The 113811-nt window shown below is 65.9% G+C and carries 111 protein-coding genes, 1 tRNA gene and 1 pseudogene (2 of these 113 cut by a window edge); 50 read left to right on the top strand and 63 right to left on the bottom strand.

What is annotated here, in order from left to right; genetic code table 11:
* Together AU188_RS04115 and AU188_RS04110 are read right to left on the bottom strand one after the other, a co-directional pair.
* On the bottom strand, window positions 1-64 hold the 5' portion of the coding sequence (locus AU188_RS04115) for a TetR/AcrR family transcriptional regulator (protein WP_059162447.1). 572 nt of this gene lie to the left of the window's left edge; the window shows 64 of its 636 coding nt (coding positions 1-64); its start codon is at window positions 62-64; the stop codon falls past the left edge of the window.
* Entirely contained in the window at window positions 36-1370 is a 1335-nt protein-coding gene (locus AU188_RS04110) for an aromatic ring-hydroxylating oxygenase subunit alpha (protein ID WP_059162446.1), read from the bottom strand. The genes AU188_RS04115 and AU188_RS04110 overlap by 29 nt, the downstream gene beginning before the upstream one ends.
* Before the next feature lie 90 nt (window positions 1371-1460).
* On the opposite strand from AU188_RS04110, the gene AU188_RS04105 reads away from it, so the two are divergent.
* On the top strand, window positions 1461-3221 hold the full coding sequence (locus AU188_RS04105) for an N-acyl-D-amino-acid deacylase family protein (protein WP_059162445.1): 1761 nt from the start codon (window positions 1461-1463) through the stop codon (window positions 3219-3221).
* 125 nt (window positions 3222-3346) lie between these two features.
* Here AU188_RS04105 and AU188_RS25210 read toward each other — a convergent pair whose 3' ends face one another.
* A complete protein-coding gene (locus AU188_RS25210) occupies window positions 3347-4945 on the bottom strand; it encodes a hypothetical protein (protein WP_156426571.1) in 1599 nt (532 codons plus the stop codon).
* 626 nt (window positions 4946-5571) lie between these two features.
* On the bottom strand, window positions 5572-6981 hold the full coding sequence (locus AU188_RS04095; protein WP_502687585.1) for a glycoside hydrolase family 183 protein: 1410 nt from the start codon (window positions 6979-6981) through the stop codon (window positions 5572-5574).
* Between the two features lie 214 nt (window positions 6982-7195).
* On the opposite strand from AU188_RS04095, the gene AU188_RS04090 reads away from it, so the two are divergent.
* Both AU188_RS04090 and AU188_RS04085 read left to right on the top strand, forming a co-directional pair.
* The gene (locus AU188_RS04090) at window positions 7196-8527 is read left to right on the top strand and encodes an APC family permease (RefSeq protein WP_059162443.1); all 1332 of its coding nucleotides are present in this window, start codon (window positions 7196-7198) and stop codon (window positions 8525-8527) included.
* 68 nt (window positions 8528-8595) lie between these two features.
* A complete protein-coding gene (locus AU188_RS04085; RefSeq protein ID WP_059162442.1) occupies window positions 8596-9477 on the top strand; it encodes an extracellular catalytic domain type 1 short-chain-length polyhydroxyalkanoate depolymerase in 882 nt (293 codons plus the stop codon).
* Window positions 9478-9501: 24 nt separating this feature from the next.
* Here the strand turns inward: AU188_RS04085 and AU188_RS04080 are convergent, their stop codons facing one another.
* On the bottom strand, window positions 9502-10695 hold the full coding sequence (locus AU188_RS04080; protein ID WP_059162479.1) for a thiolase family protein: 1194 nt from the start codon (window positions 10693-10695) through the stop codon (window positions 9502-9504).
* 88 nt (window positions 10696-10783) lie between these two features.
* Here AU188_RS04080 and AU188_RS04075 point away from each other — a divergent pair, with 88 nt between their 5' ends.
* On the top strand, window positions 10784-11146 hold the full coding sequence (locus tag AU188_RS04075) for a Zn-ribbon domain-containing OB-fold protein (protein ID WP_059162441.1): 363 nt from the start codon (window positions 10784-10786) through the stop codon (window positions 11144-11146).
* An 18-nt stretch (window positions 11147-11164) separates the two neighbouring features.
* Here AU188_RS04075 and AU188_RS04070 read toward each other — a convergent pair whose 3' ends face one another.
* The 4 genes from AU188_RS04070 to AU188_RS04060 form a co-directional block, all read right to left on the bottom strand.
* Window positions 11165-11962: a SigB/SigF/SigG family RNA polymerase sigma factor gene (locus AU188_RS04070; RefSeq protein ID WP_082686476.1), complete on the bottom strand. Its 798-nt coding sequence runs from the start codon at window positions 11960-11962 to the stop codon at window positions 11165-11167.
* A gap of 148 nt (window positions 11963-12110) precedes the next feature.
* On the bottom strand, window positions 12111-12281 hold the full coding sequence (locus AU188_RS25205; protein WP_156426570.1) for a hypothetical protein: 171 nt from the start codon (window positions 12279-12281) through the stop codon (window positions 12111-12113).
* An 85-nt stretch (window positions 12282-12366) separates the two neighbouring features.
* Window positions 12367-14574, bottom strand: coding sequence for an MMPL family transporter (locus AU188_RS04065; RefSeq protein WP_059162439.1), 2208 nt, complete (start codon window positions 14572-14574; stop codon window positions 12367-12369).
* A gap of 136 nt (window positions 14575-14710) precedes the next feature.
* Window positions 14711-15628: a LysR family transcriptional regulator gene (locus AU188_RS04060; protein ID WP_059162438.1), complete on the bottom strand. Its 918-nt coding sequence runs from the start codon at window positions 15626-15628 to the stop codon at window positions 14711-14713.
* Between the two features lie 130 nt (window positions 15629-15758).
* Here AU188_RS04060 and AU188_RS04055 point away from each other — a divergent pair, with 130 nt between their 5' ends.
* The 5 genes from AU188_RS04055 to AU188_RS04035 are packed head-to-tail and all read left to right on the top strand — an operon-like array spanning window position 15759 to window position 19664.
* On the top strand, window positions 15759-17048 hold the full coding sequence (locus AU188_RS04055) for an aromatic ring-hydroxylating oxygenase subunit alpha (RefSeq protein ID WP_059162437.1): 1290 nt from the start codon (window positions 15759-15761) through the stop codon (window positions 17046-17048).
* Complete coding sequence (locus AU188_RS04050) at window positions 17045-17368, top strand: hypothetical protein (protein ID WP_059162436.1); 324 nt, start codon at window positions 17045-17047, stop codon at window positions 17366-17368. The genes AU188_RS04055 and AU188_RS04050 overlap by 4 nt, the downstream gene beginning before the upstream one ends.
* 6 nt (window positions 17369-17374) lie before the next feature.
* Entirely contained in the window at window positions 17375-18205 is an 831-nt protein-coding gene (locus tag AU188_RS04045; RefSeq protein WP_059162435.1) for a TauD/TfdA dioxygenase family protein, read from the top strand.
* Window positions 18202-19062, top strand: coding sequence for an LLM class F420-dependent oxidoreductase (locus AU188_RS04040; protein ID WP_059162434.1), 861 nt, complete (start codon window positions 18202-18204; stop codon window positions 19060-19062). Before AU188_RS04045 ends, AU188_RS04040 begins: the two co-directional genes overlap by 4 nt.
* 2 nt (window positions 19063-19064) lie before the next feature.
* Window positions 19065-19664: a carboxymuconolactone decarboxylase family protein gene (locus AU188_RS04035; protein WP_059162433.1), complete on the top strand. Its 600-nt coding sequence runs from the start codon at window positions 19065-19067 to the stop codon at window positions 19662-19664.
* Here the strand turns inward: AU188_RS04035 and AU188_RS04030 are convergent.
* Together AU188_RS04030 and AU188_RS04025 are read right to left on the bottom strand one after the other, a co-directional pair.
* Window positions 19661-20380 carry a TVP38/TMEM64 family protein gene (locus AU188_RS04030; protein ID WP_059162432.1) on the bottom strand — a complete coding sequence of 240 codons (720 nt, stop codon included), beginning with the start codon at window positions 20378-20380 and terminating at the stop codon, window positions 19661-19663. The two genes, AU188_RS04035 and AU188_RS04030, sit on opposite strands and share 4 nt — an antisense overlap.
* A 109-nt stretch (window positions 20381-20489) precedes the next feature.
* Window positions 20490-22265, bottom strand: coding sequence for a DUF1214 domain-containing protein (locus AU188_RS04025; RefSeq protein WP_353612107.1), 1776 nt, complete (start codon window positions 22263-22265; stop codon window positions 20490-20492).
* Between the two features lie 779 nt (window positions 22266-23044).
* Here AU188_RS04025 and AU188_RS04020 point away from each other — a divergent pair.
* Together AU188_RS04020 and AU188_RS04015 are read left to right on the top strand one after the other, a co-directional pair.
* Window positions 23045-23491, top strand: coding sequence for an SRPBCC family protein (locus AU188_RS04020; protein ID WP_059162430.1), 447 nt, complete (start codon window positions 23045-23047; stop codon window positions 23489-23491).
* Window positions 23475-24014: a TetR/AcrR family transcriptional regulator gene (locus AU188_RS04015; RefSeq protein ID WP_059162429.1), complete on the top strand. Its 540-nt coding sequence runs from the start codon at window positions 23475-23477 to the stop codon at window positions 24012-24014. The genes AU188_RS04020 and AU188_RS04015 overlap by 17 nt, the downstream gene beginning before the upstream one ends.
* A gap of 2 nt (window positions 24015-24016) precedes the next feature.
* Here AU188_RS04015 and AU188_RS04010 read toward each other — a convergent pair whose 3' ends face one another.
* Window positions 24017-24211 carry a hypothetical protein gene (locus AU188_RS04010; RefSeq protein WP_059162428.1) on the bottom strand — a complete coding sequence of 65 codons (195 nt, stop codon included), beginning with the start codon at window positions 24209-24211 and terminating at the stop codon, window positions 24017-24019.
* A gap of 19 nt (window positions 24212-24230) precedes the next feature.
* Here AU188_RS04010 and AU188_RS04005 point away from each other — a divergent pair, with 19 nt between their 5' ends.
* The 3 genes from AU188_RS04005 (at window position 24231) to AU188_RS03995 (ending at window position 26011) form a co-directional block, all read left to right on the top strand.
* Window positions 24231-24596 (top strand): DUF488 domain-containing protein, encoded by a 366-nt coding sequence (locus AU188_RS04005; RefSeq protein ID WP_059162427.1) that lies wholly within the window; start codon window positions 24231-24233, stop codon window positions 24594-24596.
* 32 nt (window positions 24597-24628) lie between these two features.
* On the top strand, window positions 24629-25324 hold the full coding sequence (locus AU188_RS04000) for an Ntn hydrolase family protein (RefSeq protein ID WP_059162426.1): 696 nt from the start codon (window positions 24629-24631) through the stop codon (window positions 25322-25324).
* Window positions 25325-25399: 75 nt separating this feature from the next.
* On the top strand, window positions 25400-26011 hold the full coding sequence (locus AU188_RS03995) for a GNAT family N-acetyltransferase (protein ID WP_059162425.1): 612 nt from the start codon (window positions 25400-25402) through the stop codon (window positions 26009-26011).
* A gap of 100 nt (window positions 26012-26111) precedes the next feature.
* Here the strand turns inward: AU188_RS03995 and mbtN are convergent, their stop codons facing one another.
* From mbtN to crcB (AU188_RS03970), 5 genes are all read right to left on the bottom strand, one after another.
* The gene (gene mbtN / locus AU188_RS03990; protein WP_059162424.1) at window positions 26112-27287 is read right to left on the bottom strand and encodes a mycobactin biosynthesis acyl-ACP dehydrogenase MbtN; all 1176 of its coding nucleotides are present in this window, start codon (window positions 27285-27287) and stop codon (window positions 26112-26114) included.
* Window positions 27284-28855, bottom strand: a complete 1572-nt coding sequence (mbtM, locus tag AU188_RS03985; RefSeq protein WP_082686475.1) for a long-chain-fatty acid--ACP ligase MbtM — start codon at window positions 28853-28855, stop codon at window positions 27284-27286. Before mbtM ends, mbtN begins: the two co-directional genes overlap by 4 nt.
* Before the next feature lie 5 nt (window positions 28856-28860).
* Entirely contained in the window at window positions 28861-29130 is a 270-nt protein-coding gene (mbtL, locus tag AU188_RS03980; protein WP_082683936.1) for a mycobactin biosynthesis acyl carrier protein MbtL, read from the bottom strand.
* A gap of 65 nt (window positions 29131-29195) precedes the next feature.
* On the bottom strand, window positions 29196-29561 hold the full coding sequence (gene crcB, locus AU188_RS03975) for a fluoride efflux transporter CrcB (RefSeq protein WP_059162477.1): 366 nt from the start codon (window positions 29559-29561) through the stop codon (window positions 29196-29198).
* Window positions 29558-29929 (bottom strand): fluoride efflux transporter CrcB, encoded by a 372-nt coding sequence (crcB, locus tag AU188_RS03970; protein ID WP_156426568.1) that lies wholly within the window; start codon window positions 29927-29929, stop codon window positions 29558-29560. Before crcB (AU188_RS03970) ends, crcB (AU188_RS03975) begins: the two co-directional genes overlap by 4 nt.
* 64 nt (window positions 29930-29993) lie before the next feature.
* Between crcB (AU188_RS03970) and pgm the strand changes: the two genes are divergently transcribed.
* The 3 genes from pgm to AU188_RS03955 all read left to right on the top strand — a co-directional run bounded on the left by pgm (window position 29994) and on the right by AU188_RS03955 (window position 33021).
* Window positions 29994-31640 carry a phosphoglucomutase (alpha-D-glucose-1,6-bisphosphate-dependent) gene (gene pgm, locus AU188_RS03965; protein ID WP_059162422.1) on the top strand — a complete coding sequence of 549 codons (1647 nt, stop codon included), beginning with the start codon at window positions 29994-29996 and terminating at the stop codon, window positions 31638-31640.
* A complete protein-coding gene (locus AU188_RS03960; RefSeq protein WP_059162421.1) occupies window positions 31637-32893 on the top strand; it encodes an MFS transporter in 1257 nt (418 codons plus the stop codon). The genes pgm and AU188_RS03960 overlap by 4 nt, the downstream gene beginning before the upstream one ends.
* A gap of 55 nt (window positions 32894-32948) precedes the next feature.
* Window positions 32949-33021, top strand: a tRNA-Ala gene (locus AU188_RS03955).
* Between the two features lie 70 nt (window positions 33022-33091).
* Here AU188_RS03955 and AU188_RS03950 read toward each other — a convergent pair.
* The 4 genes from AU188_RS03950 to AU188_RS03935 all read right to left on the bottom strand — a co-directional run bounded on the left by AU188_RS03950 (window position 33092) and on the right by AU188_RS03935 (window position 37279).
* Entirely contained in the window at window positions 33092-34255 is a 1164-nt protein-coding gene (locus AU188_RS03950) for an NDMA-dependent alcohol dehydrogenase (RefSeq protein WP_059162420.1), read from the bottom strand.
* Window positions 34256-35710 (bottom strand): aldehyde dehydrogenase family protein, encoded by a 1455-nt coding sequence (locus tag AU188_RS03945; RefSeq protein ID WP_059162476.1) that lies wholly within the window; start codon window positions 35708-35710, stop codon window positions 34256-34258.
* Between the two features lie 28 nt (window positions 35711-35738).
* On the bottom strand, window positions 35739-36527 hold the full coding sequence (locus AU188_RS03940; RefSeq protein WP_059162419.1) for an SDR family oxidoreductase: 789 nt from the start codon (window positions 36525-36527) through the stop codon (window positions 35739-35741).
* A gap of 119 nt (window positions 36528-36646) precedes the next feature.
* A complete protein-coding gene (locus tag AU188_RS03935; RefSeq protein ID WP_059162418.1) occupies window positions 36647-37279 on the bottom strand; it encodes a TetR/AcrR family transcriptional regulator in 633 nt (210 codons plus the stop codon).
* 40 nt (window positions 37280-37319) lie between these two features.
* On the opposite strand from AU188_RS03935, the gene AU188_RS03930 reads away from it, so the two are divergent.
* Window positions 37320-38459 carry an ABC transporter substrate-binding protein gene (locus AU188_RS03930; RefSeq protein WP_059162417.1) on the top strand — a complete coding sequence of 380 codons (1140 nt, stop codon included), beginning with the start codon at window positions 37320-37322 and terminating at the stop codon, window positions 38457-38459.
* Here the strand turns inward: AU188_RS03930 and AU188_RS03925 are convergent.
* A complete protein-coding gene (locus AU188_RS03925) occupies window positions 38456-39514 on the bottom strand; it encodes an NAD(P)H-dependent amine dehydrogenase family protein (RefSeq protein ID WP_059162416.1) in 1059 nt (352 codons plus the stop codon). The two genes, AU188_RS03930 and AU188_RS03925, sit on opposite strands and share 4 nt — an antisense overlap.
* Before the next feature lie 140 nt (window positions 39515-39654).
* Here AU188_RS03925 and AU188_RS03920 point away from each other — a divergent pair, with 140 nt between their 5' ends.
* Both AU188_RS03920 and AU188_RS03915 read left to right on the top strand, forming a co-directional pair.
* Window positions 39655-40893: a cytochrome P450 gene (locus AU188_RS03920; RefSeq protein WP_059162415.1), complete on the top strand. Its 1239-nt coding sequence runs from the start codon at window positions 39655-39657 to the stop codon at window positions 40891-40893.
* A 12-nt stretch (window positions 40894-40905) separates the two neighbouring features.
* Window positions 40906-41961, top strand: coding sequence for an NAD(P)H-dependent amine dehydrogenase family protein (locus AU188_RS03915; RefSeq protein WP_059162414.1), 1056 nt, complete (start codon window positions 40906-40908; stop codon window positions 41959-41961).
* On the opposite strand, the gene AU188_RS03910 is transcribed toward AU188_RS03915, so the two are convergent.
* Window positions 41954-42976 carry a hypothetical protein gene (locus AU188_RS03910; RefSeq protein ID WP_059162475.1) on the bottom strand — a complete coding sequence of 341 codons (1023 nt, stop codon included), beginning with the start codon at window positions 42974-42976 and terminating at the stop codon, window positions 41954-41956. The genes AU188_RS03915 and AU188_RS03910 overlap by 8 nt on opposite strands.
* Before the next feature lie 159 nt (window positions 42977-43135).
* Between AU188_RS03910 and AU188_RS03905 the strand changes: the two genes are divergently transcribed.
* The gene (locus AU188_RS03905) at window positions 43136-43978 is read left to right on the top strand and encodes an SDR family oxidoreductase (protein ID WP_059162413.1); all 843 of its coding nucleotides are present in this window, start codon (window positions 43136-43138) and stop codon (window positions 43976-43978) included.
* Window positions 43979-43980: 2 nt separating this feature from the next.
* On the opposite strand, the pseudogene AU188_RS03900 reads toward AU188_RS03905, so the two are convergent.
* Together AU188_RS03900 and AU188_RS03895 are read right to left on the bottom strand one after the other, a co-directional pair.
* Window positions 43981-44783: pseudogene (locus AU188_RS03900) on the bottom strand (SDR family NAD(P)-dependent oxidoreductase).
* Window positions 44784-44796: 13 nt separating this feature from the next.
* On the bottom strand, window positions 44797-45555 hold the full coding sequence (locus AU188_RS03895) for an SDR family oxidoreductase (protein WP_059162412.1): 759 nt from the start codon (window positions 45553-45555) through the stop codon (window positions 44797-44799).
* A gap of 173 nt (window positions 45556-45728) precedes the next feature.
* Between AU188_RS03895 and AU188_RS03890 the strand changes: the two genes are divergently transcribed.
* Genes AU188_RS03890 through AU188_RS03880 form a run of 3 tightly spaced genes read left to right on the top strand, consistent with a single transcriptional unit; the run spans window position 45729 to window position 49106 of the window.
* Window positions 45729-46955: a cytochrome P450 gene (locus tag AU188_RS03890; RefSeq protein WP_059162411.1), complete on the top strand. Its 1227-nt coding sequence runs from the start codon at window positions 45729-45731 to the stop codon at window positions 46953-46955.
* A 1-nt stretch (window position 46956) separates the two neighbouring features.
* Window positions 46957-48012 (top strand): spirocyclase AveC family protein, encoded by a 1056-nt coding sequence (locus tag AU188_RS03885; protein WP_059162410.1) that lies wholly within the window; start codon window positions 46957-46959, stop codon window positions 48010-48012.
* Complete coding sequence (locus tag AU188_RS03880; RefSeq protein ID WP_172799388.1) at window positions 48009-49106, top strand: dihydrodipicolinate reductase; 1098 nt, start codon at window positions 48009-48011, stop codon at window positions 49104-49106. The genes AU188_RS03885 and AU188_RS03880 overlap by 4 nt, the downstream gene beginning before the upstream one ends.
* On the opposite strand, the gene AU188_RS03875 is transcribed toward AU188_RS03880, so the two are convergent.
* Window positions 49103-50716 carry a class I adenylate-forming enzyme family protein gene (locus AU188_RS03875; RefSeq protein WP_059162409.1) on the bottom strand — a complete coding sequence of 538 codons (1614 nt, stop codon included), beginning with the start codon at window positions 50714-50716 and terminating at the stop codon, window positions 49103-49105. The two genes, AU188_RS03880 and AU188_RS03875, sit on opposite strands and share 4 nt — an antisense overlap.
* A 108-nt stretch (window positions 50717-50824) precedes the next feature.
* Between AU188_RS03875 and AU188_RS03870 the strand changes: the two genes are divergently transcribed.
* The 3 genes from AU188_RS03870 to AU188_RS03860 all read left to right on the top strand — a co-directional run bounded on the left by AU188_RS03870 (window position 50825) and on the right by AU188_RS03860 (window position 53894).
* Window positions 50825-51373: a nuclear transport factor 2 family protein gene (locus AU188_RS03870; protein ID WP_059162408.1), complete on the top strand. Its 549-nt coding sequence runs from the start codon at window positions 50825-50827 to the stop codon at window positions 51371-51373.
* Between the two features lie 89 nt (window positions 51374-51462).
* Window positions 51463-52668 (top strand): CaiB/BaiF CoA transferase family protein, encoded by a 1206-nt coding sequence (locus AU188_RS03865; RefSeq protein WP_286137284.1) that lies wholly within the window; start codon window positions 51463-51465, stop codon window positions 52666-52668.
* Window positions 52665-53894 carry a cytochrome P450 gene (locus tag AU188_RS03860; RefSeq protein WP_059162406.1) on the top strand — a complete coding sequence of 410 codons (1230 nt, stop codon included), beginning with the start codon at window positions 52665-52667 and terminating at the stop codon, window positions 53892-53894. The genes AU188_RS03865 and AU188_RS03860 overlap by 4 nt, the downstream gene beginning before the upstream one ends.
* A gap of 9 nt (window positions 53895-53903) precedes the next feature.
* Here AU188_RS03860 and AU188_RS03855 read toward each other — a convergent pair whose 3' ends face one another.
* The 9 genes from AU188_RS03855 to AU188_RS03815 all read right to left on the bottom strand — a co-directional run bounded on the left by AU188_RS03855 (window position 53904) and on the right by AU188_RS03815 (window position 61240).
* Entirely contained in the window at window positions 53904-54440 is a 537-nt protein-coding gene (locus tag AU188_RS03855; RefSeq protein WP_059162405.1) for a hypothetical protein, read from the bottom strand.
* An 86-nt stretch (window positions 54441-54526) separates the two neighbouring features.
* On the bottom strand, window positions 54527-55129 hold the full coding sequence (locus tag AU188_RS03850) for a TetR/AcrR family transcriptional regulator (RefSeq protein ID WP_082686469.1): 603 nt from the start codon (window positions 55127-55129) through the stop codon (window positions 54527-54529).
* Between the two features lie 29 nt (window positions 55130-55158).
* The gene (locus tag AU188_RS03845) at window positions 55159-56331 is read right to left on the bottom strand and encodes a lipid-transfer protein (RefSeq protein WP_059162403.1); all 1173 of its coding nucleotides are present in this window, start codon (window positions 56329-56331) and stop codon (window positions 55159-55161) included.
* Window positions 56328-56780, bottom strand: a complete 453-nt coding sequence (locus tag AU188_RS03840; RefSeq protein ID WP_059162402.1) for a MaoC family dehydratase — start codon at window positions 56778-56780, stop codon at window positions 56328-56330. Before AU188_RS03840 ends, AU188_RS03845 begins: the two co-directional genes overlap by 4 nt.
* Complete coding sequence (locus AU188_RS03835) at window positions 56777-57889, bottom strand: acyl-CoA dehydrogenase family protein (RefSeq protein WP_059162401.1); 1113 nt, start codon at window positions 57887-57889, stop codon at window positions 56777-56779. The genes AU188_RS03840 and AU188_RS03835 overlap by 4 nt, the downstream gene beginning before the upstream one ends.
* A 16-nt stretch (window positions 57890-57905) precedes the next feature.
* The gene (locus AU188_RS03830) at window positions 57906-58319 is read right to left on the bottom strand and encodes a Zn-ribbon domain-containing OB-fold protein (protein ID WP_059162400.1); all 414 of its coding nucleotides are present in this window, start codon (window positions 58317-58319) and stop codon (window positions 57906-57908) included.
* On the bottom strand, window positions 58320-58871 hold the full coding sequence (locus tag AU188_RS03825) for an FAS1-like dehydratase domain-containing protein (protein ID WP_059162399.1): 552 nt from the start codon (window positions 58869-58871) through the stop codon (window positions 58320-58322).
* A gap of 15 nt (window positions 58872-58886) precedes the next feature.
* The gene (locus AU188_RS03820) at window positions 58887-60068 is read right to left on the bottom strand and encodes an acyl-CoA dehydrogenase family protein (protein WP_059162398.1); all 1182 of its coding nucleotides are present in this window, start codon (window positions 60066-60068) and stop codon (window positions 58887-58889) included.
* Window positions 60068-61240: a cytochrome P450 gene (locus tag AU188_RS03815; protein WP_059162473.1), complete on the bottom strand. Its 1173-nt coding sequence runs from the start codon at window positions 61238-61240 to the stop codon at window positions 60068-60070. The genes AU188_RS03820 and AU188_RS03815 overlap by 1 nt, the downstream gene beginning before the upstream one ends.
* Before the next feature lie 280 nt (window positions 61241-61520).
* Between AU188_RS03815 and AU188_RS03810 the strand changes: the two genes are divergently transcribed.
* The 9 genes from AU188_RS03810 to AU188_RS03770 all read left to right on the top strand — a co-directional run bounded on the left by AU188_RS03810 (window position 61521) and on the right by AU188_RS03770 (window position 73646).
* Window positions 61521-62978, top strand: a complete 1458-nt coding sequence (locus AU188_RS03810) for an aldehyde dehydrogenase family protein (RefSeq protein ID WP_059162397.1) — start codon at window positions 61521-61523, stop codon at window positions 62976-62978.
* Window positions 62979-63090: 112 nt separating this feature from the next.
* Window positions 63091-65454 (top strand): CaiB/BaiF CoA transferase family protein, encoded by a 2364-nt coding sequence (locus AU188_RS03805; RefSeq protein ID WP_059162396.1) that lies wholly within the window; start codon window positions 63091-63093, stop codon window positions 65452-65454.
* Window positions 65455-65581: 127 nt separating this feature from the next.
* Complete coding sequence (locus AU188_RS03800; protein WP_059162395.1) at window positions 65582-66859, top strand: MCE family protein; 1278 nt, start codon at window positions 65582-65584, stop codon at window positions 66857-66859.
* Window positions 66856-67884: an MCE family protein gene (locus tag AU188_RS03795; RefSeq protein WP_059162394.1), complete on the top strand. Its 1029-nt coding sequence runs from the start codon at window positions 66856-66858 to the stop codon at window positions 67882-67884. The genes AU188_RS03800 and AU188_RS03795 overlap by 4 nt, the downstream gene beginning before the upstream one ends.
* The gene (locus AU188_RS03790) at window positions 67881-68963 is read left to right on the top strand and encodes an MCE family protein (RefSeq protein ID WP_059162393.1); all 1083 of its coding nucleotides are present in this window, start codon (window positions 67881-67883) and stop codon (window positions 68961-68963) included. The genes AU188_RS03795 and AU188_RS03790 overlap by 4 nt, the downstream gene beginning before the upstream one ends.
* Window positions 68960-70345: an MCE family protein gene (locus tag AU188_RS03785; protein ID WP_059162392.1), complete on the top strand. Its 1386-nt coding sequence runs from the start codon at window positions 68960-68962 to the stop codon at window positions 70343-70345. Before AU188_RS03790 ends, AU188_RS03785 begins: the two co-directional genes overlap by 4 nt.
* 32 nt (window positions 70346-70377) lie before the next feature.
* Window positions 70378-71520 carry an MCE family protein gene (locus AU188_RS03780; protein ID WP_156426567.1) on the top strand — a complete coding sequence of 381 codons (1143 nt, stop codon included), beginning with the start codon at window positions 70378-70380 and terminating at the stop codon, window positions 71518-71520.
* Window positions 71520-73133 (top strand): MCE family protein, encoded by a 1614-nt coding sequence (locus AU188_RS03775; RefSeq protein WP_059162390.1) that lies wholly within the window; start codon window positions 71520-71522, stop codon window positions 73131-73133. The genes AU188_RS03780 and AU188_RS03775 overlap by 1 nt, the downstream gene beginning before the upstream one ends.
* A gap of 15 nt (window positions 73134-73148) precedes the next feature.
* Complete coding sequence (locus AU188_RS03770) at window positions 73149-73646, top strand: Rv2253/PknI dimerization domain-containing protein (RefSeq protein WP_059162389.1); 498 nt, start codon at window positions 73149-73151, stop codon at window positions 73644-73646.
* A 22-nt stretch (window positions 73647-73668) separates the two neighbouring features.
* Here AU188_RS03770 and AU188_RS03765 read toward each other — a convergent pair whose 3' ends face one another.
* The 3 genes from AU188_RS03765 to AU188_RS03755 all read right to left on the bottom strand — a co-directional run bounded on the left by AU188_RS03765 (window position 73669) and on the right by AU188_RS03755 (window position 76055).
* Entirely contained in the window at window positions 73669-74136 is a 468-nt protein-coding gene (locus tag AU188_RS03765) for a MaoC family dehydratase (RefSeq protein WP_059162388.1), read from the bottom strand.
* Window positions 74133-75329, bottom strand: coding sequence for an amidohydrolase family protein (locus AU188_RS03760; RefSeq protein WP_059162387.1), 1197 nt, complete (start codon window positions 75327-75329; stop codon window positions 74133-74135). Before AU188_RS03760 ends, AU188_RS03765 begins: the two co-directional genes overlap by 4 nt.
* A 90-nt stretch (window positions 75330-75419) precedes the next feature.
* Window positions 75420-76055, bottom strand: coding sequence for a cysteine hydrolase family protein (locus tag AU188_RS03755; RefSeq protein ID WP_059162386.1), 636 nt, complete (start codon window positions 76053-76055; stop codon window positions 75420-75422).
* A 50-nt stretch (window positions 76056-76105) separates the two neighbouring features.
* On the opposite strand from AU188_RS03755, the gene AU188_RS03750 reads away from it, so the two are divergent.
* A complete protein-coding gene (locus AU188_RS03750; RefSeq protein ID WP_059162385.1) occupies window positions 76106-76543 on the top strand; it encodes a nuclear transport factor 2 family protein in 438 nt (145 codons plus the stop codon).
* Here AU188_RS03750 and AU188_RS03745 read toward each other — a convergent pair.
* The gene (locus AU188_RS03745) at window positions 76533-77432 is read right to left on the bottom strand and encodes a TIGR03619 family F420-dependent LLM class oxidoreductase (protein ID WP_059162384.1); all 900 of its coding nucleotides are present in this window, start codon (window positions 77430-77432) and stop codon (window positions 76533-76535) included. The genes AU188_RS03750 and AU188_RS03745 overlap by 11 nt on opposite strands.
* 10 nt (window positions 77433-77442) lie before the next feature.
* Complete coding sequence (locus AU188_RS03740; protein ID WP_059162383.1) at window positions 77443-78540, bottom strand: acyl-CoA dehydrogenase family protein; 1098 nt, start codon at window positions 78538-78540, stop codon at window positions 77443-77445.
* Between the two features lie 106 nt (window positions 78541-78646).
* Between AU188_RS03740 and AU188_RS03735 the strand changes: the two genes are divergently transcribed.
* From AU188_RS03735 to AU188_RS03720, 4 genes are read left to right on the top strand one after another with little or no spacing between them, the layout of a single operon-like run.
* Window positions 78647-79843: an amidohydrolase family protein gene (locus AU188_RS03735; protein WP_059162472.1), complete on the top strand. Its 1197-nt coding sequence runs from the start codon at window positions 78647-78649 to the stop codon at window positions 79841-79843.
* A 7-nt stretch (window positions 79844-79850) separates the two neighbouring features.
* Window positions 79851-80810, top strand: coding sequence for an acyl-CoA dehydrogenase family protein (locus AU188_RS03730; protein ID WP_059162382.1), 960 nt, complete (start codon window positions 79851-79853; stop codon window positions 80808-80810).
* Complete coding sequence (locus AU188_RS03725; protein WP_059162381.1) at window positions 80807-82009, top strand: acyl-CoA dehydrogenase family protein; 1203 nt, start codon at window positions 80807-80809, stop codon at window positions 82007-82009. The genes AU188_RS03730 and AU188_RS03725 overlap by 4 nt, the downstream gene beginning before the upstream one ends.
* Window positions 82006-83550: a class I adenylate-forming enzyme family protein gene (locus AU188_RS03720; protein ID WP_059162380.1), complete on the top strand. Its 1545-nt coding sequence runs from the start codon at window positions 82006-82008 to the stop codon at window positions 83548-83550. Before AU188_RS03725 ends, AU188_RS03720 begins: the two co-directional genes overlap by 4 nt.
* A gap of 115 nt (window positions 83551-83665) precedes the next feature.
* On the opposite strand, the gene AU188_RS03715 is transcribed toward AU188_RS03720, so the two are convergent.
* From AU188_RS03715 to AU188_RS03680, 8 genes are all read right to left on the bottom strand, one after another.
* Window positions 83666-84844 (bottom strand): amidohydrolase family protein, encoded by a 1179-nt coding sequence (locus AU188_RS03715; protein WP_059162379.1) that lies wholly within the window; start codon window positions 84842-84844, stop codon window positions 83666-83668.
* Window positions 84845-85010: 166 nt separating this feature from the next.
* Window positions 85011-86195, bottom strand: coding sequence for a sulfotransferase family protein (locus AU188_RS03710; RefSeq protein ID WP_059162378.1), 1185 nt, complete (start codon window positions 86193-86195; stop codon window positions 85011-85013).
* A 12-nt stretch (window positions 86196-86207) separates the two neighbouring features.
* Entirely contained in the window at window positions 86208-86957 is a 750-nt protein-coding gene (locus AU188_RS03705; protein ID WP_059162377.1) for an SDR family NAD(P)-dependent oxidoreductase, read from the bottom strand.
* Complete coding sequence (locus AU188_RS03700; RefSeq protein ID WP_059162376.1) at window positions 86954-88198, bottom strand: alkyl sulfatase dimerization domain-containing protein; 1245 nt, start codon at window positions 88196-88198, stop codon at window positions 86954-86956. The genes AU188_RS03705 and AU188_RS03700 overlap by 4 nt, the downstream gene beginning before the upstream one ends.
* Before the next feature lie 91 nt (window positions 88199-88289).
* Window positions 88290-89300 (bottom strand): zinc-dependent alcohol dehydrogenase, encoded by a 1011-nt coding sequence (locus AU188_RS03695; RefSeq protein WP_059162375.1) that lies wholly within the window; start codon window positions 89298-89300, stop codon window positions 88290-88292.
* Complete coding sequence (locus tag AU188_RS03690; RefSeq protein WP_059162374.1) at window positions 89297-89782, bottom strand: VOC family protein; 486 nt, start codon at window positions 89780-89782, stop codon at window positions 89297-89299. The genes AU188_RS03695 and AU188_RS03690 overlap by 4 nt, the downstream gene beginning before the upstream one ends.
* A gap of 58 nt (window positions 89783-89840) precedes the next feature.
* The gene (locus AU188_RS03685) at window positions 89841-90653 is read right to left on the bottom strand and encodes a sugar phosphate isomerase/epimerase family protein (RefSeq protein ID WP_059162373.1); all 813 of its coding nucleotides are present in this window, start codon (window positions 90651-90653) and stop codon (window positions 89841-89843) included.
* 25 nt (window positions 90654-90678) lie between these two features.
* Entirely contained in the window at window positions 90679-91443 is a 765-nt protein-coding gene (locus AU188_RS03680; protein WP_059162372.1) for an SDR family NAD(P)-dependent oxidoreductase, read from the bottom strand.
* A 141-nt stretch (window positions 91444-91584) separates the two neighbouring features.
* Here AU188_RS03680 and AU188_RS03675 point away from each other — a divergent pair, with 141 nt between their 5' ends.
* A complete protein-coding gene (locus AU188_RS03675; protein WP_059162371.1) occupies window positions 91585-92355 on the top strand; it encodes an SDR family NAD(P)-dependent oxidoreductase in 771 nt (256 codons plus the stop codon).
* A gap of 11 nt (window positions 92356-92366) precedes the next feature.
* A complete protein-coding gene (locus AU188_RS03670; RefSeq protein WP_059162370.1) occupies window positions 92367-92996 on the top strand; it encodes a TetR/AcrR family transcriptional regulator in 630 nt (209 codons plus the stop codon).
* A gap of 38 nt (window positions 92997-93034) precedes the next feature.
* Here AU188_RS03670 and AU188_RS03665 read toward each other — a convergent pair whose 3' ends face one another.
* The 10 genes from AU188_RS03665 to AU188_RS03620 form a co-directional block, all read right to left on the bottom strand.
* The gene (locus tag AU188_RS03665; RefSeq protein ID WP_059162369.1) at window positions 93035-93793 is read right to left on the bottom strand and encodes an SDR family NAD(P)-dependent oxidoreductase; all 759 of its coding nucleotides are present in this window, start codon (window positions 93791-93793) and stop codon (window positions 93035-93037) included.
* Window positions 93790-94383, bottom strand: a complete 594-nt coding sequence (locus AU188_RS03660; protein WP_059162368.1) for an SDR family oxidoreductase — start codon at window positions 94381-94383, stop codon at window positions 93790-93792. Before AU188_RS03660 ends, AU188_RS03665 begins: the two co-directional genes overlap by 4 nt.
* A 1-nt stretch (window position 94384) precedes the next feature.
* Window positions 94385-94729: a hypothetical protein gene (locus tag AU188_RS03655; protein WP_172799387.1), complete on the bottom strand. Its 345-nt coding sequence runs from the start codon at window positions 94727-94729 to the stop codon at window positions 94385-94387.
* Between the two features lie 90 nt (window positions 94730-94819).
* Entirely contained in the window at window positions 94820-95479 is a 660-nt protein-coding gene (locus AU188_RS03650) for a hypothetical protein (RefSeq protein ID WP_059162367.1), read from the bottom strand.
* A 487-nt stretch (window positions 95480-95966) separates the two neighbouring features.
* Window positions 95967-97418 carry a class I adenylate-forming enzyme family protein gene (locus AU188_RS03645; RefSeq protein ID WP_059162366.1) on the bottom strand — a complete coding sequence of 484 codons (1452 nt, stop codon included), beginning with the start codon at window positions 97416-97418 and terminating at the stop codon, window positions 95967-95969.
* The gene (locus tag AU188_RS03640; RefSeq protein ID WP_059162365.1) at window positions 97415-98215 is read right to left on the bottom strand and encodes an enoyl-CoA hydratase/isomerase family protein; all 801 of its coding nucleotides are present in this window, start codon (window positions 98213-98215) and stop codon (window positions 97415-97417) included. Before AU188_RS03640 ends, AU188_RS03645 begins: the two co-directional genes overlap by 4 nt.
* Window positions 98212-99024 carry an enoyl-CoA hydratase/isomerase family protein gene (locus AU188_RS03635; protein WP_059162364.1) on the bottom strand — a complete coding sequence of 271 codons (813 nt, stop codon included), beginning with the start codon at window positions 99022-99024 and terminating at the stop codon, window positions 98212-98214. Before AU188_RS03635 ends, AU188_RS03640 begins: the two co-directional genes overlap by 4 nt.
* Window positions 99021-100268: an acyl-CoA dehydrogenase family protein gene (locus AU188_RS03630; protein ID WP_059162363.1), complete on the bottom strand. Its 1248-nt coding sequence runs from the start codon at window positions 100266-100268 to the stop codon at window positions 99021-99023. Before AU188_RS03630 ends, AU188_RS03635 begins: the two co-directional genes overlap by 4 nt.
* Window positions 100265-101071 (bottom strand): enoyl-CoA hydratase/isomerase family protein, encoded by an 807-nt coding sequence (locus AU188_RS03625; RefSeq protein ID WP_059162362.1) that lies wholly within the window; start codon window positions 101069-101071, stop codon window positions 100265-100267. The genes AU188_RS03630 and AU188_RS03625 overlap by 4 nt, the downstream gene beginning before the upstream one ends.
* Entirely contained in the window at window positions 101068-102327 is a 1260-nt protein-coding gene (locus AU188_RS03620) for a hotdog family protein (protein WP_059162361.1), read from the bottom strand. Before AU188_RS03620 ends, AU188_RS03625 begins: the two co-directional genes overlap by 4 nt.
* Before the next feature lie 99 nt (window positions 102328-102426).
* Here AU188_RS03620 and AU188_RS03615 point away from each other — a divergent pair, with 99 nt between their 5' ends.
* Window positions 102427-103236, top strand: a complete 810-nt coding sequence (locus AU188_RS03615; protein ID WP_502687584.1) for an enoyl-CoA hydratase/isomerase family protein — start codon at window positions 102427-102429, stop codon at window positions 103234-103236.
* A 2-nt stretch (window positions 103237-103238) separates the two neighbouring features.
* On the opposite strand, the gene AU188_RS03610 is transcribed toward AU188_RS03615, so the two are convergent.
* The gene (locus AU188_RS03610) at window positions 103239-104105 is read right to left on the bottom strand and encodes an SDR family NAD(P)-dependent oxidoreductase (protein WP_059162359.1); all 867 of its coding nucleotides are present in this window, start codon (window positions 104103-104105) and stop codon (window positions 103239-103241) included.
* Window positions 104106-104160: 55 nt separating this feature from the next.
* Between AU188_RS03610 and AU188_RS03605 the strand changes: the two genes are divergently transcribed.
* Window positions 104161-105735, top strand: a complete 1575-nt coding sequence (locus tag AU188_RS03605; RefSeq protein WP_059162358.1) for a class I adenylate-forming enzyme family protein — start codon at window positions 104161-104163, stop codon at window positions 105733-105735.
* Here the strand turns inward: AU188_RS03605 and AU188_RS03600 are convergent.
* Window positions 105728-106138 carry a Zn-ribbon domain-containing OB-fold protein gene (locus AU188_RS03600; protein WP_059162357.1) on the bottom strand — a complete coding sequence of 137 codons (411 nt, stop codon included), beginning with the start codon at window positions 106136-106138 and terminating at the stop codon, window positions 105728-105730. The two genes, AU188_RS03605 and AU188_RS03600, sit on opposite strands and share 8 nt — an antisense overlap.
* A complete protein-coding gene (locus AU188_RS03595; RefSeq protein WP_059162356.1) occupies window positions 106138-107283 on the bottom strand; it encodes an acetyl-CoA acetyltransferase in 1146 nt (381 codons plus the stop codon). Before AU188_RS03595 ends, AU188_RS03600 begins: the two co-directional genes overlap by 1 nt.
* A gap of 40 nt (window positions 107284-107323) precedes the next feature.
* Between AU188_RS03595 and AU188_RS03590 the strand changes: the two genes are divergently transcribed.
* The 4 genes from AU188_RS03590 to AU188_RS03575 are packed head-to-tail and all read left to right on the top strand — an operon-like array spanning window position 107324 to window position 111195.
* A complete protein-coding gene (locus tag AU188_RS03590) occupies window positions 107324-108151 on the top strand; it encodes an HpcH/HpaI aldolase family protein (RefSeq protein ID WP_059162355.1) in 828 nt (275 codons plus the stop codon).
* A gap of 32 nt (window positions 108152-108183) precedes the next feature.
* The gene (locus tag AU188_RS03585; protein WP_059162354.1) at window positions 108184-109299 is read left to right on the top strand and encodes a TauD/TfdA family dioxygenase; all 1116 of its coding nucleotides are present in this window, start codon (window positions 108184-108186) and stop codon (window positions 109297-109299) included.
* Window positions 109296-110369 (top strand): hydroxyacid dehydrogenase, encoded by a 1074-nt coding sequence (locus AU188_RS03580; protein WP_059162353.1) that lies wholly within the window; start codon window positions 109296-109298, stop codon window positions 110367-110369. The genes AU188_RS03585 and AU188_RS03580 overlap by 4 nt, the downstream gene beginning before the upstream one ends.
* Before the next feature lies 1 nt (window position 110370).
* Window positions 110371-111195, top strand: coding sequence for an enoyl-CoA hydratase/isomerase family protein (locus tag AU188_RS03575; protein ID WP_059162352.1), 825 nt, complete (start codon window positions 110371-110373; stop codon window positions 111193-111195).
* 15 nt (window positions 111196-111210) lie between these two features.
* Here AU188_RS03575 and AU188_RS03570 read toward each other — a convergent pair whose 3' ends face one another.
* Window positions 111211-112398 carry an amidohydrolase family protein gene (locus AU188_RS03570; RefSeq protein WP_059162351.1) on the bottom strand — a complete coding sequence of 396 codons (1188 nt, stop codon included), beginning with the start codon at window positions 112396-112398 and terminating at the stop codon, window positions 111211-111213.
* Between the two features lie 226 nt (window positions 112399-112624).
* Between AU188_RS03570 and AU188_RS03565 the strand changes: the two genes are divergently transcribed.
* Window positions 112625-113425 (top strand): TetR/AcrR family transcriptional regulator, encoded by an 801-nt coding sequence (locus tag AU188_RS03565; protein ID WP_059162470.1) that lies wholly within the window; start codon window positions 112625-112627, stop codon window positions 113423-113425.
* On the opposite strand, the gene AU188_RS03560 is transcribed toward AU188_RS03565, so the two are convergent.
* Window positions 113414-113811 carry the end of an acyl-CoA dehydrogenase family protein gene (locus AU188_RS03560; protein WP_059162350.1) on the bottom strand. Its footprint extends 763 nt past the window's final position, so only the last 398 of its 1161 coding nucleotides appear in the window; its start codon lies beyond the right edge, outside the window; the stop codon is at window positions 113414-113416. The genes AU188_RS03565 and AU188_RS03560 overlap by 12 nt on opposite strands.

The raw sequence follows: 113811 nt of genomic DNA, 5'->3' as shown, positions 1-113811 counted from the left end.
CCGTGTCGAGGACCACCGCCGCGCTGATCGCTTCCTTACCGGTCGGGCGGGTCAACGGGTTCACCCCCGCTCATCCGGTCGGACTGCGGCAGGTCGAGGTAGCGCTCCAGGTTGCGGTGCATGTTGATCAAACGACGCTCCTCGCTGGACAGTGTCAGGTGGGTGAAGCCGGGCTGATGCAGACCCCGCTGGAGTCCGGCCAGCACCGAGATGTCCTGAGTGAGAACTAGTCCCGGGTGCGCCTCGGCCGCGGTCATGCGCACATCGACGGGCTTGGCGCGCGGGGCGCCCGGCGGCATCCGCGTCCACAACAGCATCACCAGCTCGCCGCGGTCGGGGTCGGGGCCCGGATGCGACGTCATCACCGTCAGATGGTCGGCGTTCATCAGCAGCGTCATGTTCGGGAACACGTTGTACTGGTGCAGACGCATCAACTGGTCGGTTGTGGCCCAGCTGAGATCGACGCCGCGTGAGGCGGCGAACGCGCGGGTTCGCGCGGCGATGACATCGGCCACCGACGCGCCGGGTTCGCGCTCATCGGGCAGCGGGGTGCCCTCTTCGACGCCCATCAGCGCTCCCTGGGTACTGACATAGGCGTCCCACACGTCCCTGTCGGTCAGCCGCTCGGTGAGATGTGGGCTCGGGACGCCGTAGAGCTGTTCCGATTTACCGGTGTGCCCCCAAATCGTCTGCGGCGCAAACACATCGTCCATGCACCGGTGCAGTTCCGGATGCAGGGTCTGGATGTGGTAGGTCTCGCTGTATCCGTCGGCGATCGTCTTCCAGTTCGCGTCGACCTCGATCGTCATGGTGGCGTAGCAACGAAAGTCGCCGAGCCCGCACCACTCGACGTCACCAGGTATCGCTTCCAGATAGTCGAGCAGTGGCATCGCATCGATATCGAGGTTGATGAAGACCAGCCGTTCCCACGTGTCGACGGCGGCGGGCACCAGCGGGAAGTCAGCCATGCGCAGCGCGCCGAAGCCTTTGCGGTTCGGCACCCGCCGCAGGGCACCGGCGAGATCCCAAGTCCACCCGTGGTATCCGCACCGCAGTTCGCGCAAGCCCGCACCGGAGCCCGAGCACACTGAGTTGCCGCGGTGGCGACACACGTTCTGGAAGGCGCGCAACGTTCCGTCGTCGCCGCGCACGACGAGCACCGAGTAGCGCCCGCACCGGTATTCGAAGTAGTCGCCGGGCTCGGCGACATGGTCGATGGTGCAGGCCAGCTGCCAGACCCGCGGCCACATCCGCTCGGCCTCGAGTTGCGCGAACGCCGGCGAGTAGTACCGCTCGGCGGGCACCAGGGTCGGCCGCGCCGGCGGCGTGCCGATCGCATCCTCGCGCCGAACGCTCTGCGTGTGCGTCACGAAATGTTCCCTCCAAGTCGGCGCTACTACTCTGTAACGGTGTTACAGTGCGAATCCTAACGGCCCGCACCCGCATTCGGAGGAGCAATCGTGTACGACCTCAAGATCACCGGAGGAACCGTCGTCGACGGTACGGGCGCGCCGCGGTTCGACGCCGACGTCGCCGTCAAGGACGGCAAGATCGTCGAGCTCCGTCGCCGCGGCCCGGGCGATCCGCCGCTGGACGGCCCGGCCGCCGAGACCATCGACGCGACCGGGAAGATCGTCGCTCCCGGCTTCGTCGACATCCACACGCACTACGACGGTCAGGTCAGTTGGGATAGCACGCTCGAGCCCTCCAGCGGCCACGGAGTGACCACCGTCGTCACCGGTAACTGCGGTGTCGGGTTCGCGCCGGTGCGGCCGGGCAAGGAAGATTGGCTGATCGGCTTGATGGAAGGCGTCGAGGACATTCCCGGCACCGCCCTCACCGAGGGCATCTCGTGGGGGTGGGAGAGCTATCCCGAATATCTCGACGTCGTCGGAAAGCAGGAATTCGCGATCGACGTCGGCAGTCAGATCGCGCACGGCGCGGTTCGGGCGTATGCAATGGGCGAGCGCGGCGCCCGAAACGAGCCCGCCACGCCCGACGACATCGCCGCCATGGCCCGTCTGGTGCAGGAAGGCATCGAGGCGGGCGCGCTGGGGTTCTCGACGTCGCGGACCCTGGGCCACCGCGCCATCGACGGCGAGCCGGTGCCGGGAACTTTCGCCGCCGAGGACGAACTGTTCGGACTCGGTCGCGCCATGGCCGCAGGCGGGCGGGCGGTCTTCGAGTTGGCGCCCCAAGGCGTCGCGGGTGAGGACATCATCGCGCCGAAGAAGGAATTGGAGTGGATGAAGCGCCTCGCCGCGGAGATCGACCGGCCGATCTCGTTCGGGATGATCCAGGTCGACGCGGCGCCCGATCTGTGGCGCGAACAATTGGACATCTCGGCCGAAGCGCATGCGGCGGGCAGCCAGCTGTACCCGCAGATCGCGGCGCGCCCATTCGGGATGCTGTTCGGATTCCCGGGCCATCACGCGTTCACCCACCGGCCGACCTTCCGCCGGCTGAAGGCCGAATGCAGTCGGGAAGAGTTGGCGCAGCGCCTGGCCGATCCGGCGGTCAAGTCCGCGATTCTGGCCGAAGAGGACTTGCCGCCCGACCCGAATGTGTTGTTCGACAACATGTTCGCGCTCGTGCAGTACTCACTCGGGCGCATCTATGCGTTGGGCGATCCACCGGACTACGAGCCGACAGTCGAACGCACCGTCGAGAACATCGCCAGTGACCGTGGCGAAGACCCGTTGTCGACGCTCTATGACCTGATGCTCGAGGACAACGCGACGGCCATGCTGATGCTGCCGTTCTACAACTACTTCTACGGTAACCACGACGCCATCCGGGAGATGTTGCTGCATCCGGCCGGCGTGGTCGGGTTGTCTGACGGCGGCGCGCACTGCGGCATGATCTGCGACGCGTCGTATCCGACGTTCTTGCTTACGCACTGGGCGCGTGATCGCCACCGCGGAGAGAAGCTGCCGCTGGAATACTTGGTGCGCAAGCAATCCCACGACACGGCTCAACTGTTCGGGCTCACCGATCGGGGCGTCATTCAAACCGGCAAGAAGGCCGACATCAACGTCATCGATATGGCGTCGCTGACCTTGCACCCGGCGAAAATGGCGTACGACCTGCCAGCCGGCGGCCAGCGCCTCGTTCAGGGCGCCAGCGGCTACAGCGCGACGATCGTCAGTGGCGTCGTGACCCGTCGTGACAGCGTGGACACGGGCGCGCGTCCCGGTCGGTTGGTGCGCGGCGCCCGCTGAGCAGGTCCCTGTGGCGCCTCTGCCGCGCGAGCAGCGAAAAGCGATGCAGCTGTACTGATCCCGGATTCGCCCATGTACGAGAGACGGCCCCCTCGTTGCCGAGGGGGCCGCCACTTTGAATGTACTCAGCTGCCGGAGCCGCCGCCCGAGCCGGAGCCCGAGCCCGAGCCGGAGCCGCTACCCGAGCCGCCGCCGGAGCCGGAGCTCGAGCCGCTACCCGTGCCCGGTCCGGTGCCTGAGCCGGCGCCGGAACCGTTGCCCGAGCCGCTGCCGGAGCCGCTGCCCGAGCCGCTGCCCGAGCCGGTGCTGGAGCCGTTGCCGGTGCTGGAGCCGTTGTCGGTGCCGGACCCGTTGCCCGAGCCAGTGCCGTTGCCCGAGCCGGTGCCGTTGCCCGAGCCGGTGCCGCTGCCCGAGTTGGAGGTGCTGTTCGAGCCCGTTCCGGTGCTGTTGTTCGAGCCCGTCCCGTTGCCCTCGCCCCTGCTCGTGCTGATGCCCGACGTGTTGCTGCCGGTTCCGGTGCTGGTATTGCTGCCCGTGCCCGTGCCCGTGCCCGTGCCCGTGCCCTCGCCTTCGCCGGCGTCCTCACCTTCGCCCGTGCCGGTGCTTTCGCTTTCGCCAGTGCCCTCGCCTTCGCCGGTGCTTTCGCTTTCGCCAGTGCCCTCGCCTTCGCCGGTGCTTTCGCTTTCGCCTTCGCCGGTGCCGGTTCCTTCACCGGAACCTTCGCCGGTGCCGGTTCCTTCACCGGAACCTTCGCCGGTGCCTTCATTGGAACCTTCGCCGGTGGCTTCGTTGCCGACGTTGATCGCAAAGGCGTCACCACCGCCGAAGCTGAACTCGGACGGGCCCCCTTGTACGCCGAAGGTCGACTCAGTCGGAGCAGGGGGCTTGATTGCCTCGGCAATCTGGTTGGGCAGCGTGACCGCAAGGTAGGAGATGAGACCACGGTCGAGCAGACCCTGCCACTCTGAGGGAGAGGTGGCCGGCGTGAATCCATTGACAAGCGCGTTGATCGCCAGCACCGGCAGGTTCACCAGGTTGGCGGCAGCGTCCTCAAAATTCCCCGCCTCCAACGCGGCCCGCGTTGCGTCAAGCAGCTCGGCTGACTGAAGGATCCCGCCGAGCACTGGTTCGAAAATGGCCTTGGTGAGCCCGAACTCGGACACGACGTTGAGCAGATCGTCCAGTTTCTCCGTGCCCGGGAGGGCATCCACGAACTGCCCGGGGATGGAAAAGATCGGAATCAGCGGTCGTATCCCGCCCAATACCCTGAGCACGAACCAGCCGTTGATCTCGGAGAACGCTTCAACGAACTGTCCCTGCGACAGGTACGTGAGTGACTCGGTCACCACGCCCGGGAACTGCTCAGCCGCCGTCGCCAGTCCGTTGACGGTGTCCGACAGGGCCTTACTGATCACCGGCCCGAAGTTCGAGTTGAAATTGACGAACTGTTCCAGCAGAGGACCCGGGTTGAGAGTGTTCTGAATCAGGACGTTCGCGACTTCGTGGAAGATATAGCCGGTGCTCAGCGCCTCCGCAAGGTTGCCGGCCGCGTCCGTGGAGCCTTCGGTCAGGGCCCCCAAGCTTGCGAACGTGTTGGCGATGGTCTGCTGCCACACGACGAGCGGATTGGTGGCCGCCGTGAGCTGGACCGCCGCCTGTGCCACGCGCTCCTGGATGTCCTGAATATTGGGCGTCGGTGGTGCTACGGGGCTGACCGCGATCACGCCGGCACTTGCCATCGCGACGCCAGCAACCAACAACTTGGAGCTGCGGCGAGTCGACGGTGAGTAACTAGGCGAGAGATCGTAAACCGGCGAGTCGGCATGAACTGCGAGTTGCACGTTGTCTCCTGTTGTGCCTGTGAATTTGCCAGATGGCTGCTGAAGATTAGCTGAGGCTAACCTTAGGCGCAAGTGGTTCGCTGAACTAATCAGGACGTAGCTTGGGGGTCGACCCGACGACCGCGCGGGGGGCTAGAGGCATTGATGTCGCTGCTGAACCACGGTAATTGCCAAATCACGAAGCGACCGAGCGGAAATTTACACCAGAGTCACTCGTCGTAGGTAGCTACGTTCTCCCGCGGGGGCGTGACCTTCGCCACGTCAAGGCTCACGCTCTGCTGCCAGTGAGTAATCAAGTTGCTGCGGTGCTGTTCGACATCTCGGTGCGGGGTTACCAACCCAGGGGAAGGACTTAGCCTTACGCCCAACCGCCCCACTCAGGCACCCGAGGTAAGCAAAGTGATCGGTGACGCTCTATGATCTTCCGCCCCGTCCGGCTGCACGCTGTAGCCGACCGACGACAGGTGCCGAGACGTGGCGCCGTCAGAGGTGAGCCGCAATGGTCAGGGTCACGGCAGTACGGTGCGCATCAACATCACGTTGTAAGCCGACCACAACGACAGGTTGTAATACAGTTCCTTGCCGGTCGACCACGGATGCAGGAACGGCGCGTAGATGCCGCCGGGGATCTCCGCGGAGCGCACCAGCAACTGCTCGGGCCCCCACGGTCCCTGCGGGGCGGGCGCCGTCCGCGCGACGACATCGTTGGCGCCGTTGCAGTACACCACCAGGTACTGCTTGAGATAGTTGTTGAATTGGACGGACATTTCTCCAACCGGACCGGGGATCACCGAGGTGGCCGCTCCGGGATCCCTTGGCACCCAAGCGTTCTGCTCGGCGTTCCAGTACTCGTATCGATTGGGGTCGGGTACCGCCCCCTGCGGAACACGCGACACGTACGCGGCACCGCCGCGACCCGCTGGTGTCCCGAACATGTAGAGGTAGGGGTCGTTCGGACCGGGCCGAAGAAACGCGGCCTGTTGGAAGTTCTCGTTGCCGCGGACATAGGCCGCCCCTTCGACGCCGCCCTCGCGAGGTGTGCGCACGCTGCCGGGGTAGACACCCCAACGCTCGCCGTTGTCTGGAGAGACTGCGATCGCCGAGAAGTTCGTTGTCCACCGCCCGTCGCTGTCCCAGCTCTTGATGGACATGAAATTCACGTACTGCTTGCCGCCGACGGCGATGCCCGCGGTCGGGATGATGCCCTTCTCGCTGTCCGCCCACTTGGTGCTGTTGATGATCTGCTTGGAGAGACCCGGCGCCCACAGCGGGGAACCGGAGTATCGGTTGGCGAGCACGCCGTCGGGTATTGCGATCGTCTTGGCGAGTGCGCCGTCCTGGGTACGGAACAGTGTGTTGTACCGCCACTGCTGACCGCGCACGCTGCAGTAGCCGTAGGTGTCGCCGAAGGCCATCAGCACCTGGCGATTGCCGGGATCGCCGTTGTCCCACATGATCCCGAGGTCGGTGCCGGTGATCGCGAACCGCCCGACGGTGTTGTTCGGGCTCTCCGGCCCGGTCACCCAGCCGACGAGCGTCGTGCCCGGCGGAGCAGGTGGTGGGGGCGGCGTCGGGGCTGCGGCGGCCGGAACCTGTTGAGCCGCAGGTTGGTCGGCGGTCGGCGGGGGCGGGCTCGGCCGCACGTCTGCCTGCTGCTGCACGGTCGCGGAACGGGGCGACAGCGAGTTGAGGATCTCTGCGGGCAGCCGCCCGAGGCGAGGCGAGGGCGCCTCCTCGTTGGTGCCGCGCGGCCGGTGGCCGACCGGTGGCCCGCCCGGCAGCGCTGGCGTTGCCTCGGCGTTCGGTGCGGCGGGTGGTTGGGCGGCCGCCGCGGCACCGGTGCAGGGTTCGGCCGTCGCCGGCGCGGCCACGCCCACCACGAAGCTCAACCCGATCACGGCTGCCGATGCCACCGACATGGAAGTGATTCGCGGACGCGGCGACATGTCACACCTTTCTGAAGGCGGACGTCAGGCAGACGTCTGCGATGGGCGGATGTGACGTTAGTGAACAAAGTGACTCTTGTGATCTTCGTGCACGGATGGGTATCCATCCGTGACCGTGTCGCAACCAAGGGCTTCGGCACAGCTGCGCGCGGTGTGCTTACCGGTCTCGCCGGGTACCAACAGCGGCATGACCACCGCGGCGAAGGCGCACACCAGCGATTCCGACGAGTCGACCGGAGGCAGGCTCAAACGGCGCATCACCGGCCCGCTGCTGTTTCTGTTCATCCTCGGCGACGTGCTCGGTGCCGGCATCTACGCGCTGATGGGGGTGTTGGCCGGGGACGTCGGAGGGGTGTTGTGGGCGCCGCTGCTCGTGGCACTGTTGCTCGCGCTGCTCACGGCCGGCTCCTACGCCGAACTCGTGACCAAGTATCCGAAGGCTGGTGGCGCAGCGGTGTTCGCAGAGCGCGCGTTCGGCCGACCCGCGCTGTCGTTCCTGGTGGGGTTCTGCATGCTCGCCGCCGGTGTGACCAGCGCGGCCGGCTTGGCGCTGGCCTTCGCCGGTGACTACCTCGCGACGTTCGTCGACATCCCGGCCGTGCCTGCCGTGATCGCGTTTCTTGCGCTGATCGCCTGCCTCAACGCCCGGGGCATCAGCGAGTCGGTCAAGAGCAACGTGGTCATGACGGTTATCGAATTGACCGGTCTGCTGATCGTCATCATCGCGGTCTCGGTCATGGTCGGCGCCGGCCGCGGTGACGTCGGCAGGGTCAGCCAGTTCCCCGACGGCGCGACGCCGGCGCTGGCGATCCTCGGCGCGGCGATCGTCGCGTACTACTCGTTCGTCGGCTTCGAGACCTCGGCCAACGTCGCCGAGGAGATCCGCAACCCGAGCAAGGTGTACCCCGCCGCCCTGTTCAGCGCGCTCGTCACCGCCGGTGTCCTCTACGCACTGGTCGGGCTGGCGAGCGCGACGGCGTTGCCCGCCAATGAGCTGTCGAAGTCCTCGGGACCGTTGCTCGAAGTGGTGCAGGCGGCAGGTGTGGGCGTGCCCGACTGGTTCTTCAGCGCGGTCGCGCTGGTCGCGGTGGCCAACGGCGCGCTGCTCACGATGATCATGGCCAGCAGGCTCACCTACGGCATGGCAGAGCACGGCCTGCTGCCCAGCGTTCTCGCCCGCGTGCTGCCGCGCCGGCGCACCCCGTGGACGGCGATCGTGGCGACGACCGCGGTCGCCATGTTGCTCAGCCTGATCGGCGATCTGTCCACGCTCGCCGAGACAGTGGTTCTGCTGTTGTTGGTCGTGTTCATCTCGACGAACGTGGCGGTGCTGGTGCTGCGCCGAGACCGCATCGAACATCCGCACTTCCAGGTGTGGACGGCGGTGCCGGTGCTCGGCGTGGCGTCGTGCGTGCTGCTGCTGACCCAACAGACCGCGAAGGTGTGGCTCTACGGCGCGATCCTGGTGGCGGTGGGCGCGGTTCTTCATCTGGCGGCCCGCGGGGCGATGCGACGCTGACGACAAGGAAGAACTGCGTTCGCGCGCATTGGGTTACACCGGTGCATTACGTTCGCGGTCAACAGCTGATGCAGGGGGTGGACAAGGTGGTCATCCGGACGACGGCCGTCCTGACAGTTCTGGTCTGTCTTTTGGGCTACGGCGGTGGACGGGCGTCAGCGTTCCCCGGGGGCGACGCCGCTGGCGCGCTGATGATCGGCGGAGTGAACCGCACGTATCAGGTGCACGCCCCGCCCGGCCTCGATCGTCCGGCCGGGCTCGTGCTCAACTTGCACGGCGCCGGGATGACCGGACCCGCGCAGGCCGCGGCGACCAACTACAACGCGATCGCCGATCAGTACGGCTTCGTCGTGGCCTATCCCGACGGCGTCGATCTCAGCTGGGCCGATGGGCGCGGCGCCTCCATTCCCGACCGACAAGGCGTCGACGACGTGGGTTTCCTTGTCGCACTTGTAGATCGACTCCGTCAGGAGTATGGCGTCGCCCCCGGCCGCGTGTTCGCCACCGGGACGTCGGCGGGCGCCTTCATGGCGTCGCGGCTGGCGTGCGAACGCGCCGACGTCTTCGCCGCCGTGGCACCCGTCGCGGGCACGTTGGCGGCGGGACTCCCGTGTGCGCCGTCGCAACCGGTTTCAGTGCTGGCGGTGCACGGAACGGCGGACCCGGTCGTACCGTTCGGCGGTGGACCGATGGTCGGCCGCGGGGGACCCAGCGAGATCGTGGCGGCGCCGGCGATGGCGCAGCGGTGGCGCGAGGTGAACGGTTGCCCACCGCCGGTCGACGAAGTACAGGGAAGCGTGCACCGGTTCACGGCCGCCGGCTGCGCGGGTGGAACCGAGGTGGTGTTCGTGCAGATCGACGGAGGTGCTCACGTCTGGCCGGGCGGTCCATTCGCCCCGTTCGACGCGTCGCAGTCCACCGGCCAGTTCTTCGCAAGTCACGGCCGGTGATTCTCGGCCGCCCCGGGCCCAGCCTCAGCAGGTCAACAGCAGACACCCGGCGATCGGTCCGCCGCCGGCCGCGGCGACGGCCACCTCTGGGCGACGCGCGAGTTGCCGGTCACCGGCCTGCCCGCGAAGCTGCAGACACGCCTCGTGCAGCAGCCAGTAACCGTGCATGCGGCCTGCTGACAGTTGACCTCCGTAGGTGTTGAGGGGCAGTGCCCCGTCGAGCGCGATCCGGGACGCCCCTTCGACGAACGGGCCCGCCTCGCCCTCCCCGCACAGCCGCAGCGCCTCCAGCCAGGCGAATGTGAGAAAAGTGAATCCGTCGTAGAGTTCGGCCACGTCGACGTCGGATGGAGCCAAGTCGGTGCGCGACCACATGTCGTCCGCGGCTTCGGTGGACGCCATCTTCGGAAAGTCGTCGCGGTGAAACCATCCACCTGAACCATAGGCTCCGCCAACGGCTTGCACGCCCACTGCAGGGTTTGGGCAGTCCGGCGCGAAGTCGGCATGGGAGATCACGAACGCGATCGATCCGTCGACCGGCACGTCGCAGTCGAACAACCCGAACGGTGTGGACACCGACCGCGACGCCAGATACTCGTCCATCGTCATCGGATCTCGGTAAACGGCAAGCGGATTGAGCCCGGCATTGCGCCTGCTGTTGATCGCCAACCAACCCAGCTGTTCCTTCGTCGTCCCGTACAGCTCCATGTGCCGCCTGCAGTGCAGTGCCAGCCAGTTCGCCGCCGAGTAGGCGTGCGCGGCGAGCAGCTCATCGATGTCGTCGAACGGTCCGAGCCTTCGCCGTGCTCCGGCCTTGCGTGGCTCGATGGGCGGGTTGGCCAGCGGGTTGGGCTCGGAAGTTGGCGAGGGTTGTGTCATCGTCCCGCCGAGCATCTGCACGGTCCGGTAGACCAGAACATGCCGGGCGCGCCGTTCGGATACTGCCAACATCGCCGACATCACCGGCGTGAGCACACCACCGGTGGGAAACCCATATCCTTGATCGGTGGCCCGATTGCCAAGCGCCGCAACGACGTCGGCCACCGGTGTGTCGCCGAATGTGACGACTCCGTCGATATCGTCGGCGGTCAGGCCGGCATCGGTGATCGCGGCCCGAACCGCCTCCATCGTAAGATCCAGTCCGGGGATTCCGGTGCGCCTTCCGATGCGGGAGATACCGAGGCCGCTGAAGATCGCGTCTTTCTCGAAGGTGCTCAACCCGCCACCGTCCCGTCGTCGCGCTTCGACTTCCGCGACGCGGAAATCTGTCTGTGACATCAATCAGTGCAGACTGTACTTTTCAACCATGCCTGATGAGGCGCGTCCCGGCGGGCAACTGCTGATCACTCGATGCGAGACCTGCGAGCGATGGGTGTCGCCGCCGGCCTCGGACTGCCCCGACTGCGGGGCAGAGGTCGTCGCGCGTCCGGTGTCGGGCTGCGGCACGGTGTTCACCTATACCGTCAACCACCAGCCATTCAATCCCGCCATCCCCGTGCCCTATGTCATCGCGATCGTGGAACTCGACGAGCAGCCTGATCTGCGCATCGCGACGAACATCGTGGACTGCCAACCGGATTCGATCCGCGTCGGCCTTCCGGTCGAGGTGCGGTTCGAAAACCGCCTTGATGGCGAAGGTTTCGCTCCCGTGTTCGCTCCGCGGGAGTGAGTTGGCTGTGCCGGCGGCTTACGCGCCCCGCTTGAGGTGAGGCACCGCCGCGGTCTCACCAACCTGCTCGCGAAGTCGGCGAAGCGCCTGCGCGAGCAGTCGCGAGACGTGCATTTGTGAGTAACCCATTCGTTCGGCGATCTGGGTCTGCGTCATGCTCTCGAAGAACCGCAGGACCAACACCTGCTTCTCGCGCTCGGGTAACGCGGCGATCAGCGGCCGTACGGTCTCGAGGTCGACCACCTTGTCGATGTTGGGATCGATGTCGCCCAGGGTGTCACCGACCGAGCGGTACTCATCGTCGGCCGAGGTCTGAATGTCGGTCGACAAGGTCGAGTAGTTGCTGCTGGCGATCGTCGCTTCCATCACCGCTTCGCGTTCGATACCGAGATGCCCGGCGACTTCCGACGGGGTCGGCGCGCGCCCGATCTGCTGTGACAGCTCGGCTCGCACCTTGACCAGTTGCCCCTGCAGATCCTTGAGCCGCCGCGGCACCTTCACCGCCCAGCCGTAGTCACGGAAGTGGCGACGCACCTCGCCCATGATGGTCGGGATCGCGAATGACAGGAAATCGGCGCCGTTCTCGGGATCGAAACGGTTGACTGCATTCACCAACCCGACGCGCGCCGCCTGCACCAAGTCGTCGATCGGCTCGCCGCGGTTGCGGTATCGGCGTGCGACGTGGTCGGCAAGGGGCAGAGTCCGTTCGACAATCGCCTCTCGTTGACGCCGGTAGGCGACGGATTCCTGGTCGAGCGCCTTGAGGCGGCGAAACATGCCCGTCACGTCCGCGTATTCGGATCTCGGCTCTGACACCACACAGGCTCCTTACTTGCGGCCCTGCCTTACCGGTCACTGGGCTCGGATCTGAACCTGCGGTTGAAGCGGTTTACCCGTTCGGGCGGCGTGCCGAAACATCGCCGACGGGCCCTCGGCGGGTCCGCGCGCCGTCAAGCTGCGGGTCTCACCGCTTGCTCGGCGCCGTGACAGGCATCGCGTGCCGGCCGTACGGACGCTGTTGACGTCCCAGCCGAACGGGCGCGCTGACCAGCGGGCTGTCCCAGATCGCACCCGTAAACACCGCGGCACCCAGGGCCGTCAGCCCAGCCATCGCGATCAACGTGTCGGCATCCATGGCCTCAGGCATACCCACCGGCAGCCGATTAGCAACGCCGATCGCCGAATCGTGCTCCCGGCCATCACCGGCACCGGTACGGAAGCTACGCGCCGCGCCTCGCACCGCCGGCGGCCGTAGCCTGCTGCTTTTCGCTCTCCAGCGCGGTGCCCTCGATGTCCACGTCCGGCACGTACTTCTCGAACCACCGGGAGTGGGACCACATCCTGCGGCCCACGATGCTCATGATCGCCGGGATCAGGGTGAGCCGGACGACGAAGGCATCGAGAAATACGCCGACGGCCAAGGTCAGCCCTACGGACTTGATGATCGGATCGCCGCCGGCAAGGAACGCGATGAACACGCCGAACATGATCAAGGCGGCCGCGGTGACCACCCGCGCCGAAAGGCCGACTCCGTTGCGCACCGCATCGAGCGCGTCGTCGGTTCGGCTGAGCTCCTCTTTCATTCGGGAAACCACGAACACCTGATAGTCGCTGGACAGTCCAAAGATGATCGCCAACACGATGATCGGAAGGAAGCTGATCGTTTCGCCGGGCGTGATGCCCAAAAGGTCTGCACCCCAACCCCATTGAAACACCGCGACCTGAACGCCCAAAGCGGCGAACACCGAGAGCAGGAATCCCACAATCGATGTGATCGGCACTAGGGCGGCCCGGAAGGCGACCGTCAGCAACACGAACGCCAATCCGACGACAACCAGGAGGAACATCGGCAGAGCGGCGGCCAACTTGTCGGAGGTGTCGATGTTTGACGCCGTCGTGCCACCGACGAGAATCGTTGCGCCGGTTTCGCCTTCGATCGCCGATCGGTCAGCCCGGATGCGCTTGACCAAGTCGGCGGTGGCGGGGTGGTTGGGGCCCGTCGTCGGGATGACCTGGATGATGGCGGTGCCATTCTGGCTCACTCCCGGGGCCGCTTGGACCACGCCTTCTTCGCGGCGCAGATTAGCGGCGATGGTGTCGACCGCGCGGGGATCACGCGCCGAAGAAAGGTCGGCGACGACCAAGAGCGGGCCGTTGAATCCGGGTCCCAGGTGCTGCGCGGTCAGGTCGTAGGCCCTGCGCGAGGTGTTCGACTCGGGTTGCGCGGACCCGCTGGGCAGACCGAGGTGCATACCGAGGGTGGGCAGGCCGATGAGGATCAGCGCCGCAGTGCCGACCACCAGCAGCGGCTTGCGGAACGCGACGACGAACCGGCCCCAGCGGGCGCCCATGGTGCGGTGCGGGGTGAAGGCCGCGACCTGTGCGACCTCCTTGGCACGGCCGGGTTGTAGCGGCGTCTTGATGAAGCTGGCGATCCGCCTGCCCGCGAAGCCCAGCAGCGCCGGCAGCAGCGTGATCGCGATCAGCAGGGCGATCAGTACCGAGGCGGCGGCAGCTAGGCCCATGTAGGTGAGGAACGGGATGCCGACGATCGACAGCCCGCACAGCGCGATGATCACCGTGAGCGCTGCGAACACCACGGCACCGCCTGCCGTGCCGACCGCCAGCGCAACCGATTCCTCCATCGGCTTGAGCAGCAGCAGGTTGTTGCGATAGCGGTTCAAGATGAACAGCGCATAGTCGATACCGCAGGACAAGCCCAGCATCAATGCGAGTGAGAAAGCGGCGGTTGGCATTTCGACCAGTGCCGCGGCAGCGAATATGCCGACCGCTCCGATCCCCACTCCGACGCACGCGGTGATGATCGGAAGTCCGGCGGTGACGACTGCACCGAAGGTGACCAGAAGGATGAAGAAGGCGACGACGATTCCGATGATCTCCGGTAGCTCGGAGATCTCGACCTTGTAGCCCGGGTACACGCTGCCCGAGTACTCGACCTGCACGCCCGCGGATTGCGCGGGCTCCATGGCCGCTTGCACGGCGCTGAGCGCGGCGTCGTCGACCTCTCCCGGCGGCGCCTTCCACTGCAGCGTGCCCAACCCGACGTTCGCGTCGGGAGACATCAGGTGCGTCTGGGCGGGGCCCGCCGCGACCGCGACGTCGGGGATCGCCTGCAAGTTCTGCAGGGAGCGATCGATGGCGCCGGCGATCGCCGGGTCGGTCAGCCTGCCGTCGCCCGGTGTCGCGAACGTGATCTGGGTCTGGGCTCCGCTGAACGCGGGCAGCTTCTGCTGAAGTTGTTCCACTGCCCGCTGAGACTCGGTGCCCGGAATGCTGAAGTCGTCACTGGGCTCGCCGCGCAGGCCGAGCCCCGCCGCGACACCGACGAGTACCGCGAGCCACACGCCCAGCACCAGCCACCGCCGACGGAAACTGAAGGCGCCAATCGCATACAAGTACTTCGACATCCAGTCTCCATTGCTGGTCGGTGCAAAAATCGGAGGACGTATTCCCCCTCCGGTCCCGGTTATGCACACGACCGGCGAACTATGACGTGCAGCCCTCATCGTCTCGTCAGCGGAGATGCTTGCGGGGGCGGTGACGTCACGTTCGCGCGATGTTCTCGACGATGATTTCGCAGGCGGTCTCGTAGAACGCGCTGATGAGCGTCGAAAAAGACAACTCGAAGGGGTAGATCATGTGCACGTCGAGCGGATCGAGGTGCCAGTCGGGAAGCACCGGCACGATGCTGCCGTCGCGCAACTCGTTGGTGCAGATGATCTGGGTGGGCATCGCACCGACGCCGAGCCCCTGCAAGATGTACTGCTTGCACACTTGAAAGTTGTTTGCACGCGCGCGGACTGGTGGTGTCAGTTCGCATCGACCACGGTGTCCGGTGACCGCAAGTCGGCGGGGTCCGCCGAATCCGAAGTCGATGAACGGAAGAGTGTTCAACTGCGCCGGATCGGTGACAGGTGCGGACAGTGCCGCGACGAATTGCGGTGACGCGCAGAGGAACAGCTCGAGGCTGAACACCTTGCGGGCGATCAGCGTGGAGTCCTGCAGCGGGCCGGTGCCGAACACCACGTCGAACCCGTCCCGGATCGGGTCGACCATGCTGTCGACCAACCGGATATCCAACCGCGAGTTCGGATAGTGCTGCAGAAACGCCGCACCGACCCGCGACGCGTAATCGATGCCGACGAAGATCGGGATCGCCACCCGCAGCTCCCCGCGGGGTTCCTGTCGGCTGCCCTCCACAAGCGCGCGGACACCGTTGGCTTCGGCCAGGATGTTGACCGCGTGGCCGTACACCTTCTCGCCGAGATCGGTGACGGTGAGCTGATGGGTGTTCTTGCGCAGCAGCTTGATGCCGAGGTCGGACTCCAACTTGGCCAGCTTGCGGCTCACCGTCGACTTCGGCATGCCGAGCAGTGCCGCGGCCTTCGACAGGCTTCGGTTCTCCACGACCTTGCCGAAGATCAGCAGGGCATCCACGTCGAACGGCAGGTTCTGCTCCACTGCGTTCACGCATCCTCTCGATCGCCCGTGTTCCAAATATGCAACAGGGTGTTGCGTGAACGGGTCTGTTTTGGCCATTCCGGCGGCGGTACCTTCGGCCTACCGTCCACAGCCCGACGGAGGAGAGCCGGTGAGCCACGACAGCCTGGTGACGAAGCCCGCGAGCGGACACTGGACCGACGCCTACCCCGAACTCGGTCGCGGCCCGGTGTCGCTCGAGGACTGCGTTTCGGCGGACTTCTACGAAAAGGAACGTGAACACGTCTTTCGCAAGACGTGGCTCTACGTCGGGCGGGTGGAGCGGGTGCCCAAGTCCGGCAGCTACTTCACCCGCGAGCTGATGTTCCTGAACACTTCGGTGATCGTCGTGCGCGGCAAGGATGACGTGATCAGGGCGTTCCACAACATCTGTCCGCACCGGGGAAATAAGATGTTGTGGGAGGACGACCCCTTCGAGGAGGTCGAGGGCCGCGCGCCGCTGCTGTACTGCCGCTTCCACGGCTGGCGCTACAAGTTGGACGGCTCGCTACACTCGGCGACCCGCAAGGACCTGCTGCTCGACTTCGACGCCGACAGTTGCCGTGTGCCCGCCATCCAGTGCGAGGTTTGGGAGGGCTTCATCTTCATCAACCTCAACCCAGACAACACCGAACCGCTTCGCTCGTTCCTCGGTGAGTTGGCGCACGGAATCGAGGGGTATCCGTTCGCCGGACCTCACCAGGTCTACAAATTCAAGGTCGAATTGCAGTGCAACTGGAAGATTTTCGTCGACGGCTTCGCTGAGAGCTACCACGGCCCGTATCTGCACGCGTCTTCGTTCGGTGCGCTCACCGCGGAGGCCAGAGAGGCGTTCGACCAACCCAATCCGTTCACCGACGCCTTGGCGTACCGGCTCAAGGGTCCGCATCGGATGTTCTCGTTCTCCGGTGAGCCGTCGCGAAAGACGCCGTACTCCAAGCCGATCGAATGTCTGATGGAAGCCAGCGCGGCCGGCCCGTGGAACAAGCGCGCCGACCGCGGACCGCTTCCGGCCGGGCTGAACCCGACACGATCGGAGAAGTACGGATTCGATTCGTTCCAGTTCTTTCCGAACTTCGTGCTGATCTTCGGGGCGTCCGGCTTTACCGTCCACACGCACTGGCCGACTGGGCCGCACTCGCACATCTTCGAGACCGAGATGTACTACCAACCGCCGAAGACGCATAAGGAGCGGCTCGGCCAGGAGCTGACGGTCACGTTCCTCAACGACATCATCCTCGAAGACGCCAGCCCGTCCGAAGGCCTGCAGGCCATGTTGAACAGCGGCGTGCTCACCCACTTCACGATGAACGACGAGGAGATCCTGTTGCGCCATCTGCACAAGGTGGTCGCCGACTACGTGCAAACCGGCGTGGCCGAGGACATGGCGGCGAAGCGATGAATGCAGTTCTCCCACCGGAGTTCTCGCACCTCGAACACCTGGTGCCCGAGTGGGCAATCGAGGACGGCCACGAGCGCTATGTGAAGCGTGTCAACAGTTCCATGGAACAGATCCGCGCCTTCTATGACGAGATCTTTCCGTACGGCGAGGAAGCACTGGCCTACATCGACAAGTTCGACTACTCCGAGCCGCTGCCCGAGGACGTCGCGAACCTTCGCAACCTGCTTTATTCGCTGATCACCGTCTCGCTCGCGGTCGAGTTGTGGAACCAACCGCGAGTCAAGCATTCGGCCAACACCATCCTGACCAGAGTAAGCTGAGCCGCCGTGAGCCTGACCTCCGCACGACTGGACATCGTCGACGTGACGCCGAGGATCGGCAGCGAGATCAGAACCGACCTCGACACACTACTGAGCGGCCGCGAGGCCGAAAACATCCGCGCCACATTGGAACAACGCGGTGTGGTGTTCTTCCGGGGTCTACACATCGGCGACGTACAGCAGGTCGCGATCGCCAGAACGCTGGGCACCGTCGTCGGCAACGAGGGCGAGGACGGGATCTACAAGATCTCGCTCGACGAGAACGTCAATCAGCGCGCGAAATACCTCAAGGGCTCGTTGTTCTGGCACTTCGACGGATCACTGCAGCCCTATCCGAACCTGGCGACGCTGCTGCGGGCGGTGCAACTCTCGGACACCGGCGGCGAAACGGAGTTCTGCAACACCTACGCCGCCTACGACGATCTGCCGCAGTCCGACAAGGATCTCATCGCCGGCCTTCGCGTGGTCCACAGCGCCGAGCGGTCGCAGTACTACGTGACGCCCGAGATGAGCTACGAAGAGATCGCCTTCTGGCAGAAGTCTCCGACCAAGGCGTGTCCGATCGTGTGGACACATCAGTCCGGACGCAAGTCCCTTCTGCTCGGGGCGACCGCCGACTACGTGGTCGGGATGTCGGCCGAAGAGAGCCGGGCACTCCTTGCGCGGCTGCGTGATTGGGCGACACAACCACAGTATGTGTACCGGCACGAGTGGCAGGTCGGCGATCTGCTCATCTGGGACAACACCGGGACCATGCATCGTGCGCTGCCTTATGCCGTCGACAGCGGCCGCCTCATGCACCGGACGATCCTGGCGGGCGAAGAGCCGCTGGATTGAAACTCGGCATCGCGACACCCGTCGTCACCAATGTCGCCGGTGCGGCACTCACGTGGGAGAAGGACGCCACGGTCGCCGACATCGGCCGGGTGGCCGAAGCGGCGGACAGGCTCGGCTACCACCACCTGACCTGCAGCGAGCACATCGGCATTCCGGCGTCCGAGGCCGGGCGACGCGGCGCGCGGTACTGGGACCCGCTGGCCACGCTCGGCTACGTGGCGGCCCGAACCGAACGCATCCGGCTGGTCACCATGACGCTCGTGTTGGGGTACCACCATCCGCTGGCGATCGTAAAGCGTTACGGCACACTCGATCACGTCAGCGGCGGCCGCGTCACTCTCGGCGTGGGGGTCGGCTCGCTCAAGGAGGAGTTCGACCTTCTCGGTGCTGCGTTCGACGACCGCGGCCCGCGGGCCGACGATGCGCTCAAAGCGTTGCGGGCGGCTTTGTCGAGCAACGAGCCGTCCTACGAAGGTGAGTATTACTCGTTCGGCGGCCTCATCGTCGACCCGTGCGCGCTGCAGCCGCACATGCCGATCTGGGTCGGTGGCCGGACCAGACGCTCGCTGCGACGCGCACTCACGCTCGCCGACGGGTGGTGTCCATTCGGCATCCCGGTCGCCACCGCGGGTGAATGGCTGCGTGCGCGCGAGGTGCCGTCCGGATTCGAGGTCGTGCTGCCCGCCGACCACCCGCTCGACCCGGTCGGCGAACCCGACTCGACCAGGGACACGTTGCGTGCGATGGCGGCCGCCGGCACGACTGTGGTGTCCGCGCGGTTCGTCCATCGCTCGGTCGAGCACTACCTCGAGCAGATCCACGCGCTCGCTGAACTACACCATGAAGACGAAGGGTGACCATGGCCGAAGATTCCGACTATCCGCTCCTGACGCCGCTGACGGCCAAGGAGTGGGGTGACGACGAGTACGCCGCCGTCGGCGCGCTGATGGGGATACCGGGCGAGGACGTACCGCGGGCCGGCTCGGGAGATGCCAGGGACCCGCTGAACTTCGACATCATCGGAGTCCTGGCGCGCCACCCGAAGATGGCGCGGAAGTTCCTCGGCTACAACGCGTTCCTGCTACAGCAGGGTGAACTACCGCTGCGCCTGCGGGAACTCGCAGTGCTGCGCCTGGCCTACGTCCGGCGCTCGTCGTTCTTCTGGGGCGAGCACGTGAAGATCGCCAAAGCCGGCGGCCTGTCGGACACCGACATCTCCCGGCTCACTCGGGGCAACACCGAGTTCGACAGTGCCGACCGGCTGGTCCTCGAGGTGACCGACGAACTGCTCGCCCGAGGCCGAGCGACGCCCACGACGTGGCGGCGCATGGTCGACGAACTCGGCACCCACCAGGCGATGGAGCTGATCTTCGTCGTCGGCACCTACGCGATGCTGGCGATGGCGTGCGATACCTGGCAGCTCACCGCACCGCCCGGCAGCGCGGCACTACCCGACTAGGCACCGTCCGCTTCCGGCGCCGGTTCGCTGTCGTCGGGCTGTGCCCGCCGCCGCCAGCTCCGCACGCCCCGGTGGGCGGCGAACGCACCGACGACGGCGGTCACACACCAGACGGCGATCGCCACGTATGCCAGCGGTGAGGACAGGTCCGAGATCGACGCGCCCAGCGCGGTGTACACGAACGCCCGCGGCACAGAACCGATGAATGCCCCGACGGCCATCTGCCACAAGGGAACTCCGAATGCGCCGAATGCGTAAGAGGCGAGCGCATCGGAGATGCCCGGCACGAAGCGCTGCCCGACGACGGCCCACAGTCCCCGCCGTGCGATGAGATCGTCGAGCCGGGTGGCCCGGTCGTCGCCGAGAAGCGCACGTGCGCTGTCGCGTCCGGCGCGCCTGCCGAGGAGGCTGGTGACGACCGCGGTGCCGACCGTGGCGCCCAGTGTGACGAAGGTGCCCAGCACCGGACCGAACAGCACTCCGCTGGCGGCGGCCAGTATCGGGCCCGGCACGAACACCGCACCCAGCAGTGCCGAGATCACGACGTACGCGAGCGGTGCCACCGGGCCGGTGGCCGCGACCGTGCGGCGGACGTGGTCGACGTCGACGACACCGGTGACGGCAACCAAATAGAACAACCCCAGCAGGAAGGCTGCGAACAGCGCCAGTCGGAGGATGTGCCGCCAACGCGTGGCGGGCCCGTCGCTGATCGTCATGTCGAGGCAATCTTGCCGTATCGGATCAAGGGCACGCGTCCGCGAGTGAGAAGCCACGGCCGTGCTGACGGTGAATCAGGAGCCGTGGCTGCTATTTCAGCGGTCGGGGTTACGGCTGTGGGTAGGGGGCCCAGCGCTTGTTGAAACCGGCCTTACGCAGGGCAAGCTGATCTCTGCGCTGCGTCTCGGTGACGAATGCGTCGGCCGGGAGAAAGCCGGGCAGAGCATCGTGCGACATCACCCCATGGTTGACGATGGAAGGCGCGTCGTCGCCCAAGTCTTGGAAGCGGATCGCAAGTGTGCCCTGATTCAGCCCCGACGTGGACACCCAATTGGCCGCTCCCGGATCGGTCGGCGAGATCACGATTGTGTAGGTGCCGTTTGCGTTGCGCACGGCCTGCTCGTTGTTCAAGCTCGCGGGCTCGTTCCAGTAGTCATCCGTGATCGTCCAGACGTTGTACGTGGGGACGATGAAGTAACCGGCGTCGCCGGGGTCGATGGTCAGCACCAACGCTTCGTCGTCGGCGAGTTGGAAGTGGCCGTTGCTCTGCAGCTGGTTGGCCAGGAACTCCGCGTTGCTGGCGGGCTGACTGACCTCGTTGACCGGCCGTGGTTCGCCGGTGGCGGGATCGTTGGTTGCCAGCGCCATGTACTTGGCTTGCTCGGATGCGCCGCGTACCGCGAGGATCACCGCGGCGAACACGCCGCGCAGCTGCGGCGGCATATAGGGCAGTGGAGGCACGATCGAGACCAGCGCCGTGAGCAGCGGGTTGCCGCTGACGAACTGGCCGAGAAACGCGAACCCGCCGATTTGAGCGAACAAGCTGTCGGGCGGCCCGGCCACCCGTTCGATCGACAGGCTCGGCGGCTCTTCGGAGTTCCAGTTGCCCAACGTATCTCGCGCCGCGATGATCGTCGACGACGAAGTGAGTTGCAGGTGGTTCTTTCGCCCGTTCGCCGGTTGGGTGCTCACGGTGATCGTGAACGTGCCGTCCGGGTTGATCTCCATGTCGTCGGCGGTCAGGATCGACGACGTGGTCCCGGCGAGGCCTTCCAGGACGCTGAACGTGGTGTCGGCGGGCCTGCCCGCTGCGGTCATGTTGTTGAAGCGGCCGGTGATCACGTATTCCGACGCACCGTTGACGCCCATGAAGCGGTAGACGGTGTCGGGGTTGTCGTAGAGGATGCGCGATCCCCCGACGGCCTGTCCGAACCACATGTGCGGTGGGGCGACCTGCGTGACGACCTTCGGGTTCATCGAGTCGAGCAACTGCTGCTGGAACGCCGCGGCCATCGCGTACTCGTCGACGGCACCGTCCAGCGCTGCCATGTTCTCCGCGTCGATGCCGTTGGGGTAGAGCTGCTGTGCTGCCGACAGAAACTGTTGGCGCAGAACGAGCTTCATGATTGCGACCGGCAGGGTGTTGACGGTCTGCGCAGCGATGCGCTCTGCCTCCAGCTGCTCTGGCGTGGCCAGCGGGCTGACCGCTTCGGTGTCGACATCCTCGGCCACCAGAGCGGCCACTGGGGCGCCCGCCACGGAGGTGAACGGAGCCACCAGGCGGCCGATCTCGCGGCGCGCAAAGCCCAGCATCGCCCACAGCATGGGCGGCTGCGCCGGTGTCGTCGGGCCGTTGGCGGCCTGGGGACCGAAGCCGAGCGCGGAGAGCAGGGTGCCGGCCAGGGTTTGCACACCCGTGGTGACCGTTGCGGTGGTGGGCGTCGGCGGCGGACTGGCCAGCGGCAGGGTGGAGGTCTTGGCCAGAGCCGCAGTGCCGGTGGGTTCGTCCGGTGGCGTTTCGGATTCGGCGGTGACTGTGGTGCGGTTCTCTTCGGTGACGGTGTCGTGGGCCGTCGCGTCGATCACCCGCAGGGTGCGCTGCACCGGACGTGGTTGAGTGTCGCCCTCGAATTCTGTGTCCTGCTTGCTATCGCGCCTTTGGTCGTCGCGTAGGCCCGATGTCTGCGGCGTGGATTTCCGTGGCGTGTCGTCGCTGTGGGGCTCCTCCGCGACTGCGTCTGCGTCTGCATCTTCGTCGGTGTCGCCGGTGTCGCCGGTGTCGCCAGTGGCGTCTGTGTTCTCCGTGCCGGTCCGGTCTTGCTCCGATTCGTCCGCGTCGTCTGCACCAACGCCGTCCGACTTCTCGACAGGACCTTTGTCGTCTGCCGAGTCATCATCGTCTGGGTCGGCGTCGGCGGCAGTATCCCTCGATGCGGTCGTTGTCCCCTTGGTTGTCGTCGAGCGCTTGTCATCGTGATCAGTCGCGTCCGTTGCACCTGCAGAACCCGACGCACCCGTCGCGCCCGTCGCTCCTGGCGAGCCCGACGCACCTGACGACCCCGACGCCCCTGACGAGCCCGACGCACCTGACGAGGTGTCCGACGAACTGGAGGCGCCGTCATCCGCGGCGGCGAGGCCGGGGCTGTTCGCGATGGCGGCGCCGATACCCAGCGCGACTGCCAGCGCGCCAATCCTCCCGATGTACCGGCCGTATGTGTTCGGCGTCGTTGCCACGGCGGGTGTCCTTCCGCGAATACCGCTCCGGAGTGCGGATCGACTGACCGGAAACTCCTTTGCGGGCACCGTAGCCAGAGGACCGCGGCTCGGGGTAAGGATCACGCAAAACCACGGAATCCGCGGCCACCGCATGTACCATTTGGTACATGGTTACGAATGCCGCGATCGAGATCGACGCGCCGGCCGATGCCGTCTGGAAGGTGTTCAGTGACGTCGAGCGCTGGCCGGAGTGGACCGCCTCGGTGACCCGCCTGATGGCGCTTGACAGTCCAGAGTTGCTTGTGGGCAACCGGTTCGAGATCAAACAACCACGCATGCCGAAGCTTGTCTGGGCGGTCACCGAGGTCTCGCCCGGCGAGGCGTGGACGTGGGTGCAACGCTCACCCGGCGGGCTGACCGTGGCACACCACGAGGTCATCGCCCACTCGGGCACACGCACGCGCGTCCAGCAACGGCTCGAACAGCGCGGTCCGGTCGGAGCGATGGTCGGGCGACTGATGCGCTCGATGACCAGGCGCTACCTCGACCTCGAGGGCGCCGGCCTGAAAGCGCGCTGCGAGCATCTGCATCGGCTCGATGGCCCGTCCTGCTGACCTCGAGCGTCGCCGGGAACTCCTCGACGCGTTGGTGACCGAGGTCGCGGTCCGCGGAATCGGCGCTCGGTCGCTACGCGATCTCGCTCGGGCGGTCGGCACCAGCCACCGCATGCTGCTGCACCATTTCGGCTCGCGTGACGAACTGCTTGTGGCGATCGTCGGTGAGGTCGAGCGACGCCAGAGGGCGCTGACGCGGCAACTGCCGGCGGCACCCGCCGATGCGATCGAGGCGATGTGGGGCAATCTGCGCCGGGCCGACCTGCGCTCGCTCGAGAGGCTCTTCTTCGAGTGCTATGCCCGCGGTGTGCAGGGCGAGCAACCGTTCGCCCGGATGCTGCCGGGTGCGGTCGACGACTGGCTCTCAGAGCAGCCGAACAGCGCGCCCGCAATGAAGCGCCTCGGCCTGGCCGTCGTGCGCGGCCTGCTGCTGGACCTGGTCGCGACCGAGGATCTCGACGGCGTCGACGCCGCGGTCACCGCCTTCGCCGATCTCGTCCGCGCCTCCGATCGCGCCCGATGAGATCACTCCTCGCTGCTGCGGCGCTGGCCGATGAACTCGAGCAGGCGGGGGTCATCGGAGGTGAACACGTCGACCTCTTCGCCGCCGTCGCAGCGCAACAGTGCGACCGTCACGCTCTTCTCTCGCCGGGCGCGCACCTCCCAGATGGCCCCAGAGTCCTGCCACCGCTGCAAATCCGCGATTCGGTCCACCGGCATGCACCTACCATTCCACCGTATGGGTGAGCGCCCAAACATCGAGATCGCACGCGTCTACGACCAGCCCAGCGGCGACGGCACCCGGGTGCTCGTGGACCGGTTGTGGCCGCGGGGATTTCGCAAAGACGATGCCCGAATCGGCCGATGGCTGCCGGCGGTCGCCCCGTCGACCGAACTGCGGCGCTGGTATTCGCATCAGCCGGAACGGTTCGACGAGTTCGCCGTCCGCTACGCCGCCGAACTGGACACCGAGGAGGGCGCTGCGGCACTCGCTGAGTTGCGCGCGCTGCTCCGCGAAGGACCGGTGGTGCTGGTGACCGCCACCCGCAACGTCGAGCAAAGCCAAGCTGCCGTCTTGCGCACGCTGCTCTCTCGGGCGGCGTGAGACGATCGGTCAATGCCTCCGGAAATCTCGCGATGACCGTCGTTCTGGCCCTGCGCTGCGCGGACGGGTTGGTGATGGCCTCCGACTCGCAGATCACCGACCCCGTGCGGGGGCTGAGCTATCCGGCCCAGAAGCTGCATCCGCTCGGCGGACGCGCCGCGTGGGGCGGCAGCGGATCGCGCGCCGTGCTCTACGACCTCGAGCAGATCTTCGACAATGAACCGGACGCGATCATGGAGGCGCCCGACGTCGGCCATGCCCTCCAACAGCGGGTCCTGCCCGTGCTCGAGCACCACTACCGGAACTTCATCGCCGACGTGCCGGCGGGCAAACCCGGCGCCACTCCGGCGACCTACGTCCTCGCGGCGGGCTACGCAGGCGGCGAGCCGTTCATCATCGACATCGATCCACACGGTCTGATCGGGCACTACGAAGAGATCGGGTTCCACGCTGTGGGTAGCGGCTCTCCGATGGCCCAGCAGGCCCACGCGCTGCTGGCGCACTTCGGCATGGCCGAACGCGATGTCAACTACGGCGTGGTCGCCGCGTTACGCGTACTCGACGCCCTCGACGCGTCCTCGCCCAGTGTCGGCGGGCCCATGGACATCTGCCGCATCACGCCGGAGGCAGCCGAGCACCTCGACGAGGACGCCGTCTCCGAAGTCCGCCGACGGGTGCACCGGTGGACCGAACTCGAACAGCGGGCCCTCGACGACTTGTTCGGCTGACGGCCGCCCGCCGATGGCCGCGGATGACGAGGAAGGTAAGTCTTGCCTTACTCGGTCCGGTAGGCTCGACGAGCGATGACCGAGATTGACGACGCACCCGCGCCCGTTCTTCCGCGGGAACTGACGGACATTTCCGATGCGGTGCGGGAGGTCGCGGCGCCGCCGACACCGGTCCTCGCCGATCCCTACTTCATCAGGCTCGCCGATGCGGACGCGGACGCGGAGATGGTCTCGGAGTGGATGAACCGCCCGCATCTGGTGGAGGCCTGGGAGTACGACTGGTCGCCCGAGCGCTGGCACCGGTACTTGAGCGCGCAGCTGGCCGGCGAGTACTCCAGGCCACTGATCGGCAGTTTCCGTGGCCAGCCGTTCGCCTACATCGAGCTGTACCGCGCCGCCAAGGATTCGATCGCGCCGCGCTATGACGCCGACCCGCACGACATCGGACTGCACGCGGCGATCGCCGAGATGCGGTTCGTCAACCGCGGTATCGCGCCGATCCTGTTGCCGCGGTTGACCGCCAACATCTTCGAGCTCGATCCGCAGTGCCGGCGAATCATGTTCGATCCCGACCACCGGAACAAGGGCGCCCGCGATGTGTGCGAGTACGCCGGCTGCGAATTTCTCGGCGAGCATGACATGTCGAACCGGCGCATGGCGCTCTACGCACTGCCGCGCAGTTCTTAGCGCGAGCCTTCTTCGCGCGAGCAGTCGCAAAGAACCCTTGAAACCGCCCATGAAAATGGGGCAATTTGCGTCTGCTCGGCAGGCTTGCGCTCGGCCGAGATCAGGGCAGCTGGTTGAACTCGGCGTAGCCTTCGTGATCGGGCTTCATACCGGCGGCGACCAACTCCCACAGCACCTCGTCAGTGCCACCGCCGACGCGGGCCAGCTTCATGTCGCGCCACCATCTGCCCAGCGGGGTTTCGTCGACGAGATAGCCGGACCCGCCGAAGATGTGCATGCACTCGTTCATCACCTCTTCACCGAGGCGGGCGGCGTTGACCTTCATGGCCGCGGCGGTGCGCAGGTCCAGCTTCCCGGTCGCGGCGATGCCGTCGAGGGCGTAGCGCAGCATGTCGACGCGCGCCTGTAGGTCCGCCATCCGCATCCTGAGAGCCTGGTGTTCGTACAGCGAGTGGCCGAACTGTCGCCGAGCCATCATGCGCGCCAAGGTGATACCGATGACGCGTTGGGCCGAGGTGGAGATCAGACCGGCCACCGACATCCGCTCCTGCGCGAGACCCCAGGAAATCGCGGCCAGCCCGATCCCCGGCCGGGCCACCAGGGCATCAGCGGGCACCCAGGTGTCGATGTGCACGGCTGCGGTGTCGAGTGGGCCCGCACCGACTTTGCGGTAGGGAGTTTGAACCTCGCACTGCGCCAGAGGAACTGCGATCACGACCACGCTGCCGTGCTTGCTGTCCGGGTCGTGGTCGACGCTGCGTGCCACGCACATGACGTGGTCGGCGATGGGGGACAGCGAGACGAACTTCTTGATGCCCTTGACCTCGAAACCGTCGCGCACGGAATGGACTTCGGTACCGACGATCTGCAGGTCGGATCCGCCGGACTGCTCGGAGGCGCCGATGCACAGCACCGCCTCACCGCGAATGGCCTGCTCGGCGATGTCCTTCAGGTAATCCGATTTGCCGAAGCGGCGCAGGATCGCGATCCCCGAGTCGTGAAGACCCACTCCGACACCGATACCGGCCGAGCCCAATAGGCCCAGCTTTCTGGCCAATTCGATGACCTTAGCGACGTCGGACTGCTGCTGCCCCGGCAGCCACTTGGCGGAAAAGACGCCGGACTCACCGAGGTATTCGATGAGCTCACGCGGGAATCGTTCCGTCTCTTCGGCTTCCGCTGTCCAGGCGGTGACCCGGTCGTCGAAGACGCGTTCGAGCAGCTCGCGATAGTCCTCGGCAGGCGGTGCGCCGGGCGCTTCGGCGGTGGCCGTCATCGGCTTGCTCCCTCCAGGGTGCGTTTGACTTCGAGCCGGCGCAGCTTGCCCGACGAGGTGCGGGGCAGCGCACCGGGTTTGAGGAACACCACGTCGGCGGGAACCACACCGCAGTGCGAAGCGACCCGCGCCACGACCGCGCTGCGTGCCGCGGGCTGGTCGTCACCCTTGAACTCCGCGGCGATCACCAGACCGGGCCGGGCCGACGTCTCACCGGTGCCCACGGCCACGACGCAACCATCACGGATCCCGTCGATTTCGCCGGCGATCCGCTCGATCTCGGTGGGGAACACGTTGCGTCCCGCGACGGTGATGAGTTCCTTGGCGCGGCCGCAGACGACCAGGCCGTCGTCGGTGAGGTAGCCGAGATCGCCGGTCGGCAGCCACGCCTGCGGGTCGAGCGGGGCTTCACCGACGTACCCCGTCATCAGCGACGTGCCGCGGACCTCGACCTCACCGACCTCGCGACCGGTCACCTCGGTGGCGTGCGCCGCGTCGGTGTTGATGCGGATCTCCATACCGGGAATCGCGTGACCGAGCACCGCGAAGCGACGGGTGGACTCACCCGCCTCGGCGCTGACCGTGACGTCGTCGATGCGAAGTCCGGAGAACGGCTCGGGAACGCTGACTGCGCAGGTGGATTCGGCCAGACCGTACGACGGAGCCAGAGAAGACGGGTCGAAGCCGAAGCGGGTCATCTCGTCGGCGAAACGCTGATAGCCGACGCAGTCCACCGGCTCGCCGCCGTTGAGCGTGAAGCCGAGGGTACTGAGATCGAACCCCTTCAGGCTGCCCGCGTACTTACCGATCAGGTTGAACGCCATATTCGGCGCGGCGGTCATCGTGGCTCGACTCTCGGTGAGCCATTGGAGCCAGTTGAACGGTGACGCGGCGAAGGCGGAGGTGGGCGCCTGCCAGAGGTCCGCCTGGCCGAGCGTGGCCGTCAGGAGGAACGCCAGCCCCATGTCGTGGTAGATCGGCAACCAACTGTGCAGGCGGCATCGGTGGTCGACGTTGACCCGGGCGACCAGCCCGCGCAGGTTGGCCAGCGACGCGGCCGGCGAGATCATCGCCGTGCGAGGTGTTCCCGTCGACCCGGCGGTGCCTTGCAGGATCGCGACGTCGGAACTGTCCGGACCGCGGAACGTCGTCGAACGACGTGGGTGGCCGGCCTCGGCGAGATCGTGGATGGTGATTGAGTCGGTGTGTTCGCGCAACAGCTGCAACTCGGCGCCGTGGCTGAACACCGTCGTCACACCGATGGAGCGGAACCGGTCCAGAGTGGTCTGCGCCCACTGCTCGGGGTCGGCGCGCCGGATGGGCCCGGGAAGGATCGACAACCCCGCACCGGCGAAGAACACGCCGGGAATGGCCGCGATGAACTCGACTGTGGGATCACCGATCAGCCCGACCGCTACGGCTTCGTCGGTGCTGATCCGTTCCGCGATGTTCTCGGCGCGCGCGTGCACCTCTGGCCAGGGATGATGCGCCCACTTGCCGGTTTCGGTATCGAGCACCGACAGGGTGGTCGGCGCCTCCGACATCGCCTTCGAGAGGGCCGCTGCCAGCTCAGTCACGAGTTTGTCGGTGCGGCAACCGCTTTGGCCAGGATGGCCGCTTCCAGATCGCCAACGGTGTCGCAGCTGAGCAGGTCCTCTTCGCTCAGCGCAACGCCCAGCCGATCCTCGATCGCCACCATCCCGACCGCGAACGCGACCGAGTCGAGACCGACGTCGTCGATCAGTCGGGAGTCACGGGTGACTCGTCGAACATCGACGTTCATGTCGTCGCGCAGGATCTCGGCGAGCGCAACGCTGACGGCTTCTGGAGTAGACGGGTTCACGGCCAGCGACGGTACTACGTCGACTCAGGTAAGGCTAGGCTTACCGTGCAGTCCCGTGGGCGTTTTCACAGCCGCGCACCGATCCACCAGCCGGCGGCGGCCGCCGCCAGGCCCAGCGCGAGGCTCAGGAGGATATTGGCCACCGCGAGGCCCGGTCGGCGTTCCGCGCCGAGCTCGAGGGTCTGCAGCATCCAGGTCGAGAACGTGGTGTAAGCGCCGACGAGTCCGACGCCGGCCAGCAACGCGACATCGGGCCCGAGGTCGAGGCCGGCGAACAGGCCGAGGACCAGCGCGCCGGAGATGTTGACGACGAAGATTCCGGACGGGAAGGCCCCGGTCAGGCGGCGCGCCACCGCGCGGTCGACGAAGAAGCGCAACACCGCCCCGAGCCCGCCGAGGACCGCGACGCCCAGCCACACCGCGACGGTCATCGTCGTGCCCATTTCGAACCCAACCAGGCCACGACCAGCCCCGCGGTGATGCTCGCGGCGGCGTAGCCGACCGCCAATCCGAAATGCTCGCGCTCGATCATCCTGAGCATTTCGACCTGCATGGTGGAGAACGTGGTCAGTCCGCCGCACAGCCCGGTACCCAGCAGCGGGCGGCGGTAACTGTCCTCGGGCAGCCGGGTGGCCACGTAGCCCAACACGAACGCGCCGACGATGTTGACCGCGAAGGTGGGCCATGGCCAGTGCCCGGGTTCCGGCGCGGCGAGCGTCTCGACCGCCGCGCGCGCGACGGTGCCCAGCGCGCCGCCGACGAACACAGCCAGGAGTTCACGGCCGTCGTAACCACGCACAAGGGTCAGTATGGTCGGGCAGCTCATCGCACGTCGCGTCCCGCGGTGGAGGACAATCGGGTGCATGGCGGCCAACCCCCGCGCCGGTCAGCCGGCGCAGCCCGAGGACCTCATCGACGTCGCCCAGGTGGTGACCGCGTACTACACCCGCGAACCCGATCCCGACAACGTCGATCAGCAAGTGGTGTTCGGCACGTCCGGACACCGCGGGTCGAGCCTCGACGCAGCGTTCAACGAGGCGCACATCCTGGCCACCACGCAGGCCATCGTCGAATACCGCGCCGCGCAGCGCACCACCGGACCCTTGTTCATCGGGCGCGACACCCATGCCCTCTCGGAACCGGCCTGGGCTACCGCGTTGGAGGTGCTGGCCGCCAATGACGTTGTGGCCATGATCGATTCGGCAGACCGATACACGCCGACTCCGGCGGTCAGCCACGCGATCCTGACGTTCAACCAGGGCCGTGACGGCGATCTTGCCGACGGGATCGTCGTCACGCCGTCGCACAACCCGCCGCGCGACGGTGGCTTCAAGTACAACCCGCCCCACGGCGGGCCCGCCGACACCGATGCCACCGGTGCGATCGCCCGACGGGCCAACGAGCTGCTACAGGGCGGGCTCAAAGGCATCAAACGGATGCCGCTGGGCCGCGCGATGCAGACCGCCCAGCGCCACGACTACCTCGACGCCTACGTCGCCGACCTGCCCAACGTCGTCGACGTGCACGCGATCAGCGCCGAGGGCATCCGCATCGGCGCGGATCCTCTGGGCGGCGCCAGCGTCGACTACTGGGCCGCGATCGTCGAACGCCACAACCTCGAACTGACGGTGGTCAACCCCCTCGTCGACGCGACATGGCGGTTCATGACGCTGGACACCGACGGCAAGATCCGGATGGACTGCAGCTCACCGAACGCGATGGCCAGCCTGCTCGGGGCGATCAACGCCAACCCCGACACCTACCAGATCGCCACCGGAAACGACGCCGACTCCGACCGGCACGGCATCGTCACCCCCGACGGCGGCCTGCTCAACCCCAACCACTATCTCGCGGTGGCGATCGACTATCTCTACTCACACCGACCGTCGTGGTCGGCGTCGACCGCGGTCGGCAAGACCGCCGTCAGCTCGTCCATCATCGACCGGGTGGTCGCCGGGCTGGGGCGCAAACTCGTCGAGGTGCCGGTCGGCTTCAAGTGGTTCGTCGACGGATTGCTCGACGGCACAATCGGTTTCGGCGGTGAGGAGAGCGCGGGCGCGTCGTTCCTGCGGCACGACGGGTCCGTCTGGACAACCGACAAGGACGGCATCATCCTGGCGCTGCTGGCCTCGGAGATTCTCGCGGTGACGGGTGAGACGCCATCGCAGCGCTACGGCGCGCTGGCCGAGAAGTACGGCGCGCCAACATATGCCCGCGTCGATGCGCCCGCCGACCGCGAACAGAAGGCGCGGCTGGCCAAGCTGTCGGCCGAGCAGGTCTCGGCGACCGAACTGGCGGGCGAGCCGATCACCGCGAAGCTGACGACGGCTCCGGGCAACGGCGCGCCGTTGGGCGGGCTGAAGGTGACAACGGAGAACGCATGGTTCGCGGCGCGCCCGTCGGGCACCGAGGACGTGTACAAGATCTACGCCGAGTCGTTCAAGGGTCCAGAGCACCTGGCGGAGGTCCAGGAAGCGGCGCGCGAGGTGGTCAATAAGGTCATTGGGTGACCTTCGAGAGCGCCTGTGAGACGGCGTCCAAGCCGAAGCTGCCGCGAGAGGTCTGGCTGCTGGTCGGGGCGAACGTGGTGGTGGCGCTGGGCTACGGCGTGGTGGCGCCGGTTCTGCCGCAGTATGCCCGCCACTTCGGAGTGAGCATCAGCGCCGCGACGTTCGTCATCACGGCGTTCGCGCTGATGCGGTTGATCGCCGCACCGCCGGCCGGGCTGCTGGTGCAGCGCCTGGGGGAGCGTCGGGTGTACATCAGCGGCCTGCTGATCGTCGCGCTGTCGACCGCGGCGTGCGCATTCGCGCAGACGTATTGGCAGCTGCTGGCGTTCCGCTCGATCGGCGGCCTGGGCTCGGCGATGTTCACGGTGTCGTCGCTGGGGTTGATGATCCGGATCTCGCCTTCGGACGCGCGCGGCCGGGTCGCCGGACTGTTCTCCAGTGGCTTCCTCGTCGGTTCGGTCGGCGGCCCGGTGCTGGGCAGCCTCACCGCCGGTTTCGGCCTCGCGGCCCCGTTCGTGATCTACGGGGCGGCGCTGCTGGTCGCCGCGGGCGTGGTGTTCGTCAGCCTGCGGGGGAGCACGATCGTGGCGCCCGAGGAGCCGACGGATCCGGCGGTATCGGTACGGCAGGTGCTGCGCCACCGTGCGTACCGCGCGGCATTGTTCTCGAACTTCAGCACGGGTTGGGCCGCGTTCGGGTTGCGCATCGCGCTGGTGCCGCTGTTCGTGGTCGAGGGACTCGGCTATGGCGCAGGCGCCGCCGGCCTGGCGCTGGCGACCTTCGCGATCGGCAACGTCTCGGTGGTGATCCCGAGCGGGTATCTGTCGGACCGGATCGGCCGCCGCAAGCTGCTGATCGTCGGGCTCACCGTGTCCGCGGTGTCGACGATCCTGGTGGGCTTCACGTCGTCGCTGCCGATCTTCCTCGTGGCGGCGTACGTCACGGGTGCGGCGACGGGCATCTTCGTCTCCCCGCAGCAGGCCGCGGTGGCCGACATCGTCGGGAGCAAGGCTCGTGGCGGGACCGCGGTGGCAACCTTCCAGATGATGGCCGACTTGGGTTCGATCATCGGATCGCTGGTGGTGGGCCAGATCGCCGAGCACGCGTCGTTCGGCTGGGCGTTCGTGGTCAGCGGGGCGATCCTCATGGTCGCAGCGGTGGGATGGATGTTCGCGCCGGAGACGCGGGGCCGGCCTGCTGTGCACACGCCCGCCCGCGCGCTGGGACCCGAGGCGGGCGGGGAAGTGCCGTAACCAGCGATTTTGAGCGCTTCCCGCAGGTGGTGTAACTTCGATGGGCACGACTTCAGGGGCTATGGCGCAGCTGGTAGCGCACCACACTGGCAGTGTGGGGGTCAGGGGTTCGAGTCCCCTTAGCTCCACTCAGAAACCGCAGGTCACGGGCGTGACTTAGAGCCGCCCATGTGCGCCAGACGTGGACACCAGGCGCAGTCACTCGAAGGCGATTACGCCACGAATGTTTTTACCGGCCCGAAGGTCTCTCATCGCATCGTTGATGTCGTCGAGCTTGTACTCCTGGGTGACCAGCTCGTCGAGCTTGATGGCGCCCGCTTCGTACATCGACAACAGTTTCGGCATGGCGTCGCGGGGGTTCATCTCGCCGTAGAGCACGCCTTTGAGCGTCTTACAGGAACTGACCATGTCGGGCAGAATCAGCGGGACCATCATGTCGCTGACCTTCGCCATGCCGGTGAGTACGCACGTGCCGCCCTTGCGCAGCAGCATCATCGCCACCATCACCAGGTCCGGTGGCACCACGCCGGGTGTCAGCACGACGCGGTCTGCCATGACGCCCCAGGTGATCTCCTTGATGAGATCCAGTGCGGCGCCCGCGTCGACGGCGGTGTGCGTGGCGCCGAAGGTGGGTGCGATGTCGCGCTTGAACTCGTTGGGGTCGACGGCCACGATGTGTTTCGCGCCGGCCACCTTCGCGCCCTGTACGGCGTTCATCCCGATTCCGCCGACGCCGATGACGACGACGGTGTCACCGGGCTCGGTGCCCGCGGCCACCGATCCGGAGCCGAAACCCGTTGTCACGCCGCAGGACACCAGTGAAGCCGCCTCCAATGGGATCCAGTCGTGGATCTTGACCAGGGAGCGTTCGGAGGCGACGACGTACTCGGAGAAGGTGCCGACCTGCATCATGGCCATCAGGTCCTCGTCGCCCAGATGGCGCCTACAGGTGCCGTCGGTGGTCATCGCCTTGCTGTAGATGTCGGCGCCGACGTCGCAGAGATACGTGTGCCCGGTGGCGCACCAACGGCAGTTGCCGCATGCCGGTAGGAATGAGATCGCCACGTGGTCACCGGGTTTGAGTGTCTTGACCTCCGGTCCGACGTCCTCGACGACGCCCGAGCCCTCGTGACCGCCGAGCATCGGAAACCATTCGGGCACCGGCACGCCGGAGGCCCGCATCATCTCCTCCATCTCGGGGCTCGGCACGCTGTCACCGGTGTAGAAGTGTTCGTCGGAGTGGCAGATGCCGGCGTAGGCCATCTTCACCAGCACCTCGCCGGCGCGCGGCGGATCCAGCTCGACGTCGGTGACTTCCCAGTCGATGCCGACTCCGCGCAACACCGCGGCTCTTGATTTCATCTACGACTCCCTCGGCCAGCCGACGGTCTTGGTCTCGGTGAAGATCTCCAGGCCTTCGATGCCGCACTGCCGCCCGACACCGGATTGCTTGTAGCCGCCGAACGGGGCGTCGGCGCCGTACCAGAGACCACCGTTGATCCCCAGGGTCCCGGTGCGGATCCGACTTGCGGCGGACTTCGCCCGGTCGAGGTCGTTGGCGAACACCACGCCCGACAAGCCGTAGATCGAGTCGTTCGCGATGCGCACCGCATCGTCGTCGTCGTCGAACCCGATGACCGACAACACCGGACCGAAGATCTCCTCCTGGGCGATCGTCATCCGGTTGTCGACATCGGCGAAAACCGTTGGCTCGACGAAGAAACCCTTCGGCGGGTGGCTGGGAATACTGCCGCCGGTGACCAGCCGAGCGCCTTCCTGCTTGCCCTTCTCGATATAACCCATCACCCGGTCCTGCTGGCGTTTCGACACCTGCGGACCCTGCAGCACCGACGGATCGGTGGGATCGCCATACTTGTTCTTCTCCATCGCCACCTTGACGATCTCGACGGCCTCGGCGTAGCGGGAGTTCGGCACCAGCAGTCGTGTCGGCATCGCGCAACCCTGGCCCGCGTGCATCGAGATAAAGGCGCTACCGCCGACCGCCGCGCTGATGTCCCCGTCGTCGTCGAGCACCAGGTATACCGACTTGCCGCCGAGTTCCAGGAACGTCGGCTTCACGGTGTCGGCGGCGGCCTTCATGATGCGTCGCCCGGTCGCCGTCGACCCGGTGAAGGCCACCATGTCGACCAGGGAAGAGGTCGACAGCACCTCGCCGACCAGATGGTCCGAGGAGGTGACGATGTTGAGCACCCCCGGCGGGATGTCGGTCTGCTCGGCGATGATCCGGCCGATGCGGGTGGCGTTCCAAGGCGTGTCGGGTGCGGGCTTGAGCACCATCGTGTTGCCCATGGCCAGAATCGGCCCGATCTTGTTGAGGATGATCTCGAGCGGGAAGTTCCACGGCGTGACGACGCCGACGACCCCGATGGGTTCCTTCCACACTTCACGTGCGGCGAGGGTGCCCATGCCGAACGCGTCTTTGTCGGGAAGCCTTCGCTTCCAGGGGAACTGGCTGATCATGTCGGCCGGCCAACTCAAGGCCTCCTTGAGCGGCACGTCGAGCTGGGGTCCGAAGGTGCTCAGTAGCGGGCAGCCGGCCTCCGCGATGAGCTCGCCGCGGATCTCCTCGCGTTCGGCCTCCAGTGCCGCCTGCAGTTGCCGGAGTCCAGCGGCCCTGGCCTCGGTGTTGCGTGACCAATCGGTGTGGTCGAACGCATGGCGGGCGGCCGCCACGGCGCGTTCCATGTCGGCGCGGGTGCCGTCGGCGGTGCCGCCGAGAACCTCCTCCGTCGCGGGGTTGATGTTGTCGAACTGGCGGCCCGTTTCGGATTCGACGAGCTTGCCGTCGATGAGCATGCGCGCTTCGTGTGTCACCGAGATCCCCTCACCACTGTCGAAGTTCGGCCACCGCGCCCGACGGTCGAGGAGCCAATGTCAGATAGGGGATGAAACTGCTGTTGCCGCAGGCGAGTACTGAGTGCACCGTCTCGACGAGGTGCTCAGCCTCGACGAGCCCGCCCTGCATGTAGCCGTGCTCCATCCAGTACCGGATGGCGTTCTCCATCGCCTCGGGATCCCAGGTCTTGTTGAACTCCGTCTGCGAGTCGCCTTCACCGCCGAAGCAGTCACCGACCGCGAGCCTGGTGAAGCCGATGTTGGGATGTTCGATGCGCCAGGCCTCGACAAGCTTGTCCAGGGCCGCCTTGGATACCGCGTAGGCGCCGAGCAACGGCCACGGCGTCGAGTACGACGCGCTCAGCGACGACAGGTAGACCGCCGAACCGGCTGCCGCGGCCAGGTGCGGTGCCGCCGCCGCGGTGATGAGCGAGGCCCCGGTGACGTTGGTGGCGAACAGCTTTGCCCACTGCTCGGCGGTCACTTCGGTGAGGGGTGCGAGGACGCCGACACCGGTGGTGTAGACGAGCGCATCCACACCGCCAAACTGCTCGACGACCTCTGCCATGGCCCGCTGGCAGGCATCTCCGTCGGTGACATCGCAGGCGACCGCCGTCGCACCGTTGCCCGCTTCCTCGGCGGCGTTGACCAAGCGATCATGCCGCCGGGCCAGGAAGGCGACACGCGCACCCCTCTTCGCCAGGCCCATTCCGATGCACCGGCCCAAACCCGCCGACGCTCCGACGACTGCAACTCGCAGTGGCGGCGCGTCTGGCATCAGATCTCCTTGGGAAGCGGGCGAAGACACATTATCAGGTTCAGAGAGGAGAGATAATCAGAAAGCGTAAACATACATTTCCGCATAGTAGTGGCGACCATCCGAGGCGCGGCAAAGTGCTACCGCCTTAGCACTTTTCGGGGTTCTGTGGCGAAGCTGAGCAGCAGCCGGTCGAGTATTTTCGCCGCTCGAGCACGCGCCCTGGCCGGACTTCTGGCGTGCGCGACCAGGACCGCGCCCTCCTCGAGCGCTGCTACCAGCATGTGTGTCAACTCGGTGACTGGCAGGTCGTCGATGACGCCCTCGGCGATGGCATTGCGGACCATCTCGTTGATCAGCGCGATGCTGTTGCCCTCCTGGATCGCGCGCAAGGCCTGCCAGCCGAGCACGACGGGGCCGTCGAGCAGCATGATGCGTTGTACCTCGGGCTCCAGTGCCGACTCGAGGAAGCCGTGCAGTCCCGCGCAAAGCCGCTCCCACGAGTCGGTACCGGATGGCGGGGAGGCTAACGATCGCAATGTGAGATCGCGCTCCACCTCTACGAACACCGCTCGGAAAAGCTCGGCCTTGTCTTTGAAGTGGTGATAGAAGGCGCCGCGGGTGCCGACGCCCGAGGTGGTGACCAGGTCGCCGATGCTGGTGTTGAAGTACCCCTTCTCTACGAATAGGGCACGGCCGGCGTCGATGAGGTCACGTCGGGTCTGGTCGCCGCGTGCCCGCCGCTCGGAGTCCGTCCCGCCACGTCTGGCCATGTTGTGAATGCTAGCAACATTCATCTTGTATGTTGCAGGTATGGCAGACGAACGTGCCCGCGCCTTTGGTTCGGTGGCCCCGCTGAAAGTCGGCCTGCTCAACGACTATCCGACCAGAACCGGAACCGATGACGACACGCTGGACACACTGCGGCTGGTTTTCGACGAAGCGGTCGCGGCCGGCGTTGTCGACCGGCCGATCGAGGTGGTTCAGCGCCACGTCGTCGGCCTGCCCAACGGCACGTACCACGCCGTCGAACGCGGATACGACGAGTTGGTCGCCGAAGGCTGCCTGGCGATCTTCGGTCCATACATCTCCGACAACGCCGTGCCGCTGACCGCGCATGCCGACCGGGTGGCCAAGCTTCCCAACATCATCTTGTCGGGGTCAGAGGGCGCCTTGGGCGAGTGGACGTTCGCCCTCAACAACGGGTCGATGCCCGAGGAGCCGGTGATGCTGGCCGCGGTGTTGCTCGGTGACGGAAGGTCGCGGCTCGCCATCGCCTATGAAGAATCGCTGATCGGCAAGGAGTATCTCGCCTTCGCCGAAAAGGCTTACTCCGCCGCGGGTTTGAAGGTCGTGACCGTTGTGGCCATTCCTCAGGTAGAAGCCGACAAGGCGGCGGCGGTCGCCGAACTGCGCGCGGCCGAACCCGACGCCCTCGTGCATGTCGGTTTCGGTCACGGATTGTGGGGTTTCTCGGATGCACTGCTCGCCGCCGGCTGGGATCCGCCGCGCTACACCACCACCGCCTTCGAGATGGCGCACATCAACGCCGAATGGATGCGGCAACTGCGCGGTTGGATCGGGTTGGACAGCTACGACGAGCGCAACCTCGTCGGCCAGGCCTTCCTGGACCGGTTCGAGACACGCTACGGTCGTCGACCGACGAACTCGATGCCCGGGCTCTGCCACGACGTGGCGACCGTGATCGCACGGGGTCTGGGGGCGGCCCGGCCGTTGACCGGGGCGGGTGTCAAGGACGGTATCGAGCAGGTGAAGCTCGTCCCGGCGGCGAGCGGAGCGCCGGGCACGTTCCTGCGGTTCGGCCGCTACATCAGGCAGGGCTGGCTGGGGTCGGATTACCTGATCGCGCGTCGAGTGCTGCCGGACGGGAGCGGCCACGTCTTCCACTCGGCGCCGAGCGACAACATCGCACGCGCGGTCGGTGCCGGTTAGGCCAACTGAATTGCGCCGAATACCGGTGCCGTGACGATTCCCGGCGGCTGCGCCAGCACGTAGGGGACCGCCCGCACGGCGCCCATCGCGATCATCAGATGTCCCGGCTGCGCATGCTGTCCGGTGGGGGCCTGGCCGTCCCACCCGACGTCGAGTGCGAGCTCGAAGCTCGGGGTTCCCCGGATGACCGCGCGGATCAACGGCGACTTCTCGCCGGGAGCGAGCGGCTTGAGTCCCCACTGGGGCAGATCGCGGGTGAGCACCCATTCCTCGTGGATAGCGAGCAGTGGCCGACCCGACCAGTGACCGACCCACGAGAACCGCTGTCCCACCACCGTTCCCGCGTGAATCGTTCCGGCGAGCACCTCGATGTCGTGAGGCAGCGTGGTGGCGTCGACCGTCACCTCGACATGCTCCAGTGTGACGCCGAGGACATCGGCAGTCGCGTTTAGTGCCTGCCGATACGCCATGTCGAGCTTCTTGACGATGGGCGAGTCGACGCTGACGTCTTCGGGTGGTCGGCCCATGCCCATGAGGTCGACGAGCATCGGGCGGCTGTCGACGGCCGACACATCGGTGGCCTCGTAGAGGTCAATGCGGTCGATCGTCTTGCTCAGCCCGGTCACCGTCGCCACTAGGCGTTCGAACATGAATCCGGGATTCTCCCCGGCCGCGTGAAAGCGTGACTGCCCGGCGCGACAGGCCTCCACGAATGCCGCTTCGGTCGCGGCCCCGTAGGTGGGCAGGTGGTTGTAGGACGTCGTGGTGATGACGTTGGTGCCCGACGCCAGGAGTCGGCAAATGTCGTCTGCGTTGGTGTCGACGGCGTGGGCCTTGCTGGCGGCATGGACGACGACGTCGGCGCCCAGCGCGAAGATCTCCTCCTTATCCGCGGTGGCGAGCACCCCCGTCGTCGGCGGCAGACCGCACAGCGCTCCGGCATCCTGGTCCGCCTTTGCCGGGTCGTACACCAGGACGCCGACCAGCTGGAAATCCGGATTTTCGATGAGTTCGGCCAGCGCGGCGCGACCGACCGCTCCGGTTGCCCACTGCACGACTCGAAATGCCAATCGAACGCTCCCGGTTGAATTTTCGCGATGGGCATTGCCCGATACCGGCCCAACCTACAGTATGGAGGTTGCAACCACCAGGGTGTACGTTGATACCCGGCCGACCAGCGGTGAGGAGTCGTCACATGTTCGAGCCGGCGAGCGTCGAGGAGCTCGAACAGAGCATTCGGGACGCGCAGGACAAGTTCAACGAAGGCATGGGCGCCGACGGTGATGCCTCGCCGTATCCGTTGCTCAAGGAACTGCGCGCGCAGGCGCCGGTGCATGCGGGATGGCCGGAGGCGGGCAACGCGGGCAATTCCGGCGACGGGCCGCCGACCTTCACGGCGTACACGTTCGACACCGTCAAGGCGATTTTCACCGACAACATCACCTTCAGCACGCGCTGCTACGAAGACGTCGTCCGGCCACTGCAGGGCCCGACGATCCTCGAGATGCAGGACCCCGAACACGCGGTCTACCGCAAGCTGCACGAGTTCGCTTTCGCCCGATCGTCGATGAAGCGGTGGGACACCGAACTGGTCGGCCCGCTGGTGGACCGGACCATCGCGAAGATCAGGGACAACAAGCGGGCCGATCTGGTCGATGCGGTCTTCATGCCGATTCCGGTACGGGTGATCGCCGCCCTGCTCGGCCTACCCGACTCCGATGTGCTGCACTTCCATCGGCTCGCGATCGACCTGCTCGGCTTCCGCGGCGACATGGACTGCGCGCTGCGGGCGTCGGCGACGATGAAGGAGTATTTCGTCGGGATTCTCGCGGAGAAGCGGGAAGCGCCCAAGGACGACATGGTGTCCATCCTCGCGGGTGCGGAGATCAACGGCGTGAAGATGTCCGACGAGCAGATCTACGGCTTCATGCGAAATCTGCTGCCCGCTGGTGCAGAAACCACGTCACGCTCGACCGCCAGTCTGGCGTATGCGCTGCTCACCCATCCCGATCAGCTCGATGCCGTGCGCAACGACCGTAGCCTGCTGCCGCAGGCCATCGAGGAGGGCATCCGGTGGGAAACCCCGCTGCTCAACTTCATGCGGGAGGTCACCCGCGACACTGAGATCGGCGGCGTCCAGGTCCCCGAGGGCGCGACGATGATGCTCAGTCTCGGCAGCGCCAACCACGACGAAACGCGGTGGACCGAACCGGAGAAGTTCGACATCTTCCGGGAACGCAAGCCGCACATCGGATTCGCCCATGGAGCCCATGTCTGCCTGGGCATGCACCTGGCTCGCCTCGAAACCACCAAGATTTTCAACGCGCTTTTCGACGAGTTGCCCGGGCTGCGTCTCGACCCCGATGCGCCGCCGCCGTACATCACCGGCACGATGTTCCGGTCGCCGCCACGGCTCGACGTGGTGTGGGATTGAGGAGGCATTGACATGGCACGGGTGATCCAGTGGGCGACCGGCGCCACGGGCATGATGTCGCTGCGCCACGTACTCGGGCGTCAAGATCTCGAGCTGGTGGGCGTGCGGGTGTACGACGACGCCAAGGCCGGTGTGGACGCGGGCACGCTGTGCGGGTTGGGCGAGACGGGGCTGCGCGCGACCACCGATCGCGATGAGATCGTCAACACCGAGGCCGACGTGGTGCTCTACATGGGCAAGGTGGAAACCGACACGCCCGGTTGCTTCGCCGACGTCTGCGACCTGCTCGCATCGGGAAAGAACGTGGTGGCGACCGGCAGCAGGTTCATCCATCCGCGGTCACTGCACGAGGCGCTGGCCGACGGCATCGAAAGTGCTTGCGACGCAGGGAAATCGTCGTTTCTCGGGCTGGGTCTGTACCCGGGATTCGTGGGGGAGTCGCTGGGGCCGTTGCTGTCGCGGCTGACGCAGCGGACAAGCCGTATCAGTGTCCGCGAGGTGCTCAACTACTCCACGTATGCCAGTCACGACCTGATCTTCAACGCCATGGGCTTCGGCCATGCACCCGACGACACCACGCCGCTGCTGAGCAACACGGAGTATGCGGCCGGCGCATGGATCGGCAGCGCGACCGTGCTCGCCGAGGCGCTTGGACTGAAGATCCGTTCGGTGCAAGGGTTTCGCGAGGTCGTGACGACACCGCGCGCCTTGACCGTCGCCGCGGGCGAGATCCCGGCGGGCACCGTCGGTGCCATGCGGTTCGGCGTGGTCGTCGACTGCGGCGAGACCACGATGTCGGTCGAGCACCTCACCCGCATGGCCGATGATCTCGCCCCGGACTGGCCGACCGAGATCGGATACGAGGTCACCTTCGAAGGCGAACCGAACCTGCGGCTCCACCTCGAGATTGGTTATCACGGCGAGGATCACGCCAAACAGGGCTGTCTTGCCACCGCCATGCATGCGATCAACGCGATACCCGCCGTCGTCGCCGCCGAACCCGGCCTCTACGACTTGTCCACTATTGCGCAGTTCGTCGCGCACTGGACAAACCGCACGGCTACCTGACGTTGCCGAAGCCCGTATAGCTGCGGATCAACGGCAGATCCGCCATCGTCGCGAAGCCGGCTGGCGCGGCGCAGACGGCCGGGACGGCATTGACGACCTGCATCGCCACCGTGATCAGGCCGGCCCGAACGTGCTCCTCGATCGACGCCTCGCGCGAAAAGCTCGCCAGCGGAAAGAAATGTGTACGCATGGACGGATCGCCCTCGATGGTCAACGTCCAACCGTCCAACGGCTTGGGCCAGTGGCCGGGATATTCACCGCCGACGGTCCAGAGGGTCTCGAACTCGATCAGCGCTTCGCCGTCGCGGTGGCCGACGAAGTTCCAGCGTTGTCCCGCCGTCGTGCCTTGCCGTACCACGTGATCGACGATTCGGAGGTCCCTGCTCGCCGGCACCGTCTCCAGAGTCACCGAGACGTCGTCGATGTCGGCGTTCAAGGTGTCGGAGAGAAACCAGGTCTGCTCGACGAACAACTTCGTCAGGAACCCAAGGTAGGCGTTGGCGGTGGGCGTCACCTCACCGGTCGGCCGGCCGAACCACATTCCGTCGAAGGTGATCTCGGTGCTGTCCCACAGCGTCCAGTCGGCCCGCTCCTGCAGAGTCACCCGCTCGATCGTGCGGCTCATGCCCGACAGCGCCAGCGGCAACACGCCGGACAGATTGCCCGGGTTGAGGCCGCTGCCATGAATGGTGCTGTTGCCCTTCTGGCACGCCGCCATCAACTTCTCCCGGTCGGCGTCGGGAATGCGGCGCGGATGGAACAAGAAGGACGGCGTCGCCACGTCCTTACCGCTCTCGAGAAGCGCGCAGACGTCGTCGAGGTCGGTGAACGACGGCGCGTACAACACGAGATCGGCGTCGAGCGCGAGGATCGCGTCCACGTCGGTGGTGGCGGTGACGCCGATCGGTGCCCTGTTGACGAGCGTGCCGATGTCGACGCCGTCCTTGACGTCGGAATACACGCGTGCGCCGACCAGCTCGAGGTCGGGACGGTGGTCGAGGATGGCGGTGATCATCTCGGTTCCGACGCCGCCGGTGGCCCACTGAATGATCCGCAGTGGACGCGGCTCGGCGGTCACGCGGTCGGCTTCGGGGCCATCACGCTTTACACGGTAACACCGGTGATAACGTGTGTTCTCATATCCGGCAAGTGAAGTTCTCGACAGGAGCGTGCCATGGAGGATGTGCTGGGGTACCAGGGCAAATCGGTCGTCGTGACGGGCGCGGCGTCCGGCATGGGACAGGCGACCGCACAGATCCTCGTCGACCTCGGTGCGACGGTCACCGCACTCGACATCAAACCGACGACGGTTCCCGTCGCGCGTGCGCTGCAGATCGACCTACGCGACCAAGCCAGCATCGACGAGGTCGCGGCGTCCATCGACGGCCCCGTCGACGGGCTGTTCAGCTGTGCGGGACTGCCCGGTCCACCGTTCAGCGAATGGGACACCATCCTCGTGAACTTCGTGGGAGCGCGCCACCTGGCCGAGAGTCTGGTACCGAAGATGACCGAGGGGTCGGCCATCAGCGTCATCTCGTCGTCGGCGGCGATCGGCTGGCAGGACCACATCAAGGTCACCACCGGACTGCTCGAGACCAAGGGGTTCGAGGCGGCCATCGAGTGGCTGACCGCGAACGAGAAGAAGTGGTCGTGGAGCGGTTACGCCTACTCGAAGTACATCATCGACGCGTGGGTGGGCTGGTGGTATCCCGAACTCGGTCGCCGGGGGATCCGGATCAACTGCATCAACCCGGGCCCGACCGAGACGGCGATGATGCCTGCGTTCCAGGACTTGATGGGTAAGGAAACCGTCGATCAGGCCGTCGGGCCGGTCGGACGGTATTCGACTCCGGAAGAGCAGGCCTGGCCCTTGGTCTGCCTGGGCAGCCCGCGGTTCAGTTATGTCGGCGGTGAGGTGCTGTGGACCGACGGCGGCTGGAACGGCGCCATGACGATGGGCCGGCACCAGGCGCAGTGGGCCCAGGCCACCGAACGGATCATGTCCGAGAAGAGCTGACGTCAGATGAAGTCCGAGCCGCCGTCGACGTTGAGCGTGGCCCCGGTGACGTAGCCGTTGCGGCACGACGCAAGATACGCTGTTGCCGAAGCGATCTCCTCGGGCAGGCCGGCCCGACCGATGTCACACGGGTGGCCGAAGGTCCGCTCCACCCAAGTCATCACATCGTGAGGGTCCGCGGAGTCCAGTCCGTCGGCGGCGAGTACATCCTTGAGGATCTCGGTGAAACTCGCGGTCACGATCGTGCCCGGACACACGCAGTTCACGAGGATTCCTTCGGGCCCAAGGCTTTTCGAGAGATTCTCGTGAAACTCGAAAGTGCCGCTTTGGCTGCGGTGTAGGCGACCAGCCGCGGGCTCTGGCGTTGGATCGAGTGCGCCGACAAGGTGACGATGCGCGCCCAGTCGGCGGCGCGCAGCATCGGCAGCGCTGCGCGCACCGACCGGACCGCGGACATGGTGCCCAGGTCGAAGGCGGCGTGCCAGTCGTCGTCATCGAGTTCGTCGAAGCTGCCCGCACCCGGCCCGACTGCATGCACCAACGCGTTGAGACGGCCCCAGGCTTCTTCCACTGCGGCGTATCCCGCCGCGATCGAGGCGGCATCGGCCATGTCGACGCTCAGCGCGAGCACCTCGGGCGCACCGGCGGCGCGGATCCGCTCGGCCGCCGCGTCGAGCCCCTGCTGTCCACGGGCCATGATCGCCACCGATGCGCCCTCGGCGCCAAGCGTTTCGGCGATCGCCAGTCCCATGCCCTTGCTGCCGCCGGTTACGACAGCGGTCGCGCCCTCGAAGCCCAGATCCATTTAGTAGTCCCTTCTATCGACCTTTGCTCATTCGAGGCGCCAGATGCACGATGTCACTGACGACCGTGGGGTTCGCGCGCGACATGGCGATCAACGACAGCATTGCGTTCGCCACGTCGTCGACGGCGGACATTTCCGCCGGAATCTGACCCTCCTGCGCCCACGCCCGATACAGCTCGGCCAGCAGATCGCGGTCCGCGCCGCGGAGGATCTCGGTGCCCTCGGTGGGGCCGACGCTGACCCGGATGACGGCAAGTTCCGGATGTTCGGCACGCCAGGACCGCAGGATCTCGTCCAGCGCAGCCTTACTCGCGTGATAGGCCGCCACACCGGCGCGGGGGCGGCCGACGTCATGGCTCGACGCGACAAGCGCCACCGCATCGTCGGCGAGGTGCGGGAGCGCCGTGCGCAGCACGTGTGACGCGCCGATGGCGTTGACTGCGTACGCGTGCAACCACGTCGTCACGTCGGTCTGTTCGATCAGCGCGAACGGCACCACGGCGCTGGTGAATACAACGGCATCGAGCTGGCCGAGCTTTGTGGCCACCTCGTCGACGACCCGCTCGATCGCGTGCGGATCGGAGACGTCAAGTTCGTGGGCGGAACCGCCTAGCTGCTCGGCCAGTTCGGACAGCAGCTCGGTGCGTCTGGCCGCGAGCGCGACCTTAGCGCCTCTGGCGTGGGCGGCCCGGGCCAGCGCGTGACCGATGCCCGAGGACGCGCCGATAACGAGCATCCGTGCGCCCTCGATATTGGAATGCCGATCGCTCATATGCGGCATTCTCGCATGTGAGAATTGAGATTCTCATATCGCGCTGTCAAATGGTGCCCAGCGATGTCGTGGTGTCCACCCAGATCGCAGATCCGCACATTTGCGGGCAGAATCATGATCTGGGCGCAGACTAGCGACCTCGGGCAGGACCGGCTGGCGGTAAAAGCATCTACATGGCGGCCGGTAACGCCTATTCTCGTCATGTGCCATACAGGGTGAAGGTTGACCCCTACTACGACCCATTTGACTTCGACATCGACGATGACCCCTACCCCGTGTGGAAGCAGTTGCGGGATGACGCACCGCTGTACCACAACGACAAGTACGGCTTCTACGCGTTGAGCAGGTACTCAGACGTCGTCCGCGAGTTGGTGAATTGGAAGGACTATCGGTCCGGCAAGGGCACCACCGTCGAGATCATCCTCAACGGGGTGGACGTGCCGCCGGGAATCATTCTCTTCGAGGACCCTCCCGTCCACGATTTGCACCGGCGGCTGTTGTCAGGAGTCTTCACGCCGCGTCGGATGGCTGCCATCGAACCTCTGGCCAGAGAGTTCTGCCGGCGCGCCCTGGAGCCGTTCGCGGACGCCGGTGGCTTCGACTTCATCGCCGACCTGGGTGCGTGGATGCCGATGCGCACCATCGGTTACCTGATCGGCATACCGGAGGACAGGCAGGTCGCGATCCGCCAGAACACCGACCGGATGCTGGCGCTCAAGGACAGTGGGCCCGTCGAGGTGGCCGACGACATGCTCACCAGCACCGGCTCGATGCTCGAGGAGTTCATCGACTGGCGTTACGACCATCCCTCCGACGATCTGATGACCGACCTGGTCAACGCCGAGGTGGAGGAAACCGACGGCACCCGGCGCCGGCTCACGCGCGGCGAGGTGCTGACCTACACGGGCACGGTCGTCGGAGCGGGCAACGAAACCACCACGCGGTTGATCGGTTTCGCCGGACAGCTCCTGTCTGACCACCCAGAGCAGCGCCGCGAGCTCGCGGTGGATTTCAGCCTCATTCCCGGCGCGATCGAAGAGGTGTTGCGCTACGAGGCGCCCTCACCTGTGCAGGCCCGCTATGTCGCACGTGATGTCGAACTCCACGGCCAGAGGGTCGCCGAAGGCTCGGTGATGCTGCTGCTCAACGGTTCTGCCAACCGTGATGAGCGGCAGTACCCCGACGCCGACCGGTTCGACATCCACCGGCAGGCCACCCACCTGTCCTTTGGGCACGGTATTCACTTCTGCCTGGGCGCCGCGCTTGCGCGGATGCAGGCGCGTGTGGCGCTCGAGGAAGTACTCATCCGGTGGCCGGACTGGGAAGTCGACTACCAGGCGGCCAAGCGCGCGCACACCACCAGTGTCAGAGGCTGGGCAACCCTCCCGGTGAGCGTGTGAGATGACGAATATCGTTGAAAGCGAACCGAATTCCGGATCTGCCGAAGCGACCGCCCCCGGGTTCTCGCCGTGGCCCGCCAGGATCGGGTGGGGCCTGTTCTTCACCGCCTACCTGGTTTTCGCGATCGTGACGATCGCGACCGTTCAGTCGGGTTTGCACGAAGACCCGACGAGGAGCAACCCGAATCCCGGTCCCGCCCCGTACCCACCGTTCCTCGGCTTCGACAATTGGCCGCTCGCCGTCTCCATCAGTTCGATCCCGATGGCAATCGGTCTGATCGCCGTGCTGGGGTGGCTGTCCTGGCGACAACGCAAGGTGCACTGGGCGGTCATCATCGCGTTCGCCGGGCTCATCACCGGTGCGCTGGACCCACTCGCAAACTGGGCGACATTCGCGATCTTCGACCCGCGGATGCTGCACTTCCCGTTCTCGTGGTGGTATGTCAACATCTCGCCGAATCTTGAACCGGCACTGGCATTCCTGGGCGGCTACGCGGCATACTACCTGCTCAACGGGCTTGGCTTCCTGAAGCTGCACGACCGGCTCCTCGACCCACTGATGCGGCGCGCCGGTTGGTTGGCAACGCACCGGCTGGTCCGGGTGTTCATCGGCGCGACGATCATCGCTGTCCCCATCAACGGCATGATCCAGTTCAGCTGGATGCGGGCCGGGATCTTCTTCTACACCGAAGCGGTCGGACCGGTGCTACAGATCGGCCACATCCACTTCCCGCTGATCATGGCGGTCTACGACGCCGTGATCTTCGGCATGGTCGCGGTGATGTGCGTGCGCGACGAGGATGGCGAACTGGTTCTGATCAACCGCATCGCGCGTTCGTTGCCCGGCCGGCCGAAGGTGACGCTGACCCGGCAGCTGCTGATCTCGATGACAGTGGGCCTGGTGTCGTTCGCGGTGCCGTTGGCGTTGCTTGCCGGGCTGCGGGAAGCGGGTTTGTCCCGGCCGGCCTTCGACCAGAACCCATACCCGAATGTGAACCTCTACGACCCATACGGGCATCTGGAGGACGCCGGAAAGAAAGGACCGTTCTACCGATGACGAGTGAGCGCAGTGGACGTTACCGCGTGGTCCACGTCGGAACCGGGCTGACTGGCCGCGAGGCGTTGCGCGCGGTGATCGATGACCCGGCGCTCGATCTCGTCGGGGTGAAGGTCTCGACGCCGGAGAAGGTCGGCATGGATGCGGGCCAACTGTGCGGTGGAGCGCATACCGGTGTTGCCGCGACGGATGACGTCGCGGCAGTCCTGGCGTTGAAACCCGACTGTGTGGCCTACTGTGCGACCGCCGTCCGGCGCGACGAGGAGGCGATCGCCGATATCGCCGAATACCTTGAGGCGGGCATCAACGTCGTGACGATCTCCACCATCCCCATGGTCTATCCAGCCGCAGCACCCACAGAATGGCGCGAGACGTTGGAAAGGGCAGCGGTCAAGGGCAATTCGACGTTCTACGCCACCGGCAGTGAGCCGGGATTCAGCAGCCTGAACATTCCCACCGCCCTGCTCGCGGGGGCGGGCCGCGTCGACTCCTATCGGATGGACGAGTACGCGCTCGACTTGGACAACTCCTACCCGATCTGGGACGTACTACACGAGTCCATGGGATTCGGAAAGCCGGACGGTCACGTGCCGGTCCGCATCGCATCCGGAAAGGTGGACAAGGACTGGGGCACCGTGGTGCGCTACCTCGCCGACATCCTGGGGTTCGAACTCGACGGAATCGAACTGGACTGGGAGACGCCGCTTGCGCCCTCCGACCTGCAGACGGCCATCGGGGTGATACCTCGGGGAACGATTTGCGCGCATCGATGGCAACTCGCCGGGATCGTCGACGGGCAACCGGCCGTCGCGGTCCAGTACTTCGCCACGGTGAGCGCCACGCCGTGGCCAGAGCAGTGGCCGAAGCCGTCGCGTGCGGGCCAAGGCGGAATGGTGTTCCGCGTCAACGGCTCTCCGAGTATGAGCCTCGAGTTGTATATGGAGCAGTCGGCCACCGACCGGGTGAATCCCGGTGTCGCAGCCACCGCGATGGCGGCGGTCAACGCGATACCCACTGTCGTCGAGGCGCCGCCCGGTGTGATCCCCAGCCCGTTAGCGGGACCGTCGGTCGTCACCCGGCGATCCGGCGGTTAACCGCCATCTGACAAGAGACCGCTCAGCTGGTTCGCAAGGTCGGACTTCTTGACCTTGCCCGTGGCCGTGAACGGCAGCGCATCCTTGCCCGTGACCCAAATGAACTTCGGCACTTTGTAAGCCGACAGGCGGCCACGGAGGTCCGCCGTCAACTCGTCGGGATCCAGTTGCGCGTCAACGCGAGGCACCACCGCGGCGGCCACGATCGTTCCGTTGTGCCCGTCCTCGACGCCGACGACATACGCTTCGAGGACGCCGTCGCACCCAGAGAGGGCCAGCTCCACCTCACCCGGCGTGACGTTGGTTCCGCCGCCCGTTTTGATCAGATCGCCCAATCGGCCGGTGAACTTGATCCAGCCGTCGTCGTACTGGACTCCGCGATCGCCCGTCCGATAGTAGCCGTCCGGCGTGAAAACATCCTCGCGCTCGCGTTTGTACAGTCGCTGCATCAGCGAGTAGCCGCGCACCCAGATCTCGCCATCGGTGCCCGGCGGGACGGGTTCTCCCGTCGAGGGATCGACCAACAGATGAGACAACCCCTCGATCGAGTATCCGCCCGTCTGGCGGCGATCGGCGGGCTGCGCGGGATACGGATCGACGCCGATGTGGTTGCCGCACAGTTCAGTCATGCCAAGCGCATTGGGGCCCTTCGGCCGGCGTTCCGGCGGCACCATCGCGGGCATGCTGGTGCGCTGCACCGAACTGAGGTCGCGGTGCGCGAAGTCGGGGTGCTCGGCCAGCGATTTGCCCTGTTGTGGCCAACCCAGCGCGATCGTGGCGCGATGACGTTCGACCAACTCGAGCGCCTCGGCAGCGTCGAACGCGGGCTGGGTGACCAGCGTCGCGCCGTGGTGAATCACCGCGTGGATGCCGGTGATCAGCCCGCCGACCCAGAAGAACGGCATGGCGGTGAACATCACCGTGTCGTTCGTGACGCCGTAGTGGAAGGTCAGCTTGTAGGTGTGTCGCACCAGCGTGCCATGGGTGTGCACAGGGCCTTTCGGGTCGCCGGTGCTTCCGGAGGTGTAGATGATCATCACGTCATCGGCCGGTGTCACGCAGGATTCGACATCGTCCAGGAACTCCGCGTTGTGTCCCGCCGCGAGGTCGGCGGGAAGAATCGTCGCCCACGGGCGGTCGCACCGTCCCCAAACCGCGATCGTGCGCAGATAGGGCGCTCGGCGGACGGTGAGCCTGCCGGGGGTGTCCTGGTCGGCGAGTCCCGGTAGCGCCTCCTCGAGGCGGCCGAGGAAGTCGTGGCCGCGAAAGCCCGACTGGGCGAGGATCGCGCGCAGATCGGCATGGCGGGCCGTCCACGCCAGTTCCGAGGCCTTGTAGAACGTGTTCAGCGGCACCGCGACCGCGCCGATGCGCGTCGTCGCGAACCAGGCGATCGCCCACTCGATGCCGTTGGGCATCAGGATCCCGACGTGGTCACCCTTGCCGAGGCCCTCGGCCAGCAGCGCCGTCGCCAACTGCGCCGACCTCAGATCGAGGTCGGTGTAGGTCAGCGCCTGACCGTCGGCGATCAGAAACGGTTTGTCCCCGAACCGCGCCGCACACGACCTGACGAGGGCGGGGATCGTAGGCGTGATGGTCGGGAAGGGCACGGCTGGAAGGTCCTCTCGGAGGGGCTCGCCTCAACAGGATAGCCACCCTTGCCGGAAAACGAGAATACCGGTTCTCACTGGCTGCGCCTTGGCCATTACACTGCAGCCATGTCGCCGTCGGACCGGCTCGATCGACTGGAGTCCAGCTTCGAGATCGCCCAGTTGCCCAGCCGCTACGCCTTGGCGCTCGATGCGCGCGATCTCGACGCCCTGGTGGCGCTGTTCGTCGACGATGTCGAGGCCGGGTCCGAGGGCAGCGGTAGGGCGGCTCTCAAGCGGTGGTACGACGGCGTGCTGCGCAGGTTCTATCGCAGCATCCATCTGATCTGCGGACAGGTAGTCGATTTCGTCGATGCTGACCACGCGACCGGGTCGATCTACTGCCGGGCCGAGCATGAGAACGGTGACGGCTGGTACGTCATCACGATGCGGTACGACGACGTCTACGAGCGGCGCGACGGCCGTTGGTTCTTCGTCAAGCGACGAGAGCATCCGTGGTACTCCGTGGACGTGACCGAGCGCCCGGGACCGGAGTTCATCCGATGGCCCACCGACGTGCCTCTGCGCGCGGCGATGCCGCATCGGATGCCGACGTGGCGGGCATTCTGGGAAAGGGGTGACCCGGCGGTCCCCGCACGGCTGTCCCGGCGGCCCTAGTGCGTTTACAAACCGATCCGATAGTGCAATTCTCAAAATTCGAAAACGCTCGTTAACGCTTGTAGGAGGACGTCATTACCGTCGACAAGGTGCTGACCGGGGTTCGGGTGCTCGAGGTCGCCGCATGGACGTTCGTGCCCTCGGCGGGTGCGGTCCTCGCCGAATGGGGAGCCGAGGTCATCAAGGTGGAACCGCGAGACGGGGGAGACCCGCAGCGTGGCCTCGTGACGATGGGGATCGTCGACGAAGGTGGTGGTTCGGTCAATTACATGATCGAGATTCCGAACCGCGGCAAGAAGTCGATCGGCGTGGACCTGAGCACACCGGGTGGTCGGGACGTCGTTCGCGAACTGGCCAAGACCTGCGATGTGTTCCTGACCAGTTATCTGCCGGAACGCCGCAAGAAGTTCGGCATCGACGTCGACGACATCCGGGCAGCGAATCCGAACATCGTGTACGTGCGCGGCTCCGGCCACGGCCCCAAAGGGCCGGACGCGGACACGCCGGGCTACGACGGGGTTTCCTACTGGGCGCGCGGCGGCATCGCCACCGTCCTCACGGAAGAACGCGACGAGCTGGTCCGCTCCCGTCCGGCATTCGGAGATCTGCTCGGCGGTATGACCATCGCCGGCGGTATCGCCGCGGCGCTGTACAAGAAGGCGACGACCGGTGAGGGGTCGGTCGTCGACGTGTCGCTGCTCGGACTCGCCGCCTGGAATCTCAGCCCCGACGTCGCGGTCAGTCAAATCCACGGTGGCAGCGCCATTCCCAAGTTCGGGCACGCGGACGCGCCCAACCCGTTGGTGGGCACGTACCGCACGAAGGACGGTCGCTACGTCCAGCTGATGATGCTGCAACTCGACAAGTTCTACGCCGAGGCGATGCGCGTGATCGGCCTGCCCGAGCTCATCGACGATCCGCGATTCGCCGATCCCGCGTCGCGGTTCGAGAACCGGGTCAGCCTGATCGCGTCGCTCGACGAGGCGTTCGCCAAGCGCACGCTGGCCGAGTGGCGCACAACGTTGGCGACGCTGTCCGGCGCATGGGGCATCGTACAGACACCGGCGGAAGTCTGCGAAGACCCCGCCGTCACCGCCAACGGCTATGTCGCGCATACCGAAACCGTCAACGGCGTGCCGTTCGCGTTGCCAACCAATCCCGTTCAGTTCGACGAGCACTCGGTCACTCCACCGGGCGCGCCCGAGCACGGCCAGCACACCGAAGAAGTATTGATGGACGCCGGAATGGACTGGCACACCATCGAAAAGCTCAAGGAGTCGGGGGCGATCCTGTGAGCGCGGCAGCACCGGAAGTGGACAACGGGTCCGTCGAATTCGACCCGTTCTCAAAGGATTTCTTCGACGGCGCCTACGACACCTACCGTCGCCTGCGCAACGAGTCGCCCGTCTATTACAACGCTAAGTGGGACTTCTGGGCGCTGACCCGCTACGCCGACGTGGCGCCCGCGACGAAGGATCACGAAACCTTCTCGTCGGCCAAGGGCGCCACGCTGGACATGGTCAAGGCCCACGACGATGCGATCCCGGTGCCCAAGGTCATCATCTCGATGGATCCGCCGGAGCATGAGAAGATGCGCAAGCTCGTCAGCAAAGTGTTCACTCCGCGCGCCATCGCCGCACTGGAAGACATGGTGCACGAGAAGGTGTACGAACGCGTGGAAGCGCTCGATCCGAAGTGCTTCGACGTGGTCGCCGACTTCTCCGCGCTGTTCCCCAACGAGGTCATCACAACCATGCTCGGCGTGCCGAAGCAGGATCGAGACCAGATCCGGCTCTGGCTGGACCTCCTTCTCGAACGTCATCCCGGTGAGATCGCCACCACCAAAGCGGGATACGAGGCGTCGATGAACACCGGCCTGTATTACTACGATCTCGTGCAGCAGCGGCGGGCAGAGCGGCAGGATGACATGATCAGCCGCCTGATCGACACCGAGATCGAGCGCGACGGGGTGGTCGACAAGCTCACCGATGTCGACATCACGGGTTTTGCGACGATGCTCGGCGGCGCAGGAGCCGAAACCGTCACCAAGCTTGTGGGCAACGCCATGGTCGCGTTCGCCGACTATCCCGAACAGTGGCGCAAACTTCGCGAGGACCGCAGCAAGATCCCCGCCGCGGTCGAGGAACTACTGCGATACGAGGCGCCGTCGCAGTATCAGGTCCGCACGGCGACACGAGACGTCAACTACTACGGCACCACGATCCCGGAGGGCGCCGCGGTATTGCTCGTCACCGGGTCGGCGACCCGCGACGAGCGGATGTTCGACGATCCCGACCGGCTGGACATCGACCGGGAGCGCAAGATGGGCTTCAATCTCGCGTTCGGCTACGGCATCCACAGCTGCCTCGGCGCGGCGCTGGCGCGGATGGAGAGCCGCATCGCGCTCGACGCGCTGCTCGACCTCATCCCCGAGTACGAGGTCGACCGCGACGGCCTGCGGCGCGTGGCGATGTCGAACGTCTGCGGCTACTCCAACGTCCCGGTGCGTAGGACGACCTGAGGCGCTTCGTCAGCCCGGAACGGTGGTGAGACGGTGAAATCCACCGTGGAACGCTTCGACGGGGCCGGCTGGTCCCGCTGTACCCACTGCCTTCATCGCGTGGTGCTTGAAAGCCCGCGCGGCAGAGCTGAGCCGATGTTCGATGTGGGATGCGGAAGCGGGTGCAGCCGACCAGTTTCCACCCCACGAGGCCACGTCGGCGCCGTGTCGCCGGGTGGCGTCGGTGACGAAGCGGCGTACCCCGCGATGCCGGACGTACATCGATGCGGCGAACACGACCGCGTCCGGCCAGTGCGGCTCGAAATCGAAGCGGGCCGGCAAACCGCGGCCGTCGACACCGAGGATCTGCAACGCCCGCGCATCGGACTCGGATTCCAGGTAGGCCTCGACGCGCCAGCCGATGCGTAGCGCGTCGACGATGAGTCCGCCGGCCGCCGAGACCGCGTCCGCCGTTCCGGGTGCGAGCACCACCAGTTTGTAGGGTGCAGCGTGGTCCCGGTCCATCTGCCCCGGCGGCTGTGCCGCCGATGCCGCGGTGAGTTTCACTGGAACCCTCCCGATAATCGCAATATCAATTAATGAGAATAATCATTGTCACACGGTCGTGCGGGGCCGGATCGGGGTCATGAGCGCTACCGCCGCCGAGTGCCGCCGTCGACGAATCCGTTCACCGCATAGGCCCGAACGAATTCGGCTACCGCGTCGTCGTTGCGCATGTCGATGGTCGGAGACGGTGTAGTGAACAGCGAGAACAACATTCGCGCGAACCACTCGGTGGCCGACGGCACGTCCAGGCCGGCGCGGACCTCTCCGGTCAGCCTCGCCGCGTTCACATAGGGTGCCAGGAAGTCCGCGCACTCCTTCAACAGGGTGCCCGCGTTCTTCGTCATCATGAGATTGACTTCGTCCTGATCGAAGTACGCTTCCGGTTCGACGACCCGACGTGCCTGGGTGACGAAGACGGCGGCGCGTACCAATCGGCCTTCCAGGGTGCTGCCGCCGTGCCGATCGATGGCTTTGGCCATGTTGCGGTAGAACCGCTGCGACGCCGCCTCCGCGCAGGCTTCGACGACGGTCTCCTTGTCCCGGAAGTACTCGTAGAACGTGCTGCGCGACACCCCGGCCGCCCGGGCGATGTCTACGATGGTGGTCTTGGCCAGCCCGCGGGTCCGGAAGCAGCGGAAAGCCGCCGAGATGATGACATCCCGGGTGTCGACCGCCACCGATTGAGTCACTTCAGACGCCACCGCACGACATTAACTTCTCAACGGTCGGGCGCCAGGATGAGGCCGCTGGTCGGAACGCCGGTGCCCGACGTCACGAGGACGTGCTCGACGTTGTCGACCTGGTTGTATGACGTGCCGCGGATCTGGCGGACGCCTTCGGTGATGCCGTTCATCCCGTGGATGTAGGCCTCGCCGAGCAAGCCGCCGTTGGTGTTGATCGGCATTCGACCGCCCAGCGAAAGTTCGTCGACCGACACGTAGTCCTTGGCCTCGCCCCGTCCACAGAATCCGAGTTCCTCGAGCTGGGTGAACACGAACGGGGTGAAGTGGTCGTAGAGGAATGCGGTCGAGATGTCGTCGGGTTTCAATCCGGAGTCGCGCCAGAGCTTGTTGCCGACCACCCCCATCTCGGGCAGCCCGGTGATGTCGTCCCGGTAGTAACTGGTCATCACTTCACCGTCGTACGCCGCACCCTGGGCCGCCGCGCTGATGACGGCCGGTGGCTTGGCCAGGTCGCGCGCCCGCTCGACACTCGTCACCACCATCGCCACGCCGCCGTCGCTCTCCTGACAGCAGTCGAGCAGACGCAGCACCGGCTCGATGATCCAGCGCGACTGCTGGTGGGCTTCGATGGTGATCGGCTTCTCGTAGAACCAGGCATCGGGGTTCTTGGCCGCATGCTTGCGATCGATCACTGAGATCTTGCCGAAATCGGCGTTGGTGACGCCGTAGGTGGTCATGTAGCGCTGGGCATGCAGGGCGACCCAGGCCGCCGGGGTCATGAATCCGAACGGCGCATACGGAGCCATCCACAACGGGGTGACACCGGGTTGGCGTCCGGCTCCGCCGAACCGGAACCCGGAGCGCTCGTTGAACGCTCGGTAGCAGACCACGGCCTCGGCGGCGCCCGTCGCGACGGCCATGGCGGCCTGCATCACGGTGCCCGCGGCTGCCCCGCCGCCGTGCGGAACCCGGGTGAAGAAACTGAGGTTCCCGATGCCGACGTTGCGGGCGACCTCGATTTCCTCGTTCTCGTCGACGGTGAACGTCACCATGCCGTCGATGTCCTTGGGGCGCAGGCCCGCATCGTCGATGGCTGCCTTGACCGCTTCGCAGGCCAACTGCATTTCGGTGCGGCCGGACTCCTTTGAGAACTCGGTCTGGCCGATGCCGACGAGCGCGGCCTTGCCGCCGATGCCGTTGCGGGTCACAAGTCGACGCCCTCGAGCAGGCTCAGCACCGCGGTGCCCGTCACGTGATCGCCGAGGCTGTTGGTGCCCTTGAAGGTGACCTCGATGAGGCCTTCGCCGTTCGCGGAGGACTTGTCGGTGACGCTGCCCTCGAACCGCAGTGCGTCGTTCGGATACGCGGGGACGCCGAGCCGAATCGAGAGTTTCTTGACCATCGCCTCGGGTCCCGCCCAGTCGTGCAGGAACCTCACACACAGCCCATTGGTCGTCAGGATGTTGAGGAAGATGTCCTTGGAGCCTTGGGAATTGGCGAAGTCGCGGTCATGGTGCACGGGCATGTAGTCGCGGGACGCGATGGCGCCGGCCACGATCAGGGTGGTCGTGACGGGTACGTCCATCGGCGTCACCTCGTCGCCGACGTTGACGCTGTTCCATGCCCGTGTCTCAGTGCGTCCGAGTGTCGAGGTCATCGGTTGGTTCCTTCCGCGTAGGCGTTGCCGAGCCGGGCCAGCTGCTGAGATGCCGATCCGAGCGTGAGTTCGATCTGCTTGGCCCACAAGAAATAGCGGGACAGGGGATAGGTGACGTCGATGCCCATGCCGCCGTGTACCTGTTGGGCGGACGCGGTGACGCGCGCCCCGGCCTCGGCGGCCCAGAACTTGGCGATCGCCGCTTCCCGCTCGGCGGGTCTGCCCTCCGCGATCAGCCAGGCCGCATGCCAGGTGGTCCAGCGGATCGCTTCAGTGTCGATGAATGCATCGGCAAGGCGCTGCTGCACGGCCTGGAACGACCCGATGGGACGCCCGAACTGCTCGCGCTCGCTGGTGTAGGACGCGGCCAGTTTCAGTGCCCGTTCGGTCACACCGATCTGCATCGCGCACAACCCCACCAGCGCCCTGGTGTACAGCGCGCGGACGACGTCGGCCCCGGCATGTTCGGTGAGCCGCCATCCGACGGCGTCCGTGAGTTCGACGTCGGCGAAGGGCTCGCCGTTGGTGGTCGCCGTCGGCGTCACATCCACTCCGCCGCAACCGGTTTCGACGACGAACAACCCGGGTCCATCGTCGGCCTTGGCCGAGACGACGATGGCCGCGGCGAGTTGGGCGGCGGGCACCAGCTCCTTGGTGCCGCTGAGCCGCCAGGTGACACCATCGGCGCGCGCGGTGGTCCGCGGTGCGGCCGGGTCGGAGCTTCCAGGTTCGGCCAGCGCCGCGGTCAACAGGGTGCTGCCCTCGACCACCCCGGGTAAGAACCGCTGCTGCAGATCGGAATCGCCGTGCCGGGCAATGGTATCGGCGCCCAGGGCGAGCGTCGCGTACACCGGGACCGGCGCGACGCTGTACCCGACCTCGCTGAGCAGCACACCGAGTTCGAGGAACCCGCCGCCCGTGCCGCCGACCGATTCGGGGAGCCCGATCCCCAGCAGGTCGGCCGACGCCAACTCGGCCCACAGGGCGGCGTCGTAACGTAGGCCGCTCGATTCCAGCTCGGTCAGATTTTCCGGTGTCGCACGGTGCTCGAACAGCTGGCGGGCGACCTTGGCGACCGTCTCCTGCTCGTCGCTGAAGGTGAAATCCATTCGTCGTTCCCTCTACTCAGTGGGCCGGCCGAAATTGGTGCAGCACCAGCTCTTCCCCGCTGGGAAGGGCCTCGAAGGTTTCGTAGAAGACCTCGACGGGCATCCCGACCTCGATCGCTCCAGGCTCGATATCGCACAGGTTCGACACGACGCGCACACCCTCGTCGAGCTCGATAAGCGCGACGACGTAGGGGTATTGCAGGAAGGGCAGCGGCGGGTACTGCGGCATCACGAAGCTGTAAACGGTGCCGCGTCCGGTGGACACCACATAGTCCCAGTTCAGCGATTGGCAGTTACCGCACATCGGCCGCGGCGGAACCCGCAGCGTCTTGCAGTCCGTGCAGCGCTGGATGCGAAGCTCGTTGTCCTTCAGCCCCGACCAGAAGAACTCGGTGTCCGGGCTGATTGAAGGGGCGAGTCTGCTGGCCATTCAGTTCCCCGTCTTGAATCGCAGGGTGCGGAACCATTGGCGCCCGATGACGTCGCCGTTCTGATCCCGGTACGTGGTGACCCATGTGACGAAGAAGCCGGTGCCCATCGCCGTCTTCTTCTCATCCGAAATCGACTCGAAGACCGTCTCCGCGGTGATCTGGTCTCCGACGCGGGGATAGCGCTCGATCTCGAATTCGGAGTTCGTCGCGATGATGCCGGTGTAGCCGGCATCGGCGAGGAACTGCAGCGGGTTGGTCTTGATCTCGATCGGCACCCCGCCGCGCTCGTGGATGCCTTCCAGCTTCGGCGGCGGCATCGTCCAGCTCTGCAGCATCACCGGCGGCGAGACGATTCCGCCGTAGCGGGAATTCTCCGCGAACTCGGGATCCAGGTAGGCCGGGTTCATATCGCCCAGTGCGTACGCCCAGTGCCGGATCATCGCGGCGTTCACCGGATCGGGCGCATGCACCCGCTTGCCGACGCCGTCGGTGGGGGTGCCGATGAGCGCATCGAGGCGCTCGCGCAGTTCGTCTTTGGCTGTGTCGGTCACTGCTGGATTCCTTTCTCACGACGCTCGCATGTCGCGGGGTGCGCGGGGCATCCCGAGGCCGGCCATGGCGATGATGTCGCGTTGCAGTTCGTTCGCACCGCCACCGAAGGTGTTGATGACGGCCAGCCGGTAGGCACTCTCGAGTTCGCCTTTCACGGGCGCGGTGGCGCCCTTTCGGGTACCGGCCTGCCCGACGACGTCGAGCAGTTCGCGGGCCACCTGCTGGGTGAGCTCGGTGCCGAAAACCTTTGCCGCCGAAGCCTCTCCCATGCCGAGCCCACCGGTACTCATGTTGGTGTTGACCCGCAGGTTGAGCAGTCGGTAGGCGGCCACCTGCGCCTCGACGCGCGCAAGGGCCTGCTGCACCCAGGGCTGGTCGATGACGCGGCCGTCGTCGAGCGGCGTGGTCCTGGCCCATTCCAAGGTCTTGGCGAACAACGGCTCCAGCGCGCCGAGATTGCCCAGTGCGGCGCGCTCGAGGTTCAGCTGGTTGGTGACCAGCTTCCAGCCTTGGTTCTCGCCGAGCACGATGGCGCTCTCGGGTACCCGCACGTCGTCGTAAAACGTGTAGTAGGTCGACACTCCCGGCATGGTGTGCAGGGGTTTCCACGAGAAGCCGGGCGAGTCGGTGGGCACGATGAACACCGTGATGCCCTTGTGTTTCTTGGCTTCTGGATCGGTTCGTGCCGCCAGCCAGATGTAGTCGGCGAACTCCGCGCCGCTGGTGAACATCTTGGACCCGTTGATGACGAACTCGTTACCGTCGCGCACGGCCGTCGTCCGCAACGACGCCAGGTCGCTGCCCGCACCGGGTTCGGAGTACCCGATCGCGAAGTCGACGGTGCCTTGGAGTATCGCGGGAAGGAACTTCTGCTTCTGTTCCTCGGTGCCGTACTGGATGAGGGTGGGGCCGACCGTGTTCAGCGTGATCATCGGCAACGGCGCGTTCACCCGACGCGCCTCCTCGTTAAAGATGTACTGCTCCAACGCGGTCAGCCCGCGCCCGCCGTACTCGACGGGCCACGCGACGCCCAGCAGGCCGGCTTCGCCGAGCGCCCGCCTGCACTCGGTCATCGCGGCACCGCCCTCCATCAGGCCCGCGACGGCGGCGCGCCGCTCGGGGGTCATCACGGTCTCCAGCCGCTCCCGGAATTCCTCGCGGAGCTGTTTCTGCTCCGGGGTGTAGTCGAAGTCCATCAGGCGCTCGCTCCCAGACGCACCGGCATGCGTTTGACACCCGGCACCATGGTGGCGCGCAGCCGGGTCACGTCACCGGTCAGTTCGATGCTCGGGTAGGTGCCGAGAAGCACCTCGAACATGATCCTGGCCTCCAGCCGGGCCAGCTGCGCACCGAGGCAGGCGTGCTCGCCGGCACCGAAGGCGATGTGCGGGTTCGGGTTTCGGGTGATATCGAACGCCTCACTGGTCGGGCCGAAGATTTCGGCGTCCCGGTTGGCCGCGCCGTAGAGCATGACGACGGTTTCGCCCGCCTTGATCTGCTGGCCGCGAATCTCGATGTCCTGTGTCGCCTCCCGCGCCATGTGGGTGACCGGACTGGTGAAGCGCAACATCTCTTCGACCGCGAGCGGCAGCAGGTCCGGTTTCGAGCGCAGCAGCGCGAACTGATCCGGATGGTCCAGCAGGGTCAGTGTGCCGAGCGCGATGAGGTTGCGCGTCGTCTCGTTACCGGCGACCAGCAGCAGGAACGAGAAGTTCAGCAGATCCTCGTCGGTGAGGCGTTCACCGTCGACTTCGGCGGCTGCGAGGATCGACAGCAAGTCGTCCTGGCCGGTGACCTCTCCGGACCGGCGTGCGGCGATGAGCGCGGTGAAGTATTCATACAGCTCACCGAGTGCCACCAGGTGATCCAGCTCGATGTCCGGGTCCGCGGTGCCGACCGCGGCGTCCGACCAGGCGCGAAACCTCTCCCAATCCTCGGGCGGCGCGCCGAGCATCTCGGCAATCATCCGGGTGGGCAGGGGAGCCGCGATCTCTTCGGCGAACTCGTATTCCCGCGCCGGGTCCACGCTGTCGAGGATGCCGTTTACTATCTCGCGGACCTTCGGCTCCAGCAAAGTGACCTGACGGCGGGTGAAGCCGGAATTGATCAGCTTGCGGAGCTGACGGTGTCGCGGCGGATCGGTGAAGATCAGGTTGCCTTCCTGGATGGGTTCAGGCTGGCTGGGATCCGGGATCGTGATCCCCTTGGTCGATGAGAACAAGTGCGGATGGCCCGAGACGAAGCGGATGTCCTCGTACTTGGTCAGCGCCCAGAAATTCGTCACGTCGTTCCACACCACGGGGGTGGTGTCGCGCAGTTCCCGATAGACCGGGTACGGGTCGCCCGCATAGAAGTCCGGGGAGTGCAACGGGTACGCGGACGTGGGTCGCGACGTGGATTCAGTGGGCACCGCGGGGTCTCCTCAACGCATCGGCCATCGGACAAATACCTCCGCACTGTCCGGTGGTTCTGTGTCTACCCCACGCGCGACCGGCGTGTCAACCATCATCTACGCAGGATAATTGGCATGTCCGTTGACTGGGCGGCATTGCGCGGTGTACACACGAGGCACAGATGTCGGACAGCTCGCGCCTGAGTGGGACGGTCGGTCACCCTCAGTCGGACAACCAGGAAGGTCCAGTGATCTGATGGCCGCGTCCAACCTCATCGACAACTATGACCTCTTCATCAACGGCAGTTGGGCGGTCCCCGACAGCGGCCGGTACGACGTGATCGATCCGGCCACCGGCGCGGCCCTCGCGTCCGCGCCGGACGCCGGGGTGGCGCAGGTCGAACAGGCCATCGCCGCTGCGCGATCCGCGTTCGACGATGGGCCATGGGCGGCGGCGGCGCCGGAGGAGCGGTCGGAGTGTCTGCAGCAGCTCAGCGATGCGCTGCTCGCTCATGGCGATGAGATCTACGCGCTCGCGCAGGCGGAGTGGGGCTGCACAGCAAACGAACGGCTGATTCACGTCGACGGACCCGCGTTCATGGCGGGGCACGCCGCAGAACTCGCGCTGGAACCGGCGGAGGCGCCCATGGATGCCTGGGGCGCGGCGGGCACGACGCTGTTGCGGTACGAGCCCCTCGGCGTGGTCGCGGTCATGACGCCGTGGAACTTCCCGCACACCCTCAACGTGATGAAGGTGGGCGCGGCGCTTGCCGCTGGCAACACGCTGGTGCTCAAGCCCTCGCCGCTCACTCCCTTGGCGGGTTTGGCGCTGGCCCGGATCATCAAGGAGGAGACCGACATTCCGCCGGGAGTCGTCAACGTCGTCACTCCCACCGGACTCGACGCCAGCAAGGCCCTGACCCTCGACCCACGGGTGGACATGGTCAGCTTCACCGGCAGCTCGTCGGTGGGCCGTGAGGTGATGGCCGGTGCGGCGGGGACGATGAAGCGCATCCTGCTGGAATGCGGCGGCAAGTCGGCCACCGTGCTGCTCGACGATGTCGAGCTGACCGATGAGCTGTTCGAGCGACTGCTGTTCGAAGGATGCACGCTGCACGCGGGACAGGCGTGCATCCTCAACAGTCGGTTGGTGGTGCCCGAAGGACTTCACGACGAGGTCGTCGCCCGGCTCACCGACCTCGCGCGCGCGGTGACTGTCGGCAATCCCGCGGACGATGGGGTGACCATGGGCCCGCTGATCAGCAGCCAGCATCTGGAGCGAGTGGAAGGTTTCGTCCGGCGTGCCGAATCCGACGGCGCGAAGGTGGTGACGGGCGGCGGGCGTCCCGAAAACCATTTGGGTGGATTTTTTTTCGAGCCGACGATCCTGACCGACACCAGCGCCGATTCGTACATCGCGCAGGAGGAGGTTTTCGGTCCGGTGCTGACGGTCCTGCGCCATCGCGGTGACGACGACGCCGTGGCCATCGCCAACAACTCCGCGTACGGGCTCGGCGGTGCGGTCTGGGGTACCGATGTCGACCGGGCGGTGGCGATCGCGCGCCGCATCAGAACGGGTCAGGTCTCGATCAACGGCACCATCCCCGGCGACGCGCCCTTCGGCGGCTTCAAGCAGAGCGGCATCGGCCGTGAGGGCGGGGTGATGGGGTTGCGCGCCTATATGGAACCCAAGGCGATCGGGGTTCCGGCGTGAGCCCCGAAGGCGACGACGCGCGAGCATCGCTGGGCCCACGCCCGAAGGGCAGGGGACGAGTACCGCAGGAACGAGGAACGCAGCGAGGAGCGCAGCGGGGAGGAGTCGAGGCGTGAGTGACGCGCTGGCCGGACTGCGTGTCGTCGAACTGGGCAGCGACATCGCGGCGCCGTATTGCACCAAGCTGCTGACCGACCTCGGCGCCGATGTGTGCAAGATCGAGCCGCCGGCGGGTGACCCGCTACGGAACTGGGGTCCCGGCGGTGGGTTGTTCGAGTATCTGAACGCCGGAAAGAGCGGCCTGACAGTCGATCTCGGGACGGCATCGGGTCTGTCGCAAGCTCACGAGCTGATCGCGCAGGCCGATCTGCTGGTCGAGGATCTGCCTGCCGGTTCGGCCGTCCGGTTCGACTGGGGACTCGACCGCGAGGCCCTGCAGCGGATCAACCGCGACCTCGTCGTCGTCAGGGTCTCCGACTACGGCCAGGAAGGCCCCCGGCGCGATCTGCCGTCGACGCCGCTGACGCTGCAGGCGGCGTCGGGATGGGTCAACACCCGGGAGTTCGGCCGGCCGCCGGTGCAGGCCGGCGCGCGCATACCCGAGTACATCGCGGGGAGTTACGCGGCGCTCGCGGCGCTGACCGCCCTGCGTGTCGCGGATGCGGAAAGGGGCCGGGTCGTGGAAGCCGACGTGTCGGCGTTTGAGTCACTGCTGAGCACGTTGCCGTATCCGATGCTGATGGCCGAGCGGCTGAAAAGCATGGGCTTGCCGACCAATTCGAAGGCCGCGCCGATGCTGGGCATCGTCAGGGCCGCCGACGGCTGGATCGGCATCAACTGCCTGACCGGGCAGCACTGGCTCGATGTCTGTGCCATGGTCGGCCTGCCGGAGTTCGGCGAACATCAACTCGCCATCATGCTGGGCGGTCCGGAGCGCGACGAGTTCTTCGCGAAGGCGCAGCCCTGGCTGGACTCGATGCCGGTGGCCGACCTGGTCGAGTTGAGTCAGGCCATGCGGATTCCGGCCGCCCCGATCAACGACGGATCCACGATCGTGGACTGCCCGCAGTACCGGGACCGCGGCTTCTTCGTCGACGGCGGCCCCGAGGCCGCGCGGTTCCGCAGGCCGGGCGCGCCGTTCCGGTTGTCGAAGACGCCGGTGCCCGCGCCGCGACCCGCGCCGCTCCTCGGTGCGGCCGACGCCGGAGAATGGGACGCCCGCAGGGAGCGCGCGACGGACGTCGGCGACGCGGAGAGCCCGTTCGCAGGCCTGAAGGTGTTCGACCTCAGTACGTTCTGGGCGGGCGCCTATCTCACCTGTTACCTGGGTGCGTTCGGCGCCGACGTCGTCAAGGTCGAGTCGATCCAGCGCCCCGACGGGCATCGGTACTCGGGCTCGCTGCTCCGCAACAGCGACGACTGGTACGAGATCGGGCCGTTGTGGCAGGGCACCAACCTCAACAAGCGCGACATCACGCTCGACCTCAGCACCGACACGGGCCGGGAACTGGCACTGCGGCTGGCGGCCGAAGCCGACGTGGTGGTCGAGAATTTCTCGCCCCGGGTGGTCGAACAATTCGGGCTGGACTACGACTCTCTCGTCAAGGCCAACCCGGGGGTGGTCATGGTCCGCATGCCTGGCTTCGGCTTGGAGGGCCCGTGGCGCGATTACGTCGGCTGGGCGTTGAACATCGAACAGCTGGCCGGGATGTCCGCGGTCACCGGGTACGCCGACGGTCCGCCGTGCAATCTGCAGGGTCCCGCCGATCCGATCGCCGGTGTGCACGCGACGGTGGCTTTGCTCGCCGCGCTCGAACACCGACGCCGTACGGGCGAGGGTCAACTGATCGAGGTGGCGCAGATCGAGGTCGGCGCCGCGGTCACGGCCGAACCGGTCATCGAGTATTCGATGACCAAACGCGTGCGCGAACGTGAGGGCAACCGGCACCGCCATTACGCGCAAGGCGTCTACCGCGCGCAGGGCGACGACGATTGGGTCGCCGTCTCGGTGCGGGACGACACTGACTGGGCCGCCGTCACCGAGGTCATCGATCGGCCAGAACTGCGCGATGATCCGCGATTCGTCACCGCCGACGCACGATTGCAGCACCACGACGAGTTCGACGAGGTGATCGCCGATTACACAGCGGCGCGAGACGCCGAGGAGGCCGCCGAGGCGCTGCTCCGACACGGCGTACCCGCGCAGCGACTGATGACGGGCGACCGGATGTACGACGTCGACCAACTCGAGGCGCGGGGATTCTACGAAGACCTCGACCACCGGATCGCGGGCCGGCAACGCTTCCCGGGTTGGCCCTTCCGCATCTCGCCGGGCCCGTCGCGGCACCACCATGCCCCATCGCCGACGCTCGGTCAGCACAACGACCAGGTGCTCGGCGCGCTTGGTCTGACGGCAGAGGAAATTTCGGCCCTGCGTGAGCAGCGCGTCATCGGCGAGCGACTCCTGAACGCTTAGCTGTCGTTTCGGTGTTGGACAGACGCGAGTGCTGTACAGTCTGCCCACGGGATGAAAATGGTGATTCTCAATCGCCGCCAACAGGACTCTCCAAAGAGAGAGTCGGTATTTGCAAGGGGACGCATCGATGATGCGCGACGCTGGGCCAGGACCGATGCACCGGTCGGAGACCGCCACCGCGGCGGCTCCCGTGGCGGCGACGCCGGGTCGCAGTTTCGGTGCGGCCGGCTACAAGAGGCCCGCAATGGGCCTGCTGACGATCGCGGTGATCGTGATGGTCTTCGCGTTCGCGGTACAACTGTTTCGCGGCGAACTGTTCACCGACACCGTCCCCGTCACCGTGGTGGCCGAGCGAGCAGGGCTCGTCATGAACGCGCAAGCCAAGGTCAAGATGCGCGACGTCGAGGTCGGCAGGGTGTCGTCGATCGAGGAAATGCCGGACGGCAGGGCCGTCATCCATTTGGCGATCGATGCCGCCGAGATCGGCTCGATTCCGGAGAACGTCGGTGTAAACGTCGCTGCGAGTACGGTCTTCGGCGCCAAGTACGTCCAGTTGGTGCCGCCGGCTGAGTCCTCGCGGGGGCCGCTGCGCGCAGGCCAGACGGTCGCCGCCGAACACGTCACCGTCGAGATCAACACGCTTTTCCAGAAACTCAACACCCTGGTTTCGGCCATCGAGCCGACGAAGCTGAACACCACGCTCACCGCCCTGGCAACGGGGCTGAGCGGTCGCGGAGACAAGCTGGGCCAAGCCATCACGGACATGAACAGTGCTCTCGCCGAACTCGATCCCAGCCTGCCGAACCTGAGCCACGACTTGTCCGTGGCGCCGACGGTCCTGAACGCGTTCGCCGACGTCGCACCCGACTTGATGCATGTTCTCGAGAACTCGAGCAAGCTGAGCGGCACAGTCGTCGACCAACAGGCGAACCTCGACCGTTTTCTGGTGAGCGTCATCGGTGTCGCGGGCACCGGTAACGACGTCGTCGGCGGGAACCGACAGGGCCTCACCGACACGTTGCGGCTGCTGGTTCCGACCACCGATCTGCTCAACGAGTACCACCCGGCGCTGAACTGCCTTCTGTCCGGGTTGATCCCGCTGGTGAAAGCACCACCGTTGCGGCTTCCTGGCGCCGAGGTCAGCACCGGTTTCACCTGGGGTGTGGAGCGGTACCGCTACCCACAGGACCTTCCGAAGGTCGGCGCCAAGGGTGGGCCGCAATGCGCGGGTCTGCCAGTCCAGTTCGAGAAGAGGCCGCCCTATCTGGTTGCCGACACGGGCGCCAATCCCTATCGGTACGGCAACTCCGGCATCGTCCTCAACGCCGACGGAATCAAACAACTGCTGTTCGGTCCGATCGACGGGCCGCCGCGCAACTCGATGCAGATCGGGCAGCCGGGATGACGGGGATGCGAGCGACGTTCGCGAAGTTCACAATCTTCGCAGTCATCATGTCCCTGTTGACCGGGATCCTGCTGGTGATCTTCAGCGAACATCGTGGCGGCGAATCCAATGAGTACTCGGCGATGTTTGACGACGCGTCCGGTCTGAAGGTCGGCGATTCGGTTCGCGCGGCGGGCCTGCGGGTCGGCACCGTGACGAGTGTCGAGCTGAAACCGGACAAGACCGTCGCCGTCGGCTTCGACGCCGACCGCACCGTAGCGCTGACCACCGGTACCCGGGCCGCGGTGCGTTATCTGAACCTGGTCGGCGACCGGTACCTGGAACTGGTCGACCAACCCGGCTCCAGCAGACTGCTGCCCGCGGGTAGCCAGCTTCCCGTCGACCATACCTCTGCCGCATTGGATCTCGATGTTCTGCTCGGTGGCCTTAAACCGGTCATCCTGGGCCTCAATCCAGCCGACGTCAACGCCCTCACCGGCTCGTTCATCCAGATCATGCAGGGCGAGGGCGGCACGGTGGAGTCTCTGTTCTCGCGGACGTCATCGTTCACGAATGCGTTGGCGGACAACCACCAGATCGTCGAACAACTCATCGACAATCTGAGCCGCGCGATGGCCGTCCTGGAACAGGACGGTGAGCACTTCACCGCCAACGTCGAGCGGCTGCACCAGCTGGTCGGCGAACTGTCGACCGAGCGGGAGCCAATCGGCACCGCCATCGACGGACTCGCCAATGGCACCGCATCGCTGGCCGACTTGCTGAGCGAAGCCCGGTCACCGCTCGCGGGCACCATCGTCCAATTGGGCCGACTAGCACCGAATCTGGAGGCAGGCAAGGACAGACTGGACGCCGCCCTCGGCAAGGCGCCGGAGAACTACCGCAAGCTGGCGCGCATCGGAGCCTACGGCAGCTTCCTCAACTACTACCTCTGCGGCATCCAGGTCCGCGTCAGCGACCTGCAGGGCCGTACCGCGGTGTTCCCGTGGGTCAAACAGGAAACCGGTAGGTGCGCGGAGAAACCATGATCAAATACCGCGAGTCCAACCTCGTCCGGGCCGGGATCCTCGGCGCCGTCCTTATCGTGCTGATCATCGCGGTGGGACTCCAGCCGGAGCGAATCATGAATTGGGCGACCGATATTCGTTACCAAGCGCTTTTCGCAGAAGCCGGCGGGCTGACCCCCGGCAATGAGGTGAAGGTGTCGGGTGTCAAGGTCGGATCGGTGACGGGAGTATCCCTGCAACGCGGCAAGGCGCTGGTCGACTTCACCGTGGACAGCGCGGTGGTCCTCGGCGCGGAGACCACCGCGCACATCCGGACCGGCACCCTGCTGGGCGAACGGATCCTGACCCTGGATTCCGCGGGGACCGGCTCGATGGCCGCGATGGACGTCATACCGGTTTCACGGACCGCCTCTCCGTACTCGCTGAGCGAGGCGGTCGGCGATCTCACCACCAACACCGCAGGCACCGATCTCGGTTCGCTCAATCATTCGCTGGACACGCTCACTGCCACGATCGACCAGATTGCACCACAACTGGGTCCGATGTTCGACGGCCTGTCTCGGCTGTCCAAATCGATCAACAGCCGCAACGACACGGTGGCTAACCTCCTCGAGAGCACCGGAGCCGTCACCAAGATCCTCGCCGACCGCAGTCAGCAGGTGAACCAGTTGATTCTCAACGCGAACGACCTGTTGGCGGTCCTCGTCCAACGGCGGCACGCGATCGTTGCACTGTTGAACTCGACATCGGCTCTGGCTCAACAACTGTCCGGCATCATCGCCGACAACGAGCAGGCCCTGGCGCCGACATTGGAGAAGTTGAACACGGTGATGGCGGTGCTGGAACGCAACCGCGACAACATCGCGAAGGGACTACCCGGGCTCAACAAGTATCTGTCGACACTGAGCGAGATCGTCTCCAACGGCCCGTACTACACCGCGTTCGTGCCCAACCTGATCCCCGGGCAGTTCACCCAGCCGTTCCTCGACTACCTGTTCGGGTTCCGGCGCGGAACCAACGCCGGTCAGCCGCCCGACAACGCCGGCCCGAGAGCTGAACTTCCGTTCCCGTACAACGGGATCCCGCTGGAGCCACGATGAGCGGGAGAAATCGCCTGGCGGCGCTGACGGCGGCATTGTTGATCGGACTCCTGATCGCGGGTACCGGCGTACTCGTGCGTGGGGCGTTCTTGGCGCCGAAGACGCTGACGGCCTACTTCGTGAAGGCGACGGCGATCTACCCGGGCGACCAGGTGCGGGTGGCCGGGGTGAAGGTCGGAATGATCGAGTCGATCGAACCGGACGGGGCGCAAGCGCGGGTCACCATGACCGTCGACCGTGACGTGCCGGTGCCTGCGGACGCCAGCGCGGTCATCGTGGCGCCCAATCTCATCTCGGCGCGCTACGTGGCGCTGACCCCCGCCTACGAGACGACCGGACCGACGATGCCGGACGGCGCGGTGATCCCGATCGACCGAACCGCAATACCGGTGGAGTGGAACGAGGTCAAACAACAGCTCACCCGTCTGGCGTCCGAACTGGCCGCGGGCAGCGACGTGTCGGGCACGTCGGCGGCGCGCTTCATCGACAGCGCGGCCAACGCCATGGGCGGCAACGGAGCCCGGCTCCGGACGACACTGTCGCAATTGTCGCAGGCGGGTCGCATCCTCGCGGACGGCAGCGGGGACATCGTCGAGATCATCAAGAGCCTGGCGACATTCATCGGAACGCTTCGTGACAGCAACACCCAGATCGTGCAGTTTCAGGACCGGTTCGCGACGCTCACGAGCATCCTCGACGGAAGCCGGTCGGATCTGGATGCGGCGCTGACGAACGTCTCGGAAGTCGTCGACGACGTGCAGCGATTCGTCAAGGGCAGCCGGGGTCAGACCGTCGAACAGGTTCAGCGGCTCACGAACGTCACGCAGGTGCTCGTCGATCAGCAACGCGATCTCGAACAACTCCTGCATGTCGGGCCGACCGGAATCGCGAACACCCTCAACTTCTTCGACCCGCGTGACGGTGGCATCGTGGGGACATTTGCCTTCGCGAACTTCGCGAATCCCATGCAGCTGATCTGCGGATCGATCGGCGCGATCGAGAACGTCACCGCCGCGGAGAGCGCGAAGCTGTGCGCCGACTATCTGGGCCCGGCGTTGAGCACGATGAACTTCAACTACCTGCCGTTGCCGGTGAATCCGTTCCTCGCCGCGGTGCCGCCGCCCCAGAACTACATCTACACGGAACCGGAACTGGGGCCAGGCGGGCCAGGCCCGGAGCCGGGGCCGCCGGAGATGCCACCAGCGGTGTCGGCGTACACCGGATATCAGAACGACCAGCCGCCCCCGCCGGGCTACGTACCTCCGCCCGCACCGTTTCAGCCCAAGGATCTGCCCGGGCTGATGCTTCCGCCACCCGCCGCAACACCCGGGCCGCCGCTGCCGGCCGAGGCGCCCACACCGGAGGGGACTCCACCACCGTGACCATCTTTGGGAGCGCGAAACATTGTGTTGCGGTGGGCTTTTGCGTCGCCCTGACCGCCAGCGGCTGCAGCTTCACCGGTTTGAACTCGCTGCCTCTGCCCGGTGCGGTCGGGCGGGGTCCCGATGCCGCGGTGTACCACCTGGAAGTGGCCAACGTCGGGACGTTGGAGTCGAACTCGCCGGTCATGATCGACAACGTCGTGGTGGGCAGCGTGGGCACCATGAGGTTTGATGACTGGCACGCCGACGTCGAGGTGTCGGTGCGGCCTGATGTCGTCGTCCCGGCGAACGCGGTGGCAACCGTCGGGCAGACGAGCCTATTGGGTTCGATGCACATCGCGCTCGATCCGCCGGTCGACGAACCGCCGAAAGGCGTTCGGCGACCAGGCTCGACGATTCCGCTGGCGGCAACGTCGTCCTACCCGTCGACCGAGCAGACCTTGGCGTCGCTGTCGACCCTCGTCAATGGAGGTGGCCTCGGACAGATCGGTGAGATCGTGCGCAGCCTGAATTCCGCGCTGTCGGGTAACGAACCACAGGTTCGGGAGCTGTTGGAACGGTTGGACCGGTTCGTAGGGGTCTTCGACTCTCAGCGCGGGGAGGTCATCGAGGCCATGAAGGCGCTCGATCGACTCTCGGGCACGCTGGTAGCGCAACAGGAGGTGCTGTCCGCGGCGTTGCGGGACATTCCACCGGCGCTCGACGTGCTCATCGCCCAGCGGCCGAATTTCACAACGGCATTGGAACGGCTCGGTGCCTTCGGTGACACGGCCACGGCCCTGGTCAACGAGTCGGGCGCCGACCTGGTGGCCAATCTGAAGAATCTCGATCCGACGCTGAAGTCGTTGGCCGATGTCGGACCCGACCTGTCGAGAGTTCTCGGCTATCTTCCCACTGCGCCGTTCAACCAGAACATCATCGACCGCGGTGTGCGCGGCGACTACATGAACTTGTTCATCATCCTCGACTTCACCACCGCGCGCCTGAAACGGACCCTGCTGGCGGGCACACGGTGGGAGGACCAGTACGCGCAGCTGGTGCCCGCCCCAGGCGATATCGGTTACGACGCTTACTATTCCAGGAACCCGCTGGGCGCACCGATCTCGCCGCCGCCTGCCACCTACGAGGACTCGTTGCGGATCGTGCCGCCGCCACCGGCCGGAGGTGGTCGCTGATGTTCACCCGGCAGATCCGCGTTCAACTTGTCATCTTCACGATCGCGTCGATCATCGGTGTGACCGCGATGGCCTTCGGCTACCTCCAGGCGCCGGTGCTGCTCGGTCTCGGCCGAATCACCGTCACGCTGCAATTGCCCGCGGGAGGTGGACTCTACGAGTTCGCCAATGTCACCTACCGCGGGGTGAAGGTCGGCAGGGTCACAGACGTGACTCTGACCCCGACCGGAGTCAAAGCCACACTGTCGCTGGGCACTTCGCCAAAAATCCCGGCCGACCTGATCGCCGAGGTGCACAGCGTCTCGGCCGTCGGCGAACAATACGTCGACCTTCTGCCGCGCAACTCGTCGCCACCGTATCTGCACAGCGGGTCCGTCATCTCAGCGGCCACCGTGCCGCCACCGACCGGACCGATGCTCGACAAGGCCGTCACGCTGCTCGACAGCATCCCGAAGGAGCGGCTGAGCGCTCTTGTCGACGAATCGGCGAAGGCGTTCGACGACGCGGGCTACGACCTCGGCTCACTGATCGATTCGGGGGCGACGTTGGCCGAGGGTTTCGACGGAGCGTCCGGACAGAGCAGAGCCGTGGTCGATGACAGCGTGCCGCTGCTCGACGGTGCCGCCGAATCGGTGGACGCGACGCGAATGTGGGCGCGCAGCCTCGTCGGTGTCACCGATCAGTTGGTCGACGACGATCCACAGGTACGCACGTTGCTGAAGGACGGCCCGGACGCCCTCGACGAAGTCAGCCGGTTGATGAGCGACGTGAAGCCGACGCTGCCGGTACTGCTCGCCAACATGACCAGCCTGGGCAAGGTCGCGGTGACGTACAACGCTTCGCTCGAACAACTGTTGGTGCTCGTGCCGTCCTTCTTCGCGGGCCTCGGCGCGCTGTCGCACATCGCCAATGCGACCGGTCTTCCGCTGGGGAACTTCCGGGTCGGCATGGGAGACCCGCCGCCCTGCACCGTCGGCTTCCTCCCGCCGTCGCAATGGCGAAGTCCGGCCGACACCACGACGATCGACACCCCGGACGGGCTGTATTGCAAACTGCCGCAGGATTCCCCGATCGTGGTGCGTGGGCTCCGCAACTTGCCCTGTATGGCGCATCCCGGTAAACGTGCGCCGACGGTCGAAATATGCGATAGCGAAAAACCTTTCGTTCCTCTCGCACTCCGGCAGCACGCGCTGGGACCGTATCCGCTCGACCCCAATCTGATCGCCCAAGGAATCCCACCCGACGATCGGGTAACGCGAGATGACCTCCTGTACGCGCCCGTCGAAGGCACGTCGCCGCCGTCCGATGCACCGCCACAACAGGTTCCACCACCGGGGCCGGTCCCACCTTTGCTGCCGGTCGTGCCGCCACCGGTGCCGGCCCCGCCAGGGCCGGTCCCGCCGCCCGGTCAACCCCCCGCCGCGACACCCAACTCGTTCGAGATCGGACCGGGAGGCGATCCGGCTGACGGGCCCTCGATGGCGGTGACCACCTATGACCCGCGGACCGGACGCTATCTAGGCGCCGACGGGTTCGCACGCACGCAATCCGACCTGATCGAGTCTTCGACTCCCAAGCGCTGGCAGGACCTCGTGTTCTCGGTGTACAAGTAGCCGGAGGGAGCCGACATGTCCCAGATGAACCGCACGGCACTCATCGCGGTGCTGCTCGTCGTGTCGGGCACCGGGATCGTGACACCGGGAATCGCTACGGCCGATCCCGCGGAGTTCGCCCTGAACGGCACATTCACGGCGATCTCGGACGGCAACTTTGCGAAAACCAACGAACGCCGCCACAACGAGGCGACGGTCGTCAGCACCTGGACGATCACCACGTCATGCCGGACCGCGATCGACTGTTCGGGGCATATGAGCAGCGATCAGGGTTGGACCGCGGACGTCGGCTACACCGATCCGCTGTGGTACGTGACGCGCACGCTGCCGGATTGGATGAAGTGCCCCGACGGCACGACCGCGCCGGGACAGCAGACGTTCAAGTTCTTCGAGGATCAGTTCAACGAACCGATTCTGCGGGGCTGGGACAACACGCTCGGCCCCAGCGGCGCATGCGGAGTGAACAAGGCCGTCAACATCGAGATGCCGTTCAAGCTGATCCCGATCGGCTGACCGCTCGTGGCAGTAGCTGGGCTCAGCCGACCATCGCGGCGATGGTGTCGACCACGCAGGCAGGCCGGTCGGATCCCTCGACCTCCACGGTGACCCGCACCGTGGCCCTTGCGCCCTTGTCGGAGCGCTCCAGCTTGATCAGCTCGGCACCCGCGCGGATGCGTGAGTCGACCGGAACAGGCGCCGGGAACCGCAGCTTGTCGACGCCGTAGTTCACCTGCATCGACAAGCCCGTCACCTGGTAGATCTGTTGTATGAGGATCGGCACCAACGACAGCGTGAGATAGCCGTGGGCGATCGTCTTGCCGTAGGGCCCCTTTGCGGCCCTCTCGGCGTCGACGTGGATCCACTGGTGATCGCCCGTCGCCTCGGCGAACAGGTCGATCTCCTTCTGGGTGACCTGGTGCCATCCGCTGTAACCCAGGTGCTCGCCGACGTGCGCCTCGAAGCCGGCGATGCCGTTGTACTCCTTCGGCAGCGTCTGCGTCATGCCGGAACCCTGTTGAGTCCTAACTGCTGGATTGCGTTGCCGCCCATGATCTTTGCCTTCGTGGAGTCGGACAGGCCCTCGAGCCGGTCGACGAAGCTCAGCGGGTCGCCGATGCCCTCGGGGTGGGGGAAGTCGGAGCCGAACATCACGTGATCCTCGCCCATGATCTCTATGATGCCCTGGATGTCGTCCTCGAGGAACGGGTGGATGTAGACGTTGCGCTGGAAGACCTCGACGGGGTGCTCGTCGAACTCCTTCGGCATGGTCCGGTAGGCCTTGTCCAACAGCCGCAACAGGTTTCGCACCCAGCCGCTGCCGTTCTCCACCACGAGGATCTTGAGATCGGGGAAGCGGGAGAGCGCACCGTGGCAGATCAAGGCGGCCAGCGTGTCCTCCATTGCCCGGAAGCCCATCACCACTTCGCGCAGCGCGCTGGGCTTGAACGACAGATACTCGTCGCCGCCCTCCCACTCCATGAGGTGCTTCTGGTAACCGCTGTCGGCGGCGTGGAACGTCACGGGGATGCCGGCGTCGACGACCTCCTGCCAGAACGGGTCGAACTCCGGCAGGCCCATCGAGCGCGAGCCGCCGAACCGACTCGGCACGGGGGCGGGACGGACCAGGAAGGTCTTCATGCCTCGCTCGAGGCACCAGCGGAACTCCTTGATGGCCTCGTCGACCAGCGGCAGGCAGATCACCGGCGTGGCGAAGATGCGGTCCTGGTAGTTGAACGTCCAGTGCTCGTGCATCCACTCGTTGAGCGCGTGGATGATGGCGTGGGTGAGGACCACGTCGTCGGTGGTGCGCTCCTCGATCAGACTGGCGAGCGTCGGATACATGACGCACTGGTCGATGCCGAGCTCATCCATCAATTCCAGCCGAGGCGCCGGACTCTGGAAGGCGGGGATGACGTCCATCGGCTCACCGACGAACTCGCGGAAGTTCAGCCCCTCGGGGTTGTTGCCGAGGAAGTAGTCCTCGGCGCTGCCCGGCCGGGCGACCCGCGCGAACGTCGGGTTCGGGATCATGTGGCTGATGTGGTCCTTGACGACCAGCTTCGGCCTGCCGTTCACCTCCACGTAGCCGACCTTGCCCCGGTGCTGCTTGGGCAGGTACTTCGTGAGGGCGTCCGTCGTCTCGTACATGTGGTTGTCGATGTCGAAGACCGGGTACGGCAGGGACCGGGTAGACATGGAGCCGACCTCCTCAGAGCAGCGAATATGACCGTTTACGGTCTGTGAGAATGACGTTATCACCAAGCTTGGGCAACATCCATATCAGGGCTATGTGCCTGCGATCTCTTTCCACGCTTTGACCACCTCATCGGTGGTGGTCACCGTCGCGAGCAGGCTCAACGTGTTGTCGATGACAGACTCCGCGTATTCGCGTGGATACCCGCTCACCGCATCGCGCGGCAGCACGAACTGGTAGCTGCGGTTGACGGCGTCCATCACGAAGTTCGTGATCGCTACGTTGACCGAAACACCCACTCCCACAATCGTGCTGATGTTCAGGTTGCGCAGTACAGAGTCGAGGTCGGTGCCGGTCATGGGTCCGACGCCGTGCAGGCGGGTCAGGACGATGTCGCCGGGAGCCTGGCCGAGTTCCGGCAGCAGGGATGCGCCGGGACTTCCGGGCGTCAAGTCGGCGGCGAAGGACTTGCCCGCCATGAACAGTCGGGCGTTGGTGTTGGAGCCGCGGTTGTCGGGGCGCTTCTCGATGAGGCAGTGCGCAACCGTGACCCCGGCCGCGCGGGCGACGTCGAGCAGGGTGGCGATGTTCGGAATCGCTTCTCGGCGCGCTTCTTCTGCGAGCATCGGCAGGCCGGCTTGCGGGCCGATCACTCCGCCCTGGCACTCCTGGGTGACCAGGGCGGTGGTGGCGGGATTGAGCAGATCGAACAGGTGTGGTTTCGGCATGAGAACACACGTTATCGTGACGCGGCAACTTATGTTTACAGGGAGGCGAAATGGACAGCTGGAAGCTCGAAATTCGAGAGTCGGTTCGGCAGACGCTATCTGATTACACCGCCGCCACCGATCGGTTCGATCTCCACGCGCTGGCGCAGTGTTTCGCCGCCGACGGCGTCCTCGAGTTCAGCGGCGGCCCCGAACCGCTGACGGGACCCGCGGCGATCGAGGCGGGCCTCGGTGCCGCGATGGCCAGGGAGCCCGACCCCGCCCGCCCGGCTCCCTCCTACGTCAGCCACCACGTCTCGAGCGTCCGCTTCGGGCACGTTGACCGTGACCGTGTCGAAGTCAGCAGCTATTTCGCCGTGCACACCGACGCCGGACTCGACCATTGGGGCCGCTACCGCGACGTCCTGGTGGCCGTCGACGGCCAATGGCTGTTCGCTCACCGGCGCATCGGTGTCGACGGGTTCTCTGCCGCCAGCCTTATGCGATGAACTCCTCGGAGAACGCGTGCGCGTAATCGATGACCTCGGCCCGGGTGCTGCCTTGGGGCGCGATGGTCAGCCACGTCACTCCGAGCGCTTCCAATTTCGCGATCGTGGCGTGCCGTTCGTCGGTCGACCTGCCGTCGTCGAGCAGGTTGCCCGCCGAGAAGCAGATGTCCAGCGGTTCCGTGCGGCCGATCTCGGCGGCGTACTTCTTGGCCCACGCGATCGCGGACTCCAGCTCCTCGAGCGTGGAGATCTCCGCGGTTCGTGATGCCGCGGCGTAGCCGAAGGTGTTGAACGGCGCCCAACCCTCGGCGCGCGACACCGCGCGCCGCACGGCGGGCTTGCTGTTGCCGCCGACCCAGACCGGCGGAAGGCTCGCGGGCAGCGGCCGCAGCCGGACCCCGCGCGCGTTGAACGACGTGCCCTCATATGCGACGTCTTCTCCGGTAAAAACCTGGCTCAGTACATCGAGCGCCTCGTCGAGCAACGCGGCCCGGGAATCGAAATCGACTCCGAGCGCCCGAAATTCGGGTTTCAGGTAGCCAGCGGCCGTGCCGAGGATCAGCCGCCCACCGGACAGTACGGCCAGGCTCTGGATCGACTTCGCGCCCAGGAACGGGTTGCGATAGGCGGCGATGTAGACGTTGGTCAACAGTTTCACGTCGGTGGTGGCCGTGGCCGCGAACGACAGCGCGACAAACGGGTCGAGGGCGTGGTGCCCGCCGTGGTCGAGCCACTTTGCGTCGGGCGCCGGGTGGTCGGTGACATGTACCGCGGCGAATCCAGTCGCCTCGGCGGCGCGGGCGATCTCCGCTATCGCGTCGGCGTTGACGAACTCTTCTACGGCCTCCACCCGCTGGGTGGGTAGTTCGAGCGAGAACGAAACGGTCACGGTTGTCCTTTCAGGTGCTGACGAGGGTTGCCAGGCGCTGGGCGTGGTAGTCGGGGGTACCAAAGATCAGCTGGGAAGATTTCGCGCGACGGACGTAGAGGTGTGCGTCGTGTTCCCAGGTGAACCCGATGCCACCGTGGATCCGCATATTGTCCAGCGCAACCTGCAGGAACGCCTCCGAGCACGCCAGCTTGGCCACCGACGCCGCCAACGCCTGCTCCTCACCGTCGGTTTCGGCGGCGTGCCGGGCGGCGGATCGGGCGCCCTCCACCAGCACCAGCATGTCCGCGCAGCGGTGTTTGACCGCCTGGAAGCTGCCGATGGCACGGCCGAACTGGATCCGTTCCTTCGCGTAGTTCACGGCCATGTCGAGGCATCGCTGTGCCGCACCGACCTGTTCGGCGGCGAGCGCAATGAGGGCGAGGCGATATGCCCGCTCCAGTCCGGCCGCGGCGCCGCCGTCCGCGCCGATCAACCGGGCGCTGACGCCGTCGAAGCTCAGCCTGGCGACCTTGCGCGTCTGGTCGAGCGTCGCCAGCGGCTCGCGGCGAAGCCCGTCGGCATTCGCGCTCACCGCGAACAGCGATGTGCCTGCGTCGGTATTCGCAACGGCCAGAACGGTATTGGCGGTATGCCCGTCGAGGACGCGCTCGGCGCCACCGTCGATTCGATAGCCGGCGCCGTCTCTGCGCGCGGTCAGTGTCACCGTGTCGGGATCCCAGGCGTCGAGGGTGCCGTTGAATACCACCGTGGCGGTACTCGCACCGTCGACGAGCGCGGGCAGGTACTCCTTCATCGCGGTGGCGTCACCGCTGCCGAGCAGCGTCGGGATAGCCATCGCGACCGTGGAGAAGAACGGCGCGCACAGCAAGGCTGCACCCATCTCCTCGAAGACGACCACGACTTCGGGCAATCCCGCACCGGCGCCGCCGAATTCTTCGGGCACGGCGATGCCGTGCAGGCCCAGTTCGTTGGCCATTTGCGACCACACCGCAGTGTCGCAACCCTCTTCGGTGGCCATGAGCTCGCGGACTCGACTCGACGGCGAGGCGGAACCCAGGAATTCGCGCACGGCCTGTCGGAGTGCGTCGGCCTCGCTAGCGGTCATGTGGTCCTTTGCGTGCGTGTTCCGCCCGGGATAGGCATTCTCGGCCGAGGATAGTATGTTTTCTGGATTAGGAGAATACGGATTCTCGTTCGTGAAGGAGCCGGTCGTGACGACGAAACTGGACTACGGGATTTTTGACTGCGATACGCACTGCTACGAGACGCGCGATGCGTTTACCCGGTATCTGCCCAAGCAGTTTCACGATCGGGCCATCACGACGGTGCGAGGGGCCGACGGCGTGGAGGTGATCCTCGCGGGCCGCCGCGTGGCGACGTTCAACAGCGAGGGCGGGCTCGGCCTGGACGTGGCGTACCGCCCCGGTTCCCTGAAGGAGATGTTGCGCCAGATGGGCTCGGGCAATCCCGAGGAGACCTACGAGCCGCAGCCCATGCAGCCGGAGTACATCGAACGTTCGGCTCGGCTCGCGGTGATGGCCCGGCAGAACGTCGAGCGGCTGGTGATCTATCCGAGCGGGATGGCGCTGGCCGCTGAACACTACGTCGACGACACCGCGGCGCTGTATGCGAACCTGCGGTCGTTCAACCGCTGGATCGACGACGAGTGGGGTTTCAACTACCAGGACAAGATCTACGCCACCGCGCTGTTGTCGCTGCGCGACGTCGATTCCGCGGTCGCCGAGACGGAGGCGATCATCGCAGCGGGCGCCAAGTTCGTGATGCTGCCGACCGGCCCCGCCTACGGGCGTTCGCCGGGCGATCCGTATTTCGATCCGGTCTACGCGCGGCTGCAGGAGGCCGGCTGCGTGCTGGTGTACCACATCATGCCGTTCTGGTATTTCAACGCGATCTCGCCGGCGTGGGGCCACAACCCCGACCCTGCTTCGTGGCACATGTCGGCGTGGCAGTGGATGAACATCTACGGTCAGCGGCCGATCGAGGACACGCTCTCGGCGTTGATCTTCGACAACCTGTTCGGCCGGTTCCCGAAACTCAACGTGCTGGTCGCCGAACATGGCGCAGAATGGGTGCCGTTCTTCGTCAAGCACATGGACAAGAGCCGCGGTATGGGGCGCAACGGCCCGTGGATCGGAGGCAAGCTGACGGAGCGGCCGTCGGCGATATTTCGTCACCACGTCCGCGTCGTGCCGTACCCCGAGGACGACATCCCGGGCATCGTCACCGCCCTCGGTCACGACGACGTGCTGGTGATGGGTTCGGATTACCCGCACGCCGAGGGCCTGGCCGAACCGGCTGACTTCGTCAAACTGCTCGACCCGCTCGACGACGCGGCCAAGAAGCGGATCATGCGCGACAACGCCGACCAGCTGGTGTCCCGGAGTTAGCCGTCTGATGTCCGATGAGGACGTCGACCTCGATCTGCTGAGGGCGTCCGCGCGGGAGTTTCTGTCCGAGCGCAGAGAAAAGGAATCCGTCGAGGACCTCGCGGCGATGGACTGGACGGGACTGCTCGTCGACGAGACGCTGGGCGGCGTGGGTTGGCGTCCGGTCGAAACCTGCGTCGTGGCAGAGGAACTCGGTCGGGCGCAGGACAGGTCCGCATGGTTCGGCACCACGATGGCGGCCGCGGCGGTCGCCTCCGCGCCCGACGAGGTGCGGGACGGCTGGCTGCCCCGGCTGCTGGCGGGCACGGCGACCGCCGGCTTCACCGTCGCCGACGACTCCGCGCGTGTCATCCGCGGTGACGAGGTCGACTTGGTAGTCACCGTGGGGCGCAACGGAATCCACCTCATAGGGGACCTCGATGGCCGACAGACCCGGCTGGACGGCGACCTGCTCGACGTCACCAGGCCGGTGTTACGCGTCGATCTCGCTGGGGTGGCGAGCACGCTGATCGGGCCAGCGCAACGGAGTGACCAGTTGCTCGGGATGGCCCGGCTGCTCATCGCCGCCGATTCCGTCGGCGCGGTGTCCATGACCCTGGAGCGGCTGACCGCATACCTGAAAGAGCGCATCGCGTTCGGCGCGCCGATCGCCAGCTTTCAAGCGATCCAGCATCGGCTCGTCGACCTCCTCGTCTTCGAGGTCAAGGCCCGCGCCGTCGTGATGAAGGCGGCCCGCGCGATCGCCGCCGACGACGATCGTGCCACCGCGCTCACGACCGCCGCACACGCCTTCGTCGCGGCGAAAGGCACTGCGGCGGTGGACGAGTGCATGCAGCTGTCCGGCGGTATCGGTTTCACCTGGGAGTATCCACTGCACTACGAATTGCGCCGGGTCTTCACCAACGGCCATCTGATCGGCACCGTCCGGTCGAGTCATGCACTGTTCGCGGAGGTGTCCGGCTGGTGAGCGGGTACGGGAACCGGCCGAGCGATTCGGAGCTGACCGACTTCAGGAGCCGGGTGCGCGCGCATATCGCCGAGCATGCGCCTCCCATCGAGGCGCGTGAAGGACATCGCGCACCCGAGAACGCCGAGCAGGAAGCCCAGTTGCGCGCATGGTTCGCCGGGCTGTTCGACGCCGGATTCGTGGGTGCGGACTGGCCTGTCGAATACGGCGGACGCGCCGATCACCATCCGCTTCATGACCGGATCGTCAGCGAGGAGATCCTGCGGGCCCGCGCACCACGTCCGGTCGACCAGGTCAACTTGGCCGCACACGTGTTGCTGCACTTCGGGTCCGACGAGCAGAAGCGCAGGCTGCTGCCACCGATCCGGCGCAGCGAGCATGTGTGGTGCCAGCTGCTCAGCGAACCCGACGCGGGCAGCGACATCGCCGGTGTCCGGAGCCGAGGTGTGCGGCAAGACGACGGCACATGGGTCATCGACGGACAGAAGATCTGGATCACCGACGGGCACTGGGCCGACATGGGTTTGGCACTGATCCGCACCGACACGGCGTCGTCGCGGCATCACGGCCTCTCGGTGTTCGCCGTTCCGCTGTCGGCGCCCGGCGTCGAGGTGCGCCCGATCCGGACCGTCGGTGACGCCATCGAGGTCAACGAGGTGTTCATGACCGCCGTGACGGTCGACGCCGACAGCCTCATCGGCGAGGTGGGCCAGGGCTGGTCGATCATCATGACAGGCCTGGACTTCGAACGCTTCGGCATCGGCGGCAATGTCATCCTGCTGGAGCTGTTGATCGACGACCTCGTCACCGTCGCCCGCAACGGGCTGCTGGACGGTGTATCCGCACTGGTGCACAACGACATCCGGCAGACCATCGCCGAACTCGCGGTCGAGGTCGAGGTGGCGAAGGCCTTCATCGACGACCATGTCGAGCGGCTGATCGCCGGTGCGGACCAGCCGGGCGACGGCTCGATCGCGAAACTGAGTTTCGCCGAGACCTACCACCGGGTTTCCGCCTACGGCGCCCAGCTCGCGGCTACGGTGTGCACGGACGGGTCGGTCGACCCGACGGTTAAGCAGGCCGAGGAGCGATTGCGCGAATGCTGGTTGTGGTCCCGTGCGTACACCGTCTCCGGAGGAAGCTCTGAGATGATGCGCAACATCCTCGCCAAGCGGCGGATGATGCTGCCGACCTCATGAGTGCGCAGGCGGAGACATACTGGGGTCTGGTCGACGCGGCGGCGGGGGAGCACCCCGATCGTGTCGTGCTCGTCGACGACTTCGGTCGCCATCTGACCTGTTCGCAGCTGCGGGATGCTGCGCACCGCACCGCTGCCGCACTTGCCGAACGCGGCGTCGCCGAAGGGACGGTGGTGTCGTGGCAGCTGCCGACCACCTTGGAGACGATGGTGGTGATGGTCGCGCTGACGCGGCTCGGCGCCGTGCAGAACCCGATCCTGCCGATCTGGCGGGAGCACGAAGTCGGTTTCGCCACAGCGCAACTCGGCACGGATTTCCTCGTCGTCCCCGGTAGGTGGCGGGGCTACGACCATGTCGCGCTGGCCAACGATCTTGCGGCGAAGCGGCCGATGACGGTCGTGGTCGTCGACCACGAAGCTCCGCTCACCGACGGCCTACGCCTTCCCGCGGGTGACCCGGTGACGCTGCCGCCGCCCCCGACGACGGGAGCCCTGCCGCGATGGGTGTACTACTCGTCGGGCACCACCGCAGCGCCGAAGGGGGTGCGGCACAGCGACCGCTCCGTGGTCGCCGGATCGGCGGGCGTGGTCGGCATGGTCGGCGCCTCCAGTAGCGACGTCAACCCGATCCCGTTCCCGGTGTCGCACATCGGCGGTGCCGCGATGTTGGCGGCCAGCCTGTTGACCGGTATGCGACTGGTGTTGTTCGACGCATTCGATCCGATGTCCGGGCCGCTGGCCATCGCCGCGCACCGACCCACGCTGCTCGGCACGGCCACGCCGTTCTTCGTCGCCTACATGGCCGCGCAGCGCGAGCACGGCGGCGAGCCGCTCTTCCCGAACCTGCGGGGCTGCGTAGGTGGCGGCGCGCCGATCACCCCGGAGTTGGGACGACAAGTCCGCGAGACGCTTTCGGTTGCCGGGGTCGCGAACTCCTGGGGGCTGACCGAGTTTCCGGTGGCCACCTCGCCGCCGCCGGACGGGGCGCCGGAAGTGCTCGATCACACGGTCGGCAGGCCCGTGCCGGGCGTGTCCGTACGCGTCGTCGACGAGTTTGAGCGGGAAGTCGGCGTGGGCGAGGAAGGTGAATTGCGACTCAAGGGGCCACAGTGCTTCCTCGGCTATGTCGACGAGGCCTTGAACGCGGACGCATTCGACGCCGACGGCTGGTTCCGTAGCGGCGACCGGGGCCGCATCGACGCCGAGGGCAACGTCGTCGTGACCGGGCGAATCAAGGACGCGATCATCCGCAACGCCGAGAACATCTCGGCGCTGGAGATCGAGGGCGTCTTGGCCACACACCCGGCGGTGGCCGACGTCGCGGTCATCGGAGTGCCGGACCCGCGCACCGGCGAACGGGTGTGCGCGGTCGTCGTGCCTCAGCCCGGAACCGAGGTGACGCTGCCCATGCTCGCCGAGCACTGCCAGGCGCGGGGGTTGAGCAAACACAAGTCTCCGGAACGCGTGGAACTGGTGGAGGCGTTGCCGCGCAACCTCACCGGCAAGGTTCTGAAGACCGAGTTGCGTGCCCGGTTCGGCTAGCCGCGCCGACTCAGCCCGCTTCATCGGGGGGCCCGCATCCATTAACTGGTGGATTGCACGCACCTGCAGATGCGGGTAATCAACCCGTTACGCCTCGACGGCGGCGACGGCCGGTCTAGATCCCGATGAGTTCCTTGAGATTTCCACCCATGATCCGTGCGGTGGTGTCCGAGGGCAGGTTCTGGAGTTCCTTGACGAAATCCGCCGGTTCGGCGAGACCTTCGGGGTGTGGGTAATCCGAACCGAACATCACGCGGTTCGCGCCGAGAAGCTCGACGAGATGGGACATGTCCTCCTCGTGGAACGGGTTGATCCAGACGTGTCTGCGGAAGACCTCGCTGGGATGCTCGTTGAAGTCGTACGGCCGCTTGCGGTACACGCGGTCGAAGACGTCGAGCAGGCGGTGCGCCCACGAGCCGCCGTTCTCGACAACGCCGATGCGCACGCCGGGGAAGCGCTCGAAAACGCCGTGCGCGATGAACGCGGCGAGGGTGTCGAAGATGTTGCGGCTCTCCTCGTAGATGAAACCCCGTAACTTGCTCAGCGCGAAACCGTTGAACTCGGCGGCGTCCTCCCAGTCGTCGACGTAGCGCTCGTAACCCGAATCCGAGTTGTGCATCTGTACCGAGATGCCCGACGACTCGACCAGCCGCCAGAAACCGTCGAACTCGGGCAGCGCCGCCGAGCGGGACGTGCCGTCCTCGCGCGGCACCGGTGCGGGCCGGATCAGCACCGTCTTCGCGCCGTTGTCGAGGCACCATTCGAGCTCCTTGACGCCCAGCGCGGGATCATTCAGCGAAATGGCGGGCACGGGAAAGATCCGGTTCTGGTAGTTGAACGTCCAGTCCTCGAGCAGCCAGCGGTTGAAGGCGTGCGTCACCGCATGCGTCAGCTCCGTGTCGGATTTCGTCCGCTCCTCGAGCATGCCGGCGGTGGTAGGAAACATCATGGCGCCGTCGACACCCTGACGGTCCATCAACGCCAGCCGCAGGTCGGGGCGGCGGAACTCATCGGGACACCGGATGGGCTCGGCCAGCTCCCGCAGCGTCTTGCCTTCTGGATTTATGCCGCGGAAGTAGTCGGCCCACGCGCCGGGCGTGGGGATCACCTCATAGGTCGGGTTCGGAATGGTTTCGGTGATGACACCGAGGATCTGCAGCTTCTTGCGTCCCTTGACATCGACGAACTTCAGCGCCTCGGAGTACTTCTCGGGCAGGTAGCGCGTGTAGGCGTCGATGGTCTCGTACATGTGGTTGTCGGCATCCCACACCTCGAACGCCTTGGGCTCTGTCATCGTCAATTCCTCTCCGGCACGGACGCGTCACGACGGAGTGGCAACGTCGCTCTCCTAAAACGAGAGGATACATTCTCACACTGGAAGCAGGCTAGGGCACCTCGCTTTCGCCGGAGGACCACGACAGCGGTGTGATAGAAGTCGGCCGTTCGCGGCGGAACACTCGTCACGCTTTGGCCTCCAGTTCGATGGGGAAGGTGTCGAGGTACTCCGCAAAGGTGGGTTGGAGCGCATCTACAGTCAGCGAGTACTCCTCGAGGCTGTAGGTGTTGGTCCCGTAGTGATCTTGGGGGTGAGCCGTGAGCCAGGCACGCATCCGGTTCTCGGTTTCCTCGGTGAGCGGATCACCCGCCCAGGCGTAGATGCGCCGCATGACGTCGAGTGGGTCGCGCATCATCTCGGAGTAGTACATGTGGAAGAAGCGGTCGTCGCCGATGCGCTCACGCGCCCGCAGTGGCCTGTCGACGTGGTAGCTCATCTGCCACTGAGCCTGTCGCCCCATGTCTGCGAGATCGATCGAATCAGGCTGCAATGTCAGCTTTTTGGGCAGCTTCCAGAGATTGGCCAATGACCCGGTTGCGCGATAGGGGTCGCGGTGCGCCCAGATGAGTCGAGCGTCGGGAAATACCTCGAGTAGTGCCTCGATGTGAATGGAGTGGGACGGCATCTTCAAGCTCCACGTTCCGGGGGCGGTGGACTGAAGCACCTGCAGATATCGCTTCTGATATTCGTAGGTGGTCGTCATGTCCGCCGTTTCGAACAACCACTCGGCGTACCGCGACGTCTTCATGAACGCATCCCACGACAAGCCCTTGAAATCCTGGTTGTGGATGAACATGCACTCTGTCGGACCGTCGGCGTCTTCCCAGTGCGGGACGGACATGTGAGCGCTGCGCAGCGCATTGAGCAGCAGGTTCTGCTTCTCGATCAGCGCCAGGCATCGCGGGTCGGTACGCAGGGTGTCGCTGGTGGCCGGGGGGATCGGATGGACACACTCCCAGTGCAGCAGCGAACGCCGAGCCGGATCCTGGTCGAGCAGGTAACTGATCACAGTCGTACCCGTGCGAGGCATGCCCACTATGAAGATCGGGCGCTCGACGGATGCGTCGAGAACCTCGGGGTGTTTCTCGGCGTAATCATCTACTTGGAGGCGGCGTGCGAGCGCTTTGACCGAGTTGTCGATGATGTAGTCCCGGCCGTGTGCGGTGAACGCAGGCGACGAAGCGAGTTCATCGAGCATGATGTCCAGTCCTGGGCGCCACGATTCGGTCTGCGGTTGCGGAACGCCGGTGGCCTCTATGGCAAGACGCAGCACGTCGTCTGACGTTGTCACGTCATCGAATTGGCTCATTGAAGGGCGCTCCTAGACCGTCAGGTAGCCGCCGTCGACGGCGACAGTCGTTCCGGTGATGTAGGACGCAGCGTCGCTGCACAGGAAGAGCACGGCCGGCGAGATTTCCTCAGCGAGGCCCATCCGGTTCATCGGGGTGTGCCGCATTTCAGCCTCGAGCGCTTCGGGGAAGTCGAGAACCGGCGCGGTCATTCTCGTTTTGATGAGCCCCGGCGCTACCGCGTTGACGCGGATGCCGTCGTCGACCCAGCGTCGCGCGAGGTTCTTCGTGAAGGCCACCATGCCGGCCTTCGACGAGCTGTAGGCAGGCACCGCCACGGCGGAGACGAACGCAGACATTGAAACGATCGAGACGACGCTGCTGCCGCCCGCCAAGGTGCTGGCCCGGAGCCGTTCGTGACATGCCATGGTCAGCCGCATGTGCGCAAACATGTTGACCGCCACCGAACCCGCATATCCTTCGGGGTCCCATTCGTCCTTCTGGGCGGCGTATGGTGCGCCCCCGTTGTTGACCAAGATGTCGAGGTCGCCGAGCGATTCGGTAAGGGCGTCAATCGAATCGGTATCGGACTGCTGGCATTGGACGAAGGTCAGGCCCGTGAGATCGACGTCCGGATAGTCCGACGCATTGGCTCGCGTTCCGGTGACGGTGACCTTGGCGCCCGCGGCGGCGAAGTCGGACGCGATGGCGTAGCCGATTCCGCTGGTGCCTCCGGTCACCAAGACGTTGGCCCCGGAGAAGTCGAACTTGATCGAGTTCATTCGGTTGTCCTCAATTCGTCAATCGTCTTGGTGATCCAGGCTCGTTCCCAGAAGTTCTCAGTGCTCGCTAGCAGGGCGTGGTGGGCGTCTACGGCCACGGCTCGTGCATCCGCGTGGCCTGGCTCGATTTCCAGCACGAGGTCGGTGAGTTGCAGCGCTCGCAACGGCCGACCGTGGTCGACGTGCTCGCGGGCCGCATCGACAAGTGGTTCCGCACTGGCAATGCGCACGACATCCTCGGCGACGGCTGCCGGCGCAATTGCGAACAGTTCGGTGGTGGAGCGGTGTTGGAACCAGCCGGCGTACATCTCCCAGATGGCGCGGACGTTCCACGGCGTTCTGCCGTAGCCTTCGCCGATGTCGAGTTCGGCCGGCACAGCGACCGTTCGCATCGCCGTGTATACGTCTGCGCCGCCGGCCATGAGCTCGACAGTGCGGTCGTGAACCGTCTGCATGGCGTCCCGCATGGCCGTGACCTCCTCGGCGATGCGGTCGACACCCTCAATGGGGTCGAAATGACCTGTTATCAATCGATTCGGAGCGAACTCGAGCACCGTGTTGAGCGACTCGATGTAAAGGACGGGGTCGCGATAGCGGTCGCCACGGATCGTCATGAGGTTCGGTACATGGCCAAACAATGGACCGAAGAGGTTGCCGGTGAACAGGACTCGCTCTTCAGGTAGCCAGACGACCAGCGCGTCGGTGGTCTCACCGCCCGGGGTCCAAGCCAATTCGATGCGGCGGCCACCGATCGTCATCTGATGACGCCGGTCGAAGGTGGTCGTCGGCTCGGGGAACGACATGTCGATCGTCGCGGAGTCAGTTGTATCGAAGTATTCGAGCGTTGCGGACACGAACTGCGGAAAGGCGAAGGACGCCTTGGCGCCGCGGTAGCCCATCAGTCGCACGTTGTCATCGCGCCAGTACCGGTAATTGGAGTGCATCACCAGATCGGTGCCGGATTCGAGAAGCGCGTTGACGCCGCCCCAGTGGTCCGCGTGACCCTGCGTGATGACGATTGCGCGGGTAGGCCCCGACACCTCAGCGAACGCCTTCTTGTGGCGTTCACCCTCGAAAAACGCGCCGCCGTTGATGATGACGCGACCGTCATTGGTGCCGAGGGCATATGAATTCGAGATGCCCGGAGACATCCACACGTCGTCGCCCAGAGCGGTGGCGGGATTGCCGGTGGCCACAGCAAGGGCATCGACGCCGGGCCTTTCGCGATGAATGCCTACCATATAGTCTCCTCGACGCCTCGAAAATTCTGTGTTCAAACGCCTTTCGCCGTATCAAACGGCTGAGCGACTCCCGAAGATGTCGCGCGCAACGTCAGGGGAACGTCACGACGACCTTGTCCGCGGCGCCGGCGGTGGACGCCAACCGCAACGCCTCCTCGACGTCATCGAACGGAATCTGATGGCTGACGATGACGGCGTACTTCTGCCAGTTGGCAACCAGATCCTTTGTCACTTCGAAGATTTCGTCAGGATAGCCACAGGATCCGACGATCTCGATTTCATTGCCCATCACGTTGAGCAGCTCCACCGACACGGGTTCCATGTGGACACCCACGATCGTCAATCGCGCACCCCGCTTCGCCACCGCCAGGACCGAGTCGACGACGGATTTCGCGCCCGCTGCGTCGAGGTAGACATCGGTCCCGACTCGACCGCCGAACATTGACTCGCCCTCGCCGTGCAGTTCCAGGAGCCGCGTCGCGAGGTCCTCCTCGGAGGGGTCAATCACGGCGTCGGCGCCAACCTGCAGCGCCTTTTCGCGACGGCCAGAGATTGGGTCGACCGCGACCACGTGGCCCACGCCAAGTGATTTGAACGCCAGAATCGCACCGAGACCCACCGGTCCGGCACCGAAGACGACGACCTTGTCACCGGTTCGAGGGTTGCAGCGGTTGGCGCCATGTAGGGCGACGGCCATGGGCTCGTTGAGCGCTGCGACCTCCCACGGTATGTGCTCGGGTATCACCTCGAGGCTGTGTCCTCGCACCGCATTCTCGATGAGTAGATACGGCGCCAACGCCCCTGTGGTGCCGCCGTTTCCGATAATGCCGCTCGGCGCGCTCATCGGGTTGACCACCACATGATCCCCGACCTGGATGCCTACGACTTCCGCGCCCACCTCGAGGACCTCACCCGCGGGTTCGTGGCCCAGAGGCATGCGACCCTCCATGGGAGGAACGCCGCCCATGGATATGTAGATTCCGTCGGACCCGCATACACCGCAAGCTCGCATGCGCAACAGGACGTCGTTCGGCCCAGTTTGCGGCTTCGGAACGTCGATCAACCCCGTCTCGCCGACGGCAATGACAGTCGCCTGCTTCATGGCATCGACCGATCGCCGTCCACGCGTGCGGGGTCGGCTTCCCCCATGCCGAAGAAGCTCTCCATCACGGGCTGCATCACGCGGTTGACGAATTCGATCCGCGGACCGATCGGTCCTTTGCAGTACGCCCAGAGCGTTTCGCCTTCGGGGGTCAGACCCCGGCCCTCGACAATAAAGTGACTTCCTCGCAGTGTCGCGATGTCGTCATCGATGTCGTCGGACCAGTATCCGAGGTGGTGTAGGCCCGAGGTCGAAGGAGTCCACAGCGTGTTGGGAACGGCCTGGACGAGTTCCAGGCGTGGTTCGTTCAGCGAGAACGCCAGTCGCAGGGGGACGGTCTCGGCCCGGCCGTCGATCTCGACCGTCTGCTCCACCTCGATAGTCTCGGTCCACCGATAACCCGCGACGTTGGTGAGGAACGCCATCTCGGCGTCGAAGTCGTCCACGACGAGTCCGCAGTGGTACAGATCGTCTGCCTTCATTCTCGTTGTCCTTCTTCCATATTCGTTGCCTTTCTTCGTGGTCGATGTCGGACGGCCATCAGAGGGATGCGAGTAGGTCCCGCGCCGCTTCGACGCCGGGTCGCAGTCGTTCGGCTGCCCCGGCACCGGCCAGGGCCGCTTCGCGTTGCGGCATTTCGAGGCCGACGACGACGTCCTTGGGGAGCTCAGCCAGGTACTCCCTCAGGGGCACCTCACCGGTACCGGGCACCAGGCGCTCGTTCATGGCCTCGAAGTTGTAGTCGTCGAATCGACTGACCAACGTGGTGTCGGACAGCTGGATGTATCCGATGCTGTCCCCGGGGAGTGCTGCGAGGTCGGCGGGCCGCGTGCCCAACCGGGCGATGTGCATGGTGTCGATCAGCAGCCGGAAATCGGGCCGGTCGACGTACTCAACCACCGTCATACCCGTGTTGAGGTCTCCGACGGTGAAACCCGGCACGACTTCCGTGACTGTACTCAGTCCACGCTGCGAAGCCATCTCGGTGATCGCAGCGAACTCGTCACAGCTTCGGCGTAGATCGGGCTCGAAGCTCACGACATTGACCTTCTCGGCACCGAGCTCGGCCATCACGTCGAGATCGTCTGCCAGAATGGCGGAGTCACGTTCGGGCAGTATCAGCAATCCCTCACCCAACGAGATCTTCACACCGGTATCGGCAAGGGCGGCGACCATTTCGCGCCGCAGATGCTTGTCATCCTTGAGCGAATACGTCGGGTAACCCAATTCGGGCAGCGGCACGCCGTAGAGCGCCGTAGTGATGTAGTGGCAACCTAAATCCGCTGTGAGAGATATGAATTCAAGCGGTGGCATGCCGAAGATGCTCAGGAATTCGATGCCCAGCCGGTCCATTGTGTACTCCGATCGGTGTGGTGTCTCAAGCGCCCAGCATGACGAGGCCGCCATCGACGGCGAGCAGTTGGCCGGTGATGAATCCAGACCCCTCGCCGGCTAGGAAGACCAGGAACGGACCGAGGTCCTTGGCCGGCTCGCCTAGGGCTCCGCGCAACGGGATGGCCAGCTTCAGGTTCTCGTCCATGAACGCCGCACCTTCGGGGCCGAGAAAAGTACGCAGGCGGTCGGCTCCGGGCGTTTGCATCGCCGGCGCGATCGCGTTCACGGTGATGCCTCCACTGGCCCACGCTTTGGCGGCGGAACGCGTCCATGCGTGTACCGCTCCCTTCGTGGCCGCGTAGACCGCCGAGATGGGACTGCCCATGACCGCTTCTGCGGAGCCGAAGTTGATGATCCGGCCTCCCGAGCCCTGCATGATTCGGTGAGCGGCTTGATTGACGTGAATGGTCCCGCGCACGTTGATTGACACGAGCCGATCGATGTCGGCGTCGGTGATCGCTCCCGCGATGCCCGGTAGCCACAGGCCGGCAGCATGGATGACGGCGTCTAAGCCCCCCATGGCCGCCGCGGCTGCGTCGACCGTCTCGTTGACGCTGTTGACGCTGGTGACGTCGCAGTGAAGCCAGGTGGCTTGGGAGCGCTCCGGCGACGGCGCCTCATGGAAGGTGGCGACGACGTCGGCGCCGGAATCCAGGAAGACGTCGACGATCGCTGCGCCGATGCCGGTGGCGGCGCCGGTAACCAGAACTCGTCTGCGGCCGGTTGTGTTCGACTCGGTTTCAGGCATGTCAGGCAGTCCGATGTAATTCGGAGTCGAAGGTGGCGAAGTAGCCATCCATGTCGCCTCCTCTATATCTCTAGAGCTGTACCTCTATGACTATAGAGGTATCGTTGTGCGAGGGAAAGCCTTGATTTCGAAGGAGTCGTCATGAGTCTGCAAGGTCTGGCCGGCAAGGTTGTTCTCGTCGCCGGCGGCGCCACGGGCATCGGTGCCGCGACAGCCATGCGTCTCGCGGGGGAGGGATGCCGTGTCGTGGTGGGCGACGTCGCCGCCACGGCGGCTCGGGACACGGCGCGCAAGATCGTCGAAGAGGGCGGCGCAGCCACGGCCGTCACCTTCGATCTCGCTGACCCCGCGTCGGTCGCCGATCTCGTCACCGAGACGGTGGAGATTTACGGCGGAGTGGACGCGCTCTTCACCGTTGGCGCCGACATGAGTTCCCTCCAAGGGGATTCCGACGTCGTGGACATCGACTTCGATCTGTGGGACCGCGTCATGGCCGTAACGCTGCGCGGCTACATGGCTGCGATGAAGTACTCCATCCCGCACATTCTCGAACGCGGCGGCGGCGCCATTGTGAACATGTCATCGGCTGCGGCCTTTCAAGGCGAACCCGCCCGGCCGGCGTACGCCGCATCGAAGGCCGGCGTTGGAGCGCTCACGCGGCACGTGGCGAGCCGCTGGGGTAAAGAGGGGGTCCGCTGTAACGCCGTGGCCCCAGGCTTTACCGCGACGGAGGCGATACGTTCGGTGCCACAGTGGCCCGAGCTCGAGAAAGCGGCGCTCAAGCGCATCAGGGGCCACCGGGTCGGCCGGCCCACCGACGTCGCAGCCCTCGTCGCCTTCCTGCTATCCGACGACGGCGCCTGGATCAACGGCCAGATCATAAACGTCGACGGGGGAACGGTCCTCCGCTGACCGATACACTCGTGTCCATTGCCACACCACGAAAGCGCGACGGCGACGAGCGCAGACGCGAACTCTGCGATGCAGGGATTCGCGTTCTTGCCGAGCAAGGTTCGCGCGGGCTCACCCATCAGCAGGTGGATCGGGCCGCAAATGTTCCGGACGGCACGACGTCCTATTACTACCGGACCAGGGCGGCTCTGTTGCGGGGCGTCGGCGAGAGAGTCGCGGCCATCGACCGCGAGAATCTGCGCTCGGTCACTGATGCCAGGAGGAAGACCGATTCTCCCTTCGGTCGACTGGCGGAACTGATCGTGATGCAGTCCAGAGGCGACGGGCTGCTGCTCAACATTGCGCGCCAGGAATTGCTGCTGGTTGGGGCGAGAGATCCCGCCTTGGCCGAAACCTTCGGAATGTTCGTGTCCAAGATTGTGTCGATGGCGCACGAGGCGGTCACGGCAATCAACCCCGGTCCAGTCGACGACGTCGTACGCAACGCACAGGGTGACGCGGTCATCACATTCATCGCCGGATTGTTCACGCGGTATGCCTCGGGCGATCGGTCCATGAGCGATGCGAAGCAGATCGAGGCACTTCTCGAAGCAGTCGTCACCGGGATTGCCGCCCAAGCACTCGAACCCGCAAGAGATTGAAGCGCCGCGGCGTGCATTCGGTGTTTATAGCGCCTGCTCTACAGATTCGTGTAGTGACCGCCGTCGACGCCGAGCGTCTGACCGGTGACGTAGCGCGCCTGGGGGCCGACCAGGAAGGCGACGGCCGAGCCGATATCGTGCTCCGGGTCGCCGATCCGACCCAGCGGAATGCGGCGAGACAGCCGCTCCTCCATCGCGGGTTCGGCATCGATCGCTGCGGCCATCGCGGGCGAATACGCCAGGGGCGATACGACGTTGACCGTGATCGCGTGCGGGGCCCACTCGCGCGCCAGGCTCTTGGCGAAGCCGCGCAGCGCACCCTTCATCGTGGCGTAGAGGGGCAGCGTCGCGCTGCCTTCGATTCCGGCCGGTGAGCTCATGACGATGAATGTGCCGCCACGCTCCTTGAGTGCGTCAAAGGCCGTGGCGGCGCAGTGATGTGCTCCGCGTAGCGACACCGAGTAGTGGTCGGTCCACAGCGAACGGTCGACGTCGACCAGCTGATGCGGCTGGCTGGACATGTTGCTCGTGGCGTTGTGCACTACGGCATCGAGTCGGCCAGTGGTGGTGACGGCGAGATCGACTGCGCCGGCGACGGCATCACGGTCGGTGACATCGCATCGCGCCCACATCGCGTGGTGGCCTCGTGCGCTGATCTCGTCCACTACGGCCCGTCCGGTCTCGGACCTGGTGGCCACGACGACGTATGCGCCCTCGGCGGCCAGCGCCATCGCGATGCCGCGGCCCACACCGCCGCCGGCGCCGGTGACCATCGTGGTCAACCCCGCAAGGCTCACGGCAGCATCACAGACCCGCCGTCGGCGACGATCGTCTCTCCGGCAAGATGTTTCAGGTCCGCCCGCAGCAGAAACGCCACCGACTCGGCGACGGTGCGAATCAGGGTCGAATCGGCGGCAACGGCCGCAACGGTGAGATGAGCGGCGTCGCCGTCGTCGCTGAACATAGACAGCGGCACGGCCACGAGATTGACGCCGACTCCGTGCGACGCCCATTGTCGAGCAGACGATTTCGTCATTGCGCGAATGCCTTCGACTGCGGTGGTGTATGCAACGAGTCCGGCGGCACCCGCCATACCGATCGTCGGAACCACCACGACGATTCGACCACCGTCTTTCCCGAAAGCCGACCGTGCGCGTTGGAGCGCGGCGAGTGTGTGCCACATCGGTTCGTCCACCAGGCGATGCCAATCGTCACCGCTCAGCCCGGCCGCCTCGACAGACTTCGCTGGAGGACCGGCGACGATGACCGCGCCCGTGAGATCCGACGGCAGTTCGCTGTCCGGCGCCACGACGACCCCGCCGAGTCTGTCCGCCAACTCGCGCGTCAGCCCGTCGGCCGGACCCACGACGACCGTCGAAGCAGCCATGTCAGCGGCTCGGATGCTGCGCCGTGCGCTCTTCGTGGATCTTCACCAATTCTCGGAATCCGATGGATTCGTACTTCGGCTTGGGTTGGACACCCCACTCGTCGCGTGCGGTCTGTTGGCCGGCCGCCTCCGGGGCGCCACCAAGCGGGGGCCCGCCGATCGGGTAGGGCTGCTGGCATTCGAGGCTGTCGTCGGAATAACGCACCTTCAGCAGTTCACTGCAGATCTCGGTCAGTGACAGCGTCGGCCAGCCGTACCAGACCGCCATCACCGGGACGGTCAGCGACCCCTCGATGACCAATCCGAAGAGGCAGAAGTACAGCCCGCGCTTGAGCCACTTGTGCATACGCGCCCACGTGGAGGTGGTTCCGAGAGGTAGCGACTCTTCCGAAGCCGTTGACTCAGTTGTGCTAGACACCACGGTCCTTTCGCCAGGCTAGTCGGAGAAGATTTCTCGATTTACGGTGTGGAGATACGGGATGGCGAGGAACGGTGTGATGTAGAAGATGTTGAACGCCCACCACCCGAAAACAGGCAAACCGACTGCGGCATAACGGACATCGGCGTACATCGTCATATTGAAGATGTAGCCGGTCCATATGACCACGCCGAACCAGCACGTCACAATCGTCCACTGGTGTCCCCAACGCTTCATCTGCAGCAGTGCGATCGCGGCCGCGATCCGCATCGGGAACACGATCAGGACGCAGACCATCACCCACGCCTTTTCCCCTGGGGCGCCTGCACCGCCGATCCAGAGTTCGTTGTAATGCCAGAAATACCCGCCGTCGATCCAGTTGCCCCACGCGGTGAAGACGGTGCGGGTGATCAGGGCGTGATTGGCGAATAGATCGAGCGCCCAGCCGATGCTGTTGATCGCACCGTCGAGGATGATGACGTAACCGATCAGTGTGACCATCATCGGCCTGACCGACAAGCCGTCGCGTTGCGCCTTTCTCAACAGATAGATGCCGCGGCAGAACACCGGCAGGCCGACGATGCCCAGAACCAGGGTGCCCATGAGTGCCGTACCGGCGATGCACCACAGATCCGCGCGCCGTTGCGCATCGCGCGTTCGTGCCTCGTGCTCGTCCATGGTGAGTGACGGGTTCAAGCTCATCGTCGGGCCTACCAATCCCTGGTGAAGTACATCTGAACCTGGATCGCGAACATCGCAATCAGCACGCCGTAGATGAAGATCTGAAACGCGATCAACCCGCGTTTGCGGCGCCGATCCTGTTCATTCATGGAATTCCTAACCCTGCCCGATCAGAACGTGCCGATGTTGCCCAGCATCCAGTAGAAGAACGCGACCAGTCCGCACATCACACCCCACGTCACGGCCAGTCGGACGAGTTCTTGCCACACTATTGGCCCCTTTACCTGCGAAAACCTCAATCCTGAGCGAGAATAGCACTGTTCTCAATAATGAGAAGCATCATTTCCAGATGCGCAGCTGCGCGAGGGTTTCGCCGCCGCCATGGATCATCACCACCGCGGCGAGCGCTCAAGCTTGTACGCGACACGCCGAGTGCTGGCGTACATACCTGAGCGTTCGTGGCCGTTCGTCGCAGAGTTGGGCCCTATGCGTCGGCCAGCGCTGCGAGTTCGCGTTTGACGACCTTGCCGACGTCGTTGCGTGGTAGTCGCTCGACGAACACCACCCGCACGGGAACTCGATAGGGCGTCAGGCGCTCGCGACACCAGGTGATCAGGTCGTCTTCGCTGGGCGCGTCGTCGGCACATGCGACGAACGCCCACGGCACTTCACCGAGTCGCTCGTCGGGAACTCCCACAACGGCGGCCTCGCGCACCCCATCGGCCGCGAGCAACACGTCTTCGACGGTGCCGGGGAACACCTTCAGCCCGCCGCGGTTGATCATGTCGGACACCCGCCCGTCGAGCCAGAGAAACCCGTCCTCGTCGAACCAGCCGAGGTCGCCGGTGTGGAACCAGCCGTCGTCGGTGAGCCTGTCGAGGAAGGCGGGGTCGATCTTGCGGGCCGCGGTAGTCGGGGTGCGGACCATCACCTCGTCGTCGGCGATCATGACGTCGATGCCGGGCAGGGGACGCCCGACGGAACCGAGTTTCGTCTCACCCCATTCGCGGGCGTCGGCGGCCGACCAGCCGACGACCTCTCCGCCGAGTTCCGTTTGGCCGTAGGAATTCAGCACGAGCACACCGAACTTGTCGCGGAACCGGGCGGCCTGAACGGGCGACAGGGGAGCGGTGATGGACCGGACGATCTTCAGCGGCGACAGGTCGGTGACCGACTCGTCGTGCAGCACCATGGTCAGCGCTGCCGGGGGCAGGACCGTAGAGCGCAGCTGGTGGCGCTTCACCAGCGCCGCGAAATCCGCCGGTGAGAATCGGTCCATCAGCACCACGCCGGAGCCCGCCCGAAAAGCGAACAACACCTGGTAGATGCCCGCCCACAGGGACAACGACAGTGGCACCAGGTTGGGCATCGGCACCCGATTTGCGTTGCGGCTCGGACTGTTTGTCCCCCGGAGTTTGGCCAGCAGCCGGTCGATCAGGTCGAGCACGGTGGCGTGCCGCAGCGGCACTGGCTTCGGGGGACCTGTGGTTCCGGACGTGAATTGCAGCAGCGCGACATCCGAGTCGTACTGCCGCGGCTCGTCGGGCCTGCCGGTAACCGGCGTGAGCGTCCACTCCAATCCCGATCCGGAGACGACAGGTAGGGCGAATCCGGGGAATCGTTGGGCCAGTTCCGGCGTCGTGATGACCGCGACGGGTTTGAGGGTTTCGAGTTGGGAGGCCACCTCCGCATCGGCGGCCCTCGGGTTGAGGGGTGTGTAGACGCCGCCGGCACGCCACGTGCCGAACAGCGCCGCGACGGTGGTGGCGTTGTTGGGCAGCATCGCCGCGACGACCTGGCCGGTCGCGAGGCCGGCTTCGGCGAGCATCGCGCCCAGGCGCTCCACGCTTGTCACGAGGTCGTCGCGCGAAACGTCGACCGTCAGCGTGTGCACAGCGGTGTCGGGAAGACCGGCCAGCAGCTCGGTGAGACTCACGAGTCTGCCTCCAGCGGTCGCCAATTGGGAGTCCGCTTGTCGGCGAATGCCTGTGGGCCCTCGTTCTGGTCGGGATGGCCCCACATCGACGTCAGGTGTTTGGCGCCCTCGCGGCACGCGTCGGTCAGGCCGTGCTCGAGCGCACCCCACAGCGCGCGTTTGGTGGCCCGCATCGCGGCGGGCGAGTTCCTGGCGATCTTCTCGGCCAGTTGCTGCGCGACGTCGCGCAACCGTTCGGGCGGGTCCACCACCTGGCTGATCATGCCCAGCTCGTATGCCCGTTGGGCGGTGAGTCGTTCATGGCTGCCGACGAGCGCCATGCGTAATACCGCCTCGGCGGGCATCTTTCGCATCAGCGCAATCGTCTCCAGCGCGCTGACCTGACCGATGGAGACGTGCGGGTCGACGAACGTGGCGTCGGACGACGCGATGACGATGTCGGCGTCGGCGACCCAGTGCAGCCCGCCGCCCGCGCACACTCCGTTGACTGCGGTGATGACGGGCTTACCGACGTTGCAATGCCACCCCGTCAGCTTCAGGTCCAGGGTCCGCATGGTCTCCTGGAACTGCTGCACGCCCTCGCCGTCGAGATCCTCGACGTCTGCGCCCACCTGGAACGCCCTGCCGTTGCCGGTGTGCACGATCACGCGCACATCGGGGTCGGCGTCCAGTTCCGCCCATGCCTTGGGAAACTCTTCGCGCATCGTCTGGTCGTACGCGTTGAGATGGTGGGGCCGGTTGTTGGTGATCCAGCCGACCGGACCGTGCCGCTCGACGATCAACCTCTGATAGGTCACGAAACCTCCACCGGTTCAAGCGGTTGCCAGCGTGCTGGACGCTTCTCGCGCCACGCCCGCACCCCTTCGGCATGGTCGGGGTGATCACGCAAACGCCAGATCTCCGCGGTGGCCGCGGTTCTGGCGTCGGACAGGCCGACCTCCAGGGAATTCCACAACGCCTTCTTCGTGGCGCGCATCGCGGTGGGTGAGTTGGTCGCGATGGCCGCGGCGAGCTGTCCGGCCGCCGCCCGGAGTCGACCCGCCGGCACCACCTCCGAGACGATGCCCAACTCGTATGCGCGCGTCGCCGAGATCCGTTCGCCTTTGCCGCTCAGCGTCATTCGGGTGATCGCCTCCATCGGAGACTTGCGCAGCAGCGTGATCGCCTCATACGCGACCGCCTGCCCCACCGATACGTGCGGATCGACGAACGTTGCCTCCTCGGCGGCGATGACGATGTCGGCGTCGGCGACCAGATGCAGACCACCGCCAGCGCACACCCCGTTCACCGCCGCGATCACCGGCTTCCACACGCCGCAGTGCCAGGACGAGATCTTCAGCTCGGCGTCCCGGGTCCGGCGCGAATGCTTGCGCATGGCCTGCTTGTCCCTGGCGACCTGAACCACATCCATGCCGGTGCAGAACGCCTTGCCGTTGGCGGTGTTCACGATGACGTGCACGTCGGGGTCCGCGTCCAATTGGGCCCACGCGGCCTCGAGTTCGTCGAGCATCAGCGCATCGAATGCGTTGCCGGCATCGGGGCGATCCAAGATGAGCCAGCCGACGCCGTCGGATTTCTCGACGATCAGTCGCTCGTAGCCGCTCAAGAGCGTGGAATCTCCTTCCAGGGCTTTCCTTTCCACGGGTCCGGCTCTTTCGGCAGGCCGAGCACGCGTTCGCCGAGGATGTTCTTGTTGATGTCGGTCGTGCCGCCTTCGGTGCCATTGGCGAGGCTGCGCATCATGCCCTGCACCTCACGCGGCAACATGTCGGGATCGTCGGTGGCCGGCCATGCCACCGCGGCGGTGCCCAGTAGGTCCACCATGAGGTCCTGGATCTGCTGGTTGAGCGTGGCCTGATGCACCTTGCCGATCGAGGACGCCGCTCCGGGAGATTGACCGGCCGAAAGGGCCGCGCACACACGGGCGTTGGTCCAGCCGCGGATCTGCTCCTGCGCCCAGAGCCGCATGATCTTGCCTCGCACGACGGGGTCGTCCCACCGCCCGGTCTCCTGGGCCAGTGCGATCAACCGCTCTGCGCTGGAGCCGCCGAGGCGGCCCATGCCGCCGGAGCCCGACCCCGACACCATTTGTCGTTCGCTCGACAGGGTCGACGCGCTGACCCGCCAGCCGTCGTTGACCTCCCCGACCCGATGCGCATCGAGCACCCGTGCGCCGTCGAGGAAAACTTCGTTGAATTCCGCCTCACCGGTGATCTGACGCAGCGGCCGCACTTCGACACCCGGCTGGTGCATGTCGAGCAGGAAGTACGTGATGCCCTTGTGCTTCGGCTGATCGGGATCCGTGCGGGCGAGCAGGATCGCGAAGTCCGCCTCGTCGGCCCAGGTGGTCCACACCTTCTGCCCGGAGATCACCCAGTGGTCGCCGTCGCGCACCGCTCTGGTCGCCAGCGACGCCAGGTCGGAGCCCGCGCCGGGCTCACTGAAGAGCTGACACCACTTCTCCTCGTTGCGGACGATGGGCGGCAGGAAGCGCCGCCGCTGCTCTTCGGTTCCGTGGCTGAACAGGGCCGCGGCGGCGTTGTTGAGCCCCAACGGATTGAGCCGAGTGAGCCGCAGCGGGGCGATCACGTTCTCGATGGCGCGAGCGACGTCGTTGCCGATGCCGAGACCGCCGTGTTCGGGCAGCCAGGTCGGCGCCACCAGTCCCGAGTCCGCGAATGCCGGATACCAGGCGCGGTAGTCGGCTGGACTGCGCACCGCGCGCAACGCTTTGGGCCCGTCGGCCGCCGCGGTCCGCCATTGCGCGGGCACCTCGGCCGACACCCACTGCTCGACTGCGGCGACGGCTTCGGCGGCGCTGGTGGATTCGTCTATCGGAAGCACGGTCAACGCCCCTGGAATTTCGCGTCGCGTTTGTCGCGGAAGGCAGCCAGACCCTCCTTGAAATCCTCGCTGCGGCTTGATAGTTCGAGCGCCATCGCCTCGTTCTGCAGATGACGGTCGAGGTCCAGGCCGTTGCCGCTCTGGAGCAGCCACTTGGTGAGGCCGAGGGCAACCGTCGGTGCGGCGGCCAGCCGATCGACGAGTTCTTGTGCGGCAGCGTCGAGTTCGGTGTCGGGATGGGCGCCGTGGATGATGTTCCACTCGGCGGCCGTGGTTCCGGACAGCTCCTCGCCGAGCATCAGCAGCCGGCGGGTGCGGACCATCCCGACGAGCCGGGGCAGCAGCCAGGCCGCGCCACTGTCGGGTGTGAAGCCGCGCGCCATGAACGGTTCCCAGAACCGGGCGTCCTCGGCCGCGATGCAGAAGTCCGACGCCATCGCGATGTGGAAGCCCAGCCCCGCCGCCCAGCCGCGGACCACCGCGACGACGGGCACCTGGGTCTCGAGCAGCAGTGGAATCAGCCTGTTGGCCTTGTTGGGCAGCCGACGCTGGGTGCTGCCCACGCGCGGTTTGCGCTCCGACTTCGCATTTCTGGCGATCAGATCGGAACCCGCGCAGAAGGCCGGGCCTTCGGCATCGATGCGGATGACCCGAACCGATTCGTCGGTGCCCGCGGTGGCGAGGTGTCCGACCATCGCGTCCAGCATGGTGTCGTTGACGGCGTTGCGGTGATCGGCGCGGTCCAGCGTGAGACACAGGACCGGGCCCTGCTGCTCGGCCCGAAGCCCGGAAACGCTCTGGTAGCTCATCGCTCCCCGAACCGGGCCGACACGGCCGTCATCAGATCGGTCAGGTTCGTCGCCCCGCCCGGCGGATCGGGCAGGCGAACGGGGCCGCGCTCCCTGCTGGGCAGCAGGATCGTGGCGTGGCCCGGCGCGGTGACCTCGCCGCGGTGATTGGTCGCCGCGAGGTCCACGTCGATCGCCGGCAGGTCGCCCTCGGCGAGGTACTTGCGGGTGACGACGCCTGTGATCGTGTGCAGGTCGCCGACGTAGTTGAACAACCGGAACTCGCAGTCGAGCTTCCACAGCCAGGCGTCGTCGCCCATCCAGTCGGTGCACAGGTGGATGAGCCATGTTTCGCGCATGCGGCCGTAATCAAAAGTCGTCGGGTTACCCGCATTTCGGGCGGCGCTGGGCTCCCAGTGCACACGCTGCTGGACGTCCGGCACACCGTGCTCGTTGGGTGTGTAGAACCGGGGGATGCGTTGGCGATTGCGCCAGGCCAACCTCAGCGGCCGCACCCCGTACATGCCGGTGCCCATTCCGACGTGCCAGCACACCATGTCGGTGACGGTGAGCGGACCCTTTGTGAGCGAGCCCATCTCGTCGCCCTCGGCCACGTTCTCCCACCAGCGCGGCTCGGCGCCGCGGGGGGCCTCGCGGGCGTACCGCTCGTCGATCTCGGCGATCTCGTCGGCGGTCCACGTCTTGAGGTCCACCGACTCGTACTTCTTCCGGCCCCTGGCCTTGCTGCGTTCGGTGCGGATCATGTTGCGGTACTGGCCGCCGAGGATGGTGCCCTCGTCGTCGCGGAATATTTGCGCCGACCATTCGTGCACGGCGCGACCGGCGAAGTCGCTGCGCTTGTCCAGTGCGGCGACAAGGGCGTTGCGCCGGAACACCCGGCGGTTGGCACGCAGCGGCGCCCACCACTCCCGCGACGACGAGGCGTAGAAGGCGTGAACACCGCGCAGCGGGTCGCCCTTGGTCGCCGCGCGGTCCTCGTCGGAAAGCTCGGTGACCTCATCCTCACCGATCAGGGTGTCGCCACCGACCAGCGCCGGCGGCGCGATCGGCTCGCCCCACACCGATTTCGTCGCGTATTCGGGATCCGACCACAGCGGGTTGGCGTCACCGTAGCTTTCCGCGACATGGCGAAAGGTGTCCTCGTTGGGCCGCAGGTAATGCGGGGGCTGGGTGTGCGGGACGGCGATGCCGATGCTGGCGCGCAACCTGGACAGGCCCTCATCGGTGATCTGGCCCGCCGCCGAGGACTGGGTCACGCATCGCCTCCTCAGTTCGGCCCATATCGTCGCTGGCGACGTCGGCGGAAATTAAGATACCCGAAAACCGGAAACGTCGTTAACGCAGGGGTGAGCCAGTTGGTCGAAGAGCAGGCAGGGGTTTGGGTCGACGTCGGAGCAGACGGCATCTGCCGGATCACGATCGACCGGCAGGATGTCGGAAACTCGTTGTCCCCGTTGGCACGTGATGCGCTGACGAAGGTGTTCGACAGCGCCAGCGACGACCCGTCTGTGCGTGCGGTGTTGTTGCGAGCGACGGGGGATCGGCACTTCTGCTCGGGTGCCGGATTGGGGCCGCATTCGGCGCAGCCTCCGTCGGACAAGAGGCCCGGCGACATCGCCCGGATGCTGCAAAAGGGTTGGCAACGACTGGTCTGCTCGGTGCTGGACTGCGACAAGCCCGTCGTCGCCGCGGTCAAGGGTGCGGCCGCGGGCGCCGGCGCCAGCCTGGTGCTGGCCTGCGACCTGGTCGTCATGTCGAGGGATGCGAAGCTGGTGGAGGCGTTCGTGCACCGCGGCATCCTGCCCGATTCGGGCGCGATACACCTGCTGACCAGGATCGTAGGGCTGCGCAAGGCCACCGAATTGTTGATGCTCGGCGAACCCGTCGACGCCGCGACCTGTGAGCGACTCAGCCTGGTCAACCGCGTGGTCGCGCCGGATGAAACCGACGCGGCCGCCGAGGAACTGGTCGGACGACTGGCGGCGGGCCCCACCGTCATGCTGGCGCTGACCAAGCGCCTGCTGTCCGTGTCGTCGGAGTCGGGCCGCGACCGCGCCTTCGAGCAGGAGGCCTGGGCGCAGGAGGTGGTGTCGCGGACCGCGGACCTGCAGGAGGGCCTGAAGTCGTTCGCCGAGCGTCGCCCACCGAACTTCCAGGGCCGCTGACGTCAGCCGTTGCCAGGCCCGCCGCGAATTGTGAACGTCGCGCTGTCGTCGATCTCGTCGATCGCCTCGGCAACGGATTCCGCTGTGAGTGAGCGGTTCTCGATCCCCTTGGTGACGCCGATGAACACCCGCGACACCTTGCCCGCACCCACCGAGTAAATGTGCGCGGTGCGGTCGCAGTCACGGTGGGACAGGTAGACGACCACCGGTGTGACCAGCTCCGGGTCCATCGCCTTGCCTGCTTCGCCCATGATGTCCTCGGTCATCCGGGTGCGTGCGATCGGTGCGACGGCGTTGATGGCGATGCCGTTTCGTGCCCCCTCGATGGACAGGACGTGCATCATGCCGACCAGGCCCATCTTGGCGGCGCCATAGTTGGCCTGCCCGAAGTTGCCGAACAGGCCGGTGCCAGAGGTGGTTTGGACGATGCGTCCGTAGTTCTGCTCGCGCATGATGGGCCACGCGGCACGGGTCACGTTGAAGGCGCCTTTCAGGTGGACCGACAGCACCGCGTCGACCTGCTCGGCGGTCATGTTCTTGAACGCCGCGTCACGGAGGATGCCCGCGTTGTTGACGAGGATGTCGAGCCGACCGAAGGCATCCACCGCCGCGGCGACGATGGCGGCGCCGCCCTCCTCGCTCGCGACGGAGTCACCGTTGGAGATCGCGGTGCCACCGGCGGCGGTGATCTCGTCGACCACAGCCTGCGCGGCCGAGATCGAAGCACCACTACCGTCGACCGCGCTGCCGAGGTCGTTGACCACAACGCGGGCGCCTCGGCGGGCGAGTTCGAGTGCGTGACAGCGGCCGAGCCCTCCGCCCGCACCTGTGACGACGGCTACCTGATCCTCGAAAGTCATGAGCGGCATGCTTGAGAGGTTACATTTGCGTGGACGAGAATCCGCATTTGCATCGGAGGGCACCATGAGTGGGGGTACCGCGCTGCTGCGCCATGCGCGGCGGCGAGCGGACGGTCTGCGCTCCAAGTATCGGGCCGCCGGTTTCTGGTCGGACCGGCCGCTCGACGTCGTACGCTTCACCGCCGAGCGGTATCCGACGCGGCAGGCGCTGGTCACCCGCGCCGCCGAGCTGACCTACGCAGACCTCGACGAACGGGTCGACTGCGCGTCGCACAAGCTGAGAGACGCAGGTGTCGGTGCGGCGACGCCGGTGGTGGTCGTGGCCGGCAACGACATCGGCTCGGTCGTCGCGGTGCACGCCGCCACCCGGGTCGACGCGGTGGTGCTGCTGGTGCCGCGCAGCGCCGGGCCGACGCAGGTCGCCGACATCGTGGCACGCACCGGCGCCGAGTACGGGGTGGCTCCCGGCTGGGCTGCCACAGGGGAACCGGCGTTGCGTGACGCCTGCCGTTGGATCGACCTCGCCCGCGCGTCGGACGTGCCTGCGCCCAGTCGGCCGATGCGGCCCGCCGACGAGCCGTCCTTCGTGCTCTACACCTCGGGCACGACGTCGCGGCCCAAGGGAGTCATCCATTCGCTGAGCACCCTGGCCAAGGCGTCGGCGAACTACATCGCGGCGGCCGGTCTCGGCGCCGACGACCGCATCTTCCTCATCAGCCCGCTCGCCTCGGTCACCGGTGTGCTGCAGGCGTTGTTCATCGGGCCCATGCTCGCCGCGCCGGTGGCGCTCGAGGACCGGTGGGACCCCGCAGACACATGCGATCTGTTGCTGTCGTCAGGGGCGACGTGGTACGGCGGGCCGGACCGGCTGCTCGACCGGCTGCTCGACGAAGTGGCCGCCCGGGAGAAGGAAGTGCCGTTGCGAGCGGTGTATCTCGGCGGCACGATGCTCGACCGGCGCATCGTCGAGCGGGTCGAGGACGATTTCGAGATCGTCGTCATGCGGGCCTACGGATCGTCGGAGGTACCGGTGAGCACGTCGGGGCTGCGCACCGAGAGCAAGGCGGTGCGGCACGCGGATGACGGTGTGGCGCTGGACGATGTCGACGTGCGCGTGGGGTCCGTGGGCGACCCGACCGAGTGCTGTATCAAGGGCCCGCATGCGTTTCTCGGTTACACGGAAACCGAGGACGACGTCGACGCGTTCGACGGGGACTGGTTCCGAACCGGCGATGTGGCCGAGGTCAGCGAGAAGCGGGTGCGCATCGTCGGGCGGATCAAGGACATCGTCATACGCAACGGCATGAAGATCCCGGCGGCGGAGGTCGAGGAGGCGGTGGCCGCAATACCCGGTGTGCGTGAGTGCGCCGCGTACTCCGTGGCCGACGCGACCACCGGCGAACGGCTCGCGGTGGCCATGGTGCTGCACGACGGCGTCGAGTTGTCGCTCGCCGATGTGGCCGGCGAACTGGTCGCCGCGGGTATGCCGAAATACAAGCTGCCCGAGGAGCTGGTGTTCTGGGACGAGCCCCTGCCGCTCAACGCCAACGGTAAGGTGCGACGCAATACGCTCGAGGCGCTGTCGGAGGGGCGGCCGCGGATCCTTGCCGACCGCCTCGCGGAAGATGGAGTCAGGTGACCGGCCGGAAGACCGGTACGACGAACCCGTCGTCGTCCTCGCGGAAGTGGATCTCGAGTTCCATTCCGGCGCAGAGTCGTTCGACTGGACAGTCGGCGAGCTGCGTCATCAGCCGCGGTCCTTCCTCGAGATCGACCATGGCGACGGTGTAGGGCAGCCGCGCATCGAAGGGTGCGGCGTTCTGGTGGATCACGCTCCACGTGTAGAGGCGCGACCGGCCGCTCGCGGGCACAAGGCGTACGTCTTCACTCCAGCAGTGCGGACAGAATGGGCGGACGTACAGGGAGTTTCGGCCGCACGCGCTGCATCGGTTGATCATCAGCACCCGGTCCTGGACCGCCGCCCACCAGGATTCGCTGTCGGTGTCGATGGTCGGCCGGTTCTGACCTCTGGGCGCCTCCATCACTGCCTCCCGAGGATCATCGTCGCGCTGTGGGTGAAGAAGCCGCCCATCGCGTGCACACACGCCAGCCGGGCACCGTCGACCTGTCTATCGCCGCATTCACCGCGCAGTTGCCGAACCGCCTCGACCATCAGGAACATCCCGCGCATGCCAGGGTGGCACGAGGCGAGGCCACCGCCGTCGGTGTTGGTGGGTAGCGCACCGCTCGGGCGCAGTGCGCCGGAGCCGATGAACGAACCACCCTCGCCCTTGGCGCAGAAACCCAGATCCTCCACCGTGAGCAGCACGGTGGAGGTGAACGAGTCGTAGAGCTGGCACACGTCGATGTCGGCCGGCCTCACTCCCGCTTGCGCAAACGCGCGCGGACCCGATTGTGCCGCCGCGGATGTCGTGAAGTCGGGCCACTCGCTCATGCTCACGTGCGATGCGGCGTCGGCGGCGCCGAGGATCCAGACCGGTTCTTTGGCGCAGTCCTTCGCCACCCGTTCGCCGGCGAGCACCACTGCACCCCCGCCGTCGGTTCGCAGGCACACGTGCTTCGAGGTGAAGGGGTCGGCGAGCATCGGTGCCGCCGCGACATCGTCGGCGGTGATCCTTTCGCGCTCAAAGGCGTTCTCGTTCATCGCCGCCCACTCATGCGCGGCGACGGCGACCTCGGCAAGTTGCTCTTCGGTCGTCCCGTACTCGATCATGTGGCGCCTGGCCGCCATGGCGTACTTGGCGATGAGTGTGGCGCCGTAGGGCGCTTCGAACTGCATGGCGCCCCCGGTGCTCAGCGTCGCCGCCGAGGCCCGCACCCGCCGCTTGACGTCGGAGCGTGCGGTCGACCCGTACGTGAGCAGGGCGACGTCGATCTCGCCTGCGGCGATCGCCGCGGCGGTGTGTCGCGCCATCACCTCCCACGATGATCCGCCGACGTTGGTGGCGTCGACCCACTTCGGTCGCAGGCCCAGGTATTCGCTCACCTCGATGGGCGGCAACAACGTCCCGTGGCCGCCGAAGCCGTCGATGTCGTCCTTCGTCAAGCCGGCGTCTGCCACGGCGCGTCGTGCGGCCTGCGCCATCAGCGCCATCGCCGTCTTGTCGGGCACCCGCCCGCAATCGGACAGTGCCGCACCGACGACGGCGACCCGGTTTCCGGACATACGTAATGGTTACCACACCGATAATGGCGTTAACGAGCTAGTGGAATCCCCGTTCTCGGTCGGTTACCGTGGGTGGGTGCCGGGACCGCTGCGAGACGCCTTACGGGGCGATCGCCTGGTGTTGTGCCTCGCATTGCTGAATGCCCGCACCCCCGACGTCCCCGGGGTCGCGGCGGCCTGCGGATACGACGCCGTCTATATCGACCTGGAGCACACCTCGTGCTCTCTCGAGGCGGCCGGGATGCTCTGTGTCGCCGCGCTCGGCGCCGGCATCTCCGGCCTGGTGCGGGTGCCGTCGCTCGATCCCGGCGTCATCGCCCGAGTCCTCGACGGCGGCGCAGTGGGAGTGATTGTGCCGCACGTGAACTCGGCACAGGAAGCACAGGCGGTCGTTGACGCCGCTCGATTCCCGCCGGTCGGTCATCGGTCCATCTCCGGCCCCAACGCGGTGAGCGGATACGTCCCACGCCCGGCCGCCGAACTCACGGCCGAACTCGAACGCCACACGGTGGTCGCGGTGATGATCGAAACCCCCGAGGCGGTCGCGGCCTGCGACCAGATAGCGGCCGTCGGCGGCGTGGACATGATCCTTCTCGGCCCCAGTGATCTGACCGCGGAAATGGGCATCCACGGGGAATATGAGAATGAGCATTTCCACAGTGCAGTACACTCGGTCGCAGCGGCCTGTCGTGCACATGGTGTGGCGCTGGGAGTGGCGGGGATCAAGTCCCTTGACCTGCTGGAACGCTTTGCAGGGCTGGGTCTGAGATTCATCTCGGCGGGAACCGACGTCGGGATGATGACCGAGGCCGCCACTGCCCGCGCACACGCTTTGCGTGGGCTCGAAACTCGCACGGCCCGCCGATAACCGAAAGCCTCGTCACGACAACAGGAGGACGGATGCCCACCGCGATCTACACCGAGCAAGTCACCGACCCGATGGCATGGACCGGCGCCGACTTCACGAGCAAGGAGGACTTCGCCTTCGACCTGTCGTCGCGCAATGTGGCCGCGCTCGAGTCAATTCTGGCCAAGACCGCGCACAAGGACCGTGACGACATCACACCAGAAGATGCTCGGCATCCGGACCTCGACGACGACCTCGCCCGGCTGTATCAGGACCTGATGTTCGGTAAGGGCCTGGCGTGCGTGCGCGGATTCCCGGTCGAGCAGCATTCAATCGAGGATATCGAACGCATCTACTGGGCATTCTGCACCCACCTGGGCTACCTCGTGTCGAACAATTCCTTCGGCCATCGCATGGTGCGGGTCCAGGAGGAGGTACTGCCCAACGGAGTACAGCCCGCCCGCGGTACGAAGTCGAGGGCGGAGCTCGCGATGCACAACGACGCAGCCGACATCCTGTCGCTGCTGTGCGTGTACCCGGCCGCCGAGGGCGGCGAAAGCCAGTTCGCCAGTGGGCCTGCCGCGCACAACCGGATCCTCAACGAGCGGCCTGACCTGCTGCCCGTGCTCTACCAGGGCTTCCCGCATCACCGGCGCAGCGAGCAACCCGACGATCAACCGGACGTGACGCCGTACGACGTACCGGTGTTCTCCCAGATCGACGGTCGTATCTGCATCAACTTCACCTACAGCAGCATCCTGCCCGCGATGCATACACTCGGCCGCGAGTTCACCCCGGAACAGAACGAGGCCATCGAGTTGCTGCGCAACATCCTCGTCGAACAGCAGGTCGAGTTCCGGCTGGAATCCGGCGAAGCGGCCGTCGCCAACAACTTCGCGATGTGCCACTCGCGGTCGGACTTCGTCAGCAGCACCGATCCGAAGAGGGCACGCTGCTTCCTTCGGGCGTGGATGGAGGTGCCGCGTGAGGACCGCCGCCTCCCCATCGGGCGGGAGTACTTCCACATGGAGAACAAGGACCTGCGGCTGGGCTACGACCCCGTACTAGGGCGTGACGGCTCGATCGCCCGCAACGACTACAAGAACGTCAACGAGGAACTGGCCGACATGTTCAAGGCGGCGCAGGCGAAACCCAAAATCAACCGATGAGGACCCGGCCGCGGCTGGTCTACGAGAGATGGACCGATCCGGTCACCGGGGACATCCTGGCCGGTGGCGACGTGGAGGTCGTCAAACTCGACCTCGCGGTGCCCGACGAATACGGTTGGGCGGCATTGGAATCCGCACACGGATATCAGGTCGTCACGCGCACCGACGTCGCCTCTATCGCCGACGGTGCGCAGTGGCTGGTCGGGCAGGCGCTGGTGGACCGTTGCCGACAGCTACTCGCCGTGTGCTCGGCGGGCGCCGGCTACGACGTGATCGACGTCCAGGCGTGCACGCGCGCGGGAATTGCGGTGTGTAACAACTCCGGTCCGGGCGCTGAGGCGGTGGCCGAACACGCGTTGGGCTTGATGCTCGACTTGGCCAAGAAGATCACCGCGGCCGACCGGGCGCTACGCAGCGGTCCGCTCGGTGATCGGTTGGCGCTGCGGGGCAGCCAACTGCTGGGCAAGACGCTCGGTGTCGTCGGCCTGGGTGCCATCGGTGGTCGGCTCGTGGAATTGTGCGCCCCGTTCGGGATGGAAACCCTGGTCTTCGATCCCTACGTCGACGAAGCGACCGCCCGCGGAAGGGGAGCGACCCTGGTCGGGCTCGACGAATTGGTCGAACGGTCGGACTTCGTTCAGGTCACCTGTCCGTTGACCGCCGAGACGCGAGGGCTGTTCGGCGCCAAGCAGTTCGCCGCGATGAAGCCGTCGGCGTACTTCATCACCACCGCACGTGGTCCGGTACACGACGAAGGGGCCCTGTACGACGCCTTGGTCGGCGGCGAGATCGGCGGAGCGGGACTCGACGTGTTCCACGAGGAGCCCCCGCGGCCGGACAACCCGCTGTTGCGGCTCGACAACGTGGTCGCCACGCCGCACGTCGCCGGCATCACCGTCGAGGCGGCTCGCGATATCGCGGTCGCCACCGCCAGGCAGTGGCAGGACATCTTCGCCGGACGCATGCCACCCCGGCTGCTCAATCCGGAGGTGTGGCCGCGCTACTGCGACCGCTTCCAAGAGATCCTGGGCATCCGCCCGACCGCCCGCGACGCCGCCGCTGTGGAGTGAGATGAAGAACTACGACACGATCACGTTCGAGGTAACTGGGCATACCGCCTGCGTGACCCTGAACCGGCCGGAGGTGCTCAACGCGATCAACGACGAGATGATCGCCGAGCTCACCGAGGTGTACGCCGAAATCGAACGCTCGCAGGACATTTGGACCGTCATAGTGACGGGTGCCGGCCGCGCGCTGTGCGTCGGGGCGGATGTCAACAAGGCGGCCGACCACGACATGGAGAACGTGCCGGGCATCGACAACCAGGGCGATCCCATCTTGAGCTCGATGCGGCAATGGGATGCGCCGCAGGAGGCGACGCCACCGTGGCTGCAGATGACCAAACCGATCATCTGCGCGGTCAACGGCATCGCGTGCGGTGCGGGCATGGACCTCGTCACGACCGCCGACATCACCATCGCCTCCGAGCGGGCGACGCTGATGGACCCGCATGTCAGCATCGGCGTCACCTCCGGGCGCGAAGGGGTCAGGCTGGCCCGCATCCTGCCGCTGCCCGTGGCCATGCGGCTGATCCTGATGGGCAAGCACGAACACCTCGACGCGCAGCGCGCATACGACCTCGGTGTGTTCACCGAAGTGGTGCCGCACGACACGCTGATGGACCGGGCCTGGGAGATCGCCGAGATCGTGAACTCCAATGCGCCGCTGGCGGTGCGAGGATCGCGAATGGCCGTGCGCAAGGGCCTATCGCTGCCCATCTACGAGGCCGAACTGCTCGCCGAGAACTACCGGATGAAGGTTGCGCTCACCAAGGACGCCATCGAGGGCCCGCGCGCTTTCCTGGAGAAGCGCAAGCCCGACTGGAAAGCCCGGTAGGTCTTCGCGGAGAAATCAGGTGAGCCCGAAGAAGTTCTTGGCGTTGGTGGACAACACCTTCCGCTTGGTCTCTTCGTCCAGCCCCTCGGTCGCCTTGTTGGCGACGTCCATGCTGTGCGGCCAGTTCGTGTCGTTGTGCGGGTAATCGGTCTCGAACATGAGCTGGTCTTCGCCGACGAGATCGAGGATGCGGAACGCGACCGGGTCACCGAACGTCGAGAACCACACCCGACCCGGCACCTGGGTGCTCGGCGGTTCGGTCAGCAACGGGTGGATGCCGCCCCACGCCCGGCGGTCCTCCCAGACCTCGTCGACGCGCTGCAGGTAGTAGGGGATCCATCCGGCCTGCGCCTCGGCGAACGCGATCTTGAGTTTGGGGAACTGCTTCAGCTTGGCCGAGAACAACCAGTCGACCAGGGCGATGGTGCAGTTGACGGCCATCAGCGCGCTGGTGACGACGTGGGGGGAGTCCGGTGAGGACTTGGTGAGCGACGAGCTCGATCCGATGTGGAGCATGATGCCGACGTCGTTGCGCTCGCATGCGGCGAAGAACGGGTCCCAGTAGCCGCTGTGGATGGACGGCAGGTCGAGTCGGGCAGGCAGTTCCGAGAAGCACACGGCGGGCATGCCCTTGGCGGCAACGCGTTCTACCTCCCTGGCGGCCAGCTCGACATCCCAGAGCGGGATGATGCCGAGCGGAATGAGCCGGCCGTCCGAGCTGCCGCTCCACTCGTCGGTCTGGAAGTCGTTGTAGGCCTGCACGCATAGCAGGGCGAGCTCCTTGTCCTTGCCGTACAGGAATCGTTGCCCGCAGAACCGGACCAGCGTGTTGGGGAAGCAGGCCGAGGCCTCGATACCGGCGATGTCCATGTCCGCGAGCCGGTCCGCCGGGCGGTAGCAGCCCGGGCGCATCTCGTCGTAGGTGATCGGATCGGTGCTGAGCTCGTCGAGGTCATATCCGGCAGCGGCGCTGATGAGCGGGATCGGGATGATCGAATCCTCGTAGTGCCAGATGTCGGCGTCACGACCGTCGTCGTCCTCGATGAACGCGACATCGGAAGTGACTGTCGGATCCATCCGTCCTCGATGTCGGACGATCCGCGGTCCGATGTCCAGGTAACGCTCGGGCAACCGGCTGGTCCACAGATCAGCCGGTTCCACCAGATGGTCGTCCGGCGAGACGATCAGGATGTCTGCGCTCAACGCTGCACTCCTTCGGGAACGGCTTGCGGCACAATCACGAAACAGATGTTTCCGCAATCGAGAATCATTGTTTCCAACAGTACCGCATGGGGCCCTGGCGACGGGTCGGGATGCGATCGCATCGTCGATCGGGTCGGTGCTGACCGCGCCGTCGCGGGTCCACGGCAAAATGCACGTGTCGGTAGATGACAAAGAACAAGCTGGGAACGAGTATTCTCAAGACACCATGACTGCTAAGAAGCGCACCGCCCACGACTCAGACGCCGAGCTGGAACTCGTCGACGTCGATACCGACTTCGAGATGCCGAGCACCTGGCAGGAACGAACGATCGAGCGGCGACTCAGCCAAGCACGCGCGCGTGCGCTCGCTCGCAGCTCGAGGTTCTTGGCCACGGCCCTCGAACTGGTCGAGGAATCCGGCCGCGCCGACTTCACGATCCAGACCCTCATCGATCGCTCGAATCTGAGCCTGCGTGCCTTCTACCAGCATTTCGCGGGGAAGGAAGAACTGTTGTTGGCGCTTTACGAGAACGCGACCAGCCAGTTCATCGAGGGCATCCGGCACGAGGTCTCAGCGGCCGCGTCCGAGGGGCCGATGGCGCAGCTCGAGGCATTCTGCCGGGGGTTCCTGTCCCGCGCCGAATCTTCGGAAAAGGTCGGTGGCCGCGTCATGACGATCTACAACCTCAGCCTGGAAATCGAACGGCCCGCCGACTTCGCGAAAATCTGGGAGCCACACCAGAAGCTGTTGACCAAGATTTTGACATCGTGTTCTCGCGCCGGGCTGGTCCGCAAGGACATGACTCCTGCGCAGTTGACCACGCTGCTGAACTCGACGCTCATCGCGCTCGCACAAATCGGCGTGTTCCATCTGGGTGTCAAGGGCGCAGAACTGTCCGAGGACCAATTGTGGGCATGGTGCCTGCAAGCGCTGACACCGCCCGCAAGCGGCCCCAAGAAGGCCATCGCCGCAAAGACCGCACCGCGCCGCCGCGGTGCTCGCAAGCCCAAGGATCTAACGGGGTAGACCCAGCCCGCGCTGGGCGATGATGGTGCGCTGCACCTCGCTGGTGCCCGCGTAGATCGTGGTGCCAAGCGAGAAGCGCATCAGATGTTCGAAGCGGCCGCGCTCCGGCGCCGTCGGCTCGAAGTAAGACCGCAGCGCATCGGGGCCGACGAGTTCGACGATGTCCTGGCTCGCACGCACGAGAGCCTCGGTGGAGAACACCTTCGACATCGGCCCCTCGGCGACTGGAGCTTGGCCGTTGTCGGTCATCCACACGCATCGGCGCTGTAGCAGCATCGACACCTCCAGCTCCATCGCGACGCGCGCGATCCGCCGTCGCACATCGGGTTTCGTGATCGGAAGCGGTGCGTCCTGCGACGGTGCCGTCGACGCCCAAGCCTCGGCGT

It is taken from the genome of Mycobacterium sp. IS-3022 (genome assembly GCF_001500065.1).
Classification (GTDB): domain Bacteria; phylum Actinomycetota; class Actinomycetes; order Mycobacteriales; family Mycobacteriaceae; genus Mycobacterium.
The sequence above is the reverse complement of the archived record's forward strand: the minus strand, read 5'-3'. Positions and strand labels throughout refer to the sequence as shown.

What these genes read in the sequence shown, in the direction of transcription:
- AU188_RS04095 (WP_502687585.1), bottom strand. Translation starts at nt 6,981, where the DNA reads ATGTCGGTGGCATCGGCAGCCGTGATCGGGTTGAGCTTCGTGGTGGGC.
- AU188_RS04090 (WP_059162443.1), top strand. Translation starts at nt 7,196, where the DNA reads ATGACCACCGCGGCGAAGGCGCACACCAGCGATTCCGACGAGTCGACC.
- AU188_RS04085 (WP_059162442.1), top strand. Translation starts at nt 8,596, where the DNA reads ATGCAGGGGGTGGACAAGGTGGTCATCCGGACGACGGCCGTCCTGACA.
- AU188_RS04075 (WP_059162441.1), top strand. Translation starts at nt 10,784, where the DNA reads ATGCCTGATGAGGCGCGTCCCGGCGGGCAACTGCTGATCACTCGATGC.
- AU188_RS25205 (WP_156426570.1), bottom strand. Translation starts at nt 12,281, where the DNA reads ATGGATGCCGACACGTTGATCGCGATGGCTGGGCTGACGGCCCTGGGT.
- AU188_RS04065 (WP_059162439.1), bottom strand. Translation starts at nt 14,574, where the DNA reads ATGTCGAAGTACTTGTATGCGATTGGCGCCTTCAGTTTCCGTCGGCGG.
- AU188_RS04050 (WP_059162436.1), top strand. Translation starts at nt 17,045, where the DNA reads ATGAATGCAGTTCTCCCACCGGAGTTCTCGCACCTCGAACACCTGGTG.
- AU188_RS04035 (WP_059162433.1), top strand. Translation starts at nt 19,065, where the DNA reads ATGGCCGAAGATTCCGACTATCCGCTCCTGACGCCGCTGACGGCCAAG.
- AU188_RS04030 (WP_059162432.1), bottom strand. Translation starts at nt 20,380, where the DNA reads ATGACGATCAGCGACGGGCCCGCCACGCGTTGGCGGCACATCCTCCGA.
- AU188_RS04020 (WP_059162430.1), top strand. Translation starts at nt 23,045, where the DNA reads ATGGTTACGAATGCCGCGATCGAGATCGACGCGCCGGCCGATGCCGTC.
- AU188_RS04015 (WP_059162429.1), top strand. Translation starts at nt 23,475, where the DNA reads ATGGCCCGTCCTGCTGACCTCGAGCGTCGCCGGGAACTCCTCGACGCG.
- AU188_RS04010 (WP_059162428.1), bottom strand. Translation starts at nt 24,211, where the DNA reads ATGCCGGTGGACCGAATCGCGGATTTGCAGCGGTGGCAGGACTCTGGG.
- AU188_RS04005 (WP_059162427.1), top strand. Translation starts at nt 24,231, where the DNA reads ATGGGTGAGCGCCCAAACATCGAGATCGCACGCGTCTACGACCAGCCC.
- AU188_RS04000 (WP_059162426.1), top strand. Translation starts at nt 24,629, where the DNA reads ATGACCGTCGTTCTGGCCCTGCGCTGCGCGGACGGGTTGGTGATGGCC.
- AU188_RS03995 (WP_059162425.1), top strand. Translation starts at nt 25,400, where the DNA reads ATGACCGAGATTGACGACGCACCCGCGCCCGTTCTTCCGCGGGAACTG.
- mbtN (WP_059162424.1), bottom strand. Translation starts at nt 27,287, where the DNA reads ATGACGGCCACCGCCGAAGCGCCCGGCGCACCGCCTGCCGAGGACTAT.
- crcB (WP_059162477.1), bottom strand. Translation starts at nt 29,561, where the DNA reads ATGACCGTCGCGGTGTGGCTGGGCGTCGCGGTCCTCGGCGGGCTCGGG.
- pgm (WP_059162422.1), top strand. Translation starts at nt 29,994, where the DNA reads ATGGCGGCCAACCCCCGCGCCGGTCAGCCGGCGCAGCCCGAGGACCTC.
- AU188_RS03950 (WP_059162420.1), bottom strand. Translation starts at nt 34,255, where the DNA reads ATGAAATCAAGAGCCGCGGTGTTGCGCGGAGTCGGCATCGACTGGGAA.
- AU188_RS03945 (WP_059162476.1), bottom strand. Translation starts at nt 35,710, where the DNA reads ATGCTCATCGACGGCAAGCTCGTCGAATCCGAAACGGGCCGCCAGTTC.
- AU188_RS03940 (WP_059162419.1), bottom strand. Translation starts at nt 36,527, where the DNA reads ATGCCAGACGCGCCGCCACTGCGAGTTGCAGTCGTCGGAGCGTCGGCG.
- AU188_RS03935 (WP_059162418.1), bottom strand. Translation starts at nt 37,279, where the DNA reads ATGGCCAGACGTGGCGGGACGGACTCCGAGCGGCGGGCACGCGGCGAC.
- AU188_RS03930 (WP_059162417.1), top strand. Translation starts at nt 37,320, where the DNA reads ATGGCAGACGAACGTGCCCGCGCCTTTGGTTCGGTGGCCCCGCTGAAA.
- AU188_RS03920 (WP_059162415.1), top strand. Translation starts at nt 39,655, where the DNA reads ATGTTCGAGCCGGCGAGCGTCGAGGAGCTCGAACAGAGCATTCGGGAC.
- AU188_RS03915 (WP_059162414.1), top strand. Translation starts at nt 40,906, where the DNA reads ATGGCACGGGTGATCCAGTGGGCGACCGGCGCCACGGGCATGATGTCG.
- AU188_RS03910 (WP_059162475.1), bottom strand. Translation starts at nt 42,976, where the DNA reads ATGATCACCGCCATCCTCGACCACCGTCCCGACCTCGAGCTGGTCGGC.
- AU188_RS03905 (WP_059162413.1), top strand. Translation starts at nt 43,136, where the DNA reads ATGGAGGATGTGCTGGGGTACCAGGGCAAATCGGTCGTCGTGACGGGC.
- AU188_RS03895 (WP_059162412.1), bottom strand. Translation starts at nt 45,555, where the DNA reads ATGAGCGATCGGCATTCCAATATCGAGGGCGCACGGATGCTCGTTATC.
- AU188_RS03890 (WP_059162411.1), top strand. Translation starts at nt 45,729, where the DNA reads ATGGCGGCCGGTAACGCCTATTCTCGTCATGTGCCATACAGGGTGAAG.
- AU188_RS03885 (WP_059162410.1), top strand. Translation starts at nt 46,957, where the DNA reads ATGACGAATATCGTTGAAAGCGAACCGAATTCCGGATCTGCCGAAGCG.
- AU188_RS03880 (WP_172799388.1), top strand. Translation starts at nt 48,009, where the DNA reads ATGACGAGTGAGCGCAGTGGACGTTACCGCGTGGTCCACGTCGGAACC.
- AU188_RS03870 (WP_059162408.1), top strand. Translation starts at nt 50,825, where the DNA reads ATGTCGCCGTCGGACCGGCTCGATCGACTGGAGTCCAGCTTCGAGATC.
- AU188_RS03840 (WP_059162402.1), bottom strand. Translation starts at nt 56,780, where the DNA reads ATGACCTCGACACTCGGACGCACTGAGACACGGGCATGGAACAGCGTC.
- AU188_RS03835 (WP_059162401.1), bottom strand. Translation starts at nt 57,889, where the DNA reads ATGGATTTCACCTTCAGCGACGAGCAGGAGACGGTCGCCAAGGTCGCC.
- AU188_RS03830 (WP_059162400.1), bottom strand. Translation starts at nt 58,319, where the DNA reads ATGGCCAGCAGACTCGCCCCTTCAATCAGCCCGGACACCGAGTTCTTC.
- AU188_RS03820 (WP_059162398.1), bottom strand. Translation starts at nt 60,068, where the DNA reads ATGGACTTCGACTACACCCCGGAGCAGAAACAGCTCCGCGAGGAATTC.
- AU188_RS03810 (WP_059162397.1), top strand. Translation starts at nt 61,521, where the DNA reads ATGGCCGCGTCCAACCTCATCGACAACTATGACCTCTTCATCAACGGC.
- AU188_RS03800 (WP_059162395.1), top strand. Translation starts at nt 65,582, where the DNA reads ATGATGCGCGACGCTGGGCCAGGACCGATGCACCGGTCGGAGACCGCC.
- AU188_RS03795 (WP_059162394.1), top strand. Translation starts at nt 66,856, where the DNA reads ATGACGGGGATGCGAGCGACGTTCGCGAAGTTCACAATCTTCGCAGTC.
- AU188_RS03790 (WP_059162393.1), top strand. Translation starts at nt 67,881, where the DNA reads ATGATCAAATACCGCGAGTCCAACCTCGTCCGGGCCGGGATCCTCGGC.
- AU188_RS03785 (WP_059162392.1), top strand. Translation starts at nt 68,960, where the DNA reads ATGAGCGGGAGAAATCGCCTGGCGGCGCTGACGGCGGCATTGTTGATC.
- AU188_RS03775 (WP_059162390.1), top strand. Translation starts at nt 71,520, where the DNA reads ATGTTCACCCGGCAGATCCGCGTTCAACTTGTCATCTTCACGATCGCG.
- AU188_RS03770 (WP_059162389.1), top strand. Translation starts at nt 73,149, where the DNA reads ATGTCCCAGATGAACCGCACGGCACTCATCGCGGTGCTGCTCGTCGTG.
- AU188_RS03765 (WP_059162388.1), bottom strand. Translation starts at nt 74,136, where the DNA reads ATGACGCAGACGCTGCCGAAGGAGTACAACGGCATCGCCGGCTTCGAG.
- AU188_RS03760 (WP_059162387.1), bottom strand. Translation starts at nt 75,329, where the DNA reads ATGTCTACCCGGTCCCTGCCGTACCCGGTCTTCGACATCGACAACCAC.
- AU188_RS03755 (WP_059162386.1), bottom strand. Translation starts at nt 76,055, where the DNA reads ATGCCGAAACCACACCTGTTCGATCTGCTCAATCCCGCCACCACCGCC.
- AU188_RS03750 (WP_059162385.1), top strand. Translation starts at nt 76,106, where the DNA reads ATGGACAGCTGGAAGCTCGAAATTCGAGAGTCGGTTCGGCAGACGCTA.
- AU188_RS03740 (WP_059162383.1), bottom strand. Translation starts at nt 78,540, where the DNA reads ATGACCGCTAGCGAGGCCGACGCACTCCGACAGGCCGTGCGCGAATTC.
- AU188_RS03730 (WP_059162382.1), top strand. Translation starts at nt 79,851, where the DNA reads ATGTCCGATGAGGACGTCGACCTCGATCTGCTGAGGGCGTCCGCGCGG.
- AU188_RS03720 (WP_059162380.1), top strand. Translation starts at nt 82,006, where the DNA reads ATGAGTGCGCAGGCGGAGACATACTGGGGTCTGGTCGACGCGGCGGCG.
- AU188_RS03715 (WP_059162379.1), bottom strand. Translation starts at nt 84,844, where the DNA reads ATGACAGAGCCCAAGGCGTTCGAGGTGTGGGATGCCGACAACCACATG.
- AU188_RS03710 (WP_059162378.1), bottom strand. Translation starts at nt 86,195, where the DNA reads ATGAGCCAATTCGATGACGTGACAACGTCAGACGACGTGCTGCGTCTT.
- AU188_RS03705 (WP_059162377.1), bottom strand. Translation starts at nt 86,957, where the DNA reads ATGAACTCGATCAAGTTCGACTTCTCCGGGGCCAACGTCTTGGTGACC.
- AU188_RS03700 (WP_059162376.1), bottom strand. Translation starts at nt 88,198, where the DNA reads ATGGTAGGCATTCATCGCGAAAGGCCCGGCGTCGATGCCCTTGCTGTG.
- AU188_RS03695 (WP_059162375.1), bottom strand. Translation starts at nt 89,300, where the DNA reads ATGAAGCAGGCGACTGTCATTGCCGTCGGCGAGACGGGGTTGATCGAC.
- AU188_RS03690 (WP_059162374.1), bottom strand. Translation starts at nt 89,782, where the DNA reads ATGAAGGCAGACGATCTGTACCACTGCGGACTCGTCGTGGACGACTTC.
- AU188_RS03685 (WP_059162373.1), bottom strand. Translation starts at nt 90,653, where the DNA reads ATGGACCGGCTGGGCATCGAATTCCTGAGCATCTTCGGCATGCCACCG.
- AU188_RS03680 (WP_059162372.1), bottom strand. Translation starts at nt 91,443, where the DNA reads ATGCCTGAAACCGAGTCGAACACAACCGGCCGCAGACGAGTTCTGGTT.
- AU188_RS03675 (WP_059162371.1), top strand. Translation starts at nt 91,585, where the DNA reads ATGAGTCTGCAAGGTCTGGCCGGCAAGGTTGTTCTCGTCGCCGGCGGC.
- AU188_RS03660 (WP_059162368.1), bottom strand. Translation starts at nt 94,383, where the DNA reads ATGGCTGCTTCGACGGTCGTCGTGGGTCCGGCCGACGGGCTGACGCGC.
- AU188_RS03655 (WP_172799387.1), bottom strand. Translation starts at nt 94,729, where the DNA reads ATGCACAAGTGGCTCAAGCGCGGGCTGTACTTCTGCCTCTTCGGATTG.
- AU188_RS03650 (WP_059162367.1), bottom strand. Translation starts at nt 95,479, where the DNA reads ATGGACGAGCACGAGGCACGAACGCGCGATGCGCAACGGCGCGCGGAT.
- AU188_RS03625 (WP_059162362.1), bottom strand. Translation starts at nt 101,071, where the DNA reads ATGAGCTACCAGAGCGTTTCCGGGCTTCGGGCCGAGCAGCAGGGCCCG.
- AU188_RS03610 (WP_059162359.1), bottom strand. Translation starts at nt 104,105, where the DNA reads ATGCCGCTCATGACTTTCGAGGATCAGGTAGCCGTCGTCACAGGTGCG.
- AU188_RS03605 (WP_059162358.1), top strand. Translation starts at nt 104,161, where the DNA reads ATGAGTGGGGGTACCGCGCTGCTGCGCCATGCGCGGCGGCGAGCGGAC.
- AU188_RS03600 (WP_059162357.1), bottom strand. Translation starts at nt 106,138, where the DNA reads ATGGAGGCGCCCAGAGGTCAGAACCGGCCGACCATCGACACCGACAGC.
- AU188_RS03595 (WP_059162356.1), bottom strand. Translation starts at nt 107,283, where the DNA reads ATGTCCGGAAACCGGGTCGCCGTCGTCGGTGCGGCACTGTCCGATTGC.
- AU188_RS03585 (WP_059162354.1), top strand. Translation starts at nt 108,184, where the DNA reads ATGCCCACCGCGATCTACACCGAGCAAGTCACCGACCCGATGGCATGG.
- AU188_RS03580 (WP_059162353.1), top strand. Translation starts at nt 109,296, where the DNA reads ATGAGGACCCGGCCGCGGCTGGTCTACGAGAGATGGACCGATCCGGTC.
- AU188_RS03575 (WP_059162352.1), top strand. Translation starts at nt 110,371, where the DNA reads ATGAAGAACTACGACACGATCACGTTCGAGGTAACTGGGCATACCGCC.
- AU188_RS03565 (WP_059162470.1), top strand. Translation starts at nt 112,625, where the DNA reads ATGACTGCTAAGAAGCGCACCGCCCACGACTCAGACGCCGAGCTGGAA.